The 115,343-nt window shown below is 38.3% G+C and carries 126 protein-coding genes, 1 pseudogene and 1 riboswitch (2 of these 128 cut by a window edge); of the genes and pseudogenes, 20 read left to right on the top strand and 107 right to left on the bottom strand.

The genetic code is table 11. The annotated features are described in order from the left end of the window. The 15 genes from fni to COE25_RS04970 form a co-directional block, all read right to left on the bottom strand. Nucleotides 1-322: the beginning of a type 2 isopentenyl-diphosphate Delta-isomerase gene (gene fni / locus COE25_RS05040; RefSeq protein ID WP_098931591.1), read on the bottom strand. The gene continues 737 nt to the left of window position 1, outside the view; only the first 322 of its 1,059 coding nucleotides appear in the window; it begins with the start codon at nt 320-322; its stop codon lies off the left edge, out of view. Between the two features lie 11 nt (nt 323-333). Beyond that, on the bottom strand, nt 334-1,473 hold the full coding sequence (rpsA, locus tag COE25_RS05035; RefSeq protein WP_088088811.1) for a 30S ribosomal protein S1: 1,140 nt from the start codon (nt 1,471-1,473) through the stop codon (nt 334-336). A 163-nt stretch (nt 1,474-1,636) separates the two neighbouring features. Beyond that, nucleotides 1,637-2,218 (bottom strand): lysophospholipid acyltransferase family protein, encoded by a 582-nt coding sequence (locus COE25_RS05030; protein WP_098931589.1) that lies wholly within the window; start codon nt 2,216-2,218, stop codon nt 1,637-1,639. 2 nt (nt 2,219-2,220) lie between these two features. Then, complete coding sequence (gene cmk / locus COE25_RS05025; protein WP_098931587.1) at nt 2,221-2,895, bottom strand: (d)CMP kinase; 675 nt, start codon at nt 2,893-2,895, stop codon at nt 2,221-2,223. 157 nt (nt 2,896-3,052) lie between these two features. Further along, the gene (locus COE25_RS05020) at nt 3,053-3,232 is read right to left on the bottom strand and encodes a YpfB family protein (RefSeq protein ID WP_088088814.1); all 180 of its coding nucleotides are present in this window, start codon (nt 3,230-3,232) and stop codon (nt 3,053-3,055) included. Nucleotides 3,233-3,310: 78 nt separating this feature from the next. Continuing rightward, nucleotides 3,311-4,660: a germination protein YpeB gene (gene ypeB, locus COE25_RS05015; RefSeq protein ID WP_098931585.1), complete on the bottom strand. Its 1,350-nt coding sequence runs from the start codon at nt 4,658-4,660 to the stop codon at nt 3,311-3,313. Between the two features lie 14 nt (nt 4,661-4,674). Beyond that, a complete protein-coding gene (gene sleB, locus COE25_RS05010; protein ID WP_373408546.1) occupies nt 4,675-5,532 on the bottom strand; it encodes a spore cortex-lytic enzyme in 858 nt (285 codons plus the stop codon). Nucleotides 5,533-5,678: 146 nt separating this feature from the next. Then, entirely contained in the window at nt 5,679-6,368 is a 690-nt protein-coding gene (prsW, locus tag COE25_RS05005; RefSeq protein ID WP_098931580.1) for a glutamic-type intramembrane protease PrsW, read from the bottom strand. Between the two features lie 114 nt (nt 6,369-6,482). Then, the gene (locus COE25_RS05000) at nt 6,483-7,439 is read right to left on the bottom strand and encodes an asparaginase (protein WP_088088818.1); all 957 of its coding nucleotides are present in this window, start codon (nt 7,437-7,439) and stop codon (nt 6,483-6,485) included. Beyond that, nucleotides 7,439-8,419, bottom strand: a complete 981-nt coding sequence (locus COE25_RS04995; protein WP_098931578.1) for a YpdA family putative bacillithiol disulfide reductase — start codon at nt 8,417-8,419, stop codon at nt 7,439-7,441. Before COE25_RS04995 ends, COE25_RS05000 begins: the two co-directional genes overlap by 1 nt. 95 nt (nt 8,420-8,514) lie before the next feature. After that, nucleotides 8,515-9,792: a Glu/Leu/Phe/Val family dehydrogenase gene (locus tag COE25_RS04990; protein WP_088088820.1), complete on the bottom strand. Its 1,278-nt coding sequence runs from the start codon at nt 9,790-9,792 to the stop codon at nt 8,515-8,517. A gap of 241 nt (nt 9,793-10,033) precedes the next feature. Next, nucleotides 10,034-10,615 carry a genetic competence negative regulator gene (locus tag COE25_RS04985; protein WP_088088821.1) on the bottom strand — a complete coding sequence of 194 codons (582 nt, stop codon included), beginning with the start codon at nt 10,613-10,615 and terminating at the stop codon, nt 10,034-10,036. A 69-nt stretch (nt 10,616-10,684) separates the two neighbouring features. Beyond that, nucleotides 10,685-11,473 carry a metallophosphoesterase gene (locus tag COE25_RS04980; RefSeq protein ID WP_088088822.1) on the bottom strand — a complete coding sequence of 263 codons (789 nt, stop codon included), beginning with the start codon at nt 11,471-11,473 and terminating at the stop codon, nt 10,685-10,687. A 24-nt stretch (nt 11,474-11,497) separates the two neighbouring features. Continuing rightward, on the bottom strand, nt 11,498-11,866 hold the full coding sequence (locus COE25_RS04975) for a hypothetical protein (RefSeq protein WP_098931575.1): 369 nt from the start codon (nt 11,864-11,866) through the stop codon (nt 11,498-11,500). A 54-nt stretch (nt 11,867-11,920) separates the two neighbouring features. Next, nucleotides 11,921-12,556, bottom strand: a complete 636-nt coding sequence (locus tag COE25_RS04970; RefSeq protein WP_098931573.1) for a CBS domain-containing protein — start codon at nt 12,554-12,556, stop codon at nt 11,921-11,923. A 148-nt stretch (nt 12,557-12,704) separates the two neighbouring features. On the opposite strand from COE25_RS04970, the gene COE25_RS04965 reads away from it, so the two are divergent. Genes COE25_RS04965 through cotJC form a run of 3 tightly spaced genes read left to right on the top strand, consistent with a single transcriptional unit; the run spans nt 12,705 to nt 13,783 of the window. Further along, nucleotides 12,705-12,935 carry a spore coat associated protein CotJA gene (locus tag COE25_RS04965; protein WP_098931571.1) on the top strand — a complete coding sequence of 77 codons (231 nt, stop codon included), beginning with the start codon at nt 12,705-12,707 and terminating at the stop codon, nt 12,933-12,935. Continuing rightward, nucleotides 12,932-13,192 carry a spore coat protein CotJB gene (locus COE25_RS04960; RefSeq protein WP_088088825.1) on the top strand — a complete coding sequence of 87 codons (261 nt, stop codon included), beginning with the start codon at nt 12,932-12,934 and terminating at the stop codon, nt 13,190-13,192. The genes COE25_RS04965 and COE25_RS04960 overlap by 4 nt, the downstream gene beginning before the upstream one ends. 21 nt (nt 13,193-13,213) lie before the next feature. Next, the gene (cotJC, locus tag COE25_RS04955; RefSeq protein ID WP_088088826.1) at nt 13,214-13,783 is read left to right on the top strand and encodes a spore coat protein CotJC; all 570 of its coding nucleotides are present in this window, start codon (nt 13,214-13,216) and stop codon (nt 13,781-13,783) included. 218 nt (nt 13,784-14,001) lie between these two features. Here the strand turns inward: cotJC and COE25_RS04950 are convergent, their stop codons facing one another. The 5 genes from COE25_RS04950 to COE25_RS04930 form a co-directional block, all read right to left on the bottom strand. Continuing rightward, nucleotides 14,002-14,457, bottom strand: coding sequence for a YpbF family protein (locus COE25_RS04950; RefSeq protein WP_088088827.1), 456 nt, complete (start codon nt 14,455-14,457; stop codon nt 14,002-14,004). 93 nt (nt 14,458-14,550) lie between these two features. Next, on the bottom strand, nt 14,551-15,264 hold the full coding sequence (locus COE25_RS04945) for a LysM peptidoglycan-binding domain-containing protein (RefSeq protein WP_256942451.1): 714 nt from the start codon (nt 15,262-15,264) through the stop codon (nt 14,551-14,553). A gap of 14 nt (nt 15,265-15,278) precedes the next feature. Beyond that, nucleotides 15,279-15,866: a CPBP family intramembrane glutamic endopeptidase gene (locus COE25_RS04940; RefSeq protein ID WP_088088828.1), complete on the bottom strand. Its 588-nt coding sequence runs from the start codon at nt 15,864-15,866 to the stop codon at nt 15,279-15,281. Continuing rightward, a complete protein-coding gene (locus COE25_RS04935; RefSeq protein ID WP_098931568.1) occupies nt 15,863-17,377 on the bottom strand; it encodes a RecQ family ATP-dependent DNA helicase in 1,515 nt (504 codons plus the stop codon). The genes COE25_RS04940 and COE25_RS04935 overlap by 4 nt, the downstream gene beginning before the upstream one ends. After that, nucleotides 17,377-18,411 carry a YpbB family protein gene (locus tag COE25_RS04930; RefSeq protein ID WP_180247415.1) on the bottom strand — a complete coding sequence of 345 codons (1,035 nt, stop codon included), beginning with the start codon at nt 18,409-18,411 and terminating at the stop codon, nt 17,377-17,379. The genes COE25_RS04935 and COE25_RS04930 overlap by 1 nt, the downstream gene beginning before the upstream one ends. Nucleotides 18,412-18,674: 263 nt before the next feature. Between COE25_RS04930 and COE25_RS04925 the strand changes: the two genes are divergently transcribed. Continuing rightward, nucleotides 18,675-18,923 (top strand): ferredoxin, encoded by a 249-nt coding sequence (locus tag COE25_RS04925; protein ID WP_024030326.1) that lies wholly within the window; start codon nt 18,675-18,677, stop codon nt 18,921-18,923. Nucleotides 18,924-19,037: 114 nt separating this feature from the next. On the opposite strand, the gene COE25_RS04920 is transcribed toward COE25_RS04925, so the two are convergent. From COE25_RS04920 to COE25_RS04835, 18 genes are all read right to left on the bottom strand, one after another. Next, nucleotides 19,038-19,622 (bottom strand): ECF transporter S component, encoded by a 585-nt coding sequence (locus COE25_RS04920; RefSeq protein ID WP_098931563.1) that lies wholly within the window; start codon nt 19,620-19,622, stop codon nt 19,038-19,040. A 166-nt stretch (nt 19,623-19,788) separates the two neighbouring features. Continuing rightward, nucleotides 19,789-19,920: riboswitch (FMN riboswitch) on the bottom strand. A 131-nt stretch (nt 19,921-20,051) separates the two neighbouring features. Beyond that, on the bottom strand, nt 20,052-20,807 hold the full coding sequence (locus COE25_RS04915; protein ID WP_257208694.1) for a peptidoglycan DD-metalloendopeptidase family protein: 756 nt from the start codon (nt 20,805-20,807) through the stop codon (nt 20,052-20,054). Between the two features lie 168 nt (nt 20,808-20,975). Next, nucleotides 20,976-22,151: a hypothetical protein gene (locus COE25_RS04910; RefSeq protein WP_098931561.1), complete on the bottom strand. Its 1,176-nt coding sequence runs from the start codon at nt 22,149-22,151 to the stop codon at nt 20,976-20,978. Beyond that, nucleotides 22,126-22,677: an RNA polymerase sigma factor SigX gene (sigX, locus tag COE25_RS04905; RefSeq protein WP_098931559.1), complete on the bottom strand. Its 552-nt coding sequence runs from the start codon at nt 22,675-22,677 to the stop codon at nt 22,126-22,128. The genes COE25_RS04910 and sigX overlap by 26 nt, the downstream gene beginning before the upstream one ends. A gap of 377 nt (nt 22,678-23,054) precedes the next feature. Further along, nucleotides 23,055-24,833, bottom strand: a complete 1,779-nt coding sequence (locus COE25_RS04900; RefSeq protein WP_088088834.1) for an ATP-binding protein — start codon at nt 24,831-24,833, stop codon at nt 23,055-23,057. Then, on the bottom strand, nt 24,830-25,546 hold the full coding sequence (locus COE25_RS04895) for a response regulator transcription factor (RefSeq protein WP_088088835.1): 717 nt from the start codon (nt 25,544-25,546) through the stop codon (nt 24,830-24,832). Before COE25_RS04895 ends, COE25_RS04900 begins: the two co-directional genes overlap by 4 nt. A gap of 178 nt (nt 25,547-25,724) precedes the next feature. Beyond that, nucleotides 25,725-26,909, bottom strand: coding sequence for a c-type cytochrome biogenesis protein CcsB (gene ccsB / locus COE25_RS04890; RefSeq protein ID WP_098931557.1), 1,185 nt, complete (start codon nt 26,907-26,909; stop codon nt 25,725-25,727). Continuing rightward, on the bottom strand, nt 26,910-28,544 hold the full coding sequence (gene resB, locus COE25_RS04885; RefSeq protein ID WP_098931555.1) for a cytochrome c biogenesis protein ResB: 1,635 nt from the start codon (nt 28,542-28,544) through the stop codon (nt 26,910-26,912). 19 nt (nt 28,545-28,563) lie between these two features. Beyond that, nucleotides 28,564-29,088 (bottom strand): thiol-disulfide oxidoreductase ResA, encoded by a 525-nt coding sequence (resA, locus tag COE25_RS04880; RefSeq protein WP_088088838.1) that lies wholly within the window; start codon nt 29,086-29,088, stop codon nt 28,564-28,566. 98 nt (nt 29,089-29,186) lie between these two features. Then, nucleotides 29,187-29,924 (bottom strand): 23S rRNA pseudouridine(2605) synthase RluB, encoded by a 738-nt coding sequence (gene rluB, locus COE25_RS04875; RefSeq protein WP_098931552.1) that lies wholly within the window; start codon nt 29,922-29,924, stop codon nt 29,187-29,189. Nucleotides 29,925-30,145: 221 nt separating this feature from the next. Then, a complete protein-coding gene (locus COE25_RS04870; RefSeq protein WP_088088841.1) occupies nt 30,146-30,682 on the bottom strand; it encodes a spore maturation protein in 537 nt (178 codons plus the stop codon). 6 nt (nt 30,683-30,688) lie between these two features. Continuing rightward, nucleotides 30,689-31,276 (bottom strand): nucleoside recognition domain-containing protein, encoded by a 588-nt coding sequence (locus tag COE25_RS04865; RefSeq protein WP_098931550.1) that lies wholly within the window; start codon nt 31,274-31,276, stop codon nt 30,689-30,691. Next, on the bottom strand, nt 31,269-32,414 hold the full coding sequence (locus COE25_RS04860; protein ID WP_098931548.1) for a D-alanyl-D-alanine carboxypeptidase family protein: 1,146 nt from the start codon (nt 32,412-32,414) through the stop codon (nt 31,269-31,271). The genes COE25_RS04865 and COE25_RS04860 overlap by 8 nt, the downstream gene beginning before the upstream one ends. A gap of 333 nt (nt 32,415-32,747) precedes the next feature. After that, nucleotides 32,748-33,638 carry a superoxide dismutase gene (locus tag COE25_RS04855; RefSeq protein WP_088088844.1) on the bottom strand — a complete coding sequence of 297 codons (891 nt, stop codon included), beginning with the start codon at nt 33,636-33,638 and terminating at the stop codon, nt 32,748-32,750. 127 nt (nt 33,639-33,765) lie between these two features. Then, nucleotides 33,766-34,254, bottom strand: coding sequence for a YpuI family protein (locus COE25_RS04850; RefSeq protein WP_098931545.1), 489 nt, complete (start codon nt 34,252-34,254; stop codon nt 33,766-33,768). Nucleotides 34,255-34,293: 39 nt separating this feature from the next. Beyond that, nucleotides 34,294-34,713 (bottom strand): hypothetical protein, encoded by a 420-nt coding sequence (locus tag COE25_RS04845; protein ID WP_098931543.1) that lies wholly within the window; start codon nt 34,711-34,713, stop codon nt 34,294-34,296. A 121-nt stretch (nt 34,714-34,834) separates the two neighbouring features. Further along, nucleotides 34,835-35,422: an SMC-Scp complex subunit ScpB gene (gene scpB / locus COE25_RS04840; protein ID WP_088088847.1), complete on the bottom strand. Its 588-nt coding sequence runs from the start codon at nt 35,420-35,422 to the stop codon at nt 34,835-34,837. Further along, nucleotides 35,409-36,179 carry a segregation/condensation protein A gene (locus COE25_RS04835; RefSeq protein ID WP_098931540.1) on the bottom strand — a complete coding sequence of 257 codons (771 nt, stop codon included), beginning with the start codon at nt 36,177-36,179 and terminating at the stop codon, nt 35,409-35,411. Before COE25_RS04835 ends, scpB begins: the two co-directional genes overlap by 14 nt. A gap of 202 nt (nt 36,180-36,381) precedes the next feature. Here COE25_RS04835 and COE25_RS04830 point away from each other — a divergent pair, with 202 nt between their 5' ends. Together COE25_RS04830 and COE25_RS04825 are read left to right on the top strand one after the other, a co-directional pair. Beyond that, on the top strand, nt 36,382-36,474 hold the full coding sequence (locus tag COE25_RS04830; RefSeq protein ID WP_088088849.1) for a YjcZ family sporulation protein: 93 nt from the start codon (nt 36,382-36,384) through the stop codon (nt 36,472-36,474). 184 nt (nt 36,475-36,658) lie between these two features. Beyond that, on the top strand, nt 36,659-37,180 hold the full coding sequence (locus COE25_RS04825) for a DUF309 domain-containing protein (protein WP_098931538.1): 522 nt from the start codon (nt 36,659-36,661) through the stop codon (nt 37,178-37,180). A gap of 31 nt (nt 37,181-37,211) precedes the next feature. Here the strand turns inward: COE25_RS04825 and COE25_RS04820 are convergent, their stop codons facing one another. After that, nucleotides 37,212-37,562 carry a GNAT family N-acetyltransferase gene (locus tag COE25_RS04820; protein ID WP_088088851.1) on the bottom strand — a complete coding sequence of 117 codons (351 nt, stop codon included), beginning with the start codon at nt 37,560-37,562 and terminating at the stop codon, nt 37,212-37,214. A 509-nt stretch (nt 37,563-38,071) separates the two neighbouring features. Between COE25_RS04820 and COE25_RS04815 the strand changes: the two genes are divergently transcribed. Continuing rightward, the gene (locus COE25_RS04815; RefSeq protein ID WP_098931535.1) at nt 38,072-38,935 is read left to right on the top strand and encodes a DUF1002 domain-containing protein; all 864 of its coding nucleotides are present in this window, start codon (nt 38,072-38,074) and stop codon (nt 38,933-38,935) included. Nucleotides 38,936-38,980: 45 nt separating this feature from the next. Here COE25_RS04815 and lysA read toward each other — a convergent pair whose 3' ends face one another. The 18 genes from lysA to COE25_RS04725 all read right to left on the bottom strand — a co-directional run bounded on the left by lysA (nt 38,981) and on the right by COE25_RS04725 (nt 54,783). Then, entirely contained in the window at nt 38,981-40,285 is a 1,305-nt protein-coding gene (gene lysA / locus COE25_RS04810; protein WP_088088853.1) for a diaminopimelate decarboxylase, read from the bottom strand. Between the two features lie 157 nt (nt 40,286-40,442). Continuing rightward, complete coding sequence (locus COE25_RS04805) at nt 40,443-41,933, bottom strand: spore germination protein (RefSeq protein WP_088088854.1); 1,491 nt, start codon at nt 41,931-41,933, stop codon at nt 40,443-40,445. Next, nucleotides 41,920-42,489, bottom strand: a complete 570-nt coding sequence (spoVAEA, locus tag COE25_RS04800; RefSeq protein WP_142292239.1) for a stage V sporulation protein SpoVABEA — start codon at nt 42,487-42,489, stop codon at nt 41,920-41,922. The genes COE25_RS04805 and spoVAEA overlap by 14 nt, the downstream gene beginning before the upstream one ends. 77 nt (nt 42,490-42,566) lie before the next feature. Further along, nucleotides 42,567-42,989, bottom strand: coding sequence for a stage V sporulation protein AB (locus COE25_RS04795; protein ID WP_088088856.1), 423 nt, complete (start codon nt 42,987-42,989; stop codon nt 42,567-42,569). Then, nucleotides 42,979-43,599 carry a stage V sporulation protein AA gene (locus tag COE25_RS04790; RefSeq protein WP_088090534.1) on the bottom strand — a complete coding sequence of 207 codons (621 nt, stop codon included), beginning with the start codon at nt 43,597-43,599 and terminating at the stop codon, nt 42,979-42,981. Before COE25_RS04790 ends, COE25_RS04795 begins: the two co-directional genes overlap by 11 nt. A 114-nt stretch (nt 43,600-43,713) precedes the next feature. Further along, on the bottom strand, nt 43,714-44,472 hold the full coding sequence (gene sigF, locus COE25_RS04785) for an RNA polymerase sporulation sigma factor SigF (RefSeq protein ID WP_088088857.1): 759 nt from the start codon (nt 44,470-44,472) through the stop codon (nt 43,714-43,716). A gap of 12 nt (nt 44,473-44,484) precedes the next feature. Further along, nucleotides 44,485-44,925: an anti-sigma F factor gene (spoIIAB, locus tag COE25_RS04780; RefSeq protein WP_088088858.1), complete on the bottom strand. Its 441-nt coding sequence runs from the start codon at nt 44,923-44,925 to the stop codon at nt 44,485-44,487. Further along, a complete protein-coding gene (spoIIAA, locus tag COE25_RS04775; protein WP_088088859.1) occupies nt 44,926-45,276 on the bottom strand; it encodes an anti-sigma F factor antagonist in 351 nt (116 codons plus the stop codon). 143 nt (nt 45,277-45,419) lie between these two features. Continuing rightward, nucleotides 45,420-46,610: a D-alanyl-D-alanine carboxypeptidase family protein gene (locus COE25_RS04770; protein ID WP_088088860.1), complete on the bottom strand. Its 1,191-nt coding sequence runs from the start codon at nt 46,608-46,610 to the stop codon at nt 45,420-45,422. 144 nt (nt 46,611-46,754) lie between these two features. Further along, on the bottom strand, nt 46,755-48,059 hold the full coding sequence (locus COE25_RS04765; protein WP_098931532.1) for a pyrimidine-nucleoside phosphorylase: 1,305 nt from the start codon (nt 48,057-48,059) through the stop codon (nt 46,755-46,757). A 76-nt stretch (nt 48,060-48,135) separates the two neighbouring features. After that, nucleotides 48,136-48,954: a purine-nucleoside phosphorylase gene (locus COE25_RS04760; protein ID WP_088088862.1), complete on the bottom strand. Its 819-nt coding sequence runs from the start codon at nt 48,952-48,954 to the stop codon at nt 48,136-48,138. 2 nt (nt 48,955-48,956) lie between these two features. Then, nucleotides 48,957-50,153 carry a phosphopentomutase gene (gene deoB, locus COE25_RS04755; RefSeq protein ID WP_088088863.1) on the bottom strand — a complete coding sequence of 399 codons (1,197 nt, stop codon included), beginning with the start codon at nt 50,151-50,153 and terminating at the stop codon, nt 48,957-48,959. Between the two features lie 221 nt (nt 50,154-50,374). Continuing rightward, on the bottom strand, nt 50,375-51,262 hold the full coding sequence (gene xerD / locus COE25_RS04750; protein WP_098931530.1) for a site-specific tyrosine recombinase XerD: 888 nt from the start codon (nt 51,260-51,262) through the stop codon (nt 50,375-50,377). A 5-nt stretch (nt 51,263-51,267) separates the two neighbouring features. Further along, nucleotides 51,268-51,495 carry a YqzK family protein gene (locus COE25_RS04745; RefSeq protein ID WP_088088865.1) on the bottom strand — a complete coding sequence of 76 codons (228 nt, stop codon included), beginning with the start codon at nt 51,493-51,495 and terminating at the stop codon, nt 51,268-51,270. A gap of 214 nt (nt 51,496-51,709) precedes the next feature. After that, entirely contained in the window at nt 51,710-52,174 is a 465-nt protein-coding gene (gene fur / locus COE25_RS04740) for a ferric iron uptake transcriptional regulator (protein ID WP_088088866.1), read from the bottom strand. A gap of 118 nt (nt 52,175-52,292) precedes the next feature. After that, the gene (spoIIM, locus tag COE25_RS04735) at nt 52,293-52,940 is read right to left on the bottom strand and encodes a stage II sporulation protein M (protein WP_088088867.1); all 648 of its coding nucleotides are present in this window, start codon (nt 52,938-52,940) and stop codon (nt 52,293-52,295) included. A 128-nt stretch (nt 52,941-53,068) separates the two neighbouring features. Then, nucleotides 53,069-54,232, bottom strand: coding sequence for an endonuclease Q family protein (locus COE25_RS04730; protein ID WP_098931528.1), 1,164 nt, complete (start codon nt 54,230-54,232; stop codon nt 53,069-53,071). Then, nucleotides 54,229-54,783, bottom strand: a complete 555-nt coding sequence (locus tag COE25_RS04725) for an NUDIX hydrolase (RefSeq protein WP_088088869.1) — start codon at nt 54,781-54,783, stop codon at nt 54,229-54,231. The genes COE25_RS04730 and COE25_RS04725 overlap by 4 nt, the downstream gene beginning before the upstream one ends. Before the next feature lie 71 nt (nt 54,784-54,854). On the opposite strand from COE25_RS04725, the gene mciZ reads away from it, so the two are divergent. Together mciZ and COE25_RS04715 are read left to right on the top strand one after the other, a co-directional pair. Next, complete coding sequence (gene mciZ / locus COE25_RS04720) at nt 54,855-54,986, top strand: Z-ring formation inhibitor MciZ (protein WP_088088870.1); 132 nt, start codon at nt 54,855-54,857, stop codon at nt 54,984-54,986. Between the two features lie 63 nt (nt 54,987-55,049). Continuing rightward, nucleotides 55,050-55,961 (top strand): aldo/keto reductase, encoded by a 912-nt coding sequence (locus COE25_RS04715; protein WP_098931526.1) that lies wholly within the window; start codon nt 55,050-55,052, stop codon nt 55,959-55,961. A gap of 38 nt (nt 55,962-55,999) precedes the next feature. On the opposite strand, the gene COE25_RS04710 is transcribed toward COE25_RS04715, so the two are convergent. From COE25_RS04710 to COE25_RS04700, 3 genes are all read right to left on the bottom strand, one after another. Beyond that, complete coding sequence (locus COE25_RS04710; RefSeq protein ID WP_088088872.1) at nt 56,000-56,254, bottom strand: YqkE family protein; 255 nt, start codon at nt 56,252-56,254, stop codon at nt 56,000-56,002. Between the two features lie 114 nt (nt 56,255-56,368). Further along, the gene (locus COE25_RS04705; protein ID WP_088088873.1) at nt 56,369-57,037 is read right to left on the bottom strand and encodes a 3-oxoacid CoA-transferase subunit B; all 669 of its coding nucleotides are present in this window, start codon (nt 57,035-57,037) and stop codon (nt 56,369-56,371) included. Nucleotides 57,038-57,061: 24 nt separating this feature from the next. After that, nucleotides 57,062-57,751, bottom strand: a complete 690-nt coding sequence (locus tag COE25_RS04700; protein WP_098931524.1) for a CoA transferase subunit A — start codon at nt 57,749-57,751, stop codon at nt 57,062-57,064. A gap of 150 nt (nt 57,752-57,901) precedes the next feature. On the opposite strand from COE25_RS04700, the pseudogene COE25_RS31355 reads away from it, so the two are divergent. From COE25_RS31355 to COE25_RS04695, 3 genes and pseudogenes are all read left to right on the top strand, one after another. Next, nucleotides 57,902-58,006, top strand: a pseudogene (locus COE25_RS31355) (hydroxymethylglutaryl-CoA lyase); the annotation flags it as partial. Nucleotides 58,007-58,112: 106 nt separating this feature from the next. Beyond that, a complete protein-coding gene (locus COE25_RS30520) occupies nt 58,113-58,253 on the top strand; it encodes a hypothetical protein (protein ID WP_168244984.1) in 141 nt (46 codons plus the stop codon). Nucleotides 58,254-58,386: 133 nt separating this feature from the next. Further along, the gene (locus COE25_RS04695; protein ID WP_088090535.1) at nt 58,387-59,307 is read left to right on the top strand and encodes an alpha/beta hydrolase; all 921 of its coding nucleotides are present in this window, start codon (nt 58,387-58,389) and stop codon (nt 59,305-59,307) included. Between the two features lie 21 nt (nt 59,308-59,328). Here the strand turns inward: COE25_RS04695 and COE25_RS04690 are convergent, their stop codons facing one another. The 3 genes from COE25_RS04690 to COE25_RS04680 form a co-directional block, all read right to left on the bottom strand. Further along, nucleotides 59,329-59,661: an iron-sulfur cluster biosynthesis family protein gene (locus COE25_RS04690; RefSeq protein WP_088088875.1), complete on the bottom strand. Its 333-nt coding sequence runs from the start codon at nt 59,659-59,661 to the stop codon at nt 59,329-59,331. Between the two features lie 77 nt (nt 59,662-59,738). Further along, nucleotides 59,739-60,074, bottom strand: a complete 336-nt coding sequence (locus COE25_RS04685; RefSeq protein ID WP_088088876.1) for a YolD-like family protein — start codon at nt 60,072-60,074, stop codon at nt 59,739-59,741. 84 nt (nt 60,075-60,158) lie between these two features. After that, nucleotides 60,159-61,418, bottom strand: coding sequence for a Y-family DNA polymerase (locus COE25_RS04680; RefSeq protein WP_088088877.1), 1,260 nt, complete (start codon nt 61,416-61,418; stop codon nt 60,159-60,161). A 158-nt stretch (nt 61,419-61,576) separates the two neighbouring features. Here COE25_RS04680 and COE25_RS04675 point away from each other — a divergent pair, with 158 nt between their 5' ends. Then, on the top strand, nt 61,577-61,768 hold the full coding sequence (locus tag COE25_RS04675; RefSeq protein WP_088088878.1) for a YqzH family protein: 192 nt from the start codon (nt 61,577-61,579) through the stop codon (nt 61,766-61,768). Between the two features lie 333 nt (nt 61,769-62,101). Here the strand turns inward: COE25_RS04675 and COE25_RS04670 are convergent, their stop codons facing one another. Together COE25_RS04670 and COE25_RS04665 are read right to left on the bottom strand one after the other, a co-directional pair. Next, nucleotides 62,102-62,899 carry an SDR family NAD(P)-dependent oxidoreductase gene (locus COE25_RS04670; protein WP_098931522.1) on the bottom strand — a complete coding sequence of 266 codons (798 nt, stop codon included), beginning with the start codon at nt 62,897-62,899 and terminating at the stop codon, nt 62,102-62,104. A gap of 30 nt (nt 62,900-62,929) precedes the next feature. Next, complete coding sequence (locus COE25_RS04665; protein WP_098931520.1) at nt 62,930-63,892, bottom strand: MBL fold metallo-hydrolase; 963 nt, start codon at nt 63,890-63,892, stop codon at nt 62,930-62,932. Between the two features lie 483 nt (nt 63,893-64,375). On the opposite strand from COE25_RS04665, the gene proC reads away from it, so the two are divergent. The 3 genes from proC to namA all read left to right on the top strand — a co-directional run bounded on the left by proC (nt 64,376) and on the right by namA (nt 67,517). Beyond that, nucleotides 64,376-65,221, top strand: coding sequence for a pyrroline-5-carboxylate reductase (gene proC, locus COE25_RS04660; RefSeq protein ID WP_098931518.1), 846 nt, complete (start codon nt 64,376-64,378; stop codon nt 65,219-65,221). Between the two features lie 59 nt (nt 65,222-65,280). Beyond that, nucleotides 65,281-66,420, top strand: a complete 1,140-nt coding sequence (locus COE25_RS04655; RefSeq protein ID WP_098931516.1) for a glycosyltransferase family 2 protein — start codon at nt 65,281-65,283, stop codon at nt 66,418-66,420. Between the two features lie 80 nt (nt 66,421-66,500). Then, entirely contained in the window at nt 66,501-67,517 is a 1,017-nt protein-coding gene (gene namA / locus COE25_RS04650) for an NADPH dehydrogenase NamA (RefSeq protein ID WP_098931514.1), read from the top strand. 168 nt (nt 67,518-67,685) lie between these two features. Here namA and rnz read toward each other — a convergent pair whose 3' ends face one another. After that, complete coding sequence (gene rnz, locus COE25_RS04645; protein ID WP_098931512.1) at nt 67,686-68,612, bottom strand: ribonuclease Z; 927 nt, start codon at nt 68,610-68,612, stop codon at nt 67,686-67,688. Between the two features lie 271 nt (nt 68,613-68,883). On the opposite strand from rnz, the gene zwf reads away from it, so the two are divergent. Beyond that, nucleotides 68,884-70,353 carry a glucose-6-phosphate dehydrogenase gene (gene zwf, locus COE25_RS04640; protein ID WP_088090536.1) on the top strand — a complete coding sequence of 490 codons (1,470 nt, stop codon included), beginning with the start codon at nt 68,884-68,886 and terminating at the stop codon, nt 70,351-70,353. Nucleotides 70,354-70,397: 44 nt separating this feature from the next. On the opposite strand, the gene COE25_RS04635 is transcribed toward zwf, so the two are convergent. The 4 genes from COE25_RS04635 to mce all read right to left on the bottom strand — a co-directional run bounded on the left by COE25_RS04635 (nt 70,398) and on the right by mce (nt 75,068). Beyond that, a complete protein-coding gene (locus COE25_RS04635; RefSeq protein ID WP_088088885.1) occupies nt 70,398-71,675 on the bottom strand; it encodes a DNA polymerase IV in 1,278 nt (425 codons plus the stop codon). Nucleotides 71,676-71,755: 80 nt separating this feature from the next. After that, on the bottom strand, nt 71,756-72,877 hold the full coding sequence (locus tag COE25_RS04630; RefSeq protein ID WP_088088886.1) for a tripeptidase T: 1,122 nt from the start codon (nt 72,875-72,877) through the stop codon (nt 71,756-71,758). A 225-nt stretch (nt 72,878-73,102) separates the two neighbouring features. After that, nucleotides 73,103-74,653, bottom strand: coding sequence for an acyl-CoA carboxylase subunit beta (locus COE25_RS04625; protein WP_098931510.1), 1,551 nt, complete (start codon nt 74,651-74,653; stop codon nt 73,103-73,105). A gap of 1 nt (nt 74,654) precedes the next feature. After that, nucleotides 74,655-75,068, bottom strand: coding sequence for a methylmalonyl-CoA epimerase (gene mce / locus COE25_RS04620; protein ID WP_098931508.1), 414 nt, complete (start codon nt 75,066-75,068; stop codon nt 74,655-74,657). Nucleotides 75,069-75,229: 161 nt separating this feature from the next. On the opposite strand from mce, the gene prli42 reads away from it, so the two are divergent. Next, nucleotides 75,230-75,328 (top strand): stressosome-associated protein Prli42, encoded by a 99-nt coding sequence (prli42, locus tag COE25_RS30515; protein ID WP_179195915.1) that lies wholly within the window; start codon nt 75,230-75,232, stop codon nt 75,326-75,328. A 44-nt stretch (nt 75,329-75,372) separates the two neighbouring features. Here prli42 and COE25_RS04615 read toward each other — a convergent pair whose 3' ends face one another. The 18 genes from COE25_RS04615 to COE25_RS04530 form a co-directional block, all read right to left on the bottom strand. Then, nucleotides 75,373-75,885: a L,D-transpeptidase gene (locus tag COE25_RS04615; protein ID WP_088088889.1), complete on the bottom strand. Its 513-nt coding sequence runs from the start codon at nt 75,883-75,885 to the stop codon at nt 75,373-75,375. Between the two features lie 23 nt (nt 75,886-75,908). Further along, a complete protein-coding gene (locus tag COE25_RS04610; protein WP_098931506.1) occupies nt 75,909-76,904 on the bottom strand; it encodes an aromatic acid exporter family protein in 996 nt (331 codons plus the stop codon). Between the two features lie 111 nt (nt 76,905-77,015). After that, nucleotides 77,016-77,738: an amino acid ABC transporter ATP-binding protein gene (locus COE25_RS04605; RefSeq protein ID WP_088088891.1), complete on the bottom strand. Its 723-nt coding sequence runs from the start codon at nt 77,736-77,738 to the stop codon at nt 77,016-77,018. Next, nucleotides 77,731-78,390: an amino acid ABC transporter permease gene (locus COE25_RS04600; RefSeq protein ID WP_088088892.1), complete on the bottom strand. Its 660-nt coding sequence runs from the start codon at nt 78,388-78,390 to the stop codon at nt 77,731-77,733. The genes COE25_RS04605 and COE25_RS04600 overlap by 8 nt, the downstream gene beginning before the upstream one ends. A 62-nt stretch (nt 78,391-78,452) precedes the next feature. Continuing rightward, nucleotides 78,453-79,229: an ABC transporter substrate-binding protein gene (locus COE25_RS04595; protein ID WP_098931504.1), complete on the bottom strand. Its 777-nt coding sequence runs from the start codon at nt 79,227-79,229 to the stop codon at nt 78,453-78,455. A gap of 208 nt (nt 79,230-79,437) precedes the next feature. Beyond that, nucleotides 79,438-80,610, bottom strand: coding sequence for a M20 family metallopeptidase (locus tag COE25_RS04590; RefSeq protein WP_098931502.1), 1,173 nt, complete (start codon nt 80,608-80,610; stop codon nt 79,438-79,440). A 131-nt stretch (nt 80,611-80,741) separates the two neighbouring features. Beyond that, entirely contained in the window at nt 80,742-81,179 is a 438-nt protein-coding gene (locus tag COE25_RS04585) for a BrxA/BrxB family bacilliredoxin (protein WP_088088895.1), read from the bottom strand. A gap of 84 nt (nt 81,180-81,263) precedes the next feature. After that, nucleotides 81,264-82,388, bottom strand: coding sequence for a methylmalonyl Co-A mutase-associated GTPase MeaB (meaB, locus tag COE25_RS04580; RefSeq protein WP_088088896.1), 1,125 nt, complete (start codon nt 82,386-82,388; stop codon nt 81,264-81,266). After that, complete coding sequence (gene scpA / locus COE25_RS04575) at nt 82,388-84,586, bottom strand: methylmalonyl-CoA mutase (protein ID WP_098931499.1); 2,199 nt, start codon at nt 84,584-84,586, stop codon at nt 82,388-82,390. The genes meaB and scpA overlap by 1 nt, the downstream gene beginning before the upstream one ends. Beyond that, nucleotides 84,567-86,465: a methylmalonyl-CoA mutase subunit beta gene (locus COE25_RS04570; protein WP_179195916.1), complete on the bottom strand. Its 1,899-nt coding sequence runs from the start codon at nt 86,463-86,465 to the stop codon at nt 84,567-84,569. Before COE25_RS04570 ends, scpA begins: the two co-directional genes overlap by 20 nt. Before the next feature lie 129 nt (nt 86,466-86,594). Next, nucleotides 86,595-87,893, bottom strand: coding sequence for a dihydrolipoamide acetyltransferase family protein (locus tag COE25_RS04565; RefSeq protein WP_098931497.1), 1,299 nt, complete (start codon nt 87,891-87,893; stop codon nt 86,595-86,597). Nucleotides 87,894-88,032: 139 nt separating this feature from the next. Beyond that, nucleotides 88,033-89,016 carry an alpha-ketoacid dehydrogenase subunit beta gene (locus COE25_RS04560; RefSeq protein WP_088088900.1) on the bottom strand — a complete coding sequence of 328 codons (984 nt, stop codon included), beginning with the start codon at nt 89,014-89,016 and terminating at the stop codon, nt 88,033-88,035. A 12-nt stretch (nt 89,017-89,028) separates the two neighbouring features. Next, on the bottom strand, nt 89,029-90,024 hold the full coding sequence (locus COE25_RS04555; protein ID WP_088088901.1) for a thiamine pyrophosphate-dependent dehydrogenase E1 component subunit alpha: 996 nt from the start codon (nt 90,022-90,024) through the stop codon (nt 89,029-89,031). A 182-nt stretch (nt 90,025-90,206) separates the two neighbouring features. After that, the gene (gene lpdA, locus COE25_RS04550) at nt 90,207-91,628 is read right to left on the bottom strand and encodes a dihydrolipoyl dehydrogenase (RefSeq protein WP_088088902.1); all 1,422 of its coding nucleotides are present in this window, start codon (nt 91,626-91,628) and stop codon (nt 90,207-90,209) included. Nucleotides 91,629-91,649: 21 nt separating this feature from the next. Then, nucleotides 91,650-92,753, bottom strand: a complete 1,104-nt coding sequence (buk, locus tag COE25_RS04545) for a butyrate kinase (protein WP_098931495.1) — start codon at nt 92,751-92,753, stop codon at nt 91,650-91,652. Between the two features lie 223 nt (nt 92,754-92,976). After that, a complete protein-coding gene (gene bcd, locus COE25_RS04540; RefSeq protein ID WP_098931493.1) occupies nt 92,977-94,080 on the bottom strand; it encodes a branched-chain amino acid dehydrogenase in 1,104 nt (367 codons plus the stop codon). Nucleotides 94,081-94,104: 24 nt separating this feature from the next. Continuing rightward, entirely contained in the window at nt 94,105-95,016 is a 912-nt protein-coding gene (yqiS, locus tag COE25_RS04535; RefSeq protein ID WP_088090537.1) for a phosphate butyryltransferase, read from the bottom strand. A 132-nt stretch (nt 95,017-95,148) separates the two neighbouring features. Then, nucleotides 95,149-97,224, bottom strand: a complete 2,076-nt coding sequence (locus tag COE25_RS04530; RefSeq protein WP_098931490.1) for a sigma-54 interaction domain-containing protein — start codon at nt 97,222-97,224, stop codon at nt 95,149-95,151. Nucleotides 97,225-97,409: 185 nt separating this feature from the next. On the opposite strand from COE25_RS04530, the gene COE25_RS04525 reads away from it, so the two are divergent. Next, nucleotides 97,410-97,649, top strand: a complete 240-nt coding sequence (locus COE25_RS04525) for a DUF2627 domain-containing protein (protein WP_088088906.1) — start codon at nt 97,410-97,412, stop codon at nt 97,647-97,649. A 10-nt stretch (nt 97,650-97,659) separates the two neighbouring features. Here the strand turns inward: COE25_RS04525 and COE25_RS04520 are convergent, their stop codons facing one another. Continuing rightward, nucleotides 97,660-98,385, bottom strand: a complete 726-nt coding sequence (locus COE25_RS04520; RefSeq protein WP_088088907.1) for a glycerophosphodiester phosphodiesterase — start codon at nt 98,383-98,385, stop codon at nt 97,660-97,662. A 38-nt stretch (nt 98,386-98,423) separates the two neighbouring features. Here COE25_RS04520 and COE25_RS04515 point away from each other — a divergent pair, with 38 nt between their 5' ends. Further along, entirely contained in the window at nt 98,424-98,564 is a 141-nt protein-coding gene (locus COE25_RS04515; protein WP_088088908.1) for a YycC family protein, read from the top strand. A 117-nt stretch (nt 98,565-98,681) separates the two neighbouring features. Here COE25_RS04515 and spo0A read toward each other — a convergent pair whose 3' ends face one another. The 18 genes from spo0A to spoIIIAE form a co-directional block, all read right to left on the bottom strand. Next, complete coding sequence (spo0A, locus tag COE25_RS04510; protein WP_088088909.1) at nt 98,682-99,473, bottom strand: sporulation transcription factor Spo0A; 792 nt, start codon at nt 99,471-99,473, stop codon at nt 98,682-98,684. A 283-nt stretch (nt 99,474-99,756) separates the two neighbouring features. Beyond that, nucleotides 99,757-101,046: a SpoIVB peptidase gene (gene spoIVB, locus COE25_RS04505; protein ID WP_088088910.1), complete on the bottom strand. Its 1,290-nt coding sequence runs from the start codon at nt 101,044-101,046 to the stop codon at nt 99,757-99,759. Between the two features lie 176 nt (nt 101,047-101,222). Beyond that, nucleotides 101,223-102,932, bottom strand: coding sequence for a DNA repair protein RecN (gene recN, locus COE25_RS04500; RefSeq protein ID WP_098931488.1), 1,710 nt, complete (start codon nt 102,930-102,932; stop codon nt 101,223-101,225). A 15-nt stretch (nt 102,933-102,947) separates the two neighbouring features. Then, nucleotides 102,948-103,397, bottom strand: coding sequence for a transcriptional regulator AhrC/ArgR (ahrC, locus tag COE25_RS04495; protein ID WP_088088912.1), 450 nt, complete (start codon nt 103,395-103,397; stop codon nt 102,948-102,950). A gap of 150 nt (nt 103,398-103,547) precedes the next feature. Further along, nucleotides 103,548-104,387 carry a TlyA family RNA methyltransferase gene (locus tag COE25_RS04490; RefSeq protein WP_088088913.1) on the bottom strand — a complete coding sequence of 280 codons (840 nt, stop codon included), beginning with the start codon at nt 104,385-104,387 and terminating at the stop codon, nt 103,548-103,550. Nucleotides 104,388-104,390: 3 nt separating this feature from the next. Continuing rightward, a complete protein-coding gene (dxs, locus tag COE25_RS04485; RefSeq protein WP_098931485.1) occupies nt 104,391-106,286 on the bottom strand; it encodes a 1-deoxy-D-xylulose-5-phosphate synthase in 1,896 nt (631 codons plus the stop codon). Between the two features lie 187 nt (nt 106,287-106,473). Beyond that, complete coding sequence (locus COE25_RS04480) at nt 106,474-107,367, bottom strand: polyprenyl synthetase family protein (protein ID WP_088088915.1); 894 nt, start codon at nt 107,365-107,367, stop codon at nt 106,474-106,476. A gap of 3 nt (nt 107,368-107,370) precedes the next feature. After that, nucleotides 107,371-107,604, bottom strand: a complete 234-nt coding sequence (locus COE25_RS04475) for an exodeoxyribonuclease VII small subunit (protein WP_088088916.1) — start codon at nt 107,602-107,604, stop codon at nt 107,371-107,373. Further along, nucleotides 107,594-108,952 (bottom strand): exodeoxyribonuclease VII large subunit, encoded by a 1,359-nt coding sequence (xseA, locus tag COE25_RS04470; protein ID WP_098931483.1) that lies wholly within the window; start codon nt 108,950-108,952, stop codon nt 107,594-107,596. The genes COE25_RS04475 and xseA overlap by 11 nt, the downstream gene beginning before the upstream one ends. A gap of 106 nt (nt 108,953-109,058) precedes the next feature. Next, entirely contained in the window at nt 109,059-109,916 is an 858-nt protein-coding gene (gene folD, locus COE25_RS04465) for a bifunctional methylenetetrahydrofolate dehydrogenase/methenyltetrahydrofolate cyclohydrolase FolD (RefSeq protein WP_088088918.1), read from the bottom strand. 38 nt (nt 109,917-109,954) lie between these two features. Further along, nucleotides 109,955-110,353: a transcription antitermination factor NusB gene (gene nusB / locus COE25_RS04460; RefSeq protein ID WP_088088919.1), complete on the bottom strand. Its 399-nt coding sequence runs from the start codon at nt 110,351-110,353 to the stop codon at nt 109,955-109,957. 222 nt (nt 110,354-110,575) lie between these two features. Next, nucleotides 110,576-110,986 (bottom strand): Asp23/Gls24 family envelope stress response protein, encoded by a 411-nt coding sequence (locus COE25_RS04455; RefSeq protein WP_088088920.1) that lies wholly within the window; start codon nt 110,984-110,986, stop codon nt 110,576-110,578. An 18-nt stretch (nt 110,987-111,004) separates the two neighbouring features. Further along, nucleotides 111,005-112,360: an acetyl-CoA carboxylase biotin carboxylase subunit gene (gene accC / locus COE25_RS04450; protein ID WP_088088921.1), complete on the bottom strand. Its 1,356-nt coding sequence runs from the start codon at nt 112,358-112,360 to the stop codon at nt 111,005-111,007. A 14-nt stretch (nt 112,361-112,374) separates the two neighbouring features. Further along, nucleotides 112,375-112,887 carry an acetyl-CoA carboxylase biotin carboxyl carrier protein gene (gene accB, locus COE25_RS04445; protein ID WP_098931481.1) on the bottom strand — a complete coding sequence of 171 codons (513 nt, stop codon included), beginning with the start codon at nt 112,885-112,887 and terminating at the stop codon, nt 112,375-112,377. A gap of 251 nt (nt 112,888-113,138) precedes the next feature. Continuing rightward, nucleotides 113,139-113,690, bottom strand: a complete 552-nt coding sequence (locus COE25_RS04440; RefSeq protein ID WP_088088923.1) for a SpoIIIAH-like family protein — start codon at nt 113,688-113,690, stop codon at nt 113,139-113,141. A 15-nt stretch (nt 113,691-113,705) separates the two neighbouring features. Beyond that, nucleotides 113,706-114,356 (bottom strand): stage III sporulation protein AG, encoded by a 651-nt coding sequence (gene spoIIIAG / locus COE25_RS04435; RefSeq protein ID WP_088088924.1) that lies wholly within the window; start codon nt 114,354-114,356, stop codon nt 113,706-113,708. Next, complete coding sequence (gene spoIIIAF, locus COE25_RS04430) at nt 114,349-114,978, bottom strand: stage III sporulation protein AF (protein WP_098931479.1); 630 nt, start codon at nt 114,976-114,978, stop codon at nt 114,349-114,351. Before spoIIIAF ends, spoIIIAG begins: the two co-directional genes overlap by 8 nt. A gap of 11 nt (nt 114,979-114,989) precedes the next feature. After that, nucleotides 114,990-115,343 carry the 3' end of a stage III sporulation protein AE gene (gene spoIIIAE, locus COE25_RS04425; protein ID WP_098931477.1) on the bottom strand. It continues 843 nt past the right edge of the window, so 354 of the gene's 1,197 nt are visible here — the last part of the coding sequence; its start codon lies off the right edge, out of view; the stop codon is at nt 114,990-114,992.

Raw genomic sequence — 115,343 nt, 5'->3', positions numbered from 1 at the left:
CATAGGTGTATTTTTGAGTTTTGTCTTTTAATGCAGCCATTTGTGACCCAACGGCCATTGTTAAACCGGTATTTTTAGCTACTATTGCCAGCTCTTTATTGATACGATAAGTTTTTTCACCACCACCACCGGTCATGGCATTGATAAAAATTGGCGAACTTAAATAAAGTCCGCCAAATTCATGGTCTAATCCAACATCGAACACACCGATATTCGGTAATCCCTGGTGAATAAATTTTATATCATCGAAAGCTGAAGCATGATGTTTCCTATTATCAAGGGCATAACGAATGTGGTCCCATTTTCGTTCAGATCTAGACACTTAAATCACCATTATTTTCCTAGATTCTTTAATTTATCTCCAATGACTTCTCCAAGCTGAAAGCCTTTTGACTCTTCAGGAAGTTCATAGTCATGGTTTTCCTCATACTCTTTTTCAAGAAGTTCTTTAATGCTTAAGGATAAACGTTGATCTGACTCATTTGCCTCAAGAACTTTGACGTCTACTTCCTGTCCCTCTTTCAATACTTCATGTGGTGTACCGATGTGTTTATGGGCAATTTGAGAGATATGAACCAGCCCTTCAACACCTGGAAATACTTCGACAAAAGCTCCATAAGAAACCAATCTTTTCACTTTTCCTTTTAAGACGGTTCCTTTTGGTGCTTTCTCGGAAATATTTGACCAAGGTCCAGGAAGTGTTTCTTTAATCGATAAAGAAATCCTTTCATTATCACGATCAACACTCAATACCTTAACCTGTACTTGTTGCCCTTCATGAACCACATCAGAAGGCTTATCGATGTGCTCATAAGATAATTGGGAAATATGAACAAGACCGTCAATGCCGCCAATATCTACGAATGCCCCAAAATCAGTGATTCTTTGGACTGTACCATCAATAATTTGGCCAACTTGAACTGCAGTTAGGCGATTTTGTTTTTGTTTACCTTTTTCTTGTTCTACAACAGCTCGATGAGAAAGAATTAAGCGATTCTTTTCCTTATCAAGTTCTACAATTTTAAAGGTTAGGATTCGGCCTTTATAATCGCTGAAATCTTCTACAAAATGAGCTTCGACGAGGGATGCTGGTACAAAACCACGAACTCCGAGATCAACAACAAGTCCGCCTTTTACGACGTCTTTAACCTCAGCTTCAAAAACTTCTCCACTTTGGAATTGTTTTTCTAAACTCTCCCATGCTTTTTCTGCATCTACTTTCCTTTTGGAAAGGATGATCGCTTCTTCCTCTACTTTTAAAACTTCTAATTCTAATTCATCACCATCTGCGACTGCATCTGATGCTTTTTCAATATGCAGGCTTGAAAGTTCACTGATTGGGATGATTCCATCAATTTTGCTGCCTTGGATATTCACGAGCACCTGCTTTTCTTCTACTTTAGTAACTTGTCCTGTCACTTTATCCCCGATTTCAAAGTTTCTCACTTCTACTTGATTTAATTCTTCCGACATATGTATTCCTCCTTAATCCATTTACTCCTAAAAATTCTATATATGAACTGGTGGATGCCACGCAGCATACAACATATATAAAACAAACCTAAAAGCAGTGAATTTTCAAAAAAAAACTCTTTCCATTAACTTCTTACAAATAGTCTTTTTTGTCAAGCAGAACCTATTGATGTTCTTTTTTAAGTTTTTCAATCTTTGACATAATTAATTCAGTAACTTGTTCTGCTGAAGCTTTCTCTTTTCTCATTTCTTCCAGGTCAATGGGTTGTCCATAGACGACCTTTAATTTTCGGAAACTTCTATACGGTCCAATAATAGCACAAGGTACAACCGCTGCCGTTGATCTTAGAGCAAAAAATCCTGCTCCGGAAAGTCCTTTTCCTAATTCCCCAGTCTTACTCCTTGTTCCCTCTGGGAAAAGACCGAAAACATGACCATCCTTTAAAAGCTTTAAACCTGTTCTAAGTGCTTCACGATCGTTAAATCCCCTTTTAACCGGAAATGCATTGCATTTCCTAACAATATTACCTAATACAGGAACGGAAAAAATCTCTTCTTTTGCCATATAGTGAATAGGTCGTGGTGCCATGATTCCTACAACCATAGGATCGAAATTATGGATATGATTAGAACAAAGAAGAACCCCGCCGTCTTTCGGGAAATGTTCACGTCCGATGGCTTCTATCCTGTACCATGGCTTAAAAATTCCATATACAACTGACCTTGCAAACGCATAAAACGTCACACTTATCCAATCCTTTCGTGCACCAACGTCATTATTTTTTCAACAACATCAGGAATTGTCAAAGAGGTTGTATCAATTTCAATTGCATCATCAGCTTTTTTCAGAGGTGCTATTTCTCTCTCTGAGTCGATTTTATCTCTACGAGCAATTTCTTCTTTCAACTTTTCTAAGTCGGATGGAAATCCCTTTTGGACATTTTCAATATGACGCCTCTCAGCTCTTTCCTCGACACTAGCAAGTAAGAATACCTTTACCTCTGCACCTGGCAATACATGTGTCCCGATGTCCCTACCATCCATTACAACTCCGCCTTCAGAGGCAAATGCCTGTTGTCTTCTGACCATTTCTTCACGGACCTTCTGATGTTTAGCAACATATGAAGTCGTATTAGTTACTTCAGCAAAACGAATTTCATCTGTCACATCTCGATTGTCTAGATATACTAATTGCCCACTCTCAGAAGGCAGCAATTTAATATCCGTAGATAATAATGTCTCTAATAATGAATCTTCATTTTCTAAATTTAGCTTATTAACTATTGCCTTATATGTTAATGCCCGGTACATAGCACCAGTATCGATATAAATATAAGAAAGTTTTTCTGCTACAATTTTTGCAACTGTACTCTTACCGGCTGCAGCAGGACCGTCTATTGCGATTGATATCTTTTTTTCCATAAATCCTCCTATTTGCCATCATGATTATCTCAGATGTTGTCTACTATTTATTTTACCACAAGATATATCAATGCCTCTTTTTTTACGACTATAAAAATGAAATTTAATGACAATTATAATTTTGTTCAATCAAAAGAAAGCAGGCAGGCCTGCTTTCTCATTTTCCCTGGAAGGTTTCAAGAATATCAGTATATGTATTTTCATTTACCCCTTCGTATTTTGTCAATTGTTTTACTTGAGGAAAGACATCCAACTGGTGAAAAAATAACTGTGCAAAAAATAGAAAAATAAACTGTATGATGACAACTTTAATTAAAACTCTTTCTACCTTTTTCATAACATCCACTCCATAATCAATATATATTTATTATTGGAGTTATTTGAAAAAAATATAAGGAAAAGCAATTGCTTTTCCTTATATCACGTCTTCATATACCGCCTCAGCATTCTTCAATTTTTCAACATCTTCTTCTACACCGCTTTTTGCATTAATAAAAATACGATAGGTGTCATCATCGATTGTCCCAAGGAACTCATAACAAAGCACTTCTTCGTTAAGGTCATTTATAATAATGGCCTGCCGGTCTTCCATTACTTTAAAGTTAGGATTCACCTTTGCTCGAGCTTGTTCTAAAGAAATAGCAGGTTTTTCTATTTTCCTTGTCTGAAAAGATTTTAAATACTCCTCAGCGGATACACCAATAATATCGCCATTGTCCAAAGCAACTTTAACTTTAATCGATTCAGGGTAAATTCTAATACCATTTATTTTTGAAACAAAATTGAAAACACCGATATTGTCATATTGTGTGCTTTCAAATATCTCTAAATCTTTAAAACCTGTTTCTTTTAGAAAAGTTGCCGCCTTATTATCAGCATCATTTAAACTGAGAACTTGTTTTTTTACATCCCGATGGTTAATAAACCAAATGGGATGTCCCGCTTTTTTGGTAATGTCCATACTGCCTTCATCACCGGTTTTCTTATTTTTTATGGAAACACTATAAAAACCATAATTGGAACCTTTTCCATTTTCAGTAACTTTCACTTCGGAATTCCCATCAATTTTCATATACTTTTTGGCGATCTTAATTGCTTCTTGCTTGGAAATCGTTTTTCCTTTGATTTTTTTAAAATTTTCATCCTTTTTTTGCATATTTACAAAAGTTGGGCCCAAGTCCGATTCTTCATAGCCTGTCACTGTCTTTTCTACAGATTTAAAGCCGTCAATAATCGTATTATCCGTAGATTCCTTGCCAGAAGCCAGGGCAAGTTCAACATCCATCCAGCGAAGGTTATTTTTTAGTACCATATGCTGTACATTTCGAAGGTCATCCTGAATATCACCAGATTGCTTATAAAGTACCTTTAAAGTGTTGTATTCATCCTTTGACAATGGTTCCTTGTCTAAATCTCTAACAGCGGTTCGATAGCTAAAATTTCCAATTTTAGCCAAGAATTCCTCCGTCTTGTTAAAAGGTAGTAATGTTAACGGCAGTTGCCCTACATCACTATGTGCTTCTGAAGTAATCCTCCATACCTCAATTAACGATGGAGACAAGGATTGCCTTGAATTCATTGCAAGGGTTGTTCCAATCTTATCGTGTAATAAATCCACTTGATAGGAAAGATCATGGAATGCTCGTTGATAAGTATTTTCTGCATTTAATAATATTGCATTTTTTTCCTGATGTTCTTGGTAGCCCCAATAGGCTGTTCCCGCGACACCTACAGCGAGAACACCTATTAATATTCCTCTAATCAATTCTATTCACCTCTCTACTTGCAAAAAATATGTTTCCCGATTCGTTTTATTTGAGGTCGTCCCCATATCCAGCCGCTAGTAGCAGTATCTGGGTTAAAATAGTATAATGCCTCTCCAGTTGGATCCCAACCATTGATTGCATCTACTACGGCCTTCTTAGCATTTTCATTTGGTGTTAGCCAAATTTGCCCATCAGCAACGGCCGTGAAAGCACCAGGCTCAAAAATTACTCCTGAAACTGTATTAGGAAATGTTGAACTATTTACCCTATTGAGAATAACAGCTGCAACAGCAACTTGACCTGTATAAGGTTCGCCCCTTGATTCTCCATAAACGGCATTAGCCATCAATTGGATATCATTTTGTGAATAACCATTTGGTATGTTAGCAGCTGTTGGCTTTTTGGGTGTCCCTTTATTTGGTAAAGTGTTTTTTTGACCTGTATTTTTTGGTGGAGCTGTATTTTTTGGTGGAGCTGTTTTTTGGGGTGTTTGTTTTGCTGGTGCTTTGTTTGCTGGATTAGGGACACTTTGTTTACTTTCATCTACCCCACCGTAATGTGTAAATTTGTTACCTGAGTTTATTTGCTTTTTTACAAACTGTTCATTGTATTTGCTTGCTTTGGCTAGTTTTAATTTTGTTGGCCATCCCGCCAATCCATCAATTGGCAGCCCAAATTCATATTGAAAATTTCTTAACGCCCAATACGTACTCCATCCGAATACCCCATCAATCTTCCCATTGAAAAATCCAAGATACTGGAGCCTGGATTGCAGTTCAATGACATCATCACCTACCGCACCTTTTTGGATAATCTGATTACTGAAAGCTCTGACCTCCTTGCTTTCAATAAATGAAGATGTCCCAAACATAAGAAAAATTAATAAGGAAAATTTTAGCAGGATTTTTTTCTTTATCATGGAATATTAACCCCCATTGTAAATCTTTTATCAGTAAACCTATTTTTTGTTTAAATGGTGTTTTTATTCCATCTTAATGAGAATAAAAAAAAAACCCTTTACAAGTGAAGGGTTTTTTGGACAGCATATTGTTTTTTCATATGATTGGCACTTAATATTTTAGCTTTTTTCACTTTCCTTAGTCCAAACCACCAAAGAAAAATCATAAAAGGAAAAATAATAAAGAGCCAATTTTCTTGGGAAATTAAGATAAAATCGTATGCACCGTGGAGAAGAAATGGTAAGAGAAGGGAAAATATAACCCATTTAGCTTTATTCCCTTCCGTAAACTTTGCTTTCCCAATATAAAAGCCCATAATTACACCAAATAGAGCGTGACTTGAAACAGGTAATAATGCACGTGTTACCGCATGTTCGATTCCATTAGCTATTAAATAGAAGACATTTTCTATTGTAGCAAAACCAAGTGAAACAGCTACTCCATAGACAATTCCATCAAAGGGTTCATCAAACTCTACATGCTGATAGACAACATAAAAGAGGATAAACCATTTGAAAAACTCTTCAAATAGACCTGAGCTAAGAAATGCATTGAAAAGATCAGATTTAATTATATGTTCTGTTTCAAGTACATGCTGGATAAACATGATTGGAAACACAAGAAGGGCTCCGTACATAAATGTCCTTAGAACGAAGGATATTGGCTCTGAGTCATATTCATCTTTTAAATAAAAATAACTAAGTAAGGCCAGTCCGGGGGCAATTCCGGCGGATAATATTCCCAGCATGATGAACCTCTTTTCCAATCCATTTTCTTAATCGTATCATGTATTCTCTATAAAGAAAATGAAAGATTCATTCCATTTATTAAGCCGACTTCAACCGTTTGACATTTGGTTATCTTAAAATTTAATTTCCTTCAAATTGCTAGCAAGGGCTACAGCCAATTTAATTCTTGCTTTTTTGGAGTCGTTGTCACTCCCTAGAATAACTCCCTTATTAAAAAGATCAAAGGCACTTCCTTCATAATCATAGGTTGTGTATACTGAACCCTCTTCTGCGCTAGTAGTGACAACCAGTTTAATTCCCGCTCCAATAGCTTTTTCAATTTCTGCCATCATTTTAGGGGCAACCTGACCACGTCCCACTCCTTCTAGGACAATCCCAGCAATCCCCGCCTCACGAGCTGCCTTAATAAATTTCCCATCAGCTCCAATATAGCATTTAATGATTTCGACTTGAGGAATAGATGATTCTATTTCAAAATACTCTCTTTTGATTGGTTTTTGAAAAACATGAACTTGATCGTTATCAATAATGCCAAGATAGCCAAATCCAAATGCATTGAAACCCTGGATATTGGATGCATGTTCTTTTTTTACATATCTTGCAGCAAATATTCGTTCATTAAAAACGACCACGGTGCCAGCATCCCTTAAATCATGAGAACAAGCACAATAAATGGCATGACGCAAATTAATATATACATCGCTGCCTAAATCCTCAGGCGAGCGCTGGGAACCTGTAACGACAACAGTTCTTGGGTCTTTAATTGTTAAATCAAGGAAATAGGATGTTTCTTCCATTGTATCCGTTCCATGTGTGACAACCACGCCTGAAACATCTTCATCCTTAAAATAGTCCTCAATTTTGTTTTTTAATAAAATTAAATCATCAAATGTGATATGAATACTAGCTTTTTGAAAAACAGATTCAATAACGACTTCAATGTCCTTTGGCAAATTACACATACTAGCGAGCTCTTCACCAGTTAACGCACCTGAGGCTAATTTTCCTGAATCTTTATTTGGCTTGCTTGCTATTGTTCCACCTGTTGTTAATAAGACAACTTTTTTCATCATTTTGTCACCCTTTTTGCATCTTTTTCTAGGATTGAGCAAGCAATTTCCCCACCGTGGAACCTGCCATTTTCAATGAATATTTCATTTGCGTTATTTCCTGCCGCAATTACACCTGCTATATATATTCCCTCAATATTTGTCTCCATTGTGTCTGCATTAAAGAAGGGTCGCCCTGATTCCCCATCTATTTTAACACCCATGTTCCGTAAAAATTGATGATCTGGATGGTAGCCTGTCATTGCAAATACAAAATCATTGCTTATCACATTTTCGTTATGGTCTTTTATATATACAACTTGATTTTCCGTTATTTCTTTTAGGGTAGCGTTAAATTCCATCAAAATGGTTCCCGCCCGGACCAACGCTTCAAATTCAGGAAGAATCCATGGCTTTATACTTGGAGAGTATTTTTCACCCCGATATAAAACTGTCACTCTTGCTCCAGCCTTCACAAGTTCTATTGCAGCGTCAACACTAGAATTTTTCCCACCAATCACACAAACATCTTTATCATAAAATGGATGGGCTTCTTTAAAATAGTGAAATACCTTGGATAAATTTTCACCAGGTACCTCCATATAATTGGGATGATCATAATAACCGGTTGCGATGATTACATAGCGGGCACAATAAGTATTTTTATTGGTATAAACATGAAACAGCTCACCTTGTTTTGATACACGAGTAACTTTTTCAAACGCATTTATTCGTAACTGTTTCCGTTTGGCAACTTCTCGATAATAAACAAGCGCCTGATTCCTTTTAGGCTTATAATGTTCTGTAATAAAGGGTACTTCGCCAATTTCTAATTTTTCTGCTGTACTAAAAAATGTTTGATGTGTAGGGTAGTGATAAATTGAATTCACCACATTTCCTTTTTCAATAATAAGTGGTTTTTTCCCTATATCCTGAACTGCGATCGCCGCTGCTAAACCACATGGGCCACCGCCAACAATAATGATATCTTCTATTTGCATAATAAGTACACCCCTTAAAACAATCATTCAGGATAACAAAAAAACTCCTATCGTCTATGATAGGAGTTTTTTCACTATGTTTCAATGGTTAAGTTTTAAATCCAGCCTCTAAAACGGCTTGCCTCTGCCATTTTTCTAACTCCAACCATATATGCAGCAAGTCGCATATCGACACGGCGTGTTTGGGCAGTGTCATAAATATTGTTAAAGGATTTTATCATTACCTTTTCCAGTTTTTCTTCTACTTCTTCCTCAGACCAATAGTAACCTTGGTTATTTTGAACCCATTCGAAATAAGAAACGGTTACACCACCGGCAGATGCTAATACATCCGGGACAAGGAGAACTCCTCGTTCTGTTAAAATCTCTGTCGCCTCTAGTGTAGTTGGACCATTTGCCGCCTCTACCACGATACTTGCACGAATATTATGAGCGTTTTCTTCAGTAATTTGATTTTCTATTGCAGCAGGAACAAGAATATCGCATTCAAGTTCTAGCAATTCCTTATTTGTAATAGTGTTATTAAATAATTTTGTAACCGTTCCAAAGCTATCTCGTCTATCTAATAGATAATCAATATCCAAACCATTTGGATCATGCAAAGCTCCGTATGCATCAGAAATTCCAATTACTTTTGCACCTGCATCGTGCATGAATTTAGATAAAAAGCTTCCAGCATTACCAAAACCTTGAATAACAACCCTTGCACCCTCAATTTGAATACCCTTCTTTTTAGCAGCCTCTTGGATACAGATTGTTACTCCTTTTGCCGTTGCAGACTCACGTCCATGTGACCCACCAAGAACAAGCGGTTTACCCGTAATAAAACCTGGTGAATTAAATTCATCAATTCGGCTATATTCATCCATCATCCAAGCCATGATTTGCGAATTGGTAAACACATCAGGAGCTGGAATGTCTTTAGTTGGTCCAACAATTTGACTGATTGCTCTTACGTATCCCCGGCTTAACCTTTCAAGCTCTCTAAAGGACATATCACGAGGGTCGCAGACAATACCGCCTTTACCACCGCCATACGGAAGATCGACAATCCCACATTTTAAGCTCATCCAGATTGAAAGGGCTTTCACTTCCGTTTCTGTCACACCTGGATGGAAACGAATTCCACCCTTTGTTGGCCCCACAGCATCATTATGCTGGGCACGGTAACCAGTAAATATTTTTATGGAACCGTCATCCATTCTAATTGGAATTTTAACTGTCATTAAACGTAATGGCTCTTTTAAGAGCTCGTATACCTCTTCAGGATAACCTAACTTTTCAAGGGCTTTATGTATAACGGTTTGTGTCGATTTCAACACATCATGCTTTTCCTCTTGATTAGTCTTTTCATTATCTTTATCGGCTACCATTTGTAATCCTCCCTAAAAAAATGCTACGAATGTTGTCAGCTTTCAGACACAAGTATACACCTTTAATTGATTTATGCAAGTGAAAAAAACAACTACCTGAACCATTATGTAAACGTTGCCAACTGCATTTTTAAAGGATTTCTAAAATTGCAATGGCTACAAATTATATCTTAATAACTTTTAATGATTGGAAGGGCGGTGGTTGCCCTTCTCTAACTTACTTTCTTAAAAAGCAGCTAAATTACTTGAAATATTGAAGAATAGTTTCCACCGCATTATTTTCGATTATTCGTTTCCCATACTCAGCTAAAACGTACGGACTTAGAATAGAAGCATTACCAAATTCAGATAAAACACAAGCAGCCTTAATATTATTTTCAGTTTCTAAATTATTCATTAATAAATAATAGCGGTTATGCATTGCATATAGGCTTCCACCAAAAATATTGACAGTGGACAGTCTTTTTGAAAGACCAATTATATCCTCAAAATCATCAAACTCATACAATAGGTCCTCAAAACCTTCCATCCTTACTTGCATTTCAATAAATCCATCGTATAGAATTTCCTCATCTTCAATTGCTTCATCAACGGTAATGATCAATATCATCCCCTGAGCCTGGAGGGAGAACACCTCTACCGCCACAGAACCTTGAATATCAACGTCAAATTCCTCACTTGCCTCTTCCACCATATCATGAAAAAGCTGATTCCATTTTATTGAGTCTTTCCAAATATCTTCTTTGGAGAGTCCCCTGTCAAATAAATCATCAGAGGTTAGAAAAATTTTTATTTTATTGGCCGTTAAGCGTTCTAAGCGCATGATTTTGCCCCCTGCCGTGACATAACTCTTGTTTTCAGTGTATGCCCTGGGGTCCTGTTGGTGAATTGTCTATATTTTTCCTTCCATATCAGAATTCCACTTAAGTGTAATCAAGTGACATTCAGCAGGTGCCCCCAACCTTAAAGGGATGGTCGTGGTACCATAACCATTACTAATAAGAAGAATGGTATTATCTAATTTTTTTATTTTCCCTCTTTCATGTGGACTATATCCTAAAATATGAATTTGCCCCCCGTGTGTATGACCACATAACACTAAGCGAATTTCATGTTCAGAAAGAATCTTATTTGTAATATCAGGATAATGGCTTGCTAGAATTTTAAAACTTTTCTCTTCTGCATCTAGTAAGGCTAAATCCAGACGATCTCGGTCTTGCTTTAAATCATCTACACCAAGTAAACAAAATTTTTCACCTTGGGCTGATTCAAAAGTCACAGCGGTGTTATCTAATACTTTAATACCTAACTCCAGGAGGATAGCATCTAATTTATGATAATCTACTTCATAATCATTGTTTCCCCATACAAAGTAGACAGGACCAATTTGCTTTAGTTTCAACAAGTTTGCTTTAACTTTCTCAAAAGGAACCCCTTTTTCTGTTAAATCTCCGCCGATTACAACTATATCTGCCTTCCCCTTAACAGGGTTAATAATTTTATCAGATATCTTTCTCCTATGAATATCCGAAATAAAAAAGATCGAAACACTGCCTAGAGATTTAGGAAAGTCTGAAAAAGATAATTCATGTTCTATTACTTTATTTAAAAATGCTTCACGTAACATATATATAAGAAGACATCCACCACCGATGAACAGGACAACTAAACTAATAACCATATTTCCTTTTCCCCATTTCTTAACTTAAAGTTCAATGGAAATCATACCATAAAAAAGACTTAAACTAAAAAAGACAAGGGTTTGCTCCCATCCCATATTAAAAAGAAGGAAAAAAATAATAAAAAGGAAGAGATATTCCAAGAAAAGATTCATACCTAATTTTTCTCGTTTCTGCCCTATTTTTCTTGTCCTATGTAACAGCTCACGAATAACTTTTCCGGTAACGAGAAATCCAATAAAAAAAACCACTGAAGCTACAAAAAATTTTAATGGATTTATTACAAGCCCTATAAAGAACTCAGAAAGGACAAATGGATGAGGAATCGTAATCCATTTAATGAGCAGATATCCACTTAGAAAAATAACCAAATCCGTCAATACTTTTTTATACATAAAAATCCCTCCCATACAATGTATGAGAAGGATTGAAAATATTACCTAATTCAGTTATTGGTCCTCTTCGATACTTAAAATTCTGAACCCATGTTCTTCCAGCCTCTTTGTGAATTTGTCAATATTGTTCTTCTTTTCAATCTTCATTACAATTCTTCGGACAAGTTTATCAGTTTCATCAAAAGTAACAAGAGAAATAATATGTTCATGGAATTGATGGGCAATTTCAGACAGACGAGCAATCCGACCTTCAGTTTCAACTGATGTAAAGGCAATCCTTACTCCTGGGCGATTTACACCAAATGCACTCTCAAATGAACTGATTACATCCGAACGAGTAACCACTCCAAGGAAATTTTTGTTTTCATCAACAACAGACAATAAAGGAAAATCCTTTAAATCAAGAAGAGTTTTCTCGAATAGTTCTCTACCCTCTAAAAACTTATCTTGATGTGTAGCAATATCTTTTACAAAAGTTGAGGTTAAGTACTCATCCTTTTGTTTATCAGAATGAAAGAAACTTTCATAAATACAATATCTCGTCGCAACCCCTACATACTTATCTCCATTTAAAACCGGTAGTCCATCAATTTGATGTTTTTCTAATCTTTCCAAGGCCTCTTTCAGTGTCGTATTTTCCTGTGCAGTAAAACATTCATGCTTTGGAATCATAATATTTTTAACAAACAATTCCCATCACCTCAAAATTGATTATCTGTATTATCTATTATACTTCGACAATCCTTAGATAAACCCCTCTATATTTTAATAAGATAAATGTCATAGAAAAACGAAAAATTCATATTATTAAATGATGTTGAATAAAGGGAGGGCTAAAATGAATACACACTTTAAATCCTATCATCCTTATGCGAGTCCGTTTGACCCTTGCAAGCCAATACTTGAAAAAATTTACTCAACTCCGCCACATTTATATATGGGCTTTCAACCACCTAATCTTCCACAATTTTCGCCGCAAGAAGCACTGAGAGCTGGCACGCTTTGGAAGGACTTCTATGATCCTTGGTACAATTCGTTCGAGAAAGCAAAAGGGGGCCTGCCAACATGACACAGGTCCCTGCCGAATATTATCAAATAATGGAGCAGCTTCAAACGGTTGACTTTGTTTTAGTAGAACTCACATTATATTTAGATACCCATCCTGATGACCTAGAGGCAATCAATCAATTCAATCATTACGCAAAAGAACGTAAACGTATCAAAAAGGCATTTGAAAGCCAATTTGGTCCATTGCTTCAATTTGGAAATAGCTACTCCGGATATCCATGGAACTGGAAAGATACCCCATGGCCGTGGCAAGTTTAATTAAAGGGAGGGAAGAGCTCAATGTGGGTTTATGAGAAAAAATTACAGTACCCAGTTCGAGTCAGTACTTGTAATCCAACATTAGCAAAATATTTAATTGAGCAATATGGGGGTGCCGACGGCGAACTTGCTGCTGCACTCCGATACTTAAACCAACGATACACAATTCCAGATAAGGTAATTGGTCTTCTAACAGATATCGGTACAGAAGAGTTCGCCCACCTCGAAATGATTGCTACAATGGTCTACAAATTAACGAAAGACGCCACGCCTGAGCAAATGAAAGCAGCAGGATTGGGAGCACATTATGCTGACCATGATAGTGCATTATACTACCATAATGCCGCAGGAGTCCCATTTACAGCTACTTATATAACCGCTAAGGGTGATCCAATTGCAGATTTATATGAAGATATTGCAGCAGAAGAAAAGGCAAGGGCTACCTACCAGTGGTTGATTAACATAAGTGATGATCCTGATATCAATGATAGTCTGCGCTTCTTACGTGAACGGGAAATCATCCATTCGCAACGCTTCCGGGAAGCTGTGGAAATATTAAAAGACGAACGTGGTAAAAAGACTATATTCTAATAAGAAAAGCGGAAGCGCCCGTTTAGCGGCGTATGGACTGGAGCGCTTCGACTGAGATAAAGGAAACACGGAGAGCGCTAGCGATCCGATGTTGACTTATCGTAGGGAGAAGAGCGAAGTCCACTAGACGCTGGGCGCTGGAGCTAGACAGTAATCTAAGTTCAAAATCTTATACTTAGTTATCTCGATAAAAATAAGAAGCAGTTTAGTTCTGCTTCTTATTTTTTTTCATGATATAGGTTTATGTCATATTTAGTTTTCATCATTTCAAAAACAATGTGACGTGATTTCCATTCTTCTTCTTTTTTCCAATAATCCTTACTGCGATCGACAATTTCACATCTTAATTCATGATATTCCTTTTCTGCTTTGTCTTTTTTTGCTTTCAGTAAATTCATTGTACCGTACATTCCGACACAAAAAACCAACAATGTCAAATTATTGGAGTCATTTACAAACGCCGAAAACATTGCAGCAAAGGAATAGGAATAAATACTGGCAACTGTGATATACAAATAGGTTAAGAAACTAGCTGCTAAAATAATTGTGGCCCAAATTGAAAGAATATGCCGCTTTTTAAAACGGTCAAATTTTTCTTTTCGTTTTCTTACATTTTCAAGAGCCTGCTTGGTTGCCTGATCAGTATTTTCAAGTAATTGGATTGGAGAATCCATTTTTATCACGCTCCATTTCTCTGTATATACATATGAACTTGTCCCTTCTATTATGTTTTTCTATTAAAAAAAAACCGATCACTTTTGGATCGGTTAATTGTTTATTGGTATTTTCAAAACCTGCCCTGCATTTAGTTGGTTACTCGTTAGATGGTTTGCCTCCATAATAATATCCATTCCCTTTGGGGATTGATAATACGTCATTGCTATCCTATAAAGGTTTTCATTTGGTTTAACCGTATGAGAAATGATTTTACTAGCTTCTGGTTCTGTCGATACTACGCTAGTTTCTGACTCTTTTTCTTTTTCACCATTAATATCTGATACCTGAGAATCCGTTTTGTTTTCATTTGTACTCTCGGGTTGAACAGATGTATCCACAGCCGTTTCAGTCTGTTCTACTCCGGCGTTAGATTCTACGCTAGGTTCTTCAGAATCGTTAGCTTCAGAAATTGCTTCCTTCGTTTCATCGGGATTTTCTTGGGTTTCCTCGTCATCTTTAGAATTTTCCAAATTAATCGTTTCATACCCTACTGTTTCTTCTGATGATTTTTCAACCCCATTTATTTTTTTAGCACCGTCACGGTAAGAGATTACACTAAATATGATTATAGGCAGGAGGATAAAGAACAAAACTAATAGACGAATAAGTGGATATTTTAGCTTCCATTTTGTTTTTTTCTTCTTTGGACGATGTATCTGCTCCCGTGGAGGCAAAACTTCCATGTCTTCGACTTTTTCATTAATTTTTTCTATTCGCTGTTTTAATCTTTCCGCTTGGTCCCTGAATGGTTCTTCATTATTCATGGAGCTACTCCTCCCTATTCATCTTCTCTGATTGGTTGTTTAAATTTTATATAGACTCCTAATAAAAAATCAATGACAAAATGCATAACAATTGTGACTGCTAAATTGTCTGTCCACTGAAATATTAAACCAATAAAAAAGCTTAATACAACAATATTTACAAACAAAAACCAATTAAAAAGGTATCGATAGTGGATGATTGCAAAAATAATACTTGCTAAAATGAGGCCTACTTTTGTTTGAATGATCCCTCTAAACAATAATTCTTCACTAAAAGCTACTAAAAGGGCAATGATAAAGATATGAAACAAATTTCTATTTTTAAATATTCTTTCATTCAAACCGCCATCATCATAAAAGGACGAAGGCAGCGATTTCATAAAAAGAATATCGGCCATAACCACTGTAATACCGGCAGGGAGACCGATTGATATAATATGAAAGTCATTCAAAGAAATATTATCCAAATAGGAGAAATGGTCAAAAAATATAAATCCTAATATCAATGAGATCGCACAGAGAATTCCCTGTGTCATGTAAAGGTGAAAAAGCAAATCTTTATCCGTTAATCCATTAATTAATTCAAAATACTTTTTTTTCATTCCCTCAACTCACAATTGATTAGAATTTTAGCAAGATAGTCGTTCCAGTTTTTTTCATTTGTTTTTACTGAAGGAAAATGATTAGAATTATTAGTTTGATAATCATTTATTTGAAGCCCGCAAATGTCGCAGCATGGATTTAGCTTGTTAGACAATATTTCATCAAAATAATGTAAAATATATTCACGTCTGCAAAAATTGGTTTCAATCCATTTTTTCATGCAATAAATATTATTTTTCTTAATGGATAATCTTTCCTTAACAAAATCATTAATAGTGCATTGTAACTTTTCAAGGCTAGCCATTTCTAGAAATGACTTATTTACAAAGTCCTCAACAATCCTCCATTGAATATCGGTAAAACCGCCAAGCTCCATTAGTTTCGTATTTAGATTGATCTTTCCATCCTTCAGAAGATGGTCATGTTCTACCTTTTTAAACAACCAGTCTATTTGGTGTTCAGATGGCAATTCATTCTCTGCAAGCTGGATTGGAAGCTGTTCATCCCCTGGCGAATATAAAAGGATGGCAATACTCGGTTCGCCATCACGACCTGCCCTTCCGATTTCCTGTAGAAAAGATTCTATTTGCATTGGCATGTGATAGTGAATAATAAAACGGATATTTTCTTTATTAATACCCATGCCAAAAGCACTCGTAGCACATATTACATCTAATTGCCCATAGATAAACTGTTGTTGAATCAGTATTCTTGTATTTTGATCCAATCCGCCATGATAGGCCATAGACAGACAGATTCCTTTTTCTGTTAGTAAGTTCGCCATCTGTTCGGCAGCTTTTTTACTTGAAAAATAAATAATTCCCGGTTTTTTCAATTTGGCAACAAACTCGAGGACACTGGCTTGTTTATCGCGGTAATCAAATAGTTCTTTTACATAAAAGCCGATATTGGGTCGGTCTATGGTCGATTCTATTTTTACTATTTCCTCTAAATCAAGTGAAGCAACAATGTCCTGTCGTACCTTTATTGTAGCTGTCGCTGTCAGTGCAAGCGTTAGTGGATTACCGAATTTCTTTCGAATCTCACCTAGTTTTGAATAATCCGGGCGAAAATCAAAGCCCCATTGGGAAATACAATGGGCTTCATCTACAACAAACAATGCAATCGTAAGCTCTTGAAGTTTACGAAGGATATAGGGAACTCTCAACATTTCAGGTGATATGAAGATAAATTTATATTGACTTAAATGATGTAGGGCCCTATTTCTTTCCTCTCCCGAAAGAAAAGAGTTTAAAGCAATGACTCTCTTTTCACCAAATCTTTTAAATTGTTCCACTTGATCCTGCATTAATGATAGAAGAGGAGAAATAATTAAAATTTGCCCCTCTAAAATAATCCCAGGAAGTTGGTAACACAGGGATTTTCCAGTTCCAGTTGGGAGCATGGCCAGTGTATGCTGCCCAGCAAGAATCGAGGTGATTACCTCTTTTTGTCCAGTCTTAAACGTTTGATAACCAAAATGTTTTTTTAAAACCTTTTCTAATTCCATTATCTATCACCATATTTCGCTAATACTAACCTAATTTGAAAATAAGTAGCAGTATCTACTTCTTCTCTTATCACTTTTAGCTGTTTGGTTACTTTTTGCCGCGAAACTTCCAAAATCTTATTTTGTAACTCACTATCGACGTAGGTATCAATGGAAAAATCCTTTACATTTAAGGCTAATTCAACAAGATGATCTTCTATTGTACTTAATTTTAAGTGTCTGAGATTTGCAATCATATCAAGGCTATATCCTTGTAATAATAATGACTGTGTTTTCCTTGAGGAAAGGGTTAATTCATCATCTTGCATTAGATCATGGATAAGATAAGGTAAGATTTTAAACTGATTACCGTCTTCCATTATTTTTTGAATCAAGTAATGAAGGGCATTAGTAAACCCAATCTGATAATCGTGAAAATCCAAATTCAGCTTTTTTGCTACTTGTAGAGGGGTTAATCCAATCTGCTGAAAACCAGTTAACCGAAACACTAAAAGTGATGGGTCCATGTCTTTCACTGTATTAAAACATTCATTTAACTCTGAATAGACAGTAGTCCCTATCTCCATCCTAGGTACGGTGATAACCTTTAGAGTAGATTTTAACCAGATATGGACGTCTTTGTTTTTTTGAATGGGTATATATCTTGATTCCCCAAAAGCAAGATTGGATACTACCTGAATTAGTAGGGACAATCTTTCCCAAAATAGAGAGGTTATTTGATGAAAGGTCCAGCCATTTATATATTTGGGCAATGGTTTGTTTTCTAGAAGTGTCATTCCAGAGGTCGTTACATCGAATCGTTGTTCCCCTTTATTTAATAACCAATTTTTTTCTACCATTGATTGATATATTTCATCAAAGGAGTCCCTTGTTAATTGCTCATAAATCCCAAAAAATTTTTTTAATGAAAATAGGTGGGCGTCTTGGATAGTTTGTGATGATTTTTTTCCATTCAACAGGTGATAGACGGAGTAAATCGTCCGTTCCCTGTTTAATTGTTTGACACTATATAGAATAATGGATTCAATTTGCATTATATGAGTCCCCCACCATTTTTCGTACATTATCGACAAAATATCCATTTTTCTTCTTTATTCTACCATGAAATTAAGTGGACTGTTGTCCAAAAATGTATAAGAATTAGAAATTCAACCATATAAACTACAGGAATATGGGTATTTTTCTATTGAAAAGTTATCGATACAGTTTTACAATAGATATGAGTTATCCGTTTTCAATTTGATAATGGAAAATGTGTAAGAATAATTTTGTTTATATTACTGGGAGGTTTTTTTTCATGGCAAAGTACACAATTGTGGATAAGGAAACTTGCATTGCATGTGGGGCTTGCGGCGCAGCAGCACCAGATATTTATGATTATGATGATGAAGGCATTGCATTTGTAACTCTTGATGATAATGAAGGAATTGTTGAAATTCCAGATGTATTAATCGATGATATGATGGATGCTTTTGAAGGCTGTCCTACTGATTCCATTAAGGTAGCTGACGAAGCTTTTGATGGCAATCCAACTAAATTTGAATAATATTTAGGTAAAACAATTGTTAAGCTACTGCCTCTCTCCTTTTTAAGGTGAGAGGTTTTAATTTTTTACAAAAAAACAACAGGAGGAATAAGTCCATCCTGTTGTTTTTATTTATTAGACGCTTTTAATTGTTGTGTTCTTATTAATCCATGCCTGCATCCGAATGAACAGAAGCATAAAGATGGATGACATCATAACACCTTTTATTAAGTTAAAAGGCAAGATAGCAGGGACTACCAAATTACGCATATCAGGGAATCCCATAAGAGCAGTATAAGCCGGTAAAATGAAGAAGTAATTTAATATACTCATCATTACCGCCATTATAGTTGTCCCGGCAATTAACGCTAATGTCATACCTTTTCTAGTTTTGAGTCTATTATATACGAAATATGTTGGCAGGATAAACACAATGCCAGCAGCAAAATTGGCTATATGGCCAACAGGAATTCCTGTAAAACTTCCTGTCTGAATATAATTAAGGACATTTTTAAAAAACTCAACTAATATTCCTGCAATTGGTCCAAAAATCAATGTGGCAATTAATGCTGGGATGTCGCTGAAATCGACAAACAAGAAATTTGGGAATAAAGGCAATGGAAATTGTATTAGCATTAACAGAAATGCAATACTGCTCAACATTCCAATTGACACATATGCCCTTACGTTCATTTTCCTCTGTTTCTTCATCTTCTTCATCTTCCTCTCTCCTTTTTTGATCCATCGCGTTTAGGAAGAGAGGTTCAGCAAACAGTCGAGTCCTAAGTAAATAAAAACTCCCTCAAGAAAATATACTTGAGGGAGTTTACAAAGGCACGCTTAATAAACGTTCATTAAACATTAATTTTTTGAACGTCTGCAGAACCTCCATCTTCTCCCATCCAGACTATACTGTCGGCTTTGGAATCACACCAAATCCTGCCAAAACGGCTCGCGGGCTTATGAGTTTCACTCAAATACCGCCGATCGGGAATTTCACCCTGCCCCGAAGATAGATCGATATTTAATTACAAATATAATTATACTGCTTCCTGCATTTTTTGTTAAGTAAAAGGTTTACGTTTTAACACATTTGTAACTTCTACAACAAAACCCGCAGACACGTGGGTCTACGGGTGGATTATTATCTCAATTTATATTTAATACTTGCTTAGGTTTGATAAGATCCGAGGACAGATGGTTAAGTTGTTTAATACGTGTTACCGTCATATTTCTTTTCTTCGAAATGGAGTACAATGTGTCGCCTTGTTTGACGATATATTGCTTTTTTCCTTTCTCTGTTTTGTCTTCCTTTTCAAGTTTTACATGGGAGCTTGCTTCTAATACATCATCATTGATTCCAGCTATTCCACCCTGTACATTCTCGCCTGTGTCCGCTTTTCCTAAGAACTTTTCTGGATCCAATGCATATTTCTTATCATATCTCCACTCATGCTGGTGGGTTTCAAAATGAAGATGGGTCCCAGTAGCTTGTCCTGTTCTCCCCATTTTCCCTATTAAGGTTCCCTGCTTAATACTTTGACCTTCTAATACAGTTCGCTTGTTTAAATGGGCATAGACAGTAACAAAATTACTTGGATGTTTTATAAATACTACATTTCCATATGTATTCGAATAATAGGATTTAACTACTTGACCATCATCGACGGCAAGAACAGGGGTGTTCAATTTTCCAGCAATATCAATTCCCTTATGTTTACCCATTCTCGTTCCATATGTATCAGAAATAATACCGTCTGCAGGCCATATCCACCCATCCTTTATCTCTTTCTCATCCTTCATACTTGCTTCGGAATGTATTCCACCAAAAAATAACAAACTGACACATAGCGCCATAATTAGGGCAATAAGAACCCTTTTTATGTAGTCTCGCATTTTCTTCATTCAACCTCCTTAGTTCTTTTCCTCCTCCACACAATATGTTAGTTGTTTCACCTTTAGAACATGTTCCTTTGTGGAGGAGCGATTAGACATACTCGTTATAATTTGGAGATTATAGTTATTTTATTCATGATAAAAAAAATCAACCACTTGGGGTTGATTGAGAATTAATTATTGAAGCGTCCGTAGGTTCGGAGCACGTGGGACTTTGTTTTCCTTTGATAGGTTAAATGTTCCGATTTTTTTTATAGGCGGATTTTTTATAATGACTTTTTCTAAACCAAATTCTTTAGCTGTTAATAACAAGGACTCATAAGCGTTAATCGTAACTTGGTCTTCTCGTAGACTCGAATTTTCATCTATTGTAACAAATAAAGTTTTTTCTTTAATGGATGCATCCTTAATCGGCAGAGCTGGAAAAAGTGAACTTTTTAACCCTAATAAGGGCTGATCATTCTTCATTGCCTCCAAAGCCCTATTAATATCAGTATACGTCTTTACTGATGGAACTAAGTAGGGGATTTCACTATCTTTAGAAAAATAAAAGAAGAAGGCATGATTCTTCTTTTGGACGACTTCAATTTGCTCTTTCCTGCCAAGATTCCCTAGTTCTATTCCAGGCTCACCATTTGTTGAAAATTGGATTTTTTTTATATGACTGTTAGAAGAAATATCTTTTTGTAATACATTCATAAAATTTGTTTCTGTTGTTGATCCTTGGCCGTACTGATGGGTTGACGGCACATCAACCAAAACAGCTTTATTTTTATTATCAAGCCTCAGCGTAGCATTAAGTGGATAAAATTCGCTTAAACCCCATTCTTCTTCCTTTAAACTCACCATGTTTTCATTAAATATAGTTAGCCATGATTTGTCATTTGAATCATTTACTATAGTGGAAACTGGAACAAGTATTTGCGCTTGTGGATCTGGAATCCAATAAGTTAAGACCCTTCCATTGTTTACATCATCATCATAGACTGCTGTTTTCAAAAGTTCATTATTCTCAGCTGCAGAAAAGGTCTTTGCTTTTAAATTGTCATCTTCTTTTTTCAAAGCAATGGAGGAATCTTCATCCGCTGTTTGCATTTCCTGCCCAGATGAAGCATTTTTTTGACTTGCTTTATCCTCTGAGTATTGGGTTCCGACCATTAATTTAGGAACTAAGATGAAGAAAATGAGCAATGCACATGCAGTAGCGAGGCCAGGCAGGAGCCATTGTTTTATTTTTGTCTTTTTTATAGAAAGATTCTGATAAATGTCACGAGGATTGCGATCATCTTGTATTTTGGGCATTTGCCTTAATAGTTCTTCGAGCTGCTTATCGCTCCACTCTGACTTTTTCACTAGCCGCTACCTCCTTCTGATAAGACATTTCCATATGTTTCTTCAATACCTTTAACGAACGGTGCTGTGTCGTTTTCACCTTGCTTTCTGTCCATCCTAATGCTTGGGCTGTTTCAGCAATCGATAAATCTTGAATATATCGCAGAATAATAACAGATCTTTGATCCATTGTGCAATAGTCTAGACAGTTGTAAACCCACCTGATTTCTTCCTTTTGTACCGTGATTTCTTCTGGTATAGGATATCCATCTCTCAGCTGATCGGTGGACCAATCAAATTTTTCGAGTAAACGCTCTTTCCATCCCTTTTGTTTTCGGAAGAAGTCAATGGCTACATTTCTTGCAATCGAAAACAACCAGGTTTTCTCACTGCTTTTCCCTTCAAAACGGCGATAAGATTTAAAGACTCTTATATAGACTTCTTGGACAAGATCCTCGGCATGTTCTTTGTTCCTGACCATATAAAATAGAAATTGAAAAACGTCATGATGATATTTTTGGTAAAGTTCATCGAAAACGGAGTCCATCAATTCCCCTCCCCGTTCATAATATTAGTCGATTTATATGTATAAAAAGTTTCACCTTATAAATATAGACTTTTTTGTAACAAAAAGGAAGGTATAAATTGGAATCCATTTCCCAAAAATTTGATACAAAAAACTCATCCTGTAAATGGATGAGCTCGGTCGCTTCCGCTTTTAAGTTTATCTAGCTGCAGCGACCAGCGACTAGTGGATTGGCCCTCTCCTCCTTGCGATAAGTCAACATCGAATCGCTAGCACTCTTCGTGTTTCCTTTATCTCATGCGGAGCGGTTCCAATCCTGTCGTGCGCTAAACGGTCGCTTTCGCTTTTAAGTGTTCCTCGTGAATCAAGAACAATCGGCAAAATACTTGTTCATTTTACTATTTTCGAGGCACTAAAAAGGAAAATGTCGTTCCTTGACCGAGTTTACTCTGAACAGAAATATGACCACGATGTGCATCCATAATATTTTTAGCTATGGCTAGTCCAAGTCCTGTTCCTGCTCTTCCTCTCGTTCGAGCTTTATCAGCCTTATAAAACCGTTCAAACACAAAAGGTAAATCTTCGTCAGGAATACCCGCCCCAGAATCTTTAACTCTAATCCTTACGCCCTTATCTTCTGAAGTCACACTTAATTTAACAGAACCGCCTTTAGGTGTATGTCTAATGGCATTATCAATTAAATTTGTGAGAACCTGTTCGATTCGATCAGGATCAAAGGAAATGGAGGTGATTTCATTATCTATCTCTGCAAATAATTGAATTCCATTTTCTTTAGCTAATCCCTGGAACTTGTGGATAATTCGATTGATAAAAGAAGAAATATTAGTTTCCTCCATTGTTAATTGAAGATGTCCTGCTTCCATTCGGGCTAAATCTAGCAATTCATTGACAAGCCGGCCCATACGCAAGGATTCATCATAAATGACTTTTGCCATTTCCTTTTTCTCTTCTTGGGATTCAGCAATATCATCAACGATTGCCTCACTATAGCCCTGCAACATCGATATTGGCGTTCTAAGCTCATGAGAAACGTTTGCAATAAAGTCTTGTCTCATTTTATCTAACTGTCTTTCCTCGGTCATATCCCGCAGAACGGCTACTGCACCGCGAATAAAACGGTTACTATATAATGGACTAACTAGAATGACCCAATGTCTGCCTTGGAATGAAATTTCACCCATTTGTTCTGCTTCAGTATCGACTGCTTGCTGAAATAGATCCATTATCTCTGGTGGTATGGCTTCGGAATCCGTACTAATTCCACCCATTTCATAATACCAATATTGAAGAAAGCGGTCTGCTGGAGGATTGGTGATTAGAATCGCCCCATCCCGATTAAAGGTAATAACACCATCTGCCATACTGCTTAGGATACTCGATAATTGCTCTTTTTCTTGGCTAAGTGCACTCATATTGAATTTTAATTGTCTACCCATTTGATTAAATGCAGTTGCTAGTTCCCCAATTTCATCATGTGTAAGGATGGGTACTTTTGTATCGAATTTCCCTCTGGCCACTTCAAAGGCTGCTTCTCTCATCTTTCTTAACGGAGCTGCAATTCTTGTGGACAAAAAGAAGGCAAAAATAGTTGTAAGGATAATAGCTACACCCGCAACAAGTAAAATAAATTTAGTTGTTTCATGGGTTGTTTCTTGCATTACTTCTAATGATTGATAAATAAAAACGGCACTTTTTTCTTCCCCGGGCAAATGCAAAGGTACACCAATAATTGAATACTTAGCTTCCTTTTTTTCTTCATTAAAGGAAAGGGTGGAAATCTTTTCAACAGTCCTATCTTTTTTTAATACTTGTGATAATGTCGGGTCATTTTTAATATCAGTATAGGATAACCTATTTGAAAGATTCGTGTTTGGAGAGTAATAGATTTCACTCTCATTTTTAACAATTACTACATTGTTGACATTATCAATAATTTCCCAGGATATCTCTAATCCAAGTGGTAATTTTTCATTAGGATGTTTTTCTAAAACATTTGCAATTTTCTCAGCTGTATTGGTCAAATCCTTTTTCATCTCAAGAGTATTGTAGTTTTGGAAAAATTCGAGAAGCATGATTGTTAAGATGAATAGCACAAAAGATACTAATAAAAGGATCGTTAACCATAGCTTTCCTACAACACTTCTTAATAATGTCATTCATTAATAACCTCAAATTTATAGCCTACGCCCCAAACTGTAACAATCATTCTTGCAGCTTGTTCAGATACCTTGTTTAATTTTTCACGAAGACGCTTTACGTGCGTATCAACTGTACGTAGATCCCCGAAAAATTCATAATGCCAAACTTCTTTTAGTAACTGTTCACGGTCAAAAACCTTATCTGGTGCCTTCGCTAAGAAATAGAGCAATTCATATTCTTTTGGCGTTAAACTTACTTCTTTACCATCTGCTGCTACCCTATGTGCGTCATTATCAATGGTTAAGTGTGGGAATACAATGACGTCTTTCGTTGTCGTTTCCGTTTGCAGGTAACTTGTTTGTGAAGACCTTCTTAACAAGGCTTTGACACGCAGGACAACTTCTCTCGGACTAAATGGTTTGACTATATAGTCATCAGTGCCCACTTCAAAGCCTTGGACTCGATTAATTTCTTCCCCTTTAGCAGTAAGCATGATTACCGGTGTTGCCTTCTTTTCTCTTAATTCACGACAAACTTCAATTCCGTCTTTCCCTGGCATCATTAGGTCAAGAAGAATGACATCATAGTCATTAGCAAACGCTTTTGCTAACGCCTCGGTTCCATCTTCTGCTTCATCAATTGTATAGTCTTCACGCTCTAAGTACATTTTTAATAAACGGCGAATTCTTTCCTCATCATCTACAACTAAAATTTTCACGTCTTTTTCCATTATTAATCCCCCCATGGAGTTTATTTTACAAAACGCTATTGTTTTATGCCATATTTTCGTGCTAATTCTCCTATAAAAAGTGTCAATAATTTGACAACGATAGCTACACTTGAAAATTTAATAAAAAGCCTTCACTTTTTGAAAGTGAAGGCTATAAAATTTTACCTATTGTGAATGTTCAACCCGCATAGGAATGTAAGCCAGCAATAACGAGATTGACTGCAACAAGGTTAAACATAATAATCACAAAACCAAGTACTGCTAACCATGCAGATTTTTCGCCATGCCACCCTTTTGAAAGGCGAAGATGTAAAAATGCTGCATAGAATAGAAATGTTATTAAAGCCCAAACTTCTTTTGGGTCCCATCCCCAAAATCGTGACCAAGCCATTTGTGCCCATATCATTGCAAAAATGAGTGCACCCAGAGTAAATACTGGGAAACCGATTAATACAGAGCGATAGCTAATTTCGTCAACAAAGTCTAGTTTAATGTTTTTAACTAGCGGTTTTAGTGCTGCAGCAATTCGTTTTCGTAATATTAATCTAATTAAGCCATAAATAACGAGTCCCGCCATTAATGACCATATTACTGTATTTAATTTTTTGGCATTAATAAAAGCTGGTACCTCGAACAAAGGCTTAAATCCATCTTTTGTTAGTAAGTCTCCTTCATGCGGACCGGAAATGGCAGGCATCGTATATTCAACAACTGCCTCGTTATCGTGTTTATCAACCCAATTAAATTTCTCATGGTAACCCAACCCTGAAAATATCGAAGATACGGCAACAAAACCAAGTACGGCGACTAATGAAAACATGACCATTTCAAGCCAAAAGGTTTGTTTGTTGGATTTTGTTTGATCAATTGCCTTTACGAGATAAATAAGCCCTGCCGCAAAGCTAATCGATAGAATAGCTTCCCCAATAGCCGCAGTAGTTACGTGAATATGCAGCCAATAACTTTGTAATGCGGGTATTAATGGCGTAATATCCTTTGGAAACATACTTGCATAAGCGATAACCAATATGGCGACAGGCATTGTAAATAATCCTAGTAAGGTTGTTCGATAAATAAAATAAATGACAATAAATGCACCTACAAGCGCCATTCCGAAGAATGTCGTGAACTCAAACATGTTACTAACTGGAGCGTGACCCGCAGCAATCCATCTAGTGATAAAGTAACCCAGTTGCGAAACAAAACCAACAATTGTTAACAGTACAGCAATCTTTCCCCATCTGTTGGTTCCTTCCTTTTCATTCGCTTGCTTCTTGGATTTAATAGACCCTCCGAAAAACAGGGTTGCAACTAAATATAGTATAAAAGAAATAAATAATAAATTACTACTAATCGTTGCCAACTAGACACTCTCCTTATCCTTAGGTTTATCAGTATCTTCCCTTTGAACTTGATCGTCTGGCATTTCAAGTTTCGTATCTGTCAAAACTGTTTCAATTTCTTTTTTTAGTCCATACCAATTTTTGTTTGTATGAGCTGCAACCCAAATTTGTCCATTTTTGTTTTGAATCCAAATTCGACGGTGATTCCAATAGGCTCCTTGCATGACGCCAATCATAAATATGATTCCACCTAATATAATTGCCCATAATGTTGAATCCTTCCGAACAATAAATCCTGAAACATTCTTTGTTTCGATTCCTTTAAATGCCATTTTATATTGATTAGCCCCAAATGGCTCGATGGTTTGCTTGATGGCAACGAAACTTGTTTCCCCTTTTGGCTTTTCAGGGGATACCATCCGGAAGACAAAGGCAGGGTTGTTTGGAACTCGTGATTTTGTTGTTGGCTCCCCATTTTCCGCAAATTCGAAATCTGGAAAGTAGTTTAGAATTTCAACAGAATACCCATTACCAAGATCATACTTCATCTTCGGATCTGTAAGATCAATTTTAAGATCGTTAATGGCTTTTTTCGTATTTTTATTTGTTAATGAAAATGACATCGTATTGAGTTCATTTCGGAATGAAGCTTGGAAGACAGAATAACCTTCAAAGGTGAGAGGGAGATTTACTCTTACCTTATATTCGGTTACTTTCTTGAGCTTTGGTTTCTCGCCAGGTAGATTATTTCCAACACGCTTATAAAGAACAACATTCGATTGATAATTTTTCACAACATCTCCAGCCATATTAATAGCCTTTTCAAATGTTTTGTCTTTATTTTTATCATAGTGTTCTAAAATAAATTTGTTATTTTGGAGATAGAACTGTCCTTCTGTTTCAGGAACAAGAGCTGTTTCTCCCTCCCTGACCCAAAGGTTCTCATTTACATACATTCCAGGAATAAAGCGCAGCATCCCGCCGAGTAAGAAAATAATTAATCCAACATGGTTTACATACGGACCCCAGCGAGAAAAACGCCCTTTTTCAGCTAAGATATCTCCATTTTCTTCGCGGACATGGTAACGTCTTGCCATTAAATGCTTCTTAATTAACGTAAGATCATTTTCATCTGCACTTTCGTTCACACCAAAAATGCGCTGACGTTTTAAAAAACCTTCGTGTCTTGTAACCCTTTGGGCCTTAAGGGCCTTATATAATGGCACCACCCGATCGAGACTACAAATGACCAAGGATATACCGATCATCGCAATTAATAATAAATACCACCAGGAACCATATAAATTATTAAAACCTAATTGGTAATATAATTTACCAACCCAACCATATTCCTGCTCGTAATAAACATCTGCAGGCAAGTCTATATACATTTCCTGCGGCAAAATCGTACCAAGTGATGAAGCAATTAAGGTAATAATAATCAGCCAAACGCCAACCTTTACTGATGAAAAAAAGTTCCATATTTTATCAATAAATGTTTTATTATATGTTTGTGAACGTCTTGCACTTCCTTCATAGCGCATATCGAGAAGTTCTGCAGGGCTAATTCTCTCATCCAGCACTTTTCCGCATGCCTCACACAAAACAGTTCCATGTGGATTTACATGCCCGCATTCACATTTAACATCTTTCATTGAAAAAACTCCCAACAACCTAAGGTTTTATTTTCTCCATAAATTCCCTAATTTTCTCTTCTGTTAACTCACCCGTATAATATTTAACGACCTTGCCATTCTTATCAATCAAAAATGTAGCTGGCAGCGGATCAATACCATAAGTATTCATTACATCCTTATCTGTATCAATCATAATCGGAAAATCCAGCTTAAGTCGGTCAGCAAATTGATTAACTGCAAGTTTAGATTCTTGAATATCTACTGTTAACACTTGGACCCCTTTGTCCTTATACTGATGATACTGATTATTAATATACGGCATTTCTTTTTTACAAGGCGGGCACCATGTTCCCCAGAAATTTAAGAAAACCCCTTGGCCGCGATAATCGGAAAGCTGATGTTTATTTCCTTGCATATCAACCAATGCAAAATCAGGAGCTAAGCTATCAACCGCCACTTTTTGTTTATTATCTTTTGTAAAATTAGCATATAGCGTATAAACAACGGCAGCCCCTAGTAAAAGTAGTATGATAGTTCTTACAACTAATCGCCGCTTTTTCAATAAATTCCCCTCCAGTGAATCACATGACACAGTTTGTCTAATTATAGCATTTTACAACACAAATACAGTGTAAATGAAGAATAGAATTTGTGACGGTTTTATGAATTTTTTTTGGTTGAGCCTAACCCCAGTGCCCTTAGCTGCTTTACTTCATGTGGGGTTAGCTCTCTTGCATCGCCCGTTTTTAAACCTTTTAGTGTTAAGAAGGCATATCGTTCACGCTTTAATTTCAATACATCATGACCAATTGCTTCAAACATCCTTCTAACTTGACGGTTTCTACCTTCATGGATGGTTATTTCAACAATGGCCGATTGTTTTTTATTATCTGCTGAGAGCAATTTCACTCTAGCTGGAGCTGTTTTTCCATCTTCTAGACGGATTCCTTTTTCAAGCTTCCTTAGATTTTCCTTTGAGGGAATGCCTTTTATTTTTGCAACATAAACTTTGTCTATTTCACTTTTCGGATGCATGAGTAAATTAGCAAATTCTCCATCATTCGTTAACACTAATAATCCTGATGTATCATAATCAAGGCGTCCAACGGGATAAATCCTTTCTTTTAAATGCGGAAAGAAATCCGTCACTACCTTTCTGCCCTTCTCGTCGTTCACACTTGAAATAACTCCTCTTGGTTTATATAAAAGGAAATAAACAGGTTCTTCTTTCTCAATCTGTATTTCATTTACCTCTACCTTATCAGATGAAGATACCTTCAGACCAAGCTCTGTAACAACCTTTCCGTTAACCTTTACACGCCCTTCTTTAATTAAGTCCTCAGATTTCCTTCTTGAAGCAATGCCCGCTCGAGCAATTACTTTTTGCAATCTTTCCATTCATTCCACCTCGAATTTATCTGTATAAAAAATAAGATGGCTCCATAGAGCCATTGGTTTCCTTTTCAGAAATAGTAATTTCCTTATTACTAGGGTAACGAACACAGAAACCTATCCTAATGAATTATGACATAATTTCTTCACTTTTCAAAGTCACGGGTATTATTACAGAAAAATATTAAAATAGCATGTTCAAATTGAACATGCTCATTCATTTTATATTATTTTGTTCCAAAAAACATCGAAACTACTACAATTGCAGCGATAATTCCGACTACGTCGGCAAGTAGACCTACTTTTAGGGCATCCCCCATTTTTTTTATTCCAACTGCTCCGAAATAGACGGTTAAAACATAAAAGGTTGTGTCTGTACTCCCTTGCAAAACAGAAGCCAGGCGGCCAATAAATGAGTCTGGCCCATAAACGCCTATTAAATCACTTGTCATTCCCAGTGCAGCATTTCCAGAAATAGGCCTAATAATCAATAAAGGCACTATTTCCGCGGGTACTCCAATTGATTTCATCATCGGTCGAATCCAATTCATTAAAGCGTCTAATGCACCGGAAGCGCGAAAAATTGAAATGGCCACAAGCATACCAACAAGGAAGGGAATAATTGAAAAGGCAATCTTAATGCCTTCTTTTCCACCTTCAACAAAACTTTCATAGGTTGGGACGCGTTTGAAGGTACCATATAATAGAATAAACCCAATTAGTAAGGGGATAAATGTTAACGAAATTACCGATATCATCTCCATGTTTTTTCATCCTTTTCTGCTTCTGCGATAATAGAAATAACGGTCAATTAAGATTGCACCTAGCGCAGAGATAATGGTTGCTATAATCGTTGGAACGACTATCTCAGTAGGAGATGCAGAATGATAATTCATTCTAATCGCAATGACAGTTGTTGGAATAATGGTAATACTTGCAGTATTAATTGCTAAAAAGGTAACCATGGATCTGCTCGCTGAATCCTTTCCCCCATTTAACTTTTTTAGTTCTTCCATCGCTTTAATACCAAGAGGAGTGGCTGCATTTCCCAAACCGAACATATTAGAAATCATATTTGATAAAATATAGCCCATTGCTGGATGGCTTACAGGTACTTCAGGAAATAATCGTTTGACAAGCGGTCGAAACAGTTTAGATAGACGTTCTAAAAGGCCGGACTCCTCCGCAATCCGCATCATTCCAAGCCAAAAGACGAGAACGCTGATAAGTCCAATACAAAGGGTCACCGCTTCTTTCGCACCTTCAAATATTGCTTTATTCACTTCAGCCATTGTCCCATTGAATAGCGCGAAAATAAACCCAACAACAGTCATAAACACCCAGATATAATTAACCATTGGACTTTACACCAATAAAGATAAGAAAAATTTCCTTTACAAAATCCAACAACCCTTTTTTCTGCTCGGGCACATTCTGATAGTAAATCGGAGTTTCTTGAACAACTCTTCCATCTAAGTAAACTGCTGCCTTTCCAACGATTTCTTCATTCTTCTTGTCATTATCAAATTTTTTGACAGGCTTATTCAACTTATATTTAATAGAAAATAAGTCCATTTCCTCGCTCGTTACAGGATAAACAATTGATTTCTTTACGTATAAATGATTCTTATAATACTTATTTTTTACATCCTCAATTTTACCCTCAGGTAATACTTCAGCCATATCAAACCCTTTAAATCCACTCTCATACATGGAAATATGATCATTCCAATCATCTGGTCCGTTCAAGGTTACTGCAATCAGGCTCATATCTCCTTTTGTTGCAGTTGTTACCAATGTCCTTTTGGCTCGTTTGGTATAACCTGTTTTCCCACCGGTTGTATATTTATACTTTGTTAGCAAGCGGTTTTTATTTTTCCAGACACGGTCCCAATCTTCTGTGGGGTTTGGTGCTCTATATACCTTTGTACCAGAGATTTTCTTAAAGGTTTTATCCTGCATGGCATAGCGCATTAACACGGCCATGTCATAGGCTGTTGAGTAATGGTCTTCACGGTCATCAAGTCCATGTGGATTGGCAAAATGGGTATTTAACATCCCGATTTCCTTTGCCTTTTGATTCATTAAATAGGCGAATCCCTCTACACTTCCCCCAACATACTCGGCGATTGCTACAGCCGTGTCATTTCCTGACCTTAGCATCAACCCATATACTAGATCCTTAAGCTTAATTTTTTCACCTGGCTTTAAATAGACTGACGATCCTTCTGCGCGAGTCGCTTGTTCGCTAACTTTTACATATTGATTCATTTTCCCCGATTCGATTGCTAGTTTCGCAGTCATTATCTTCGTTATACTTGCGATTCTTTTTTTTGTGTAGGCATCTTTCTCATAAAGGATACGACCTGACTTCTGCTCTATCAAAACCGCACTTGCTGCACTTACGGAAACTGAAGCATCCACCTTTTGAGGAATGTTAGCAATGAATATTGAGACTATGAGGGAAAAAATAACTAGCTTCCAAATCATTCTCATTAGATTAACCTCGTCCCCTTGTAAAGTTATCTCGCTTTAGTGCCAAAAAAGGCACTTCTGCATTTCATTTTTCTTGTACAAGTTTATGCAGGACGAGGCTTGTTATGACAATTTGCTGAAGAAAAAGAAAAGCAGACGACAATTTCGTCTGCTTTTCTTTTTGACAATGTTAAAGGTCATTATTGATTTTATAGCCTACGTTGATTGAAGCGGAAGGCGCGAAGACTCCTGCGGGAGGACGGGGCAGGGAGACCCCACAGGCGCTTAGCGCCGTGGAGGCTCCCCGGACCACCCGCGAACCGCACGCGCCTGGAGCGGAAATCAACAGCCAAGTTAAAATGCTGTCCATTTGATGTCAGCTGCTTTTTCAAACCGCATTTCTACATCATGCCAATTGACTAAGTTCCACCAATTGTCGACATAATCCGGCCTTTTGTTTTTATACTGAAGATAATAAGCATGCTCCCAAACATCTAATACTAAGAGTGGAATGGTATCCCACTGGGTCAATAGCATATGTCGTTCAGATTGCAGTATCTCTAAATGCCTTGCTCGTGGAGACCAAACTAATATGGCCCAGCCTACTCCTTCTACTTGCTTAGCCGCTTCAGAAAATTGCTTTTTAAACGCCGCAAAACTTCCAAAGTATTTCTCAATTTCACCTTTTAACAGTCCTTTTGGATGATCCCCGCCATTGGGGCTCATGTTTTTCCAAAAAATTGTATGAAGATAATGTCCAGACCCATGAAAGGCAAGCTCTCGTGACCAATGTTTAATTAATGAAAAATCGTTAGTTTCCCTTGCTTTTTTAAGATTAATTTCTGCTTTATTTAATCCATCAACATATGCTCTGTGATGCTTATCGTGATGAAGCTTCATGATTTCCTCTGAAATATATGGTTCTAGTGCATTATAGGGGTAGGGAAGGTCAGGGAGTGTATGGCCCCCAGCGGGTACAACTTTTTCTGCCACCCAAATGACTCCGCCTTCTTGTTTTCTTTTAAAATAATCTTCCATTTGCTCATGGATATGCTCAGCCTTTGCTTGAAGGCTGAGTAGCTCTTCATTTGATAATTGTCTGCCTGTGTTTTCGATTAATTCAGTGAAATTATCAAGATGTTCCCATAAATCAGAATTTCCTCCCTCCTTTTCTGATTGAAGAAACTGTTTCATTTGCTCATTCCACTCAAACAGTTCGTTTACATAACGACTAAAACGATCCATTCTATCCCTTCTTCCTGACAATAGGATGCTTTATAAGTAGCCTACCTAGATGGTATGAGGGTGAGAGCAAGAAAAGAACATGATAAAAGGCCGCCCTAATAATAGGACCGCCCTTTCAATGATAATCTTATTTTGATTGGATCATTTTTGTTCGATAATCTGTTTCATAATACTCTAGTTCTTCCCTAATCCTTTGAAACTCACCTTCTAAACTTTTGACCAACTGTACAATACTGTCAGAAATGTTTCGATAAAACTTGATAGAGTTTCTTCCCGTGTAAGCTGACCTGCTGTCTTCGAACCAGGCATCATTCTTCGGTGAGAAAAACTCTTCAATACACTGATGATAAATTTTATAAAGAGTTTTTTCTGCTGCTGCTTTTTGAAAAGGACTGCCTTGCAAAATTACGGAGCACGCATCTAAACCTTCTTCACTATAAACAATTAATTTCCGTAAATTTGCAAAGATTAATTTATTATAATTACGATCTTCTTCATTTTCCAAGTCTAATTGCGAAAGCGTTGCTTCATTTAAAAAATCCTCTAATGTTAAAATTGACTTCCCTAAAAAATTCTTTACATCATTTAATTGTGTTTTTACCAATGTATTGCCCATTGTTAACCCCCTAAATTATTTTTACTTCGTAAACATTGCTTATTTTGGCTGCATAATGAACTCTAGCGGAGAACGAAGCTCATATTCTTTCTTTTGGTTAAGAGAAAGAAAAATTTCAGGTAATTTATTATAATTGATATCTTGAAAATAAGAAGCAAATTCCTGCTTTGAATTAATATAAAGTCGTTTTCGGCTGCGCAGGCCTGGATTTTTCAAGAGACATACAAGTGCTACGATGTCTTTAAACGAAACCTCATTGTTATCCTGAACCATAATCGGGTCTTGCTTGTACGGAGTGAATTCATGGAAGAATTCATCGAAATACCTAACATATAAAACGTGCAGCGTTTTTTCCTCACCATCTTCAGAAAAAGTAACGATGCTTCTGTTAAAAAAGTCCTCAGAAGTATTTGATTGTTCCTTTTCTAATTCAAAGCCTTTACACTCTTTAATTAACAAATTAATCCCACTCCTTGGCCAATGACAATATCACATGTAAATATCTTTTTAACATGTCGTGAAAGAATTGAATAATTAACCTACGTTTATTTTATCATAAAATTAAGTAAGTATTGGAAAATTAAGAATTAATCGTCTCCTGAAATTTTTCAAAAAATAGATCTGCCTCTTCCTGAATAAATTCATCTTCTGCCTTTTCGGGAAGTTGGGGTAGTTCTTCAATACTTTTCAGACCAAAGTAGTCCAGAAACTCTTTCGTTGTTCCATATAAGTAGGCTCTTCCAGTACCCTCTGCACGGCCAACTTCTTTTATTAACGCTTTTGCCATTAGTGTATGCAAAGGTCTTTCTGTTTTCACACCGCGAATTTCCTCAATTTCAGCTCGAGTGATTGGCTGTTTATAGGCAATGATGGCCAATGTTTCTAGCGCTGCCTGTGACAATGTGGAAGTATGGGGGGAATCAACAAGTTTCTTTAGATAAGTTGCATTTTCTTTCTTTGTTGCAAGTTGATAGGTACCAGCAAGCTGGACCATCATAATTCCCCTTTTGTTGTCCCGCTCATATTCTTTTTTCAGATCCTCAATGATCTCACTTGCCTTAAGTTCATTCACTTCTAGAACCTCTGCTAGCTGTTTCAGTGAAAGCCCTTCATCCCCTGCAGCAAACAACAGGCTTTCTAGGATACTGTTCCAGTTAATGATTTCCAATCATTTCTGCCCCTTCCTTTACGGCTTTAACATAAATATCTCCAAAGTTCTCTTGTTGCTGGGCGTCAATCTCTTTTCTTTTAATAAGTTCCAAGACGGCCAAAAAGGTTACGACGATATGGTCCTTAGCCGGATAGGGAAATAATTCATTAAAGTTTTTTTGTCCTTTAAGCTGCTTAAGTTCCACCATAATTTCTGTCATTCTGGTTTCAATAGATATTTCCTGACGAGCAATCTTCGTTGCCATTGGACGCTGAAGTTTCTTTCGTCGCATTAATTTTTGAAGTGCAGCCAGCATATCATACAGAGAAACATTTAACTCCTCTTTTTCCGGCTGTTTCTCTTTCGCAAACTCAGAAAGATCACTTGGCGGCTTTGTATACATTAGCCCTCGTTCCACTTCCATGGATTTTAAGTCATGGGCTGCTTCTTTATATTTTCGATACTCTATTAAACGCTCAACAAGTTCGTCTCTTGGATCTTCTTCGAATAACAAGTCAGGATCCTCTACATCGAGAACTTCCTCATGCTTTGGTAAAAGCATTTTACTCTTAATTACGAGCAACGTCGCAGCCATAACTAAAAACTCGCTTGCAACATCGAGCTTGAGCTCATTCATTGTCTTAATATACATTAAGTATTGCTCGGTTATTTCGGCAACCGGAATATCATATATATCAATTTCTAAACCATTAATTAAATGGAGCAGCAAATCTAATGGTCCTTCAAATGCATCGATTTTCACCTGGTATGGCATTATAACTCACCAAAATTCTTTAAAATAAGTTCGTTGATCATTCACTTCGACTATTAATAGTATAGAGGATTAAATAAGGTTATCCAATAGAAAAATCAACATGGCGAGGGAATATTATCAAAACATGATGATTGCCCATAACAATGGACAAATATCCTACATATGATGACAAGGAAAAGAACAAAACATTTTTTAGGAGGTAATGAATATGTCAGACGGATTCGGATCCGGATTTGCGTTAATTGTAGTTCTATTTATCTTGTTAATTATCGTTGGTGCTTCCTGGGTCTATTAATTAAACATTAGGAATTGTTCAGGATTACACATATTACTGTTCGCTCCGGCTACCAATATTAATTAGAACTACTTGCCCGTCAATATTGACGGGCTTTTTTTTTTGAAAAGTAAAATTCTAATATTATAAAGAACCATTTAACTGTGATAAACTATACTAAACATTTTGTAAGGGGGAGAATTGCTTGTACCCGAGCGAGTATATACATTTTTTAGCCCATTTTCATGGCGATCGTGATTATTTCGAGTGCCATGAACTACTTGAAGATTACTGGAAAAAGACCGATCCGAGAAACAAGGATTCCGTCTGGGTTGGTTTTATTTTATTGTCAGTTTCTGCTTATCATCATCGTCGAAGTAATTTTAGCGGTGCTGAACGAACATTAAGAAAAGCAATAATGATACTTAAATTACAATCGGATTCATTGACAAAACTCGGATTAAATAAAGTGGATTTTTACCACTTGTTAAATAGACAGATTTCTGCATTACAAAAAGGAGAATCATATAGAAGCATTTCCTTACCCATTTGTGACCCCGCCTTATTAGAATTTGCGAAAAAGGCATGTGAACAAAAGGGGTTTATTTGGGGAAATGAAAGTGATCTTACAAATAACTCCCTTGTCCACCGTCATAAATTACGTGACAGATCCAGTATAATAGAAGAAAGAACTCGGTCATTAAAGACGCGGAAAAGCAGCGAATAAATTTATTATTCGCTGCTTTTTTGAATGTAATCTAGCAAAAATCACATTTTTCGATAAAAGCTGCTGTATTTTCATTTGCAGTAATTTCTTTTTCTGCATACATTTCATTCAGTGCTTTAACCATTTTTTTACCGATTCCCTGAAAACGATGCGAAGGATTCACGGAGATATGAAGGATTTCTATAGAATTGGTATCATCGTGATTCAAGACACCCAAAAGCCCTATTATATCTTCTTCTTTCCAAAGAAAAAGCTGCAAATGCTCTTCTGTTTCATATTCCTTCATGGTTTGTTGGAGCTTTTTTAAGTCTTTTTCGCTGGGCATAAAGGATAATAAACCCATTGCAATTTTTTCGAAAGTTCTTTTATAACGAATTAACATTTAGATCCCTCATTATATTAAATAAACCGATAAAATATTTGGTTTAACAATAGTATATTTTTACCAAGAAAATCAATATTAAACATTATTCATTATATGTAGTCGCAGTTATTATGTTTCATTAATCACCATGATACATAATAAATGGTCAATCATCAATAAAATTATTCTTAGTGTCTGGGTCCAATAAAAATCCAATAAATAATTCCCCATAGAACGGACAAGCCAATAAGAATACTAAATAACACCCAGTTAGTTCTCTTCATGAAAAGCTTCCTCCAAAATAAGTTTTGAAGATGTTGTACATGACTTCCATTCTACACTAAATTACAAAAATAATCTATTCTGCTTATATCCGCTTACAAATTTTGTATTTTTTTTGTTAAGATTAACTATCTATGAAACTTCCGTGTAGATATTTACGTTATTATTATTGGATTCGGTTATATTAATTAATAAAAGAGTCTCAACAATTCTTTACTACCTTTTAGAGTTACGAGGAGGAAACTATGAAGAAAATTCTTATTTACTTATTGTTAAGTTTGCTACTTATCAATCCAGTCCGCACTTTTGCTGATATAGCTGAAGGGGACATGATTGTTACATTAGGTGAAAATTTAACAAATGAGCAAAAGAATAAACTATTAACGGAAATGGGTGCTCCAAATGATGTACAAATAGTAACTGTATCGAATCAGGAGGAACATCAATATTTAGGGAAATACGTATCAAAATCATACATCGGCACAAAGGCCATATCATCATCTGCTATAACCATTCAAGCTAAGGGGTCTGGGATTACCGTTGAAACCAAAAATATTAACTGGGTTACGGACGAGATGTATGTTAATGCCCTTATCACTGCGGGTGTTAAGGATGCAAAAATTTATATAACATCCCCGATTACGGTTTCTGGAACGGCCGCGCTTACAGGTATCATAAAAGCCTATGAAATATCTGCTGATAAAACGATTCCTGAAGAAGTAAAACAAGCAGCAAACCAGGAAATGGTCGAAACCGCTAAACTAGGAGAATCCATTGGTGATAAGAACGCTGCTGCATTAATTGCGAAAGTGAAAGAAGAAATTGCTAAGAATAAACCAAAAAATGATGAAGAATTACAAAATATTATTGAACAAGCTGCAAATGAATTAAATGTTAAACTTACTGATGAAGAAATGAAACGATTAATGGACTTTTTTAATAAGCTCAAAGATTTAAACATTGATTGGAACCAAGTTAGCGACCAACTTAATAAAGCTAAAGATCGTATTTCTAAATTTCTTCAATCAGAAGAAGGACAAGGTTTCTTAGAAAAAATTAAACAATTTTTCATTTGGCTCATTGATGCCATTAAATCCATATTCTCCTAACTGAATCAGAAAAAGCTGCCACTTCAAACGAAGTGGCAGCTTTTTCTATTTCAGCGGCAAATCATGGCGTAGTAAGTCTTCGTAGGTCTCTCTTTTTACTACAAGTGTTACTGTTCCATTTTCTACAAAAACGACAGCCGGACGCGGGATTCGATTATAGTTATTTGACATTGAATAGCCGTAGGCACCCGTGCAAAAAACTGCGAGAATATCCTCTTCTCCAGTTTCTGGAAGCGGCAAATCCCAAATCAACATATCTCCAGATTCACAGCATTTCCCAGCGATTGAAACAGTTTTATTCGCTTTCGTTAATGGCTTATTTGCAAGAACAGCTTCATATTTCGCCTGATAGAGTGCAGGTCGAATATTGTCACTCATTCCGCCATCAACCGCTAAATACTTTCTAACACCAGGTACTTCTTTGGACGAACCCACTTTATAAAGAGTAATTCCTGCATCGCCAACAAGTGAACGACCTGGCTCTATCCAAATTTCCGGCATTTTTAAAGAGTAGTTCTCCGTTAACTTTTTTACTTCCCGTATAATTTCACTCACATATTGGAATGGTTGTAATGGTTCATCTTCTTTTGTATAGCGGATCCCGAAGCCCCCGCCCAAATTTAAAACCTTTGCTTCAAAGGAAAGTTCCTTTTTCCATGCTTCCATTTTTTCGACAATCTTTTTTGCAGCTAATAAAAAGCCAGTTGTTTCAAAAATTTGTGATCCAATATGGCAATGGAGTCCAAGTACCTCAAAGTTTTCAATTTCAAGCGCCATTTTTAATGCGTCTTCCGCTTGTCCATTTTGAAGATCGAACCCAAACTTCGAATCTTCCTGCCCAGTTAAAATGTAATCATGCGTATGGGCTTCGATTCCCGGAGTTACCCTTAGCAGGATATTTACATGTGCATTTTTTTCGATTGAAATTGCTTTTAATAGCGCAAGTTCCGAAAAATTATCCACAACAATACAGCCGATTTCCTGATCCAATGCCATTTCTAATTCTTCTCTACTTTTATTATTTCCATGAAAATGAATTCTCTCGACTGGGAATCCTGCAGCCAACGCAGTATACAATTCACCCCCGGATACTACGTCGAGTGACAACCCCTCTTCCTCGGCGAGCTGAATCATGGCAATGGTTGAAAAAGCTTTACTGGCATAGGCCACTTGTGCCTTAATATTTTGTTCTTCAAATGCCCGCTTAAAGGACCGTGCCCTCTCGCGCATTAATGCGACGTCATATACGTAAAGGGGAGTTCCAAATTCTTTAGTCAACTCAACAGAATCAACTCCGCCAATTTCTAAATTTCCATTTTTATTTACCCCTGTTGTCCCGTAAAAATACATTCCCTTCCCTCTCTCTCAATCACTCACTATAGTTTATGCGGACAATCATAAAAGATAATAATAAATAGACAGAATCTGCAAAAGATACTGCCTATTTTCACACTTTATCCCTTTATTTAATTAAAAATACTTTAGCATAACTGCTAGAAAAGTGCAATTATTTCTCGTTCGCTTTAGGCTGCTGCCTGTATCGGTTTCTAGGATGTACAATACTAGGTCTGAGAATGGAGCCTGGTATTGCTCTACGGACAATTATCTGCAAAAATCCTTTCGGCTCAAAAGGTAGGAATGGCCATAAATAAGGTGTATTAAGGGCACGTATTTTAACAAGGAAGAGAAAGAATACCGTAGCCCCAATGATAAATCCAGGCAAATGGAAGAATGACACAAGAATCAACAGTGTTAATCGACCAATTTTGTTTGCTACACTTAATTCATAACTAGGAGTTGTAAAAGTGCCAATCCCCGAAACGGCGACGTACAAGATTACCTCTGGAACAAATAGACCTACACTAATAGCAATTTGCCCAATCAATATTGATGCGATTAAACCCATTGCTGTAGAAAGTGGTGTTGGTGTATGAATTGCTGCTAGCCGTAAAAATTCAATCCCAAAATCCGCTAAAAATATTTGAACGATAATGGGAATATTGGTCTGTTCATTCGGTCCAATAAACGACAGCTTTTCAGGTAATAATGAAGGTTCCAATACAAACAACAACCATAATGGAAGTAGTAAAATAGATGTCAATATCCCTAAAAAACGCGTCCAACGCACAAATGTTCCCATTGCTGGTGATTCACGGAATTCCTCTGCATGCTGCACGTGATGGAAAAATGTAGTAGGAGCAATAATAACACTAGGTGAAGTGTCGACATAAATAACAACATGCCCTTCAAGAATATGTGTAGCTGCAATATCAGCACGCTCCGTATATCTTACCAGTGGAAATGGATTCCAACCCTGTTTCAAGATAAATTCTTCGATTGTTTTATCAGCCATTGGAATTCCATCTGTTTCAATTGCTTTTATTTCTTTACGAATAATATTTATCATATCTGGATCTGCAACATCTTCTAAGTAACCTAAAGCCACATCTGACTTGGACCGTTCGCCCACCTTTAGCATTTCGAAGCGCAGTCGTTCATCTCGAATTCTTCGTCTTGTTAAAGCTGTATTTAAAATAATATTTTCAACAAAACCATCACGTGATCCTCTAACTACCTTTTCTGTATCGGGCTCTTGAGGCTGCCTGCCTGGATAGCTTCTAACATCAATGGCAAAAGCAGTATTTTCCCCTTCCATTACAACAACAATCAATCCAGATAAAACCTTGTCGACAATGATATCCAGCTGGTTAATCTGTTCAACAGATTGATTAACTAGTCTATTTTCAACAATCTTAAAGAGGTCTGTCGATAATTTTTCATGATAATTGATTTCTACTAATTCTTTAATCAATTGAATAATGTAACTGGTATCACATAACCCATTAACATAGTAAATATGGACGTCTTTTTTGAGGACTTTTAATTTCCTTACTCCAAAATCAAAGCTTACCCCAAGGCCCACCCGTTGTTTCATATAATTTTCTATTTCATTTACCGATTCCGGGATTGGCCATTTTTGTTCGTTACTTCTTGACATGAAAGCCACTCCTTTCAAGTATAAGCTCCACTGCTTTTTTCGTTATCGGGGAACCCTGCTTGTAGGAGTCACGTCTTGCCATTTTGCCAATATCCCCAACGCCTACGATGATAGGTACCTTCAATTCATCGAGGCAGTAAACAGTGTCACCATTTATTCTCCCGATTTCAAGCTCTGGTATACCAAATTTATCTACCCCATATGGTGTTAAATTCCCATCACGATCGATGCTTACGTCCACCCTAGCCCATTCTTCATGTCTTGATTTTGCTGCGACAGCAATGATGCCCAGAACTTCAATTTCTTTATGTTGAGCAACAAATTTCAATGCATTTTCACCTGCGCCTTCTCCAACTATACCACTATCATCAAACATCACTAATACAGGATCGTGAGGAGTCTTTTTTATTAACTTGACTATTTCAAGTCCAGTTAATGTTGACGGATTTCCTTGGGAACTGGATATACACCTGCCGCCAATTTCTCTAGCAACATGCTCTACAGCCCTTTTTGCATATTCGTCACCATCAGTTATTAAAATAACACGCCTCCGAATGCTCATTCTGTGATGTCCTTTCATCAGAAAAGCGTAAGCGCCTGCTAAGCACCAGTGCTAGACTGTTTTCAAAAGTTTTAATGATGAACAAAATAAACCCATTGGAAGATAGATCCAAAAATCTTCCCTAATACGATGGCCATAATTAATATGGTAATTTCTCCATCTAATCGGATTCTTTTGGCGAGAATGGGGAAGACATTTAATACCTCTGTAAGAGCGGCAGCCAACATTCCATAAAAGGTCCCACCGGTCAATCCTAGAAAAATTAATGGGAAGGAAGGAATGTTTAAAACGGGGTCCCTTAGGCTCGCTCCTACCCCCGTGAGTGCTCCTAAGAATACTGCCCATTCATAATGTTGAATCATTTTCATTGTTTTACTAAGTTGTGTTAGTCTCGGGATAACTCCGAGCACCGTAAGAAAAGCTACAAAACCAGAACCCACCGCCAGTCCGCTTGCTACACCTAAAAAGATAATCGCTAAAATACTAATCATCATTGATTTTTTTTATACTTTCTTTATTTTCATGGATAATTACGTAATTATCTAAATCCATTTGGTAATTAAACATTTCTACTTCTAGAGGACTGGGTTCTTCATTAATACGTTTCTTAAAAACATGGTTAAAAAATAGTATCATTCCTAAGCCTAAACCAATAGAATAGGGGATTTGAAACAGTAATGGTTTTGTTTCTTTTTTTCCAGTAATGATGGTATATAATTTTTCTTGGACACTCTTCATACTTACATCATCATGAAAATTCATGATTGCCATGGCAGAACCAAAAAATAAGAGAAACCATATTAAAAGAAAATAGGGAATGAAAACTCTCTTTTTCTTATACGTAACTTCAATGATGGTTTGCGCAGGACCAATGGTTTGAACTTCCATTTCTCCAAATTCTCTTTTTAATATGTGGATTACTTTCATGACATCTATGATGACTATATTCTGGTCCGCATCTGTTAATTGATGGATCATCATAGTTTGTAAATGTGAAAGAACTTCATCCGGGGCAATGACTTGGGCAATATCCTTTAACAATACTTTTTCTTCAGGCGGTGTTTGGACACGATTCCGCATGCGGATGTATATTGTTTCTTCCAAAACATTCACTTCCCACACAATGATTTCCTCGTATAAATAGTATGAGTAATAAGCATTTTTTTCATGAAATCCAAAAATTTCCAAAGTTATTCAACAAATGAAAAACCGTATGAATCAGAGATCCATACGGCCTTTCATTTGCTGCAATATTTTTTTTTCAAGTCGCGATACTTGTACCTGAGAAATCCCGAGCCTAAGGGCGACTTCAGATTGTGTTTGGTCCTTATAATATCTTAAATAGACAATAAGTCTTTCACGTTCATCCAATTCACGGATAGCTTCCTTTAAGGCAATTTTATCAAACCATTTTCCATCATTACCGTCATCAATTTGGTCAAGTAATGTAATCGGGTCCCCGTCATTTTCATAAACGGTTTCATGAATGGAAGAAGGTGTCCTACTTGCTTCTTGAGCAAGGATTACATCCTCCGGTGTCAGCTCAAGATGGGCTGATATCTCGTTAACTGTCGGAATTCTTCCAAGCGTTTTCGATAAATCATCCTTCGCTTTTCTGATTTTGTTTCCCATTTCTTTCAGTGAGCGGCTAACCTTAACGGTTCCATCGTCACGGATAAATCGCTGGATTTCACCAATAATCATTGGAACTGCATATGTCGAAAACTTTACATCATATGAAAGGTCAAATTTATCAACTGATTTTAATAATCCGATACACCCAATCTGGAATAGGTCATCAGGGTCATAGCCCCGATTAAGAAACCGTTGGACAACAGACCAGACCAGACGCATATTCTTTTCAACGATTAAATCCCTTGATACTTGGTCTCCGTCTTGGCTCTTTTTGATGAGCTCTTTTACTTCATGGTCCTTTAAATATGTTTGACCTTTATTGTTCTTAACCTCCACATCCATTGGCAAGTCTCCTTAATTGCAAAGCATTTTGCGGTTTTGTAAATGCTTTCGTAATCTAACCTCGGTTCCTCGACCTGGCTGTGAATGAACCTCTACCTCATCCATGAAATTCTCCATGATAGTAAAACCCATACCGGAACGTTCTAAGTCCGGCTTTGTTGTAAATAATGGCTGACGAGCTTCTTCCACATCTACAATTCCCATTCCAACATCTTTTATTGTCAGATCAATTAAACTATCTTCAATGATTACTTGAATATAAACAATTCCATTTGGGTCATTTTCATAACCATGTATAATTGCATTGGTCACGGCTTCTGACACGACTGTTTTGATTTCTGTCAACTCATCCATATTAGGATCTAGTTGTGCTATAAAAGCTGCAACAGTTACACGGGCAAAGGACTCATTTTGACTTAATGCACTGAATTGAAGATTCATTTCATTCTTCACTCAGGCCACCCCCAATCTTTGCAATGCAAATTCTTCTGTCGGTTCCATTTTTATGATTTTGAATAAACCAGACATATCGAATAATCTTTGTATTGCAGGGGAAATTGCACAAACCACCATTTCACCGTGCACCTGTTTAATTTGTTTGTATCTGCCTAATATAACGCCTAAGCCTGAACTGTCCATAAATGAAAGATGTTCCAGATTTAAGACAATATGACGAATATCATTTTTTTCAATAACTGCAATCGCTTTTTCGCGAAGTTCATCCGCGGTGTGGTGATCTAATTCACCGCTTAAACGAATACATAGAACGTCATGTTTTGTTTCCATATTAATATTAAGACTCACTATCCACGTCCTCCTTAATCTGGTATAGTGAGTCAATTCTCTTTACGGGTGTAAATATCCTTCTCCAAATACAAAACTAGTCGTTTTTCGCTAAAAGAAGTGACATATCTAGTTATTTCGACACCGAAAACCGGAAGTGCCGGTTATTTACCTGCCTTTGTAAACATACCGAAGGAACGTTTATATAGGGTCCACCATCCAGCTTCTTTTACATTTTTATTTGCTAATAAAGGACTTTCTAAAAACACTTCTCCATCCTTAATCAACTTTATGGTCCCTACTTTATCACCTTTATGAATTGGGGCATTAAGATTTTTAGTGATAATCACCTTACGCTTTACATCCCCTGTTTTTTCGCCCTTTTTAGTCAGCAAGGAAATTGGCTCACTTGTTACAGCCTCCACAGACTTTTCCTGTCCTTTGCTTATTCTCACTTGGGCAATTGTCTGGTTACGTTTATACATAGGGCGTGTTTGATATTGGTTGAAGGCATAGTTAAGCATTTTTGTTACTTGGGCATTTCTTTCCTTTGATGTAGGCGCACCAAACACAACTGCAATTACGCGCATGCCGTTCTTTTGTGCTGTTGCTGTTAAGCAGTACTTCGCTTCTGCAGTAAAGCCGGTTTTGAGTCCGTCCACACCAGGATAAAAGCGCACCAATTTATTGGTATTAACAAGCCAGAATTTTTTGTCTGTATCTTCACGAAGATATGCTTCATACATCCCAGTGAATTTCGTAATGTCTTCATATTTTAATAGTTCTTTCGCCATAATAGCCATATCACTTGCAGTGCTGAAATGACCACTGACCGGGAGTCCCGTCGTATTTTTAAAGTAAGTATGTTTTAAGCCAAGTTCTTTGGCCTTATCATTCATCATGTCAACAAATGCTTCTTCTGACCCTGCAATTCTCTCAGCCATAGCAACAGAAGCATCATTTCCAGAACCAATTGCAATTCCTCTTAACATTTCCTTGGTGGTCATTTCTTCGCCAGCTTCAAGAAAAATTTGCGAACCGCCCATCGAGGCAGCATACTCACTTGCTCTGACTTTTTCATTCCAAGTAAGTTTTCCTTGATCGATTGACTCCATAATTAAAAGCATCGTCATAATTTTGGTCATACTTGCAGGTGGAAGCTCTTCATTACTGTTTTTCTCATAAAGCACTTTACCGGTATCACGTTCAATTAAAATAGCGGATTTTACATTGTTGACGATATCAGCATTCTTCTTTTCTTCAGCATTCTTTTTTTCTTCAGCTGCAAAAGCAGATGTACTCATTAAACTTGTAAGTAAAAAAAATGTCACTATCGCAGAGACAAATCGTTTCATTCGCATAACCCTCCATTCTTTATAGCATCCATTTTTTCCAAAATTAATAACTTTATACAATTATTTCCTCATAGAGAAAATAAAAATAGGGTGTCAGGCACCATGTGAATTTTTCACATGGTGCCTGACACCCTTTAACCTCTTTTATTCTGTTATTTCTTCATGGACAAGGATTGGTGCGTTTATTTTTGTTGCTGAAATTTTAATATTATGATAAAGCTTTGTTTTTACTTCTTCTACATTTTCGAAGTTGCTGTAAATCGTTACTAATGATTCGCCTTTTTTGACTTGGTCACCGATTTTCTTTCTTAAGACAAGGCCCACTGCTAAATCAATAACAGATTCCTTCGTTGCTCGTCCAGCTCCAAGGATCATCGCCGCTGTACCAACCTCATCTGCAACAATTTCGGATACATAGCCATCTTCTTTGGCTTCAAGTTCAAAGGTATACTTTGCTTGAGGCATTTTTGAAGGGTCATCAACAATTGATGCATCCCCACCTTGTGAGCTTAAAAATACTTTTAATTTTTCAAGTGCTGATCCGTCCTTTATGACACCTTCAAGCAGGGTGCGTGCTTCTGCTAATGAGCTAGCCTTTTCAGCTAAGTAAACCATGTGGCTGCCTAGGGTTAAACAAAGCTCTGTTAAGTCTTCAGGACCTTCACCCTTTAAAGTATCAATCGCTTCTTTGACTTCAAGCGCGTTACCAATCGCAAAACCAAGTGGTTGACTCATGTCAGAAATAACAGCCATTGTTCTTCTGCCAACATTGTTCCCAATTCGTACCATTGCTCTTGCCAATTCCCGAGAATCATCAAGTGTCTTCATAAATGCACCCGCGCCGGTTTTGACATCAAGAACTATAGCATCTGCACCCGCTGCTATCTTTTTACTCATGATAGAACTTGCGATTAGTGGAATGCTATCAACAGTTGCTGTCACATCACGTAAAGCATAAAGTTTTTTATCTGCAGGAGTTAAATTTCCACTTTGACCAATAACAGCAATCTTATTTTTATTAACAAGGTCGATAAATTCTTCATTTTCAATTTCAACATGGAAGCCTTTTACTGCTTCTAATTTATCAATTGTTCCTCCGGTATGGCCTAAGCCTCGTCCCGACATTTTTGCCACAGGTACACCAAGTGCAGCAACCAGAGGTCCAAGAACTAGGGTGGTTGTGTCGCCTACACCGCCAGTAGAATGTTTATCAACTTTAATTCCCTCAATTTGTGATAAATCAATTTGATCGCCTGATTCAACCATGGCCATGGTCAAATCGGCTCTTTCCTGTTCCGTCATCCCTTTGAAAAAAATAGCCATCGTTAAGGCGCTAACTTGGTAATCTGGAATCGACCCATCGGTATATCCTTTAATAATAAAATTTATTTCTTCTGTTGATAGTTCCTGCCCATCTCTTTTCTTCTCTATTAAGTCAACCATTCTCATTATAATCACCACTTTACGAAATTTTCTTATAACAGAATTTATATCACGCCGCTAACCGGGCGCTTCCGCTTTCTTATTAAGCGATCGTTTTTACAATTTCTTTTATATATTGAAGAAAATCAGCTTTCACTCTTTCCGTTGTTTCAATAACTTCATCATGGGTAAGTGGTTGATCAAGAATTCCTGCCGCCATATTCGAAATACAAGAAATTCCAAGAACCTTCATACCACTGTGACGGGCAACGATTACTTCTGGTACAGTCGACATTCCGACTGCATCTCCGCCCAAAGTGCGCACCATTCGAATTTCAGCAGGCGTTTCATAAACAGGCCCAGGATTTCCGAAATAGACGCCCTCTTTCACCTTGATATTTAAGCGGTCGGCAATTTCCCTTGCCACAGCACGTAATTCTTTCGTATATGCCTCTGACATATCAGGGAAACGGACACCAAACTTGGCATCATTCGGTCCTATTAATGGATTTGTGCCCATATTATTAATGTGATCGGATATAATCATTAAATCACCTGCAGAGAAGGTTTCATTTACTCCGCCCGCTGCATTGGTTACGATTAACATCTCAACCCCGAGTTCCTTCATGACGCGAACGGGAAAAGTTACTTTTTCCATACTATATCCTTCATAGAAATGGAACCTTCCTTGCATGGCAACAACCTCTACTCCACTTAATAGACCAAACACTAATTGTCCAGCGTGACCTTCAACTGTAGAAATTGGGAAGTCAGGTATCTGATTATATGGAATTTTTACATGGTTCTCAATTTCATCCGCTAGGACACCAAGACCAGATCCTAAAATAAGACCAATTCTGGGCGTACTCTCATATTTTTGTTTTAAAAATCCTGCAGCATTTTGAATTTTTTCAGCATTCATTTTTATACCCCTTTTGAATTTAATTCATTTAAAAAACTTTTTCCGAAGTTAGGTAGTTTCACATTGAAGTTTTCAGCAACAGTTGCCCCAAGGTCCGCAAAGGTCTCTCTGATCGGGAGTTCCTTCCCTCCGTTCATGCCTTTTGAATAAACAAGTAAAGGTACGTATTCACGTGTATGGTCCGTACCTGGTGCAACTGGGTCATTTCCATGGTCTGCAGTAATCATTAATAGGTCGTCGTCTTTCATTTTTGCAAACACTTCTGGCAGGCGTGCATCATATTCTTCCAGTGCTTTACCATAGCCTTCTGGGTCACGGCGGTGGCCGTATAAGGCATCAAAGTCAACTAGATTTATAAAACTAATACCTGTAAAATCCATATCCAATGTTTCCACTAACTTATCCATTCCATCCATATTAGAAACTGTTCTAAGTGATTGAGTTACACCTTCTCCATCATAAATATCGGAAATTTTTCCGATCGCAATGACATCGAAGCCAGCATCTTTTAATTCACTCATAACTGTACGATCAAATGGTTTTAATGCATAGTCGTGACGGTTAGAAGTACGTTTAAAATTTCCTGGTTCTCCCAAGAAAGGTCTAGCAATGACACGGCCAACCATGTACTTCTCGTCAAGAGTCAATTCACGAGCGATTTTGCAGATTTTATATTGCTCTTCAATGGGAATGATTTCTTCATGGGCAGCTATCTGAAGGACAGAATCTGCAGAAGTATAGACAATCAATGCACCGGTCTTCATATGCTCTTCGCCCAACTCCACGAGGATCTCAGTGCCACTTGCAGGCTTATTGCCGATAATTTTTCTGCCTGTTCGTTTTTCTAATTCAGAGAGGAGCTCATCTGGAAAACCCTCTGGGAATACACGGAAAGGGGTTTGAATATTCAAACCCATTATTTCCCAGTGACCTGTCATGGTATCTTTTCCGTTAGAGGCCTCCATCATTTTTGTATAATACGCTAACGGTTTTTCTGCTTTTTCAATTCCTTTAACTTCACGGATATTACTTAAGCCTAACTTGCCCATATTTGGCATGTTCAGACCATTCATTCTTTCCGCAATATGACCAAAAGTATCTGCGCCCTTGTCACCAAATTTTTCAGCATCTGGTGCTTCACCGATACCTACCGAATCCATTACGATAATAAAAATACGTTTATATGTATTTGCAGCCATTCAATTCTTCCTCCTTTTTCCGTAGAAAACGTTTGCAAATATTAACATTACACAAGAATAGGTTACCCTCTTTTGTTTAGTATTATAAACTAATCTAAATCTATTCGTCAGAAGTCTGACATCTCTATTGTACTAAATGTTTTAGAAATTACAAGGAAAAAGCCACCGAATTTCAGGCAGCTTTTTGACAATTATATGATTTTTATAGAACTCTCATTCTATTAAGCTCGAGGATGAAATTTACTATATACGTCTTTTAACTTTGTTTTTGAAACATGTGTATATATTTGTGTGGTAGAGATATCTGCATGACCTAACATTTCTTGGACTGCTCGTAAATCAGCACCATTTTCTAACAAATGCGTTGCAAAAGAATGGCGAAGGGTATGTGGTGTTAGTTCTTTATCTATTCCGGCTTCTCTAGCGAGCTTTTTCAATATTTTCCAAAACCCTTGGCGTGTTAGCTGCTTTCCTTGATGGTTTAAAAACAAAGCATGATCTTGTTGCTTTGCGGATGTAAACCGATGTCTCCCATCTTCCAGGTAATGTTTTATGGCATCAGCTGCAGCACGTCCAATGGGAATAATTCGTTCTTTATTCCCGGTACAACGAACAAACCCCATCGTTAACTGAATATTATCAATCTCAAGACCTATTAGTTCACTAACACGGATACCTGTAGCATATAGCAGTTCAAGCATAGCCTTGTCCCTTATTCCAAAATGATCTTGTGTATTAGGTGCGTCCAGCAGGATTTCTACTTCTTGTAAACTCAATACATTGGGCAGTGATCTTTCAAGTCTGGGTGTTTCTATTTGAACAGATGGGTCTTGATCTGTTGCCTTGGCCCTTAATAAAAATTGATGAAATGCACGGACAGAGGCGATGTGCCGTGCCAATGTTTTCGAGGATTTCCCCTGTTCTTTTAGAAATCTTAAAAAGTGGACAATATGTACACGTTGTACATCATTTAAAGAATGGACGGATTCGACATTTATCAAATAATGAAGATAGTTTTTTAAATCTCTCTCATACGCCATAATTGTGTTTTTGGCTGAACCTTTTTCAACGGTTAAATAATCCATAAAATCCTTTATTTGCTCGTCCATCGCATTTACTCCCCATTTAAATAAAACAACATCAGCCGATCTAACAAGGAAGAATCCTCCTCATACACTGCGTTCGAAACTTTTAGCGCAGCTCCTTCCGGTTCATCATAGCGATGATAATTTTGATATTCTTCATTTACCAACATAATACCATAATAGAAAAGAATCGTGCACCCTGTGAATATGATAAAGACCTTTAAGGTTTTTAATGCTGCTTTTAAAAATAAGATCATCCCGCTTCCCCCAATTTCCAATCATCTAGTAAAATGTATGCCAAAATAGATAAATTTTATACCTAGTCATTGGTAATATGGTGAAGTTCTTTTTTAATCTGTTAAACTTGGCTGTTGATTTCCGCTCCAATCAACATGGCTCTAAAATCAACAATGACGTTAACATAGCCTTTTACTAAAAAGAAAAAAGCCCTTTTCAAGGAGCTTTCTTTGGTTAATCCGCTTTTTCGTCCTCTTTATCTTTATCCTGGCATCGGTAACAGATCCCATGAAAAGTGAGGCGATGATCTTTTATTTTAAAATTCCATTTGCGTTCCACAACTGCTTCTACATCTTCAAGTAAATCCTCTTGAATTTCATCAACGGCACCACATTCAATACAAACAAGATGATGATGAAAATGGGCTGCACCTTCCTGGCGAAGGTCATAGCGAGAAACCCCATCCCCAAAATTTATTTTATCAACAATTTTTAATTCCGTTAATAATTCCAACGTCCGATAAACAGTTGCTAAACCAATTTCAGGCGATTTTTCTTTCACGAGGAGGTATACATCTTCCGCACTTAAATGATCCTCTTCATTTTCCAATAAAACTCGAACGGTTGCCTCACGCTGAGGTGTTAGTTTATAGCTTGCTGAATGCAACTGTTTCTTAATTCTTTCAATTCTAGTTTCCATCCTGAAGTCCCTCCCTCGCCACTGTTAATTCTCATTATAACAGATGACAATTGAGAATCAAAATAAAATTATTATAAACTGCAATAAACAATAATCTATATTAAGTATTATATAATAATTATTTTAAAACGGTTGAACTAATGATGGTTTTCATTAACCAAGGCGAAAGATAGGCCTCTATCCCAGATGCTGCAGTTATAAATATTACCGCTACTATCAAGGTTAAAATATAACTTTTAAAAAAAGGAAGGATTGGCTGGGCATATTTTTTCATAAACTGCTTTTTGATCATTCGAAGTGAGAAAATCACTGATAATGCTGCCATCATTATAAATACGGGAATAATAATCAGATTCTGAGGCAAAATCGAAACAAATGCGAGCATAAAGCCCTGCCAGCCCATTTGACTGACAAGAAAACCCACGGTAAACCCAACTACCATTCCTTTAATAAATAACAGAATAAGAATCACTGGAAGACCGATGATTGAAATTCCTAGTATCCACATAAGCCCAATAAACTTACTATTATGGAAAAGGCTTTGCAGGAATAAATCATTGTCTTCTGCTTCTTTTCCGCTCGAGACTTGGCCAAAAAATTGTGATAAATAGTAGAATAAATCTTCCTTCTGAGTAATGCTCATACTGTTTACAACAATTGCCCCAAAGATTACTCCCATTAAAAATAAGACAACAATAAACAAAAAAATTGAGGAATGCTCACGGAAATAACTAGCGGCATCGGACTGGTACAATCGTTTTTTCATTTGCGTATCCTCCTACTATTCTCAGTTCAGTTAATACATTGTATGCCAGTCTAGTATATCTATTCCCACATTTTAATAGATTACATAATAAAACCCGATAGCTTTATGCTACCGGGGTTCATCTTTTTTTAGTCTGAAATTTTTCCGTATTTCCCACCGCCGCCGGCTGCTAGATTTACTTTACCCGCTCTTGCTTTTAGGATAAGGTCGGCGATTCTTTCCGGGACAACCTCTTTCAATCCTTCATATGGTACATCATGCAAAATCGCCATTTCACTCCCAAAATGATCAACCAGCTTCTCAAGTAAGCGAGGTCCTAAGCCAGGGATAAACTCCAGCGGGACTTGATGGATATAGGGCGGACGGTCTTCTGGACCTTGTTCAGCCGTTTTCAGTTCAAGTATTCTGTCAGCTACACCTTTAATAATTTTCTTATTTCCACATTGCGTACATATTTGATCCTCATCAGCAGCAGGATGATGGCATTCTGCACAAACTGTTTTATGGTATTTACCGAGCAATGGATCAAGACCATAATTTGCTATAATTTTACGTCCATCTTCCTTCTTTAATGCTTTCTGCAACTCTAAAAATGTTGGTTCCTTCATCGCAATGACTTGGTATTCACGGGCTATTTTTGCAAGCGAATGGGCATCAGAATTCGTAACAAATGTATAGTCATGTAATTCCTTTATTTGATCCGCCATAGTCGTATCAGAACTTAATCCAAGCTCAATTGCGTCAATCAATTCCGGGTCCAATACCTCAGTAAGTGAATGATTCACACCTTTCCCGTATAAACTTTTAAAAGGCGTGAAAACATGAGCAGGAATGAAGATTCCACCTAATTCTTTTACCTTTTTTTGCAAAACAAGACCCGTTGCATAGATCCGTTGTGAGCTCAGTTGAATATTTTTTAAGTGACCTGACAGCCAGAATGAGAACTCCCTCATCACGGAAAGATTCGGAAAAAACATAAGCAAGTGGATTGGGCCGTTAGATTGTTCGTCATAAATCTCCAATTCAGAACCGGGAATAACAGTTAAATCACCAAACACTAACCCACCGTCCGGATGTTCCACTACATCTCCACTTTGGATAAGACTTTCCATTTCAAGGATGACTTCAGGCGAATGGCTATCGATGATCCCAACCATATTAAGTCCCTTTTCGTGTCGTGCATGCTCAATGATATTCGTAAACGTTAGAGACTTGGCACCGGTGATTTTTACCGGCTTCCCTGTCCAGGTACGTCCAATGTGTATATGTAAATCTACATAGTAGCGATTCATTTATTTTTCAACGCCTCTTGCAATTGTAAGTATTGAACAGCAAAAATCGTTTTAGCATCATATATTTTTTGTTCTTTTACATATTGAGCTGCTTCTTCCAGAGTTAATTCCTCTAGATTAACAAACTCGTCCTCATCAAGTGCTGCTGCATTTTCTTTTTTGCTTAGTCCTGTCGCAACATAGACATGAACGATTTCATCGGCAAATCCCGGCGAGGTGTAAAAAGAAGTAAGCCATTCAAGGCTCTCGCACTCATAGCCTGTCTCTTCCTCCAGTTCACGGCGAGCACAAAGCTCAGGCTCTTCCCCTTTTTCCAGCTTTCCGGCGGGAATTTCAACAATGGTTCGTTCCAGTGCTTTCCGGTATTGTTCAACCATTACTACTTTCTTGTTGTCGGTAATGGCTAAAATAGCGACAGCCCCGGGATGTTTAATGATCTCCCGTTTCGATTGTTTCCCGTTCGGAAGCTGTACATCCTGTAAATGAAGACTGATTACTTTTCCTGAGAAAATTTCTTCACTATGAAGTGTTTTTTCTTCGAGATTGCTCATATGGGTCACTCCTGTTCTATTCCTTTAATCTGCTCATACATTTTACCATACTTTATTTGGAGGGGGATGGAATGAAGGTGTACGTTCATGATAAAGGAATCATTCTTGTTGGAAAAGGATGGGAAATACTTCAGAAACTAAAAGAATACAATAAAGATTATTTCACCGTTTCCGAATGGATTGAAAAGGTGAATCAAAAATAAAGTCTTTCGATTGTAGTCTGTCCTTTTCTTTAATAAAATTGTAGAAAAGGACGGGGTGAGTTTTTGAAAAAGAGAAGACTAGGAAATTCAGATTTATATGTGTCAGAACTGGGGCTTGGTTGTATGTCGATTGGAACCGAGGAGAAAACCGCAAGGAAAATTATTGAGGCCTCACTTGAGGAGGGGATTAATTATTTCGATACGGCCGATTTATATGATTTTGGTGAAAATGAAAAAATAGTTGGGATAGCATTGAAGGAAGTCCGTGAAAACGTCATTATTGCAACAAAGGTTGGGAATCGCTGGAGTCAAGATCAGAAGGGATGGTCATGGGACCCTTCGAAGTCCTATATAAAGGAAGAAGTCAAACAAAGTCTTAACCGACTGGGTACCGACTATATCGATCTTTATCAGCTACACGGCGGGACAATCAATGATCCAATTGATGAAACTATTGAAGCGTTTGAAGAATTAAAAGCTGAAGGTTATATTCGCTACTATGGCATTTCATCAATTCGACCAAATGTTATAAGGGAATATGTTAAAAAGGCCAGTATCGTATCAGTAATGATGCAATACAGTATTTTAGACCGCCGCCCTGAGGAAGAAGCCTTGCCACTGCTAGAGGAACATGGGCTTAGCGTTGTGACCCGCGGACCGCTCGCAAAAGGTCTTTTAAGTGATAAAATGCTTGAGAAGGTAACTGAGAAGGGGTATCAAGACTACAGCTTAACCGAGTTGAATGACGTCTTGCCGTTGTTAAAGGAAAAGGTAGCAGCCACACGCTCTTTTACAGAGATAGCCCTACAGTATAATCTGGCCCATCCTGTTGTAGCCTCTGTTGTTGCCGGGGCTAGTAGTCCTGAACAAATTAGGAGTAATGCGAAAGCGGTCAGAAGTCAGCCGCTTTCTGAGGAAGAAGTTTCAGTAATTAGAGAGTTAACGAAGGCTGGCATTTATAAAGAACATCGTTAAAAGGAGAGCGTTCGTACGCCCTCCTTTTTATATTGTTTTTATTTAAACTCCTTCCAGTTCATGCCGCTCTCATTTAATAGTTCTGCAAATGATTTGTTTTTTTCTTTTAATCGTCTTTCTTCTCTCTTTCTTACCTCTTCGTCTTCTTTTCTTTTTTCTTCTGCTGCTCTAAGCTGTTCTTGTTGTTCTTTTAGTTGCTTGAATAAATTTGGGTTGATCATATCGCCAAGCGTTACCGCTGAATCATCTTTTTTGGGTTTCGATTGATTTTTTTGTTTAGATTGCTTTTTCATTCAAAACGCCTCCATCATCAAAATTTCATTTATATTATACCATGTCACCAAGCATCGCCTATATAAAAAAGCAGGCTATGCTTAATCATAATCAGCCTGCTCTTACTTGTTATTTTAATAAGCTTCAAGTACCACGTTTTCGTCCACATACAATGTGGCTTCAGTAGAATTGACAACATCCTCAATCGTATACCCTTTAGCAACTTCCACGAGCCTTAGCCCAGAATCCGTTACATCCATGACCGCACGCTCGGTAATAATTCGATTAACTACCCCTTTACCTGTTAAGGGAAGCGTACATTGTTTCAATATTTTTGATTCACCCTTTTTATTTACATGCTCCATGATAACAATTATTTTTTGTGCTCCGTGGACAAGGTCCATCGCACCACCCATTCCTTTTATCATCTTTCCAGGGATCATCCAGTTAGCTAAGTCACCTGTTTCAGATACTTCCATTCCACCGAGTATCGCTAAGTTGACATGCCCGCCGCGAATCATCGCAAACGATTCGGCGCTATCGAAATAGGCTGCACCACTAATTGCCGTAACGGTCTCTTTACCGGCATTGATTAAATCTGGGTCCACCTCATCCGCACCTGGATAGGGTCCGATGCCAAGAAGACCATTTTCAGACTGCAAGACAACCTGTTTATTTGCTGACATAAAATTAGCAACTAGAGTTGGCATACCTATGCCTAGATTTACATAAAATCCGTCTTCTATTTCCTTCTCAGCCCTTATCGCAATTCTCTCTCTAACGGAGACAATTTCATTCACCATTGCGCTCTCTCCCTTCTCCCAACACTATTTTCTCACTGTCAATCTCTCAATCCGTTTTTCCTGTGTTCCTTCGATAATTGTTTGTACATAGATACTAGGGGTATGAATAAAATTAGCATCTAATTCGCCAATTTCATAAAGTGTTTCCACTTCAGCAATCGTTACTTTTCCAGCAGCTGCAATCATCGGATTGAAGTTTCGCGCTGTTTTGTGATAAACGAGATTTCCCATTTTGTCGCCCTTCCATGCCCTAACAAGACTAAAGTCGGCAGTTAGTGCCTCTTCCAAAAGGTATTCTCTCCCGTTAAAAATCTTTGTTTTTTTCCCCTCTGCAATCGGTGTTCCTACCCCAGCAGGTGTAAAAAATGCTGGGATCCCAGCCCCACCTGCCCTGATTTTTTCAGCCAATGTGCCTTGAGGCGTCAATTCTACTTCGAGTTCGCCTGTTAATACCTGTCTCTCAAACTCTTTATTCTCCCCGACATAGGAGCCAATCATTTTCTTGATTTGTTTATTATTTAAAAGAAGTCCTAAACCCCACTCATCAATCCCGCAGTTATTTGAAATAACTGTTAAATCCTTTACGCCTTTTTCTGCCAATGCAAGTATCAGGTTTTCCGGTATGCCGCACAAACCAAACCCACCAACCATTAATGTAGCCCCATCATGAATACCGGCAACTGCATCCTGGAAGGATGTACATATTTTTTTCATCCTGTTTTCTCCCCTTATCCCCATTTTCCCTTTACTATTTCTCTCAAAATCACAGAAAATCCTCTTATTTTGTCAAAATTTCTATTATTCTTGCTTTTTTAAAATTAACCCCACTACAATGAAAGTATGATTATCAGAGGGGGAAAATGAATCCTAAATTTACCTAAAAAGGTTTCAATTATCGAGGTTGGCCCACTTGATGGGCTGCAAAATGAGAGGTTATTCGTACCTACTGACAAAAAAAACAATTTATTATTACCGTCTTCATGCCAAACTGTCTAAATTAAATTTTTCATGAATAATCAATCTTCTACTAATGCATCTTATTAATTGAGACTAGCTTGAAGGGAGGCTGATTATTTTGAGCCAAAAGCGTGATAAAGGGTCCAGCCAAAAGGGAAAAAACTATGCAGACACAGCAGGTGGAGGCAAGCGGGTGATTGCCGCTGAAGAAATCGAAAAAGCCATTCATCCTACCAAAAGACAAAACGCAGAGCAGTAAATCATTCTGTAAACTCGGAAACCGCTCATTGGTGTCAGCGGTTTTCTTTGTGTTAAAATTAAAATGGGTAATTTATGGGCGCTTGGTACTTATTTTACATATGTTATATTAATTCTTGCAGGAGGTGCCAATGGTGAGGAAGGCATTTCGAACTTTGTTTGTCTTGTTGTTTTTCTGGTTATCTCTTGGTTTGTATTTTACAAACCGTCTCATGTATATGAAAAAGAAGGATGAGGAATTAATTTTAAGGCGTGAAAAAGAAGCTGGCCGGTATAATCCCGATGAATTTGATTCTCTCCCAAAACGGGAGGTTGATATTTCTTCGCCTTTTGGATACACGATTAAAGCCCAGCTCGTAGAACCGCACCAGACCAACCGCTATATCATTATTTCTCATGGTGTGACCGAAACGAAAATTAATTCCATTAAATATGCAAATATGTTCTTAGAGCGTGGGTTTAATACGTTAATTTATGACCATCGTCGTCACGGGGAATCTGGCGGCAAAACAACTAGTTTTGGTCATTATGAAAAATTTGATTTGAAGACAGTCGTCGATTGGCTCAAAAAAGAAAAAGGACCTCAACTTGAACTGGGAATTCACGGCGAATCGATGGGCGCAGCTACCATGCTGTTATATGCTGGACTCCTTGAGGATGGGGCAGATTTTTATATTGCCGATTGCCCATTTTCTGATTTTAAGGAGCAGTTGGCTTATTTGATTAAAAAGGATTTCAAGCTCATCCCTGGTCTTTTGCTACCGCTTGGGGATGCCCTTTTACGCCTTCGGGACAAATATTCGATCCGAAATGTTTCCCCAATTTCGGTCATTGAAAATATCAAACATCCGATTTTGTTCATTCACAGCCAAAAGGATGATTTTATCCTTCCTACCATGACAAAGGATTTATTTGAGCATAAAAAGGGTCCTAAAATGCTTTTTTTAGCGGCTAACGGCCGACATGCCCAGTCCTTTAATGAAAACCGGGCTGATTACGAACGGGTGATTGATGAATTTTTACAAAAATATGTTGATCATCCATTGCCAAGCTAAAAACAGACTATCCATCATGGATCAGTCTGTTTTTTCTTTAATTATAAGGCTCATACGGCCATTTAGGATTTGTTGCGGACTCTTTAGTTGAAAGCAATTGCACGCTTTAGAAAAGTCAATTTTCATTTGCTCATCGAAAAAGACCATTTTTGATTTTTCTGCATAAACCGTCCGGTCATTTGTTTCAATAGCTATATCATCATTATCTAATTCTGGTATAAACCACAAAGCCACTACCCCGTTTACGGCACAGCCACAGCCGTCTGTATCGTATTTTAGCTTTAAGTAGCCTTCTCGACCGTCAATTCGCTCATTTATTTTGTTAGCTGCCTCTGCAGTAATAGTTATCTCCAAGTTTATTGCCCCTCTCATTTAGCATATGGTGATTGTACCACATGTTACGAGAGGTTGATTCATCTTTGCTCATAGATTTAGATCTCCGTCATCCGAATGTCAGCAATAGCATCCATCGGAATCCGGTGCACCTCATCAAAGCGATCTATCACATGAAGCCTTTGCGTCAGTTCATCCCAGTAATGGATTTTGCCAATCACGATTTCATAGTTCCGATTCCGATAATGGGTGATCGTCACGTACTGATCATATTCAATCGCTTCGGACAAGATCCCGTTCATGAGCTCCAGATGCTGTTCATCCATTTCTCGTTTCTGTTCGTACCGATCTTCTTTCACCCAATCCCTGAGCAATTTCACATGCTCAGGAAGCATCATCGACGTCCATTTGATCCTTCCACGGTCGCGAATCATCCGCCTCTCCTTCTTTCTCAGTATTCAGCCTTAATTATTTGACTACGGTCTAGTTTTAACGCCGCTAAACGGGCACTTCCGCATTTATCTTTTATGTCCACCAACAAGTGTAGCCCGATGCTTAGCCGTTCCAGCAGCCGTATATGAAACCGCGCGCAACAAGGAACCTGAACCAAAGCGTCTGCGAACCGTATCCACCACATAGCCGAGCTCTCGCCTCTTATATGCACCCATGTCGAAAAGATCAAGCTGCAGCTCACGGTCATCAACAATATTACTGATGGCAATCGAAATCTGTCGTACCGTCTTCCCGGTGTAATGCTCATGAAATAATTCCAGACACACACGGTAAAGTTCCATCGTCACATTCGTTGGCTGGCCAATGCTTCTAGAGCGATGAAAACCGCCGCCAAATTCATCCTGGCTGTAGCCGACTCCGAGACTTATCGTTCTCCCTGCTTTTCGATGCGTCCTTGCCCGCCTTGCTACTTCCTCACACATTTCTAAAATGACCGTCTTAATTTCCGCTTCCTCTTTATAGTCCCTTAACAGAATTTGACTTTTTCCAAAGCTGATTTGTCCTTGGATAAGCGGTGCACCCAAATCAGAAAGGTCAACTCCCCAGGCATGATGATAAAGCTGGTTTCCCATGATACCAAATTTCTTTTCCAGCTTTTCTAAATCATAACGGGCTAGCTGACCGACAGTAAAAATGCCCATCCCATTTAATGTTTTTTCGACACGTCTGCCGATCCCCCACATTTCCCTGAGCGGTGACACATTCCAGAGCTTTGTCTGAACATCTTCATATGTCCACTCGGCCACTCCGCTTTTCTTGGCATCAAGATCAAGACATAGCTTTGCCAGTAACATGTTAGGGCCAATTCCAACGGCACACGGCAGTTGAAACTCCCGCTCAATATCATCCCTTATTTTTTTGGCAATCGTGTGAGCATCCCCCCACAAATGAATGGCACCATCGACTTTAATAAAGCTTTCATCGACGCTATAGACATGAATCGCTTCTTTTGGAACATAGCGGTTAAAGACACGAGAAATTTCGGTAGCAATCCGCAAATACGTTGCCATTTTTGGCTCAACAATTTGAATCCTGGGGTCTTGTGGAATCTCAAACATCCGGGAACCCGTTTTGATGCCAAATTCTTTTTTCATACGCGGCGAAGCAGCAAGGACGATACTTCCCTGCCGCTCTTTTTGACCAACCACCGCTAAATAACACTCCATAGGGTCAAGGCCCCACATAACAGCTGAACAGCTGGCATAAAAGCTCTTCATGTCCACACATAAAATTTTATTTTGCGGCAGTGCGCTGTAATCCACCATGGCATTCCCTCACAATCAGAATATCGAACATTCGTTCCTTTTTATTATATTCATTATCATAAGCGAATATGTGTTCGTGTTCAATGGAAATTTTTTGACACCGTTCTTTTATGGAAGTCGAGGAAAACATAGTATAATGGATAGTGAGGTGCATGTTTATGGATAAAAAATTGGTGGCTAAGATGATCAAAAATTGTTTTAAACAGTATTATGAGACGGGGACAATGCCTATTGGAGACAACGATTTGGAGAAGCTAAGCAATCAAATCCTTCAAACGAAAGCAGAGGAACCAACTGCAGATTTATACGAGATTGTGAATGATACGGTATATGAGTATTTAGCAGAGTGATACAAAAAAACCGCACTAGTGAAAAATTCACAGTGCGGTCGTGATGGACCAAACTTTCTTGATTAATTGTTGGAGAAACCAATATGTTCAATACTATTCTGAAAAATTTTCTTTTCGTGATATCAGTGCCAAGACAAAGAGTATGGTTATGATTACCTTTGAAATAAATCGGCAAAAATTTCCATTCAACCGTTAAATAGAGAGGCCGTCCAACGTAGTTCTTCTTCAATAAACTTAAATATGAGGTTGTCAATGATTCAGTTTATGAGTTTTTAACAGGATGACAGCAAAAAACAAAAAGCCTCTAAAAAAGAGGCCTAATTAACTTATAAACTATTTCTGATTAAATGCACGCTTGCCAAGGCGCTCAAACAGCCGCGGGAAGAGGACGTACACAACGCTTCCCATATTCATCCAGCGCGGCAAATTAATCTCCCTTGTTTTCGTCAGCATGCTGTCAACGATCTTCTGAGCGACGTACTCGGGCTTGAGCATAAATCTCTGCACATTTTTAACATACGTGCCTTGTTCATCGGCTATATTAAAAAAATCAGTGGCAATTGGCCCAGGGTTCACCGAAGTCACTTGTACATTATAATCGGAAAGCTCCATTCGCAGTGAGTTTGTGTATCCAAGCACGGCATGCTTAGAGGCTGAATATACACTCGATTTGGGCGTGGCAATCTTACCAGCCTGTGAAGCAATATTGATAATATGACCAAAACGCCGTTCCCGCATTTTCGGCAACACCATGCTTGTGCAGGCCATAAGCCCGACGACATTGACATCAAACATTCCCTTGATTTCATCTATTGTTGCCAAATGGGCTTCCCGGAAAATTCCAAAGCCGGCATTATTGACAAGGATATCAATCTCTCCGATTCTATCGAAAATCCGTTGAAAAACCTCCTGCACCTGAGCTGTATCCGAGACATCCAGCTTGAAAACATCCACTTTTACTTGATACTTTTGCTGTAGTACCGTTTGCAGCTGCTCGAGCTTGCCAATGCTTCGTGCAAGCAGAACAAGATTGGCACCGCTTGCCGCACAAAGCTTGGCGATTTCCGCTCCAATTCCTCCGGAGGCACCCGTAATCACGATATTTTTACCTTTTAAATGTTCCCTAACCATTTCTACACCTCATCTGAGTTGACCCAATGCTTATTGCTTAGCTTGATAAAACACGGGCTTAGTATTCTTACTAATAATCTCCCCGATAGATGATAAATAGTCAAGTTGTGCGACGGTTTCCGAAATTGTCAGCATCAGTTCGCGCTGATAAACAGACGGAAACAGGCGTTTACAGATTTCAAAAACGGTGAGCTGCTCTTCTTTTAACCAGCTATGAACCGTCATTGCCCGCTCGTGTTGGCGTATCAAACGTTTTTCAATCAACTCTGCTAACTGGTAGACTTCCTCGCCGTGACCAGTGTAGACACATTGAACCGGATACAATAGCAGCTTCTTCATGGAGTCATTATGTTGCAACTGCGGTTTCGGTCTTTCTGTTTCACCAGGGGCTGGCGGCTCGAGCAATGGATTTGGTGAAATGTGCGCTAAGATTAAATCTCCGCCAATCAAAATTCCATCCTTTTCCCGGAAAAGCGCAATTTGACTTTGAGCATGACCCGGTGTTTCAATGACCTGCCACTCACTTAGCCCAAGAGGTCTCATTCCCTCAACAAGATGTCCAGTTAGTGACCGGTTACATGAATATTTCAATGTTTTTCTTAACTTAGAAAGTAAAGAAAAATATTCCTCGGGCAACCCGAATTCTAGAAAATGCACACGGAAGAATTCCTCTTGTTCTTGAAAAAAAGCTTCTGTTTGGTGAATCCATCGTTCATTCAAATAATGACCATATACTTCTAACGAATCCGGAAAAAAATCAAGCATCCCAACATGATCGGGGTGATGATGTGTTAGAATCACCTGCTCAATATCAGCAGGACTTAAGCCTAAATCCCCCATTTTCTCCTTCAGTGACATCCAGGACTGTTCCGTTTTTACGCCCGCATCTACAAGCGTTAATCGCTCGCCTTTAATCAAATAGACATTGACATCTCCGACCGCAAAAGGAGTCGGCACCGTAATTTTGGCTATTCCGTCTTTCCATTTTGTCATTACTAAATCCCCTTAACATTATTGTCGAATAAAGAACTCAACGATATAGATATGAACATTATGTGACATTTATTATATATACTAAAGTGTAGCGACTTTTTAACCAATTGTCATTATTTCTGCATAATTTTTTAGAAAAAATAAAAAATTCAATAAATTTATCTATTGACAGATGGGTTGTTTATCTTGCATAATCTAGTAAAATTTGATTCGTTAAAGCGATGAATAAGGCCAGTAAATGAGAAATGGCGAAAGAGAGTGAAGTTCGACGGCTGAAAGACTTCACCGCCCTCTTAATCATTGAACCTACCTTAGGAGCACTTAGGAAAACCTAACGCATATCCGGCGTTATCGGAGTCGAGTGAACCCTTCTTGCAATTTAAGCAAGGGTAAATGAAGGTGGTACCACGGAAGCTAGACCTTTCGTCCTTTACGGATGAGGGGTCTTTTTGTTTTTTTAAGAATCGAAATGGAGGAATATTAATGAAAAAAATAGCAATTATTGGTGCAGGATCGATGGCTGAAGCATTCATTTCAGGAATTCTTGAAAATGGGCTAATTAATAAAAAAAATATCTGGATTACAAACAATTCTAATCAAGAAAGATTAACTAATTTAGAAACTCGTTATGGTATTCGAACGACTTATAATTTGAATGAACTGTTTGATCAAGCGGACATTGTGATGTTAGCAATGAAACCAAAGGATGTCGCGACAGCCGTCCAATCCATTCGTGAACACTTAACGGGACAAATGCTCGTCGTCTCAGTCTTAGCTGGTGTTTCCATGATGACAATTGAAACATTGGCAAAATTACCACTTGCGATTGTACGGTCGATGCCAAACACTTCGGCTGCTGTTGGAAAATCGGCCACCGCTGTTGCCGTGAATCAACGTGTTACCGAGCAGCAGTTAGAAACAACCAAGAACTTGTTTGGAACAGTTGGCTTGGCTTCTTTTGTAGAAGAAGAGCAGTTAGATGCCGTTACGGGGCTATCAGGAAGTGGGCCAGCCTATATTTATTATCTTATCGAAGCCATGGAAAAAAGTGCAGTGGAAGTAGGACTAGACAAAGAAATGGCCAGTGAACTAATTGTCCAAACATTACTTGGGGCAGCAGAGATGGTGAAAAAATCAAGCAAATCATCTACTCAACTGCGTATGGAAGTAACAAGCCCAGGCGGAACAACAGAAGCTGGCATTAGAGTTCTTGAAGAACACGGGGTCCAGCAAGCATTTATTTCATGCATTAAAGCAGCAACTGCGCAATCCAAAAAAATGGGGGAAGAATTAAGTTCTAGGCTTCAGACTGCAGACCAACCTTCCTAAATTGGACTTTTGCCTTGTTTACATTACACTAGTAAAAAAAGGCTAGGGAAGTGTCGTGGATGCTAACGATCTTATTTTCTTTAGGTATGCTAGTCTGGACTATTTTTCTTTTAGACGGACTAATTGGTTTACGAAAAATAGATCCGCTGGAAAAAGAAGAAGGCATGGAGCTTGGACCGCTATTATCTGTAGTAGTTGCCGCCCGTAATGAGGAAAAACAAATCGAAGCAAGTATCCTGAGTCAGCTGGAGCAAACCTACAAAAATGTGGAATGGATACTTGTCAATGATCGGTCAACTGACATGACTGGAACCATCATGGAAGAATTAACAAAAATAGACCCGCGCCTAAAAGTCCTCCATGTTAATCAATTGCCTGAGGGCTGGCTTGGGAAGAATAACGCCTTGTACACGGGCGCACTTCAAGCTTCAGGGAAATGGCTATTGTTTACCGATGCTGACGTAAAATTTGAAAAGCAAGCCTTCGCAAAAGCGCTCCACTATTTTGAAAGACACAAGCTTGACCATCTGACCGCTGCACCAAACTTAAGTGCTAACCGATTTTGGTTAAAATCATTTGTTGCCTTTTTCCTGTTTGGTTTTTCTTATTTTAAACGTCCTTGGTTGGCAAATAACCCAAAATCAAAAATCGGAACAGGGATTGGTGCGTTTATTCTTGTTTTAAAAAAATCTTATGAATCGTTTGGAACACATGAGAAGATAAAAATGCGGCCGGATGATGACCTGCAACTTGGGATGAAAATGAAAAAAGCAGGCTACCGCCAAAGAATTGTGACTGCACTTCATCTAATCGAAGTGGAATGGTATGGAAATATAAAAGAAGCATTAGTTGGACTAGAGAAAAATACATTTGCCGGATTGCACTATCGTATCAGCATGGTGATCTTTGCGATCCTCGGGGTTTTTATCACCAACGTTCTGCCCTTTGTGATGATTTTTTCAGGGAATACAACTGTTGCCCTATTAAGCTTCGGAAATATTGTTCTTTGCGGAATTCTTTATGTGGTTGTCATAAAAAAATTAACCTTATTCTCCCCTATGATGTTTTTGGTCTTTCCAATCACTGCCTTACTGTTTATTTATTCGATTATTCGGGCGAGCCTCTTAACCTTTAAGCGCGGAGGAATTGTATGGAGGGGGACCACCTATCGGTTAAGTGAACTGCGAGAAAAAGATTAGAAGCTTGATTTTTTCATTAAAAAGATCCTTTTGCTATACTAGAAAAGGATAATTTAGATTGAATTCAGGAGGCTTCTGAAATGGCAGTAAAACTATTTTCACCCTATACAATAAAGGGTGTTACACTTAAAAATCGAATAGTGATGTCACCGATGTGCATGTATTCCAGTCATGAAGATGGCCATGTTCAAAACTGGCATCGGACCCACTACACAAGCAGGGCGGTCGGTCAGGTTGGTCTAATTATAGTTGAAGCAACATCAGTAACACCTCAAGGCAGGATATCCCCTAGAGATTTAGGAATCTGGAGCGATGAGCATATAGAGGGCTTTTCTGAGCTTGTTGGTCTTATGAAGGAGCATGGTGCCAAGACTGGGATTCAACTCGCTCATGCCGGCAGAAAAGCCGTATTAGAAGGTGAAATTCTTGCCCCTTCTGCACTTGCTTTTAATGAAAACATGAAAACACCAAAGGAAATGTCCAAAACGGATATTGAAGAAACAGTAGTAGCATTTAAAAAAGGCGCGGAGCGTGCAGCAAAAGCAGGTTTCGATGTGATTGAAATCCATGGTGCTCATGGGTATCTTATCAATGAATTCCTTTCACCACTTGCCAATAAAAGGACCGATGGATACGGCGGTTCGGCTGAAAACCGCTACCGAATCCTCCGAGAAGTGATTGATGCAGTGAAAACCGTTTGGGAAGGCCCATTATTTGTGAGAGTATCTGCACATGATTACCACGCAGAAGGATTAACCGCTGAAGATTACATCACGTTCGCCCAATGGATGAAAGAACAAGGTGTTGATTTAATTGATGTTAGCTCAGGTGCCGTTGTACCCGCCCATATTCACGTTTATCCTGGATATCAAGTGAAATTCTCAGAGACCATCAAGACTGGCGCCGATATCTCAACAGGTGCGGTAGGATTAATCACTTCCGGAATCCAGGCCGAGGAAATTTTACAAAATGACAGAGCTGATTTAGTCTTCCTAGCTCGTGAATTACTTCGCGACCCATATTGGGCCCGGACAGCAGCAAAAGAATTAGGGGTTCCAATTGAGGGCCCCAAACAATACGAGCGCGGCTGGTTATAAATCAAAAAGAGGGTGTCTACTAAAATGGACATCCTCTTCTTATGTTTATCATCAGCAGGGTATTTATTTTATTTGCGAATACATCTATTTTATTTGCGCAAAGTCCTATTTTATTTGCGAAAAACCCGGTTTTATTTGCGAATCAAAAAAATTAGTGAATATCCCTATTTAATTTCGAAGAGGAATATTAATTTCTTTAAAATCCTCAGCTATATCTGTATTCGGAAAAACTTCCTTTGCCTCATCCACCAATTCCCGCCAAGCATTTCGATCATAACGGGAGCTTATATGGGTTAGACACAGTTGCTTGCAACCGGCCCTCTTAGCAACTTCTGCTGCCTGATGTGTGGTTGAATGAAAATAGTCGTGGGCAAGTTTTTCTTCATCCGCTGAAAAAGTCGCTTCATGCACCAAAATATCTGCATTTTCAGCCAATGAAATCGCATTTTCGCAGTACCGTGTGTCCCCTAGAATCGTGACAATTCTCCCCTTCTGTTCAGGACCTAGAAACTTACTCGGATCAATTGTCCTGCCGTCTTCAAGGGTAACTGTTTCACCATTTTTAATTTTTCTAAAAATGGGTCCTGGCTGTACTCCCGCTTCCTTTAGCTTATCAGCAAGTAATGTTCCAGGCCGATTCTTTTCGACAATTCGATACCCATATGAAGGGATGCCATGATCTAACCTGAGGGCTTCCACTGTAAACTGCTCATCTTCAAAAAGAATCCCCTCGTCAATTTCAATAACAGTTAGCGGGTATTTCAAATAGGTCTGGCTTAATGAAAGGCTGACATGAATATAGTCCTTAATCCCTTTTGGTCCATAAACCGTTACCTCGGATTCTCCGCCTTGAAAAGAGCGGCTTGATAATAATCCAGGCAGACCATAGATATGATCACCATGAAGGTGAGTAATAAAGATTTTTTCAATTCTACGAGGTTTTAACGATGTATGTAAAATTTGATGCTGGGTCGCCTCACCGGCATCAAATAACCAAACGGCCCCCCGCTCTTCTAACAATTTCAGTGCAATTGACGTCACATTGCGGAGTTTTGCCGGCATCCCCGCCCCTGTTCCTAGGAAAAATATGTCCACTAATAATAGCTCCTCTCAATCCGTTCCTTTTATCCAATATTGTTAATATAGCACAAAAAGAAATCAATTTCTCCCTAGGGGACCTTTTATTAATAAGTGAATAGCACGGACCATTATGTGAAAAATAATCGAGACTTGAATGTTTTATTTTTGCGAAGTCTACCGGAATGCTATAAAATCAAGAAATGTGATATTTGTTGATTTTATAATTTACATAAATAGAAAAGAGGTTTTTACTTTGACGCAAACTGGAAACGTGACTTCATTAATTATGATTTTTGGTGCGACTGGTGATTTAGCAAAACGGAAGTTGTTTCCTTCCCTTTACCGGTTATTTGAGAAAGGCAAATTAAATAAATTTGCGGTTATTGGGGTGGCCAGAAGGTCCCTTTCTAACGATGAGTTTCAACATTCCGTTAAAGACTCCGTATTATCTGCATTAGGAAACAAAGACAAGATTGATGAATTTATCTCCCATTTTTACTATCAATCACATGATGTCGCTGATTCCAATTCATATGCAATATTAAAAAATTTAGCAGATGAGATTGATGGAAATTATCAATTAGAAGGGAATCGCATTTTTTATCTCGCTATGGCTCCAGAATTTTTCGGAACCATCGCCTTGCATTTAAAATCAGATAAACTGACGGACGTAAAAGGCTACAAACGACTTGTGATTGAGAAGCCATTCGGACATGACTTAGCATCTGCAATCGAACTTAATAAACAAATTAGAAGTGCGTTTAAGGAAAAAGAAGTTTATCGTATCGACCACTATTTAGGCAAAGAAATGGTCCGGAACATCGAAGTAATACGTTTCGCCAATGCTATTTTTGAACCGCTTTGGAATAACCGCTATATCTCGAATATTCAAATCACCTCAAGTGAAGTACTCGGTGTCGAAGAGCGCGGCCGTTATTATGAAACAAGCGGGGCCCTTAGAGATATGCTTCAAAACCATATGATGCAAATGGTAGCCTTGCTTGCAATGGAACCACCAATTAACCTTACAACCGATGAAATCCGTTCCGAAAAGGTTCGTGTATTTCGAGCCCTTCGAACCGTTGAGGGGGAACAAGTAAATAATTATTTTGTTCGTGGACAATACGGTGAGGGCACGGTTGAGGATGTCCAGGTTCCTGCCTATCGTGATGAACCGATGGTGGACAAAGAATCGAATACAGAAACCTTTGTCGCAGGGAAAATTATGATCGATAATTTCCGCTGGGCTGGTGTTCCTTTTTACATCCGTACCGGGAAAAGAATGTCGACAAAATCAACAAAAATTGTCGTTCAATTTAAAGATATTCCAATGAATTTATATTACCAAACTGACAAAATTTTAAATCCGAACCTCCTTGTGATTCATATTCAACCAGAGGAGGGAATTACCCTTCACCTAAACGCCAAGAAAGCGGGCGGACATTTGGATGCGCAAGAAGTAAAACTTAGCTTCGCCAATACTGGTATCCATGCGATGAACACTCCTGAAGGCTATGAAAAACTTCTTTTGGATTGTATGCGAGGGGATGCTACAAATTTCACGCATTGGGATGAAGTCGCCTATTCCTGGAGCTTTGTTGATAAAATTTCAGCGGTTTGGGAAAACACGAAAGCTGATTACTTCCCCAATTATCAGTCAGGAACAATGGGTCCCAAAGAGGCGGATGAGCTCTTAGAAAAAGACGGCTACTTCTGGTGGCCTGTAACAGATCTAGACGTTGATATTTGTAAGTGAATAATCAAAAGCACCACTTTGTTATAACAGCAAAGTGGTGCTTTTTAGTCTAGATCATTAATTTTATTAGGAAAGGTCCGCAGAAAATCTTTATTAAAGCTCGTTTCAGTCCCGATATTGTGAGAACCATCCATTTGGTGCGACCCTGCATTTTCAATGATACTTTTCCCGTACTTTTCACGAAGACTAGATAAGGTATTAAGTAACGGCTCTTTTTTCGCATCCTTTTCATAGGAAAATAAATCTAACTGTTTATAGGCATGATCATGATCAACTAAATCATTGCCTGTGATCCCTAACAATCGAATAGCATCTCCATTCCAAGCTTTTAGAAAAATCTGCTGCGCAAAAGAAGAAATGTCATCTTTATGACTGATGGGGTTGGGTAGCTTTTTACTTCTGGTAATTGTCTTTCGATCCTTATAGCGAATTGTAATTCCAAGAGTTCCGGCAAGGACATTCTTTCTCTTCAGCCTGATAGAGACCGTTTCCGCTAATGATGTTAACACACGAAAAAGTTCATGCTGATTACTAACATCCTTAGGCAGTGTCGTTGAATTGCCGATACTCTTAAATTCTTCAATCGATTCCGGATCAACAGGGCGATGATCAATCCCATTGGCTCTTTCTTTTAATCGAAGGCCATTAATGCCTAGAAGCGTTTTAAGTTGAATCTCATTGCCTTTTGCTAATTCACCAATGGTGTGAATCCCAATTGTCTGCAACTTTTCCGCTGTCTTCTTCCCGACACCATGCATTTCGTTCGTGTTCAAAGGCCAAAGAACGTTTGGTATATCACGCTTACGAAGAATCGTAATCCCCATTGGCTTTTTCATATCTGAAGCCGTTTTTGCTAAAAATTTATTAGGAGCTATACCTATGCTGCAAGGTATATCTAGTTGTTCCAGAATCCTTTTCTGAATGCTTTCGGCAATTTCTATCGGGCTGCCGTATTCAAAGCTTTCCGTTATATCTAAATATCCCTCGTCAATCGAGACGGGCTCTACAAACTCTGTATAGTGCCTGAGAATTTCAAACATACCAATGGAAACGGCCCGATAACGCTCAAAATTAGGTTTCATGACGATTAACTGCGGACAAAGTTTTCTCGCTTCCCAAAGCGGCATCGTCGTTTTCACACCAAATTTTCTTGCATCGTAATTGCAGGTGACAATGATCCCTCTGCGCTCCTCGACATTTCCAGCAATTGCGAGCGGTTTACCCTTCAGATTGGGATCGTAGGCCATTTCAACCGACGCATAAAAGCTATTCATATCAACATGTAAAATGACCTTTCCGTTTTTCGGATACATTTCCTTCATGCTGGCACTTCCTTATTACTTTTTCTTCCCTAATTATATCAAAAAGGAGAACCCTCAGTTAGGTTCTCCTGACAACTACATTATTGATTTGCCACTTCATCGATAATCGCAAGAGTCATTTCTGCAAGCTTATACAATTCTTCAACCGGCATGCGTTCGTTTGTGGTATGGATTTCTTCATAGCCGACAGCAAGATTGACCGTTGGAATATTAAACCCAGCAAAAACGTTGGCATCACTGCCGCCGCCGCTATGCTGTAGTTCACAGCTGCGCCCAATTTTTGCCGCGGCCTTGCGAGCCACTTCTACGACATGATCGCCTTCGCCAAATTTAAAGCCTGGATACATGATTTCCACATCTACCTCAGCTCTGCCGCCCATTTGTGCTGCAACTGTTTCAAATGCATCCTTCATTTTGCTTACCTGGGCCTGCATTTTTTCAGGTATAAGCGAACGTGCCTCCGCTAAAATATCAACACGGTCACAAACGATGTTAGTTGCCTGACCGCCTTCAAACCTGCCAATGTTTGCTGTGGTTTCGTGATCAATTCTTCCTAATGGCATCTTCGCAATCGATTTTGCGGCAATTGTAATCGCGGAAACTCCTTTTTCAGGTGCCACACCGGCATGAGCTGTTTTACCGTAAATAACTGTTTTTACCTTTGCTTGTGTCGGAGCAGCTACAACTACGTTACCAACTAAGCCATCACTATCCAGTGCGTAGCCAAATTTTGCTTTCATCAATGAAGAATCAAGTGCTTTTGCACCCACAAGACCTGATTCTTCTCCGACAGTGATGACAAATTGAATCAAACCATGAGGTAGATTTTGTTCTTTTAATTGACGAATGGTTTCAAGCATGACAGAAATACCTGTTTTATCATCTGCCCCTAAGATCGTGGTGCCATCTGTAACCACATAACCATCTTTAATCGATGGTTTCACACCTTTAGCAGGTGTAACAGTATCCATATGACAGGTAAAATAAATCGGGTCAACACCTTCTTTAGTTGCCGCAAGCGTGCAAACTAGATTCCCTGCACCATGGCCTGTTACAGCAGTGGTATCATCTTCAAAAACCTCGAGACCTAACTCAGTAAATTTTTGTTTTAATACCTTTGCAATTTCAGTCTCGAATTTTGTTTCTGAGTCAATTTGCACAAGTTCTAAAAATTCATTCAACAGACGTTCCTGATTAACCATTATATTGACCCTCCATGTTATGTAATCACTAATTGTCCAGCTCCAGCGCCCTAGGGGCTCGAGGTCATAAGCCAAGCCGTCAAGAAGGTTAAAGTGCAACCTTCTCGCCGGCTCGTCTTATGCTTGTCGCCCCTGGACAAGGCGCTTCCGCTTTTCTTATATCAGTATACCTCTTTCTTATTCATATCATCAAATGAAAGAGCAGGACGTCAACTTCAATTTATACTATAGCGGAATATTCCCATGTTTTTTGTAAGGTCTTGACTCTTTTTTATTTCTAAGCATTTCTAATCCCTGCACTATTTTCAATCTTGTTTCTCTTGGGTCGATGACATCATCGACCATGCCTCTGCTCGCCGCCACATAAGGATTGGCAAACTTTTCACGGTATTCATCGATTTTTTGCTGCCTGGTCTGTTCAGGATCTTCGCTATTATTAATTTCCTTGGCAAAAATGATATTGGCAGCCCCTTGTGGACCCATAACAGCGATTTCTGCATTGGGCCAAGCAAATACCAAGTCAGCACCAATAGACTTACTATTTAACGCCACATAGGCACCGCCATAGGCTTTTCTTAAAATAACCGTCAATTTCGGAACTGTCGCCTCGGAATAGGCAAATAATATTTTAGCTCCATGGCGAATGATTCCCCCGTGTTCCTGTTTAACTCCCGGGAAGAAGCCTGTAACATCTTCAAACGTTATGATAGGGATATTAAAAGAATCACAGGTCCGGATAAACCGAGCCGCCTTATCAGAGGAATCAATATCCAAGCCGCCAGCCATGACCCTAGGCTGATTACAGACAAGCCCTACTGATTCACCTTTGATACGCGCAAAGCCAACGACAATATTTCTAGCAAAGTCCTTATGAATTTCCATGAACGAGTCCTCGTCAACAACTTGCTTAATGACTTTTCGGACATCGTATGGACGAACGGCATCGAAAGGAATAACCTCCAGTAAGTCAGGACGGTAGTCTTCTTCCTCCTTCACCTCAAATCTTGGAGGTTTCTCTTCATTATTCTGTGGTAGGTAACTCAAAAGCCTGCGGACGTTCTGTAACACCTCTACTTCCGAATCGGAATGAAAATGGGCATTCCCGCTAATGGAGCTATGTACATTTGCACCGCCAAGTTCTTCAGCTGATATTTTCTCCCCTGTCACTGTTTCGATGACCTTAGGACCCGTAATAAACATTTGACTCGTTTTTTCGACCATAAACACAAAATCAGTAATTGCTGGTGAATAGACGGCACCACCTGCACACGGGCCCAAGATTACTGAGATTTGCGGAATTACACCGGAATAAATGGCATTTCGGTAAAAAATATGCCCGTATCCATCTAACGATACGACACCTTCTTGAATACGCGCTCCGCCAGAGTCATTTAGACCGATAAAAGGTGCCCCATTTTTCGCTGCTAAATCCATCACATTCGCAATCTTCTTGGCATGCATTTCACCCAATGCACCGCCAAAAACTGTAAAATCTTGCGAAAAAAGATAAATGGGCCGGCCATTTACTTTCCCGTAACCAGTCACTACCCCGTCCCCTGGGCCCTTTTGTTCATCGAGACCAAAATCATTGGTACGGTGTTCAATAAAGGGATTTAATTCAAAAAACGTCCCTTTGTCTACCAAAAGATCGATTCTTTCTCTCGCCGTCAATTTTCCTTTTTCATGCTGCTTCTCAATTCGCTCGTCACCGCCACCGAGTTCAACCTCGCGACGTTTATCATACAACTCATTTATTTTTTCATAGATGTCTATCATTTTACCCCTTCATCCCCTTCTTCTCACAGAGTTCAAATAAAACCCCAGATGTTGATTTTGGATGCATAAAAGCAATGTTTGCTCCTCCAGCACCAGGTCTTGGCTGATCATCTATCATTCGAATCCCTTTTTCTTTCATTTCGCTAATTCTTTCTTTAATCGATACAACACCAAGTGCAACATGGTGGATGCCCTCACCGCGTTTTTCGATAAATTTAGCAATGGTACTTTCTTCCGACGTAGGCTCAAGCAGTTCGAGTTTTGTACCTCCTGCCTCTAAAAAGGCCACTCTTACTAGTTGAGTTTCAACCTCTTCAATTCCAAGCAATCGTAGATTCAATACATCAGTATAGAAAGGAAGCGAATGTTCAAGTGATCTTACGGCAATTCCAATATGGTCGACCTTCTTAATCATTATTATCCCTCTGTTCTAAAAATTAAATTTAATTCGACAATTATCTTATTCGTGAAAAAGTTCATAAATCCTTCCTAAATTACTTAGTTGTTCCGTTGTTCATTTTTGATTTTCCTTGTACAATAGATATAAAGCGCCAAAATGTTAAGGAGGTACCCATAATGAAAAGTAAGAAAACGAGAAAAATCATTGTTTATTTAATGTTATTCGCTATGCTTGCCTCAACTCTCCTAATCGGAATTGGTACATTTCTATCATAAATATACAAAAGGAAGGGACTGTTCAAATTGAACAGTCCCTTTCCCTATTGTATTGCCCCATTATCTTTGGCAAGTGCCTCAAATGATTTTTTTGAAGAGATAACTAATACCTTTGTTCCAAGTGGAATTAACGGAAAAAGAGACGTAACGACCTCATTCTGTGTGCGAATACAGCCTTGAGAGACGTATTTCCCAATGGATGCAGGCTGATTTGTCCCATGAATGCCATAGGTTCTGCCATCTGTTCCTTTCGCATCAAAGCCAATCCATCTGGCCCCTAGTGGATTCTTAGGATCCCCTCCAGAAATATTCCCTTTTCGAAAATAAGGCTCTTTTGCCTTTACCGTGATAGTGAAAAGACCTTCCGGAGTTAATTCTTGGGTTTTACCCGTCCCGACACTTACAACTGTTTGGACTTTATTTTCATCAATAAACGCCATTTCATTGTTGCTTTTGTTAACAATAACAAATGGATCGCCTGGCATAGGGTTTGGCCCCAACGGCCAAAATGGTGAAATGAAAAAAGCAATCAGGATTGGCGATAAGATTTTTATCAAAGCAGCCACCTGCCTTTTTTTTCCTAGTTTGCTTCAATCTTTTTCTGTTCATTCACTTTTGAAGAAGTTTTTATTCCTTTAAACGAACTTTTTATAATCAGATAGTCATTCATTTCATTTACTAGTTGAAGTAAGGCTGCTCTCGTTTCAAATTCTTCTCTTGTCTTTGGGAGCTCCATTTCCTCAAATTCCTTTTTCATTTCTCTTAATTTTTCAATATAAATATGAGCTGTATTTCCAGGATGAACATTCTCAGAAAGTTCTTCCAGAAACTCAGCTACCATATGCCCTTGCTTTACTGTACGCGTAATGGAGGTGACAATCGGTAAAATACGTTCGATAATTTCAAATTGCTTCCCTCGCATTTTAAAATAATGAAAATATAAATTGTCATCTCGTAAAAAATGGTTTTCAACATCCTGAAGAGCTAGCGTTATCGCTTCATCTAGTAAACGAGCACTAACCGTAATCTCTTTTCCATCCCAATTACTATCTCCCGTCCGTAAATAACATACCATTTCACAGAAAATGATTTTAAAATTCTCCTCAATTTCGCTTCGATAGTCCTTTAATTTTTTATCAACGCTCGGCATATAAAGATTAATCAGTAGTGCCACGCCAATTCCAATCGTGATCACTCCAAGTTCATTTAAAAAAATTGCCAGGGAGATTTTCTCCGCCATATAAATATGTAAAATAATGACACTGCTTGTCACAATACCATCCGGCGCTTTCAGCATCACAATCGTCGGTATAAAGAAAAATAACATGATCCCAATAACAATTGGGTGATAGGAGATTCCCTCAAAAAATATAGCCGAAAACGGCATCGCTAATACACAGGCTAAAAATCGATCTCCTGCTGTTCGGAGCGATCTCCGCTTCGTCACCTGAATACATAAAATGGTTAATATTCCAGCGGAAGCAAAATTATCCAGCCCAAGCTGCTGCGCAATTAAAATCGAAATAGCAGTACCAACAGCTGTTTTAATTGTTCGGTAGCCAATGCGAAATTTCATAGTAATCTCCCCAAAATAGAAAAAATAAAAAGATGATCGATTAGACCATCTTTAGCATATCCCTATTAAAGCATTTTTTGCAAGAAATCCTGATAATAAAGATTGATTCTACTACAATACTTTCTCTAAAAAGTCCTTTGCTCTGCTTGTCCGAGGGTTATTAAAAAATTCATTAGGAGAGCCTTCTTCTAGTAATACCCCTTCATCAAGGAAAATAATCCGGTCGGAAACCTCACGAGCAAATCCCATTTCATGTGTTACGATGGCCATAGTCATTCCTGAATGAGCAAGGTCCTTCATAACATTGAGTACTTCCTTGACCATTTCTGGGTCAAGCGCTGAAGTAGGCTCATCAAATAACATTAACTTCGGTTCCATGGCAAGGGCACGCGCTATGGCAACACGCTGCTTCTGTCCACCTGATAAATTATTCGGATAGGCTTTTTCTTTTTCCGTAAGCCCCACACGAGCTAACAATTCGCGCGCTTTTTTTTCAGCAAGTTCTCGCGATTCCCCTTTTACTTTCATCGGAGCATAGGTTAAGTTTTCCAAAACCGACAGATGTGGAAATAAATAAAAGTGTTGAAAAACCATACCGATTTGTTCACGAACTTTCATTATATTCGTTTTGCTATCAGTAATCTCTTGATTATTAATCCAAACTTTCCCTTGCGTTGGTGTCTCTAATAAATTTAAACAGCGTAAAAAAGTGGATTTACCAGATCCTGATGGTCCAATAATCGAAACTACTTCCCCACTATCAATATTGGTTGAGATATTTTTTAACACTTCATTATTGCCAAATTGTTTATAGAGGTTTTCTACTTTAATCACTGTACTTCAGCCTCCGTTCAAACCGTTTCCCTGCCAAAGTCAGCACCATTACTAAGATCCAATAGATAAATCCAACAAAGATTAATGGTTCAAAATTACGATAAGTATCCGCTCCGACAACTTGCGCACGACGCATCAAATCTAGATAACCAATCGTAGAAACGATTGCTGATTCTTTTGTTAAGGTAATAAACTCATTCATCAATGCAGGTAAGATATTTTTTAGTGCTTGAGGTAAGATTAGGTCCTTCATCATGAGACGATAAGGAACACCTAGTGCTTGTGCTGCTTCGGTTTGACCTTTATCAACCGCTTGAATTCCGGCTCTGATAATTTCCGAAACATAGGCGGATGAATTTAAGCCAAAAGCTAAGATTGATGATAAAAATGGTGAGATGTCATACCCCGTTAATTGCGGGATCGCAAAATAGATTAGCATTAATTGTAAAATTAATGGTGTCCCACGAAAAATAGATGTATATGCATCACCAAACCAATTTAATGCTTTGTTTCGTGAAATTTTAAACAAAGCTAAAATTGTGCCGAGGATAAAACCTAAAATAATTGAAATAATAACAAATTTTAATGTAACCCATATTCCCTCTAAAATAAAAGGAATATAAGGCACAATTTGGCTAAAGTCCAAATTCATGCCTTACACCTCACTTTATAATTTTCTTTGAGTCATTAGTCTAGTTGCCATTCATTTTATGCTTATTGCTGGTCTTTTAACCACTTGTCCTTTAATTCTTGGAGTTTTCCGTTCTCCTCCATGTCTTTTAGGACCTTATTTACATCATCAGTTAAGTCACTGCCTTTTGGAAATGCAACTGCCATTCCAGGAGAACTTGTTGTTGGATCATCAAATCCAGCTAAACCTTGTTCCTTTACATATCCTGTTGCAACTGATTTATCCATATAAGCAACCTGGATACGATTTGATAATAGTTCTTGAATTAAAGTTGTTGCATTGTCTAACGGCTTAATCGTAAAATCTACCTTTTTTTGAAGTGTTTTGGCACCCTCTTCTTGAATGGTTCCTAACTGTACTCCAACCGTCTTTCCTTTAAGATCATCGATAGTTTTAATTTTAGAATCTTTAAGTGTGATAAACATTTCACCTGAATGGTTATAAGCTGTTGAAAAATCAACATTTTGTTTGCGTTTTTCTGTTGCTGACATACCAGCAAGTACCATGTCCACACGTTTAGCCTGTAATGCCCCGACTAAACCATCAAACTTCATGTCTTTAATATCTAGTTTATAACCTAATTCTTTTGCAATAGCATTGGCTAAGTCAATATCAAATCCCTCGACCTTACCTGATGGATCTCTTGATTCAAATGGTGCAAAATCTGCTGATGTAGCCATTGTTAAAACTTTGTTAGCTCCTGTTTTTTCTCCATTTGCTCCGTCCTTATTACTTTGGCCGCAAGCAGCCAACACCACTAATGTTAAGATCATGGTAAAAAATAAAAATGTTTTTTTCATGATGTCTCCTCCTATATTTAATAATATCTGCTTATGCTAATTTGAATTTTTATTCAACAAAACGAATATTAACACATAGATTTTGTTTTGAAAAGATATTATTTTAATATAAAAATATTCAAAAAATTCTGCGTTTTAATATATTAAAATAATATTAAAAGCAAATAAAAAGCACCCCCTTGAGAAGAGATGCCTTTTTGAGATTATGTTAATGATTGCCTACTACTGTTTGCCTAAATTCATTTTTCATTTTTTCCAATTCATCTTTATTAGTTAATAAGTCAAATCCTGTTAAGGCAAGGGCCAATGCCCCTTTAGAAAGAATCTGATGGGAATTGTCAGTGATGGTTAAGTCGGCAAATTCCCTTGTATGTGCGATTAGTCCAGGCGAATCAAGACCAATATAAGGATGTATCGCAGGAACAACATGACTTACATTTCCCATATCAATGGAACCATATGAATCCTTCGCTTTCTTAACTTGCTTCACACCTGTAGATAAGAGATTGTCTGTAAATAATTTAGATAATACTTGATTGGTAACCATATTATCATAGCTCAATTCGTAGTTTTCAATATGAACCTCTGCACCTGTCATTAAAGATGCACCTTTTGCTATATTAATTACCTTTTGAACAACCTCGTTTAAATAGGTTCGATCCTTAGCTCGAACATAAAACTGAGCTACTGCTTTATCTGGGACAATATTGGCTGCTACTCCTCCTTCTTTAATAATCCCATGGATTCTCACATCAGAAGTCACATGTTGACGAAGTGCATTGATGCCATTAAATAATTGTATAACAGCATCCAGTGCATTAATTCCCATCTCTGGAGAAGCTGCTGCATGACTTGTTCTGCCACGGAAGTCAAATTGAATCGCATCCATCGCTAAGGAATCACCACTCTCATAAGATTCATCAGCCGGGTGTAAAATCATAGCTGCATCAATATCATCAAAAATACCTTGTTCAGCCATTGGAACTTTTGCACCGTTTGTTTCTTCAGCAGGTGTTCCTAATACAACTACACGTCCGCCAATTTCATCTGCCACTTTACTTAAGAGAGCTCCAGCCCCGGCACTCATCGTTCCAATCAGATTATGACCGCACCCATGTCCAACCTCAGGCAGTGCATCATATTCCGATAAATAGGCAATCGTTGGTCCCTCCTTCTTAGAGTCGTATACCGCTTTAAAGGCAGTAGCTCGGCCAACAATTCCTTTTTCAACTACAAATTTATGTTCCTCAAGGAATTCTATTAACTGTTTGCTAGATTCAAATTCTTGATCCCCTAATTCAGGATGATGATACAAAGAATCACTTATCTCCCATAATCTATGTTTAATGATTTCTAAATAATTTTTTAATAAATCCTTCATGCTAGAATCTCCCCTTTAGTATGATTAAAATTACAAAATAATTAATAAATATACATTAAAAATATCATTTTGACAAGAACAAAAGGCCAAATCGATTGATGATTTGGCCCTTCCTTCATTCGGCTTTTATATTAAACTTCTTCGCAATATTCATCAAATTCTTTTTGAAGTTTTGACACGACTGTTGCTGGATCAAAACCCTCGATTTGATGTCTTTCAACCATTGTAATAATCTTGCCATCCTTTAAGAGGGCAAATGATGGGGAGGATGGTGGATAGCCAGTGAAATAACTTCTTGCTTTTTCGGTTGCTTCTTTATCCTGTCCAGCAAAAACAGTGACAAGGTGATCCGGGCGCTTATCAAAATGTAAGGCATGTGCTGCTGCAGGACGTGCAACTCCACCCGCACAACCACATACAGAATTAATCATTACTAAAGTGGTCCCTTTTTGCTCCAGTGCTTCCTCAACATCTGCAGGTGTTTTCAACTCTTTATATCCGGCAGACACGATTTCTTGACGTGCCTGGTTAACAACATCATTCATAAAAAAATTAAAATCCATGCTCATTAAATTCACTCCTTAGATTTAAGACTATATCTACATATTAACAGTAAAAATGTTTAATTATCAAATATCAATACTTGTGGTAGCTTATTCTTTTTTTTGAAAAAAAGTCTTAAAAAGACTTTCCACAGCAGAGGCGACTGTCTTTCCACCTGCAATTACTTCATTCTCTAATTTTGGCAGCTGGTTCATAATCTCAGGATGATGATAAAAATGATAGTGCAACTGATCCGTAATCATTGCATGTAGCCATTCTCTTGATTGGGCATTCCTTCTATCTTCCAAGACTCCAGTGAACTTTCCTCTCGATTCAAAAGCTTGAATAACTTCCCATATCTTATCAATACCTTCTTGAGTCAAAGATGAACAGGTATGGGCTTTTGAAATCCAACCTTTTGTCGCTGGCTGCAGAAAGTGAAGGATTCGATTATAATCTTTCCTTGTCAATTCAGCCTTTTGTTTATTATCCCCGTCTGCTTTATGGACAATTATCGCATCAGCAAGCTCCAGAATCCCTTTCTTCATGCCTTGCAGTTCATCACCCGCCCCAGTCAGCACCAGCAGCATAAAAAAGTCGACCATATCCCTGATGATAAATTCACTTTGTCCGACGCCGACCGTTTCTATTAATATCACATTAAACCCCGCTGCCTCACAAAGCAGCATCGATTCTCTTGTTTTTCGATGAACACCACCGAGTTTTCCTGCCGATGGTGACGGACGGATAAACGCCCGTGGATTCCTTGCTAACTGTTCCATACGCGTTTTATCTCCCAAAATACTACCACCCGAGATACTCGAGGTTGGATCAATTGCTAATACAGCCACCTTTAGACCCAAACTGCAGAGATACATTCCAAACTCTTCGATAAAAGTACTTTTCCCAGCACCAGGCACCCCAGTAATTCCAACCCTTATCGAGTTTCCGCTGAAAGGCAGCAATCTTTGCAGTAACTCTTGTGATTTTTGGAAATGATGCTCTGCATTACTTTCTACAAGAGTAATAGCACGAGCAAGCAAGCCTCTGTTTCCTTTTAGTACCCCGTCAAATAATTCTTCAACTTCTAGTTCTGAAGAGTTACGTTTTTTAAATCGAATACTTTTTTGCAAAGAAGTTGCTTGACCTTCAAGTTCCTCCCCCTTTCTTACCACACTTGAGCAAAGTTCGGGCTTTCTTGGATCGCTCCATTCAGGTTTTTGATCTGCAGCCATTAGTCTGCCACTTCCTCATAACCGAGTTGAAGATAAATTGCTTTGATTACTTTTTGCGCTGCTATCGGAATCACTGTCCCAGGTCCAAAGATAGCCACTGCTCCGTTATCGTATAAAAATTGGTAATCTTGTGCTGGAATAACACCACCAATAACCACTAAGATATCTTCACGTCCTAGTTTTTTCAGTTCAGCTACTAATTGTGGCAATAGCGTCTTGTGCCCAGCAGCAAGCGAGCTCATACCAATGACATGGACATCGTTCTCAATTGCCTGCAAGGCCGTTTCTTCTGGTGTTTGGAATAATGGACCAATATCAACATCAAATCCCAAATCAGCAAATGCAGTGGCGATGACCTTTGCCCCGCGGTCATGTCCGTCCTGACCCATTTTTGCAATCAGAATTCTTGGTCTTCTACCTTCATTCTTCAGGAATTCGTCGGACATTTCTTTTACTATCAAAATTTGTTCCTCATTACTAAAAGCTTTACTATATACTCCGCTAATTGCATGGATGACCGCTTTATGTCGATTTGCTACTTTTTCGATGGCATCGGAAATCTCCCCAAGAGTTGCCCTCTCTCTTGCCGCCTTGACAGCAAGCTCCAAGAGGTTGTACTTACCTGTTTCCGCTGCTTTCGTTAAGGCGGTTAACGTTTCTTCCACTTTTTTGTCATCACGATTAGCTTTTAATACATTTAATTTTTCAATTTGTTTCAACCGAACCGCTGTATTATCGATATCTAAAATATCAATTGCTTCTTCTTTCTCAAGGCGATAACGGTTGACACCAATGATGACTTCTTTTCCAGAATCAATTTGTGCTTGCCTTCTAGCGGCTGCCTCTTCAATTCTCATTTTTGGAAGCCCAGTCTCAATGGCTTTAGCCATGCCACCTAGACCTTCAATCTCCTCAATATGTGTCCATGCTCTATTAACCAATTCATCTGTCAATTTTTCAACGTAATAGGAGCCTGCCCACGGATCAATAACATTTGTAATCCCCGTTTCTTCTTGCAAAAACAATTGCGTGTTACGAGCAATCCGAGCAGAAAAGTCAGTTGGCAGTGCAATCGCTTCATCCAAGGCGTTTGTATGCAGGGATTGGGTATGCCCCATTGCCGCAGCATGTGCTTCAATTAATGTGCGTGTAACATTATTAAAAGGATCTTGCTCTGTCAAACTCCAGCCAGATGTTTGCGAATGGGTGCGTAACGCTAATGATTTTTCATTTTTAGGATGAAAAGATTTCATCATTTTTGCCCAAATCAATCGAGCGGCACGCATTTTAGCTACTTCCATGAAATAATTCATCCCAATTGCCCAAAAAAAGGATAATCTTGGTGCAAATGAATCTATTTCAATTCCTGCCTTGAGTCCCGTGCGTACATATTCCAGACCATCCGCTAGTGTATAAGCTAGTTCTAAATCAGCTGGTGCACCAGCCTCCTGCATATGATAGCCCGAAATACTAATACTATTAAACTTTGGCATGTATTTTGACGTATATTCAAAAATATCAGCTATTATTTTCATTGACATTTCCGGAGGGTAAATATAAGTATTACGAACCATATATTCCTTTAAAATGTCATTTTGGATGGTTCCCGCCAGCTTCTCTTGACTTACACCTTGTTCTTCAGCCGTCACGATGAAAAAAGCAAGAATGGGTAGAACGGCCCCGTTCATGGTCATTGAAACGGACATTTGGTCTAAAGGTATCCCCTCAAATAACGTCTTCATATCAAGGATAGAATCAATGGCCACCCCTGCTTTACCGACATCTCCGACAACACGTGGATGATCAGAGTCATAGCCGCGGTGGGTGGCTAAATCAAAGGCAACCGATAATCCCTTTTGCCCCATCGCTAAATTTCTGCGGTAAAAGGCATTGCTTTCCTCTGCAGTTGAAAAGCCTGCATATTGTCTCACTGTCCACGGCCGATTAACATACATCGTTGGATAAGGCCCTCTTGTATAAGGAGGGAGTCCCGGCAGATTGTCTATATGCTCAAGATCTTCACGATCTTCTTTTGTATAGAGTGGTTTTAAACTGATTTGTTCATTTGTCTCGAACAGTAAATCATCAATGGAGGTATTTATCTCTTGGTGTACTTTTTGCTGCCACTCTTCTTTGGTCATAAAACTTTGATTGTCAAATAAAGAAATATTTTGAAAATCAGGCTTTTGTTTCTTCAATCTTGCTCACCTCCAGGTCGTTAAGGATTGACGAAAGCGTTTCGTAGCAATTGCTTTTCATATGGATAAACTGCTTAATACCAGCATCCTTCCATCGGTCCAGTTCTTCTTTTTCTGGAAGGCCTGCTAAGTAAAAAATCAACTCAGGGAATTCCGTTTTTAGAGAAGGCAGGATTCCATAACCGATTATTTCATATTGTTCATTCGTACCGCATAAGCAATAATACTTGGCAGGCGTTTCTAAAATAAATTGTCTAGCTTCCTCTAAAGATAATATCGGCTTACTTTCGGCTGCTTTCAAACCGCCTGCTGCAAGAAAGCCCTTCATAAAATCAAGTCTTGCTTTATGCTGCTTTAATCCACCAAGACAAATCATCCCTACAGTCGGCTTTGAGCCTAATTTTTCTTCGAGATCCTTTGCCTTTTTTCGCAATTCTTCAAATGGTTCTGCCAATCTCAGATCCGGAATGGCCTCTATTTTTATTAAAGAGTTTTCCATATTAGTAAAATATGAATTTCTCGTTTGAGTTTTTTTATGCGTAACAATTTCATCCAGATTAGCGTAGACATTTGTTCCAACAATGCTTTTCTTTCTTGTTTGAACATCTTGATTCTTTTTTTCATAGACAACAGCAATCTCCTGCTGCAGCCAATTTGTTTTTAAAGTTTCTAGAATACCACCATTTGCTTCAATTTGTTGAAAAAATCCCCAAGCTTTTTCAGCTAAGTCATTGGTTAGTTCTTCTACATACCAAGAACCTCCAGCAGGATCAATCACTTTTGTTAGATGTGCTTCTTCCTTCAAAAGAAGTTGCGCATTTCTAGCAATTCTTTCCGAAAACGAAGTGGCACCTGTGAGATCATCGAAGGGTCGCACATGCAAGTATTGAATGCCCCCAACCACGGCCGCAAAGGCTTCATTTCCAGCACGCAGAAGGTTTACATTCGGGTCATTAACTGTTTTTGTGAAAGAAGAAGTTTCAGCAGCTATATGCAACCTGCCCATATCATCAGTAGATCCGTAAACATTACTTATTCGATTCCAAAGGACTCGAGCGGCACGAAGTTTTGCAATTTCCATAAAAAAATTGCTGCCAATCGAAAATTGGAAGATCATTTTTGCAAAGATTTCATCCAGTTCCATGCCTGCATTCTGAAGGTTTTCAAGGTAAAATATCCCTTCAGCCATTGCAATCCCTAGTTCTTGAACAGCGCTCGCCCCACCATTATGATATGGAGCAGTATCTATTAGAATTGTACGCACATTAGGTAATTTTTCATTTGAGTGGACAATGTTTTTAACCCAATCATTGAAAAATTCCTCAGAAATACATCCCTCTTCAGCGAAAATGGCGACGGGATCAGCTCCAATATATCCTCGGAGTTTGTCGATAGCCCCTTCTTGTTCCGCCATTCTTTCTAATTTCGAAAGAAAAGCAATTTGTAAACTTTTTGCGTTAATTGAAAATGGATATTGGAAATAGGATTCTCCTAATAATTTTGCTAGGTTTGTTTCGACTTCTAGTAAAGCTTTTGAGACTTTAAATGAAATAGCCGTTTGGCCTTTATTAAATGATTGTCTGAGTTTCTGCTCCAACTCTTCTGCGGTTTGATAGGAGAGTTGTTGGGCGACCACCCAGTCATTTGTCAAGTAACCTAACGGATAGGTCCCTCTTCTAAAATCTGAACCTCCTGGAAAATCAGGTACTGGTCGCTCATCTTGATGGGTATAAAGCGGTTTCAAAATAATGTTTTCATATGTAGTAGTTTGTAAGGATTCAACCGTTTTTCCTTTTAAAGATTGCTCTGCTTTAGTTTTCCATTCATGTGTGGATCCTGAAGGAAAAGACTGATTCTTTATTTTTTCCAAACTTTTCATCCCCCTCCCATTATACATAATTGAAATAAAATTCAATTAATTCTACTAAGTACTATTTTATGGTACAAACACAATTCAAGCAATTAAAAACAAAATAACCGCTGCCAAGCATGGAAGCGGTTGTTTTGTTTAGTAAATCGAAGTTGTTGATTTTGATGTATTTTCAAGTATTTCTTTTACGCGTTGTAGGAATCGGCCGCAAACAAGTCCGTCCAACACTCTATGATCAAGTGACATACATAAATTCACCATATCACGGACAGCAATCATTCCATTATTCATGACAACTGGACGCTTGACGATGGACTCCACTTGCAAAATGGCTGCTTGTGGATAATTGATGATACCCATTGATTGAACAGAGCCGAATGAACCTGTGTTGTTTACGGTGAAGGTTCCGCCTTGCATATCTTCTGATCTTAGCTTTCCAGTTCTCACTTTGACAGCAAGTTCAGAGATTTCACGTGCAATCCCCTTAACTGTCTTTTCATCTGCCTGTTTAATGACAGGAACATAGAGAGCATCGTCCGTTGCTACTGCTATCGAAATATTGATATCTTTCTTTTGGATGATTTTATCTCCCGCCCACATTGAATTGATTTGCGGGAATTCTTTCAGAGCTTGCGCAACGGCTTTGACAAAGAAAGCGAAGAAAGTTAAATTGAATCCTTCTTTTTTCTTAAATTCATCTTTGAGGGAGTTGCGGTACTCCACCAAATTAGTTGCATCCACTTCAATCATTGTCCAGGCATGCGGTGCTTCGTGTTTACTGCGCAGCATATTAGCGGCAATCGCTTTGCGGATGCCTGTCACAGGGATTTCAATATCACCAACTGCAACCGGAATATTGACAGCTTGTGCAGATGCTGTAGGCGTAGAAACTGACTGAGTTGCTGCTTGTGTTGATGCTTCCACAACTGCTGGCTCTTTGTTAATTTCAACATTTTGTTCTGCAACTGGAATATTTCCTGATTCAATTAATTTTAATAGATCTTTTCTGGTAATTCGCCCGCCAGCACCGGTGCCTGACACCTTTGTTAAATCGATCCCATGTTCTTGAGAAATTTTTAGAACTGCAGGTGAATAACGGGCCTTGTTTCCTTGATCCACTGGTTCTGCATTTACTGCAACGCTTTGTGCAGCGGCATCGCTTGTTACCAAAGCCGCAGTTTCCTGGGGAGTTCCACCTTCCATTTCAATCGTGCAAATCATTTCACCAACTGCTAAGGTTTCACCTTCTTCAGCGATTAACTCCTTAACCACACCTGTAAAGGAGGATGGAACTTCTGCATTTACCTTATCTGTCATAACCTCTGCTAGGGGGTCGTATTTATTTACTTTATCCCCAACGGATACGAGCCATTTACTAATCGTACCTTCGGTTACACTTTCCCCTAACTGAGGCATTTTGATTTGTTCAATTACCACTTTTTACACCCTCCTATTGTCCAGCTCCGGCGCCTAGCCCCTCGAGTCGCTTCGGTCCTGCCAATGAAGTCAAAAAACGACTTCACTGTCAGGCCCGGAAGCAGCTGTCGGGGCTGAACAAGTCGCCTCCGCTTTTCGTTTAATACTCAGCTAATTCGCGCATGGCTTTTTCGACTTTATCCGGATTTACCATAAAGAATTTTTCCATTGTTGGAGAATACGGCATTGCCGGTACATCTGGTCCAGCTAAGCGCATAATTGGTGCATCTAATTCAAATAAGCAATTTTCAGCTATGATCGCAGAGACTTCACTAATAATGCTGCCTTCTTTTGTGTCTTCTGTAACAAGAAGGACCTTACCCGTTTTCGATGCAGCTTCAATGATTGCTTCTTTATCAAGTGGATACACAGTCCTCAAATCAAGAATATGTGTTGAGATTCCATCCTTCGCTAATTTTTCAGCAGCTTGAAGGGCAAAATGAACACATAGACCATAAGTAATAACAGTAATATCTTCTCCCTGGCGCTTTACATCCGCTTTTCCGATTGGAAGAGTGTAATCATCAGTCGGGACCTCACCTTTGATTAATCGATAGGCCCGTTTATGTTCGAAGAATAATACCGGATCATTGTCACGGACGGCAGCTTTTAATAGTCCCTTCGCATCGTAAGGTGTGGAGGGCATCACAATTTTCAATCCAGGCTGATTAGCAAAAATAGCTTCAACTGACTGGGAATGATAAAGTGCACCATGAACACCACCGCCATATGGGGCACGAATAACCATCGGACAGCTCCAGTCATTATTAGAGCGATAGCGGATTTTTGCAGCTTCCGAGATAATTTGATTAACTGCCGGCATAATAAAGTCGGCAAATTGCATTTCGGCAATCGGCCGCATGCCATACATCGCTGCACCGATTCCTACCCCAGCAATTGCTGATTCGGCAAGAGGTGTATCAATGACACGCTCTTCCCCAAATTGTTCATACAATCCTTGCGTCGCCTTAAACACACCGCCTTTTAAGCCAACATCTTCACCAAGAACAAAAACCCTTGGATCTCGTTCCATTTCTTCTCGCATTGCCATTGTGATTGAATCAATATATGAAATTATCGCCATGTTTCATCCCCCTTACAAGTCCGCATAAACATATTTCAGTGCTTCTTCCGGTGCAGAATACGGAGCATTTTCTGCATAGTCAGTCGCTTCATTCACTTGCTTCATCACGCGGTCATTGATTTCCTTCTCCAACTCATCATTCATGACACCAGTTTCCTTTAAATAGGCCCCAAAAGTTATAATTGGGTCTTGTGTTTTGGCTTTTGCAACCTCATCTGGAGCACGGTAGGAACGGTCGTCATCATCAGAAGAGTGTGGAGTTAGACGATACGATATGGTTTCAATCAATGAAGGGCCTTCCCCACGACGGCCACGCTCCGCTGCTTCCTTTACGACTTTATAAACTTCTAATGGGTCGTTCCCATTAACAGTAAAGCCAGGCATACCATATCCAATCGCACGATCTGAAACCTTTTCACACGCTAATTGTTTTTCGATTGGGACAGAGATCGCATACTTGTTATTTTCACACATGAAGATAACTGGAAGTTTATGTACACCTGCAAAGTTTGCCCCCTCATGGAAATCCCCTTGGTTAGAGGAACCCTCTCCAAATGTTACAAACGTAACCAGGTCTTTTCTTTCCATCTTCCCGGCAAGGGCAATTCCAACTGCATGTGGTACCTGAGTTGTAACTGGCGAAGAACCTGTGACAATCCGATTTTTCTTTTGGCCAAAATGGCCAGGCATTTGACGACTACCAGAATTAGGGTCTTCTGCTTTTGCAAAACCGGATAGCATCAGCTCCCTTGGAGTCATACCAAAAGCCAATACTACCCCCATATCACGATAATATGGAAGAACATAATCTTTTTCACGATCTAGTGCAAATGCCGCTCCCACCTGTGCTGCTTCTTGACCTTGACAAGAAATAACAAATGGTATTTTACCAGCGCGGTTCAATAACCACATCCGTTCATCAATTCGGCGGGCTAAAAGCATAGTTTCATACATTTCCAATACTTTTCCGTCGCTTAAACCTAAAGCATCATGACGCTTTTCTGTCATTTAGTTCTTACCTCCCAATTGTTCATAGAAATGCGGAAGCGCCTTGATCAGCCCCGACAAGCGCTGGAGAGCCTGCCGATGAAGTCGTTCTTTTGACTTCATCGACAGGATCGAAGCGACCTCGAGGGGCTAGGCGCTGCAGCTAGACACTAAAACCTTTACAATGTTTTTTATTAATTCTTTTAAGAATGGATTGCTTTCCCATCAACTGCGAGTGCAGCTTCACCAATTGCCTCTGACAAAGTTGGGTGTGGATGAATTGTATGTGCAATTTCCCAAGGTGTCGCATCTAATACCATCGCAAGCCCTGCCTCGGTAATCATATCCGTTACATGTGGACCAATCATATGCACCCCAAGAATATCATTGGACTCCTCATCAGCAACAATTTTTACAAATCCATCAGATTCTCCAAAAACAAGTGCCTTCCCAATCGCACGAAAAGAAAACTTACCAATTTTCACTTTATGACCTTTTTCTATTGCTTGATCTTCTGTTATCCCGACGCTTGAAACTTCTGGATTACTATAAATACATCTAGAGACTAAATTATAGTCAAATGGAGTAGGATCTTTCCCAGCGATATGTTCAACAGCTACAATCCCTTCATGTGAAGCAACATGGGCCAGTTGTAATCCACCAATCACATCACCAATCGCATAAATATGCGATTCTTTTGTTTGAAAAAATTCATTTGTTAAAATAAAACCCTTCTCCACTTGTATTTCTGTATTATCAAGCCCAATTCCTTCTGTATTTGCTTGACGTCCAACCGAAACTAGAATTTTTTCTGCTTTAAACTCTTTCAAAGCACCTTTAACTTCTGCAGAAATCGCCACGCCATTATCCTTAACCAACGTTTCTGGGAGCACTTTTGCACTTGTAACAAGTTTAATTCCCTTTTTCTTCATTAAGCGCTGCATTTCTTTTGAGATTTCCTTGTCTTCTGTCGGAATAATGCGGTCAGCATACTCAATAACCGTTACTGTCACACCAAAATCAGATAACATAGACGCCCATTCAATTCCAATTACACCCCCACCAACAATAATGATGGAACTTGGAAGTGTTTCTAACTGCAATGCTTCATCAGACGACATTATATATTCTCCATCAATTTCAAGCCCTGGAAGTGTCCTCGGTCTAGAACCTGTTGCAACAATTACATTTTTCGGTAGCAGCATTTCATTTTCTTTCCCGTTATTCATTTCAACAGAAATTGTACCCGGCATCGGTGAAAAGATGGATGGCCCCAAGATTCTGCCTAATCCCTCATAGACATCGATTTTGCCCTGCTTCATTAAATGCTGAACGCCTTTGTGAAGTTGATCAATTATTTTATTTTTCCGATCCTGTACTAAACTAAAATCAACCGTTACATCACTTGTGATAACTCCAAAATCTTTACTATGTTTGGTTGTTGCATAAACTTCCGCACTTCTAAGGAGCGCTTTACTTGGAATACATCCTTTATGTAAACATGTCCCGCCAAGTTTTCCTTTTTCTACAATAGCTGTTTTCAATCCAAGCTGAGAGGCCCTAATGGCAGCTACATAGCCACCAGTTCCCCCGCCAAGAACGACCAAATCATATTCTTGTGCCATTTTCTTTCCTCCCCATGTACCTTAAATTTTAGCTGTTTTAAATTTACCTGGATAAACTTTTTCCTCTTCTTCACCTCGTAAGACTCGAAGTGCTCCTTCAGCTAAGGCTTGAAGTTCGTTTTCCCCTGGCTGAACAATAACATCAGCAATCCAATTAATTCGATCGGTGATAGATTTCACAAATCCTTTTCCGTAGGCAAGGCCTCCAGTCAATACAATTGCATCTACTTTTCCTGATAATACAGTACTAGCAGCCCCAATTTCCTTTGCTACTTGATAGGCCATTGCATCATATACAAGCTTTGCCTCATCATCACCAGCTGCTATTCTTTGTTCTACCTTTACCGCATCATTAGTTCCTAGGTAGCCAACAAGGCCACCTTGGCCCACAAGCATCTTCATTATTTCTTCACGGTAATATTCCCCCGAGTAACAAAGTGCTACTAAATCCCCAACTGGAACGGTTCCAGCACGTTCAGGGCTAAAAGGTCCATCCCCATGAAGACCATTATTTACATCAATTACCTTACCATGTTTATGGACACCAACGGTAATCCCACCACCCATATGGGTAACAATTAAATTCAAGTCACTGTATTTTTCCCCTAATTCCTTTGCTACCCTTCTTGCGACTGCTTTTTGATTCAAGGCATGAAAGATACTTTTCCGTTCAATTAAGGAAAATCCAGAAATTCTCGCTAGTGGTTCAAGCTCATCAACAACAACAGGATCAACGATGAAGGAGGGAATATTTAGTCCAGAAGCGATTTCGTAGGCAATGATTCCGCCAAGATTTGATGCATGCTGTCCGGCATAACCAGACCGAAGATCCGCTAACATCACATCGTTAACGGCATAGGTTCCACCTTCAATGGGTCTAAGCAAACCTCCACGGCCACATACTGCAGACAGTTTGGAAATATTTATCCCTTCATTATCCAGTATTTCCAAAATTATTGATTTTCTAAATTCATATTGATCAATTATATTTGCAAAAGAGTTTATATCCTCTGAATCATGACGAATTGTTTTTTCAAAAATGGAAATATCATTATCGAAAACCCCAATTTTCGTGGATGTCGAGCCTGGGTTGATGACGAGAATCCGATATTCATTATCTTGCAACGTATTTGACCTCCAATTTGGATTTCTTATGATTGAAGTCGTATGGTAATTTAATATAACAATAAGTGCCCTATGAAAGGCAAAGACGCTGAATTCCCATTCAGCGCTCTGCGGATTTATTTTTGTAAATCCAAATTTTAACTCTTTGAATTTAGATAACTGTCTAGCTCCAGCGCCACGCGGCTAGTGTACTTCGCTAAACGGGCGCTTCCGCTTTTCTTGTTTATCTTGATATTCTATGACTTAAGATATGGTGGCCATTTTGCAGGAATTGGCTTCTTGAATTACGAATCCTTGCAATTCTTTCTTCTGCCATCCGATTAGCTGCTACGTATGTTGGAATACCATCACGTTTTGAAATTTCAATTACTTTTTCAATCGTTGCATAAAGCTGTTCAACCTTTTTCATTGCCCGTTCTTGGTTGTAACCATAGAGTTCATCAGCAACATTGATTACGCCGCCAGCATTAATAACATAATCGGGAGCATAAACAATTCCCATTTCATGGATGATATCACCGTGACGGGTATCTTTTAATTGATTGTTTGCCGAACCTGCAATAACTTTTGCCTTTAGCTGTGGAATCGTTTCATCATTAATTGTTGCTCCTAGAGCACATGGCGCATAAATATCACATTCTACACCATAAATTTCATCAGGGTCTACCGCAAGTGCACCAAATGCTTCTACCGCACGGTTAACAGCCTCTTTATTAATATCCGTTACAATGAGCTGAGCCCCTTCTTCATGCAAATATTCACAAAGTGTATAGGCTACATTTCCAACACCTTGAATGGCAACTACTTTTCCTTCAAGCGAATCAGATCCAAATGCCTCTTTCGCCGCTGCTTTCATTCCGCGATAAACACCGAATGCTGTTACAGGGGAAGGATTGCCTGATGAGCCAAATGCTGGAGAGATCCCCGTCACATAATCTGTCTCTTCGTGAATTAAATCCATGTCAGCTACTGTTGTGCCTACATCTTCTGCTGTAATATATCTGCCATTTAAGCCTTGGATGTAACGGCCGAATGCGCGGAACATCTCTTCATTCTTATCTTTTCGAGGATCGCCGATGATAACCGTTTTACCACCACCAAGATTTAAACCTGCCGCAGCATTCTTATAAGTCATTCCTTTTGCTAGGCGTAGTGCATCTTCTATTGCTGCTTCTTCAGATGCATATGTCCACATACGTGTTCCACCCAAAGCAGGTCCTAAAGTTGTATCATGAATAGCAATAATTGCTTTTAATCCTGATTGTTTATCCTGGCAGAATACTACTTGCTCATAATCGTATTGTTCTAAGTACTTGAAAATTTCCATGTAAAATTCCTCCTCGATTATTGACTATCTATTTGTTGTTGCACAGCATAATGCCAGTGCAAGAGAATAAAGCTTACTTTCAGCAGAATCAGCTCTGGACGTTAACACAATTGGTGCCTTTGCCCCGGCTATCACCGCACCGACTTTTGCATTTGCGAAATATATTAATGATTTATATAATACATTGCCTACTTCGATAGTTGGAACTAATAAAATATCTGCATTTCCTGCCACTTCACTATGAATTCCTTTGTGTTCTGCAGCCAGTGTTGATACGGCATTATCTAAACCTAACGGGCCATCTACAATACAATCAGATATTTGTCCTCGTTTATTCATCACAGTTAATAATGCTGCATCTAATGTAGCCTGCATTGCCGGATTAACTACTTCCACGGCAGCAATAGGGGCCACTTTAGGTATTTCTATTCCAATCGACCTCGCAAGGGAAACTGCGTTTTTAATAATTTGTGCTTTCTGTTCTAAATCTGGAGCAATATTCATTGCAGCGTCTGTTACAATCGTAAAACGATTGAAGCCAGGAACCTCAAATGCAGCAATATGTGATAAAACATTCCCAGTCCTAAGTCCATATTCCTTATTCAAGACAGCTTTTAAGAAAATATTGGTTGGGATGTTACCTTTCATCAAGACATTTGCTTCTTTGTTAAAAACTGCTTTCACAGCTAATTCTGCAGCAGCAGCATTAGAATCGGCATTGATAACTTTTAGATAATTATTGCTAATGGTTTTCTGTTTTTTTAATTCAATAATAGAATTTATTTTTTCTTCATCACCAAATAGAATAAAATTGGCGATATTTCGGTCTAATGCAGCTATAACCGCTTCAATGACTTCTAAATCTTCTGCAGCAGCAACTGCAACAGTGTTTGAACTTACTTGGGCTGCTTTGTTAATTAGTGAATCCAGCAACAAGTTGTCATCAACCCTTTCTCCTCTTACTGCAACTCCCATTATGTAATATGCAATTTCCGTGCCAAACCAATCCACTATGAAAACGCTTTATTTTCCATTCTAAAGTGTGCAACATTTTTCATAATATGAAATTTATTGCATGCTATTCTTTTCAAGGTTGTATTTTTCAAGCTTATAATACAAATTCCTCACAGACAATCCCAGCGTTTTCGCTGTCAATGTCTTATTTCCATTTAAGCGAAGAAGTGTCTGCTTAATAATTTTCGTCTCATATTCATCCATCATATCTGATAAGGAACGGTCTATCACAACGGAATCATTACTGTAGCTTAAAGAAGGTTCATTTGTGCTTTTTTTATTTTTTAGCTCTGGTAGATGATGAACATCAATAAGGAGCTCATAATAATTCATAAAAATAATCGCTCTGCCAAGGATATTTTCTAATTCTCGAACATTTCCTGGCCAGTCATAGTCCATTAACTGGTGTAACGCTGCCGGTGTGATTCCTTCAACGTTTCGTCCATAATCCTGGCTTATTTTTTGAATAAGCCGCTCATTTAAAAGAGGAATTTCCTCTTTTCGCTTCCTTAATGGAGGGATATGGATTGGCATTCGATTTAAACGATAATATAAGTCTTCCCGAAAGGAGCCTTTAGCAATACCCTTTTCTAAATTGACATTAGTTGCCGCAATAATTCTTACATTAATGGAAATTGGCTTTGTCCCACCGACTCGGATAATTTCTTTTTCTTGAAGTACTCTCAGTAATTTTGCTTGCGTATTCACTGGAAGTTCACCAATTTCATCGAGAAAAATACTCCCATTATTAGCTTCTTCGAAAAAGCCTCTTTTTCCTCCTCTCATTGCACCAGAAAAAGCACCTTCCTCATAGCCGAATAGTTCACTTTCTAACAATGTTTCCGAAATTGCTGCGCAATTGACCCGAATAAATTTGTTATATTTACGGTCGCTTGCATTATGTATAGCATGGGCAAACAATTCTTTCCCGGTTCCTGATTCACCCCTAAGGAGAACGGTTGCAGGTGTTTTCGCTCCTAGTTTAGCTTGTTCAATCGCGAGCATCATTTCATCAGATTGAGCAATTATATCCTCAAAGGTGTATTTCGCTTCAAGCTTGCGGATCAGTTGTCGTGCGCGGTTCAATTCTCTATTCAGTGATTTTATTTCGGACATATCATGAATAACGCCAACACTGCCTTTTAATTTCCCTTTTACGATAATCGGGGCCACATTTACGATTACTTCTCGTTTGTTTGGCCCCACTCTCATCGGAACGCCGCGTACAGCTCTTCTGGTTTGCAACACCTTCATGTGCATACTCTCCCCTTCAGAAATATCTGCTGTAGCTGGTTGACCAATAATCTGATCATGGGACAATCCAGTAATACGGGAGTATGCTGGATTAATAAGAATGCCTCTGCCATTTTCATCCACAACAGATATTGCATCATCACTAGAATGGATAATGGCTTGCAGCATGGTTTGAATTTCCTTTAAATCCGTAAGTTCCTCAGCAAGATTAACAACCTCAGTAATATCTTTAAAAACAGCAAATGCACCTATTAAAGTCCCATTTTCCTCGATAATTGGAATACGGGTCGTAATGATTTTTCTATCATTACTCAGAACCATTTCTTGGTTTGCTTCAATTCTTCTTGTTTCTAAAATTTGAGGCAGCCTTGTTGTTGGAATAACATCAACAACAAATTTCCCAATTGCCTGTTCACTCTTTACACCCATGATTTCTTGTGCCCGTTTGTTGAATAAAATGATCTTTCCATACTTATCAATAACGATCATTCCATCATTTGCAGCATTAAAGATTAGTTCCTGCTGGTAGGATTCATTTTTGTGCTTTTCAATTAGCTCCTCTTTTTCTTGCATAATTTTTGCAACCAGAAATGCAACGGTTCCTGGAATCAGAATGGTATTTTGACTTTTAGATTTTCTAAGTTCATGGAAAACAGTATCATTTCCTGTTACTTCAATGATAATATCAATAGGTTCTGCTAAAAATGGGCGCCAGTCTTCCCCTGTTTTTATCCCTTCTTCTTGAGCGAATAAAACCCCCGGTGCATCCATGTTCCGATCAATTACCACACTGACTTTTAATACTTCAGATTCTTTTAAAATTTTTAAGATTGCCGTACCACCTTTTCCAGCACCAACAATCATGACATTTTGCATTTTTTCTACCCCTTTAAGAAAATTTTTTCATATCATCTTAAGAAAAATATGCAACTTTTTTCATATCTATTTTATAACCAATCACAATCCTTGACAAATTTTATCTATATAATAATATTTTGATGAGATATAATCTAAATATGACATGATATTACAGTAAATTTTGAAACTGGAAGGATTTATTTATGAAGCGAATAATTGCCCTCATCATAGTATTGATTCCTGGAATTTTGGCCGCTGTTGGTATTAAATTAATGCGTGATATGTTATTCGGGATTTTACAAGCCCCATTCCCTAATTTATTGATTCAATTTCTAGCTGGGCTTATCTTTTTTGTCGGCGGTCTAGGTTTTGTGGCAGGCTTTATCTTTCATCGAGACCGAAAAAGAAGCAAGGTTCAAAAAAGATTTAAAAATACAAAATAAAAAGAGGCCACTACGGTCTCTTTTCATATTGTTTTCGTATTTTTAACGCTTTTACTGGATCATCTGTAATAAACGCCGTGCAATTAATATTAAAAAGGCGATGCATATCCATCTCTTTATTAACAGTATATGGCCGTACGGCAATCCCGTTATTTATTGTATTTATGATAACATCATCAGACATGACTGAGTATTTTGGATGGATCCCCTTTGCTCGGATCGCTTGGGAATAAATCCATGGCATGTAGATGCCTTCAAGAAAAAGAGGGGCTATTTCAATTTCAGGTGCTAGGCTGTAACTATAAACAATACTATAGTGATTAAAAGAGGAAATAATAATCCGATCCATTAAATTAAATTTTCTAACAAGTTGAATTACTTTTTCTTCCATTCCCTTATAGGGAAATAGCGCATTCTTTAATTCAATATTACATAATAATCTATTGGAAGTAAGCCACTCAAGAACTTCAGCTAATGCAGGTATGGGTTCTTTTTTGCTTTTTAGATTGGCATTCAATTTCCGAAGATCTTTATATAAGAAATCTTTTACAAATCCATTCCCGTTCGTTGTTCGGTCGACTTTTTCATCATGAATAACAACTAATTCGCCGTCTTTTGTTAACTGAACATCTAATTCTAACCCGTCTGCACCTGCTTTTTCTGCTTCACGAAAGGCTCCTAATGTATTTTCTGCAAAAGAAGCCGAATAGCCACGGTGCGCAAAAATCTGAGTCATATTTTCACTTCCCAACTTTCAAATTGGAGGAATTTCAAATGAAACCATTACAGTTATCAACAGAAACAGCAATTAAGCTTTCCCAAAAGTTAAATGTGCCGATAGAACAGATTATGCATATGCCCCAACATATTCTCATCCAAAAACTGATGGAATTGGAGAAAGAGAAGGAAAATTAAGTTCCACTATGTTGATTGGGGCGCCTGAGAGCGGAATTCAACAGCCACTTTTAAAGAACCTACGGAAAAAAAATAGCCTTCATTTCTTTCGATGAAGGCTTACAATTAATTATTATTTCAAGATGCCTTGTGTTCAAGCCTCAATTTATCCGCAACCATGGCAATAAATTCAGAATTGGTCGGTTTTGCCTTAGACATGCTGACAGTGTATCCGAATAGCGAGGAAATGGAATCAATGTTTCCCCGGCTCCAAGCCACTTCAATAGCATGACGGATCGCTCTTTCCACACGGCTCGCTGTTGTGTTATATTTTTTGGCGATATCTGGATACAACACTTTCGTAATAGACCCTAAAAGTTCGATATCGTTATATACCATTGAAATGGCCTCACGTAAGTACAGATATCCTTTAATATGTGCTGGGACACCAATTTCATGAATGATACTTGTAATACTAGCATCCAAATTTTTAGGTTTTTGCTCAGTTTGAGAACGATAAGTTGTTGATGTTGATTTTCGTGTAAATGAATTGTTATTTCCGCTAACTTGTCGAATATGGCTTCCTAAATTCTCCATATCAAATGGTTTCAAAATAAAGTAGGAAGCACCAAGTTCAACTGCTTTTTTTGTCACATCTTCCTGACCAAAGGCAGTGAGCATAATGACGTTGGGAAGTACACCTTTTTTAAGGTCACGGAGGCGCTCAAGTACAGCCAAACCATCAAGATGCGGCATAATAATATCCAAAACTAGAACGTCAGGGTCGGTTGTCGATAACATTTCTAGACACTCTTGTCCATTATGAGCAATTCCTGCAACTTCCATATCATCTTGGGACGAAATAAAGTCCTCTAATAATCCAACTAGCTCCCTATTGTCATCAACGACACAAACTTTAATTTTCTTCACTTCTAGTTCCTCCTCGGGTTTAAATCATAAAATCTATTTCATCTAACATTTCTAATCAGTTGTATTCTCCTAATTCTATTCTAAATTAGAAATTCGACAATGCAACAAAAATTCCTCTCATTTTTTTAATATTTCTTAAAATAGTGATAAAATCTTATCTTATCTTTGTTTTTCTCACCTTTTCGACGTAAAACGCGTTATTTCTAAAATATGGATGTTTTTTGTCGAAAAATGTTTATGTAAAAAGCAAAATAGGGGGATTTTCCTATTTTGCTCCAATGTCCTAACTTGCTTTATTTTTTGGCATTTCATATATGTTAATTCCAGCTTCATTTAACATCCATTCAATGTGTACCCCGTATCCTGAGGTTGGATCATTAACAAAAACATGTGTAACTGCTCCAATTAGTTTTCCATCTTGAATAATTGGGCTGCCGCTCATCCCTTGAACAATACCTCCTGTTTTTTTAAGGAGCTTAGGGTCGGTTACTTTTATTACCATGCCTTTGGTTGCTGGAAACTTTTGCGGGATTGTGCTGACAATTTCGATATCAAATTCTTCTACTTGGTCATCATTAACGACCGTTAATATCTTTGCAGGTCCTTCTTTTACTTGATGTGATAATGCGATAGGAAGTGGTTTATCCATAACACCATTTTTTAATTCTTTTACCATTTCACCAAAAATACCAAATGGGCTGTTCTTTTGGATATTACCAACGATTTCTCGGTCCGAAGAAAAGCGGGCAAGTTTTTCACCAGGGTCTCCGTTACTTCCCTTTTCAATGGAAGTTACGGTAGACCGGACAATTTGTCCATCTTCAACAACAATTGGCTGTTTTGTATCCATGTCTGATATTACATGCCCAAGGGCACCATATTTCTTAGATTGTGGATGAACAAAGGTCATTGTTCCAATTCCAGCAGCGGAATCTCTAATATATAAACCAAGCTTATAAATATTTTCCCCTTTGTCTTTTAATGGGGTTAATTGTGTAGTAAATTTTCCACTTTCCCGACTAATAACCATATCGAGGGGTTTTCCTTCTTGTCCAGCGGTTTGTACAAATGGTGCTACATCTGACATTTTTTCAATTTTATTACCGTTAATTTCAGTAATGATATCCCCAATTTTTATACCTGCAATTTCACCTGGAGATTTTTTTCCAGATATAGTATTGATTAAATGGTGGCCCACAACCAAAACGCCGACTGTGTTTAATTTTACGCCGATTGACTGGCCGCCTGGAATGACTCTAAAATCCTTTAAGACGCGTACGTCAACCTTTTTTATAGGAATCCCTGCAAACTCTAACAGCATTTCATTTTTTCCATTTTCAGTTGCCTTCATTGAAACCGTATGTTTTCCTTGATCAAGTGTAATATTTGAATTGTGAGAAACCAAAGCGGCTGATACCGGGGCAGCCTTTTGAAAATTATAGTCTTGTCCTTCAAAAACTGTAATCATCTTAGGTATCGCAAGGTATTGCTGTATAGGCTGAAAAAAAATAAGGCTAATTAATGAAACAAGGAGAATTCCACCAATAATCTTTCTAATTATTTCTAACTTCAAATTCTTCACTCTCCTCGCTTCTTTTCATTACATTGAAATGGCTACATCTTTAATTTTGCCTCCTTGACAATCATTTATAACTTGGTTCTACATAAAAAAGCTACCCGAAATGGATAGCATTACAATTTTTATTAAAAATATAGAAATTTTAGCCTTTTTACGGCAAATGTTTCAGTTTAGTGACTTGTCAAAGCACTTCCACTTTTTTTGTTTTCTGCAGCTAAATGTAATAATTCTTCTGCATGTTTTTTAGTGAGATCGGTTATTTCTGTTCCAGATATCATCCGGCCAATTTCATTAATTTTTTCATCAATCTCTAACGGGGTCACAGAAGTTTTCGTTCTCCCCCCTTTTATGATCTTTGAAATAAACAAATGAGTATCAGCCATGGCTGCCACTTGAGGCAGATGAGAAATACACAAAACCTGTGATTCGGCAGCCACCTTATAGATTTTCTCCGCAATCGATTGGGCAACCCTGCCGCTCACACCAGTATCTACCTCATCGAAAATAATAGATGTTACTCCTTGATGCTTGGAAAAAATACTTTTTAATGCCAACATAATTCTAGATAATTCCCCTCCAGAAGCAACCTTTGATAAGGGCTTCAATGGTTCTCCGGGGTTAGTTGAGATAAAAAATTCGACATGGTCTACACCGTTTTTTGTAAATTGAATGGTATTTGATTCAAAACGAATTTCAAAAACAGTTTTCGCCATATACAATTCTTTTAATTCTTTATGTATTAACCTTGTTAGTTTATCAGCCCATTTAAGACGAATTTCAGTTAACTGCTTCGCTTCAAGGATTAAGTCTTTTTTTACAGAAGTTAATTCTTTTTCTAATTCGCTTATATGTGTTTCTTTATTTTGCAATGTTTCAATTTCTTCTTCAATATTTGCAGCATACTCTAATATTTCATGAATTGTTTTTCCGTATTTTCGTTTGAGCTGATTAATTTCATTCAACCGGTCTTCGATTTCATGTAACCGTTGCGGGTCGAACTCTAATATATCTAATTCATTTCTTAAAGCACGCGCCGCATCTTCTAATTGGTAGTAGCTATTCGAGACAGATTCGTAGATGTCTTTATACGCCGTATCAAGTGCCGCAGCGTCTTCTAGGTGTCCCATAACCATACTAATCCAATCCAGCCCTTTTTGTTCTCCCTGCAAGGCTGTATGGCTGGACTGAATGGCTCCAAATACTCTTTCGAAATTAGTTAGTTTTCTTTTTTCCTCAAAAAGATCTTCATCTTCATTGAGCTTTAAATTTGCCTTTTGAATTTCATCCAATTGAAACTGTATTAAATCTAACCGATGGGCGGTTTGTTGATCATTTTCACTTAATGCTTTTAACTTTTGGAAGGTTTGCTCATAACGACGAAATACTTGCTGATATTCACCTTGCGAAGGTACTATATCATCTGCTCCAAATTGATCTAGCAGTGTTAGGTGTCTTGAGTCATCCATTAACTCTTGATGCTCATGCTGACCATGGATATCAACGAGTGTTCCTCCAATTTCCCTGAGAATGGAAATTGTCACAAGCTTTCCATTCACACGGCAAACACTTTTACCGGTTTGGGCAATATCTCGTCGTAAGATAACCGTTCCTTCGTCAATGTCAATCCCGAATTCTAAAGCTTTAGCAATTACCGGATGTTTGTTATCATCAATCTGAAAAAGTCCTTCGATTTCCGCCTTTTCCTCTCCATGACGAACAAATTCTGCAGACCCTCTGCCACCAACTAATAAATGAATAGCATCAATAATGATTGATTTACCTGCACCCGTTTCACCCGTTAAAACCGTTAATCCCTTTGTAAATGTTACAGATAAGGCTTCGATAATAGCGAAATTTTTAATTGATAATTCTGCTAACAAGGAACATTCCCCCAATTAAAGCATATCTAGGAACCGGTTTGTAATAACTTCAGTATCTTCCGGAGTTCGACAAATGATTAACATTGTGTCATCCCCACAGATGGTCCCTAATATTTCATCCCAATCGAGATTATCGATTAGTGCGCCAATTGCCATGGCATTACCTGGCAGGCACTTCATGACTAGCAAATGACCTGCCGCATCAATCCGTACAAACGCATCTATTAATGATCTTTTCAGCTTTTGTAATGGATTAAATCTTTGGTCAGCAGGTAAGCTGTACTTATAACGTCCATCGCTTAATGGAACCTTTACAAGATGTAATTCTTTAATATCCCTAGAAACGGTTGCTTGTGTTACATTATAGCCAGCACTCTTTAGTTCATCCACTAACTCGTCCTGTGTCTCGATATCATTAGTAGCAATGATTTCTCTTATTTTAATATGGCGTTGGCCCTTGTTCATTGTTTCACCCCATAATAGTTAAAACATCTAAGTAATATGTACTAACACGCTCTTATACACATGTTAGCCGATTTTTACAAGCTTGTACATTTTTTCTTGTGTAAAAAGGGGGAATTTTCATTCCAAAAGAAGAAAAGGATAAGCATCAGCCTACCCTTCTGAATTTTGTTTTGTTTTAAATTCCACGTGTGATTCCTTTACAATTTCAATAGGGGTGACAAGTAATTGATTAACTCCAATTTCCCGTTCCCCTTCCCATTTTAGATGGAGCAGGTACTCAATGTTCCCATCCCCGCCAGTGATTGGTGAAAAGGATAAGTTTTTTATTGTGTATCCTTGCTGAAAGGCAAAATTAATGATTTTATCAATTACTTGTAAATGTACTTTTTCATCACGAACGATCCCCTTTTTACCAACCTGTTCACGTCCAGCCTCAAATTGCGGTTTTACTAGTGCTATGACGTCACTTCCAGGGACTAAGAGTGTTTTTAAGACAGGTAATATCAACGTTAAGGAGATAAACGATACATCGATTGTGGCGAAATTTGGCATCTCTCCATTTAAATCGGCAGGTGTAACATAGCGGAAATTTGTCCTCTCCATTACTATGACACGTTCATCCTGTCTAAGTTTCCAAGCAAGCTGATTATAGCCTACATCCAAAGCATAGGACATTTTTGCACCGTTCTGTAATGCACAATCGGTAAAGCCGCCAGTTGAAGATCCAATGTCGAGCAATACTTTGTTCGTAACACTCACATCAAATACCTTCAAAGCCTTTTCAAGCTTTAATCCACCACGGCTTACATACGGAAGGATCTTCCCTTTGATACTAAGTGGAATATCCGTTTTCACCTTTTCTCCTGGTTTATCCAACCGCTCTTCGTTTGAATAAACTAGCCCTGCCATAATCGTTCGTTTTGCTTTTTCTCTGGTTTCAATTAAACCTCTTTCTACAAGTAAAACGTCTAACCGTTCTTTATTTTTCATATTTTAAGCCCTTTGTTGTTTTTTTCTAGCTAGTATAGAAACCCGTTTGATTACTTCTTCCGTCGTTAAACCAATTTCTTTAAGAAGTGAGTCAACATCTCCATGTTCAATAAATTGGTCCGGGATTCCGATTCTGTCGATGTGCGCGTGATAAAATCCTTGGGTTTGTGCGTACTCCAGAACTGCACTCCCAAACCCCCCTTGTAAAACTGCTTCCTCAATGGTAAGAATCGGCATATTTTTCACAAGTAGATGAGTTAGCATTTTTTCATCCAAAGGCTTGATAAACCGGGCATTAACAACTTTGACGGAGATCCCCTTCTTTTCAAGCACCTCAGCTGCTTCTAAGGCCATTGGAATGGTGGTTCCAAAGGTTAGGATAGCCGCATCATCACCCTCTTTAAGAACCTCCCACGTCCCAATTGGAATGGCTTGAAAATCCTTATCCAATGGGACACCAAGTCCATTCCCACGCGGGAATCTCATGGCAATGGGACCGTCATTATAATTCAGTGCGGTGTAAACCATATGCTGACCTTCATTTTCATCCTTTGGCATCATTAACACCATATTAGGGATATGCCTTAAAAAAGCAATATCAAAAACTCCTTGATGGGTTTCACCATCCGCACCCACCAATCCAGCACGGTCGATTCCAATAAAGACATTTAAGTTTTGACGGCAAATATCATGAACCACCTGATCATAAGCCCGTTGTAAAAAGGTGGAGTAGATCGCCAGAAAAGGCTTCATATTTTGTGTAGCTAATCCCGCAGCGACTGTCGCTGCATGCTGCTCTGCAATCCCTACATCATACATTCGCTCAGGGAACTCACTCGCAAAGCCTTCGAGTTTAGAACCAACAGGCATAGCTGGTGTAATCGCCACAATCCTTTCATCCGTCCTGGCAAGCTTTCGAACCGATTCACTGACAAGGCTGCTCCATGCAGGGGGCGGTGTTTTTACCGGCTTTACGAATGCACCTGTGTCCATTTTATATGGTCCAGTTCCATGCCATGTACCTGTTTTATCACTTTCTGCCGGCTGATAGCCTTTTCCCTTTTTAGTGATGACATGAAGAAGAATCGGACCTTCTGTCTTTTTAGCATAGCTGAAGTTCTCAAATAATGCTTCAAAATTATGACCATCAATTGGGCCGAGATAGGTAAATCCTAGTTCTTCAAAAAACATACCGGAAACAAATAAATATTTAAGGCTGTCTTTCACTCTTTCAGCGGTTGCCGCTAATTTCCCGCCCACTGCAGGTACTTTTTTCAACAGTACTTCTAGCTCATCTTTCACCCATTGATACTTTCCAGCCGTCCGCAATTGACCAAGAATATTATGAAGTGCACCAACATTAGGAGCGATTGACATTTCATTATCATTTAAAATGACAATCATATCTTTTTTCTCATGACCAATATGATTTAAGGCTTCTAACGCCATTCCACCTGTTAAAGCCCCGTCGCCTATAACTGGAATAACAAATGAATTTTCCTTTTTTAAATCTCTAGCAATTGCCATTCCCATAGCCGCAGAAAGAGATGTGGAACTGTGACCTGTTTCCCAAACATCATGCACGCTTTCAATCCGTTTAGGGAAGCCGCATAAGCCTTTATATTGCCGTAAAGTATCAAACTCACTTGCTCTGCCCGTTAATATTTTATGAACATAAGATTGATGTCCCACATCCCAGATAATCTTATCTGTAGGACTGTTAAAACATTTATGTAAGGCTATGGTTAATTCGACTACACCTAAATTCGGTCCAATATGGCCTCCAGTTACAGACAGCTTTTCAATCAAAAATGTGCGAATTTCTTGACTTAAAGCCTCTAATTCGATTTTCGACATGCCTTTTAAAAAGGCTGGGTCTTTTATTGATAACAGATCCATGTTTGGACCACTCACTTTCATACTTTTATGCATTCTTCTTTTTACCATTGTGTTATATTACACATTTAAATAATTAAGTTTTGATTAAAAAATAGCCGCTAACACGCGAGTGATAACGGCATTGACAACGTTTTCTACAATGAAAACAATTATAACACACTTATTTCAATGCCTCAAATACCGTTTTCTAATGGTCTCTTGAAGCAACTAATTCCGTTATTTCCATCAAAAGGGTCGTATTCAAGCCTGTCATACCCAGAAATTGCTTCGACAGGTTTATTTGTTTATTTAAGGCTGCAATTGCCCCTTCTAACGATAACAACTGCGGATACGTACTTTTATGATTGGAGGTATCACTACCAACAGGTTTCCCAATCAATTGCTGATTCCCCACCAAATCAAGAATATCATCTTGGATTTGAAAAGCGAGACCTAGATGATGGGCGAAAGAGGAAAGATTTTTTAATTGTTCCTGATTTGCACCCGCCATTATTGCTCCTCCCAGTACGCTAAATCCGAGCAGCTTACCCGTTTTATGAATGTGTATATACTCAAGTTCTTCGAGAGTTAAGGATTTCCCTTCTCCTTCCATATCTGCAACTTGACCGCCAACCATTCCTTCCGTTCCAGAAGCCTTTGCCAACTCAATCACTAATTTTAGTTTTGTATCTGCTGAAGCGAATTCAGATGGAATATTCCCGATTACCTCAAAGCTATATGTTAATAAAGCATCTCCTGCTAAAATCGCAATAGCATCACCAAAAACTTTATGATTTGTAGGTTTTCCTCTTCTAAGGTCATCATTATCCATGCTTGGCAAATCGTCGTGGATTAGGGAATATGTATGAACCATCTCAATGGCCGAAGCAGCAAGAAGCCCATTTTTGGGGTCTACCCCAAATGCTTCTAGAGTAGCGAATAATAAAAGGGGGCGAATTCGTTTACCTCCTGCTTCAAGTGAATAGATCATTGATTCCTTAATAATAGGAGGGGCGTCAAGCTTATTAACCAGAGTCCGAAGCTCCGAATCAAGCTGAAGTTTATATTCTCGTGCAAATACATCTAGTAACCCGGTTCCCAAGTCTTATTCCTCCTCATCAATCGTAAAACTCTCCGTCCGACCGTCCTCCGTAATAATTTGTGTTAATTGTTCTTCGACACTTTTTAATTTATCATGGCAAAGTTTGGACAGCTCCATACCTTCTTTATAGAAGATGATCGCTTCTTCTAACGGTACATCTCCTTCTTCAAGCTTATCCACAATTCGTTCCAATTTAGTCATTGCCTCTTCAAAGGAAATTTTCTTTTCATTCGTCACGTTTTTCGCTCTCCTTCCTATTCTCAACTCTACAGAAAAGACTGCCATCCGTTAATTGAATCTGAACTCGCTCATTCATGTTAACTTGATTAATGCTTTTAATCAGTCTGTTTTCTTCCGAATAAGCTAAACTATATCCACGTTCCATGATTTTCAAGGGGCTTAACGCACCTAAGGTCGAAAGGATCCTTTCAAATTCTGTTTGCTTTTTTGAAAGTACTTGCTGCATGGCACGTTTCATCTCTTTATTGGTTAGGTCTAAACGTTTTTGTGCTTCTCGTAATGCCTCGATCGGATGATTCCTCTGCAAGCGTTTATAAAGAATTTCGTGCTGCCCTTTTTTTATTAAGGACAACCTGGATGTCCCGCGGACCAGCATTTCCGTTAGTTTATCAACCTGCTCCAGCTTTTGTTCATATAATCGATGGGGATAGCGAAAGGCATAGGATTTCTGAACACGAGCTAATCGTTCTTTTTCAAACTGGAATTTACCCTTCATCGTCCGAAGAAGGCGAGTTTGCCGCTGTAAAACCCTGTCCAATAACTCATCTATATGTGGGACGGCAAGTTCTGCAGCACCAGTTGGGGTCGGAGCGCGTAAATCCGCTACAAAATCAGCAATGGTAAAGTCGGTTTCATGTCCGACGGCTGATATGATCGGGATGTCTGAAGAAAATATCGCTCGGGCAACGAGTTCCTCATTAAAAGCCCACAATTCCTCAATTGATCCCCCGCCGCGTCCAACGATTAGCACATCAATTTCATTCATGCTATTTGCTTTAGCAATAGCCTTAGCAATAGAGGGAGCCGCTTGATCCCCCTGTACAAGGGCAGGAAAAACAAGAATATTAGCGATGGGATACCGTCTTTTAATGGTCGTAATAACATCCCTTAACGCCGCTCCAGTGGGTGAGGTAATCACCCCAACGGTTTTGGGATACAAAGGAATCGCCTTTTTATTTTCTATCGCAAATAATCCTTCTAATTCTAGTCTTTGTTTAAGCTGTTCATAGGCTAAAAACAATTCTCCTATACCATCTGGCCGCATTTCTTTTATATATATTTGATATTGACCACTTGGTTCATAAACAGATATTTCACCTCTAACAATTACTTTCATGCCATTTTCTGGTGTGAATTTCATTGTCCTTGACTGACTCGAAAACATAACCGCAAGAATGCGGGCTTTTTCATCCTTTAAGGTAAAATACATATGACCGCTCGAATGCTGTTTGAAATTTGAAATTTCACCTCTAACGTGAACATCCCGTAAATGTGGATCCGCATCAAATTTTCTTTTTATGTATTTGGTTAAAGCATTCACAGATAAATATCTTTGTTCCTGCATAGGTAACTCCTTTTTATTCGACCAATAGTCAAATGAAAACTCTTCGATTAGCGAAAAACTGTCCTTATCTTATATATATTTATAAAAGATAAGGACAATTTCCTACTTAATTGCGGTCTAGGCTTTCTGCAGCTGATTTTAAGGTATTATACATAAGCATGGTAATGGTCATCGGTCCTACTCCCTTTGGAACAGGCGTGATATATCCAGCTTTTTCGCTTACCTCAGCAAAAGCTACATCACCGCAAAGCTTTCCGGCTTCATTACGGTTAATTCCAACATCAATGACGACAGCACCGTCTTTTACATGCTCCGCTGTAATAAAATTCGGAATTCCAACAGCAGCAATAAGGATATCCGCTTGGTTTGTATGGAACTTTAGGTCCTTAGTTTTAGAATGACAATAGGTTACCGTTGCATGTTGATTTAAAAATAATTGACCGACCGGCTTTCCGACAATATTACTTCTCCCAACCACGACAACATGCTTCCCTGCTATTGAGATACCTGTTTCTTCAAGTAACACCATAATTCCGTACGGCGTACATGGTAAGAAGGCATTCTGCCCTGTCATCATCCTGCCGATATTAATCGGATGAAACCCATCGACATCCTTATTAGGGGAGATCGATTCAATTACTTTTTTTTCGTCAATGTGTTTGGGGATTGGCAGCTGAACCAAAATGCCATGAATATGATCGTCCTGATTTAATTCTTCAATTCTTGAAAGTAATTCCTCTTCGGAAACTCCCTCTGGCATTTCAATTAAAACAGAGTTCATCCCAAGTTCTTGGCAGGCTTTTTCTTTATTTGTTACATATGTCCGAGAAGCATGGTTATTTCCAACAAGAATAACTGCTAATCCAGGAGTTACCCCAAGTTTTTTTATTCTGCTAACCTCTTCTGCGATTTCGATTCTTTTTTTTGCCGCAATTTCTTTTCCATCAATAATAGTAGCCGTCATTTTCACTTCTCCTTTTGTTCTTAAGTTCGTTCAATCAATTAATCGTTAAGAAGTTTTTGTTTCACCTTTGATAGAACACCATTAATAAACTTACTTGATTGGTCATCACCGTATATTTTTGCTATTTCGATGGCTTCATCTAAAATAACATTTTCCGGAACTTCATTTCGGAAAAACTTCATTTCGTATGTAGCTATTCTTAATAAATTTCGATCGACCGTTGCCAATCGTTCTATGGACCATTTTTCAAGATTTTCACTGATTAAATTGTCAATTAAGGTTTTTTGTTCGACTACCCCTAGAACAAGTTTAGAAAGGTACTCGTCACCCGCCTCTCCTTCCAATACATGCTCAATCGCTGCTGATGGCTCAGTGTTGCTTATATCGATTTGAAAAAGTGCCTGTAATGCCTTTTCCCTTGCTGTTCTTCTTTTCATTATACAATTAACTCCTTTAGAGATATTAATTAATTTTTGTCTATTTTTCATACATAAATAGTAAATAAGTATTCGAATAGGTTGCACATAAACGATAATAGCATAACTAAAAATGATTCGCACTCTAAGGTTGTTATTTTTCCAATATGTAAGCACTTTTATTTAGGACTTAATTGCAAATAAAGAAAAACCAAAGGAATTTTCTCCTTTGGTTTCCAAGTTTTAGATCTCTGTGTCAATGCTCTCTGGTTCATTCTTATGGTTTTCAAATTGTATCCCAACCACATGAATATTTACTTCTTCAGCATCTAAGGCAGTCATATTCAACAATGCTTGACGAATATTATCCTGCACTTTTCCTGCAACGGAAGGAATGGATACTCCAAACTTCATCATACAATAGACATCTACTTTTATTCCGGACTCTGTTAATTCGACTTTTACGCCCTTACCATGGTTCTTCTTCCCTAAACGCTCAACCACACCAGTTGCAAAATTACCACGCATCGAGGCTACACCTTCCACCTCAGAAGCAGCAATGCCTGCAATAACCTCAATCACTTCAGGAGCAATTTCAATTTTCCCATGTCCGTTATTGCCTTGTTCCATTTCCAAGACACTAAACTCACTCATCAATAACACCTCCAGATATTAAACAGACTTCATCACATCATGCAATTCCAAGAATTTGGTATTAAATCCGCCTTCGACGAACTTTTCATGATCTAGCAGTTTTAAATGGAACGGAATCGTTGTATGGATACCTTCAACAACGAATTCACTCAATGCACGTTTCATTCTTGAAATGGCCTCTTCCCTGCTATTCCCATATGCGATAACCTTCGCAATCATAGAATCGTAATAAGGCGGAATCGTATACCCTGGATAAGCTGCTGAATCAATACGTATGCCAAACCCGCCAGGTGGAAGGTACATGTTGATTTTCCCTGCAGATGGAAGAAAATTCTTTTCTGGGTTTTCGGCATTAATCCGACATTCGATTGCCCATCCTGTAAAAGTGACATCCTGTTGTTTTAACTTTAACTTTTCTCCAGAAGCCACCCGGATTTGTTCTTTAATTAAATCGATTCCAGTGACCATTTCTGTAACAGGATGCTCCACCTGAATTCTGGTGTTCATTTCCATAAAATAAAACTTTCGATTGCGGTAGTCATATATAAATTCTACCGTTCCCGCACCTGAATAATCAACTGCTTTTGCAGCTTTTACGGCTGCATTTCCCATTTCTTCTCGGATTTCCCCATCTAATGCCGGTGATGGTGATTCTTCAAGAAGCTTTTGAAGCCTTCGCTGGATTGTGCAATCTCTTTCTCCTAAATGAATTGTGTTACCAAATGAGTCAGCAAGGACCTGAATTTCAACATGACGGAAATCCTCAATATATTTTTCAATGTAAACACCAGGATTTCCAAAGGCTGTCATGGCTTCCTGCTGTGTAATATTAATGCCTTTAATTAATTCCTGCTCGTTCTTGGCAACGCGAATCCCTTTGCCGCCTCCACCAGCAGTTGCTTTTATGATAACTGGATATTGGATTTTTTTAACAAGTTCAAGTGCCTCATCGATATCATTTATAATCCCAGTTGAACCTGGGACAATTGGGACCCCGGCTTCACGCATAGTCTCCCTTGCGATATCCTTAGTACCCATTCTTGTAATGGCCTCTGGGCTTGGACCCACAAATGTTATATTGCATTCGCGGCAAAGCTCTGCGAAATCTGCGTTTTCGGCTAAAAAGCCATACCCTGGGTGAATGGCATCACAAGCTGTAAGCTTAGCCACACTAATTAGATTTGTTACATTTAAATAACTGTCTTTTGATGAAGTAGGGCCAATGCAATAGGCTTCATCTGCGAGCTGTACATGTAATGCTTCACGATCCGCTTCCGAGTAAACGGCAACAGATTCAATTCCCATTTCCCTGCACGCTCGAATAATTCTAACTGCAATTTCTCCTCTGTTTGCAATTAACAGTTTTTTAATCATCCTGTTATCGCTCCTTATTCAGGCTTTACTAAAAATAAAGGCTGTCCGTATTCTACTAATTGTCCATTTTTAGCAAGTATTTCAACAATTTCGCCGTTAATTTCAGCTTCAATTTCATTAAATAATTTCATAGCTTCCACAATACATACAATCGAATCTGTTGTTACATTAGAACCCAGTTTAACATATGCGTCAGTGTCTGGAGTCGGTGAAGCATAAAAAGTCCCTACCATTGGAGAAACAATTTTATGAAGATTGGATGTATCAGCTTGCTTAACAGTCTCTTCTTTTTGAACTTCCTGGTTTACTTCTTGAACAGGAACGGAAGATGTTGCTGTAGATAAGACTGGTTGTGCTGGTAATACAAATTGAGTTTCTTGTGGAGCCGGACTTACTTGTGAAACATATGTAACTGCACCATTTTTTTTCATTTTAATTTTTGAACCTTCGTTTTCATATACAAATTCATCAATACTTGATTGGTCCACTAATTTAATCAATTCGCGAATTTCTTGTACTTTTAACATTGAGTTACACCCCTCGTACTACAAAATTATGACTAACTACTATAACTATACGATAATACCTAGTGAAAGTTCAATGATGGAAATTATCTCCATTGAAATTCCCCCTCTCATATACTTCCTCTCTTATCATAATATTTTTATTAACAAAAGGGAACTTTTACAGTTGGCTGTCATTCAACATATTATTTTAACCTATTTCATGGTATTAAAACAAAAAAGGAAAGTCGTTGACTTTCCTTTTTTGTTTTCATTTATTTTGTTGGTTGGAATTCTACTGCAACATAATTGGTTTCGCCAATTTCTTTTTTCACCTGTAAGATGATTTTATTGGCCTCAGTTGCTGAAGGTTTCTTCTTAGATTTAACTGTGACTCTTACTTTTTCACCATCTGCTCTTACTAATGCATCTTCATAGCCCATTGTTTTAATTAACGTTTCAAGAATTTCTTCTTTTTTGGCCGTTTGATTCAATTGGTCCATTTGATCTTTTACTTTACTTCGCTCAACCGCAGGAATATCTGTGGAGGCCAGCTCCGTCGTTAAATCCTCTTGCTGTTTGCTCCTTAGGTCATCGAGCTTCATACGTAATTCTTCAAACGCTTCATCACCTGCAACAGTTGATACAATTGTTTTATCATCCTTAGCTTCCGTTTTTGTTTTACCCTGATTTTGATCTTTCGCTTTTTGCGAAACAGCAGCTAGATCATTACTCTTCTGTTCCGGAGAGGTAATGTAATAAACAGATAATACAACTACTAAACTTAACATCGTTAATAACCAAACTGTTTGTTTTTTCAATAGCATAGGAAAACACCCCTTTTATTTTTTAGGCATGACTGCAACTCGGTGACTTGGTACACCTAAAGCGCGTGTAACTGCGTCTACAATCCACTTTTTCACTTGTATATTCTCTGCGCCTTTCGCAACCACTAGGACACCGCGAATTTCAGGTTTTTTCGTTTCTACTACAATCGGAACCTCTTTTTCACCCTCACGGATAATCACTAGTTGTTCATCAATTGAGGCTTCCTCAACTTTCCGTTCCCCACCTTCTCGATCTGTTTCTTCAGTCGTTTGTGATTTGGAAACCCTATTTTTTTCAAGCACTTTCTTATCACTGGAATCAATATTGACAACAACTGTAACATCTTTAACCCCTAGCATTTCCTGAAGGGCTTTCTTAAGCTGATTTTCATATTTTTCTTCATATTTATCCAATGCCTTATTGCTTGAGCCCTTATTTAGACCAAATGCCGGTACATCTTCCGAATCTACTTTTTCACTCGTCGCAACTGGTGTATCAGCTGAGTTCGAATTTGTTTTAAATACAATATTGCCAACAAGCATAAACGCTGCACCGATACATAGAACAACAAGCATATACTGGTATTTCCCTGGTTTCTTGTCAGATTTACCTTCTATTTTGAGCACCTTTTTAAGCCATGAAAATGGTCCCTGGTTGTTATTCATTTTGGTTATTAATCCCCCCTTCAATCGAAACTTCAACTGTTTTTTCGGTCACATTCCATTTTTGCGAAAGAAAAGCGGCAATTTTTTCAGCTTCTTCTGTTGAGCTTTTAGATGGAAGAGGTGTTTCTGTGTTAATTTCGACTTGTTTGATCGCTTCGACTGTCTTCACTTCATTTTCTGGTTGCTTCAGAAGAACCATAACCTTTTGGAGGTTGTCTGGGAATGCTTGGTCGCTTTCTTCATTTGTAGCTAGATCAATTTTTGCTATCTCCAATCCGTATTGTTCCATCAACTCCTCTTTCACGTCCTTTTTCAGTTGGACAGCCATTTCTTCTAAAATATATGCATGTTGTTGGGCTTGTATTTCTTTTTTCTTTAAATCTATTGAATTTTTCATATTTTTTTCTCCAGGAGCTTGATATGAAGGGATCGAACCCATTGCTGATTCAAAATCCTTGGAAATCAATTTAAAGATTGGGGTAAGAATAATGGCAATTAAAAGGAGTCCTGTAACCATTTTTGTGTACTTTTGCATACTTGAATTGGGGAGGAGCATATCAATTACCGTGGCTAACAAGATAAAGAGAATAATATTCGTTACCCACTCTATTAAATATTCCATATGAATCCCCCCTATCTCATCATCATCGTCAGGTTTCCTGCCGCAACTATAACTGTTATACATAAAAAGAACATCAGTGAAACGATTCCTAAAGCTGCAAAGACATAAATGACACTCTTGCTAATAATATCCAAGCAGGTAATGATTGGCCCGCCGCCTAATGGCTGCAAGATAGCGGCAGCGAATTTATAGATAAAGGCAATCATTAAGATTTTAATAGCTGGGAAGGCTACAATGATAAGCAGGATACCAACACCAGCAATGCCTACTGTATTTTTTAATAGGACAGATGCACTAACCACCGTATCTGTAGCATCTGTAAACATCCGGCCGATAACAGGTATAAAGTTCCCGGTTACAAATTT

The organism is Bacillus sp. AFS031507, from assembly GCF_002584635.1.
GTDB lineage: Bacteria > Bacillota > Bacilli > Bacillales > Cytobacillaceae > Neobacillus.
This window is presented reverse-complemented; position numbering and strand designations above follow the sequence as displayed.

What these genes read in the sequence shown, in the direction of transcription:
- COE25_RS04595 (WP_098931504.1), bottom strand. Translation starts at nt 79,229, where the DNA reads ATGAAAAAAACATTTTTATTTTTTACCATGATCTTAACATTAGTGGTG.
- COE25_RS04960 (WP_088088825.1), top strand. Translation starts at nt 12,932, where the DNA reads ATGACACAGGTCCCTGCCGAATATTATCAAATAATGGAGCAGCTTCAA.
- COE25_RS04815 (WP_098931535.1), top strand. Translation starts at nt 38,072, where the DNA reads ATGAAGAAAATTCTTATTTACTTATTGTTAAGTTTGCTACTTATCAAT.
- COE25_RS04490 (WP_088088913.1), bottom strand. Translation starts at nt 104,387, where the DNA reads ATGAAAAATAAAGAACGGTTAGACGTTTTACTTGTAGAAAGAGGTTTA.
- COE25_RS04980 (WP_088088822.1), bottom strand. Translation starts at nt 11,473, where the DNA reads ATGGTTATTAGTTTAGTTGTCCTGTTCATCGGTGGTGGATGTCTTCTT.
- COE25_RS04965 (WP_098931571.1), top strand. Translation starts at nt 12,705, where the DNA reads ATGAATACACACTTTAAATCCTATCATCCTTATGCGAGTCCGTTTGAC.
- COE25_RS04860 (WP_098931548.1), bottom strand. Translation starts at nt 32,414, where the DNA reads ATGAGAATGATTTGGAAGCTAGTTATTTTTTCCCTCATAGTCTCAATA.
- COE25_RS04685 (WP_088088876.1), bottom strand. Translation starts at nt 60,074, where the DNA reads ATGATTCGCGACCGTGGAAGGATCAAATGGACGTCGATGATGCTTCCT.
- COE25_RS04710 (WP_088088872.1), bottom strand. Translation starts at nt 56,254, where the DNA reads ATGAAAAAGCAATCTAAACAAAAAAATCAATCGAAACCCAAAAAAGAT.
- cmk (WP_098931587.1), bottom strand. Translation starts at nt 2,895, where the DNA reads ATGGAAAAAAAGATATCAATCGCAATAGACGGTCCTGCTGCAGCCGGT.
- COE25_RS04455 (WP_088088920.1), bottom strand. Translation starts at nt 110,986, where the DNA reads ATGAGTGAGTTTAGTGTCTTGGAAATGGAACAAGGCAATAACGGACAT.
- COE25_RS04570 (WP_179195916.1), bottom strand. Translation starts at nt 86,465, where the DNA reads ATGAAAAGTTTGGAAAAAATAAAGAATCAGTCTTTTCCTTCAGGATCC.
- COE25_RS04900 (WP_088088834.1), bottom strand. Translation starts at nt 24,833, where the DNA reads ATGACATTATTAAGAAGTGTTGTAGGAAAGCTATGGTTAACGATCCTT.
- namA (WP_098931514.1), top strand. Translation starts at nt 66,501, where the DNA reads ATGGCAGTAAAACTATTTTCACCCTATACAATAAAGGGTGTTACACTT.
- COE25_RS04560 (WP_088088900.1), bottom strand. Translation starts at nt 89,016, where the DNA reads ATGGCGATAATTTCATATATTGATTCAATCACAATGGCAATGCGAGAA.
- COE25_RS04765 (WP_098931532.1), bottom strand. Translation starts at nt 48,059, where the DNA reads ATGAGAATGGTTGACTTAATAGAGAAGAAAAGAGATGGGCAGGAACTA.
- meaB (WP_088088896.1), bottom strand. Translation starts at nt 82,388, where the DNA reads ATGGCTGCAGATCAAAAACCTGAATGGAGCGATCCAAGAAAGCCCGAA.
- mciZ (WP_088088870.1), top strand. Translation starts at nt 54,855, where the DNA reads ATGAAGGTGTACGTTCATGATAAAGGAATCATTCTTGTTGGAAAAGGA.
- sleB (WP_373408546.1), bottom strand. Translation starts at nt 5,532, where the DNA reads ATGTTTGGGACATCTTCATTTATTGAAAGCAAGGAGGTCAGAGCTTTC.
- COE25_RS04600 (WP_088088892.1), bottom strand. Translation starts at nt 78,390, where the DNA reads ATGAATTTGGACTTTAGCCAAATTGTGCCTTATATTCCTTTTATTTTA.
- COE25_RS04990 (WP_088088820.1), bottom strand. Translation starts at nt 9,792, where the DNA reads ATGGTAGCCGATAAAGATAATGAAAAGACTAATCAAGAGGAAAAGCAT.
- accB (WP_098931481.1), bottom strand. Translation starts at nt 112,887, where the DNA reads ATGTTAAAAGTACAAGAAATTCGCGAATTGATTAAATTAGTGGACCAA.
- COE25_RS04705 (WP_088088873.1), bottom strand. Translation starts at nt 57,037, where the DNA reads ATGGTGAATGAAATTGTCTCCGTTAGAGAGAGAATTGCGATAAGGGCT.
- COE25_RS04530 (WP_098931490.1), bottom strand. Translation starts at nt 97,224, where the DNA reads ATGCAAAATGTCATGATTGTTGGTGCTGGAAAAGGTGGTACGGCAATC.
- nusB (WP_088088919.1), bottom strand. Translation starts at nt 110,353, where the DNA reads ATGAAAAGAAGAACAGCAAGGGAAAAGGCATTACAGGCACTTTTTCAA.
- COE25_RS04585 (WP_088088895.1), bottom strand. Translation starts at nt 81,179, where the DNA reads ATGAGCATGGATTTTAATTTTTTTATGAATGATGTTGTTAACCAGGCA.
- zwf (WP_088090536.1), top strand. Translation starts at nt 68,884, where the DNA reads ATGATTTTTGGTGCGACTGGTGATTTAGCAAAACGGAAGTTGTTTCCT.
- COE25_RS04945 (WP_256942451.1), bottom strand. Translation starts at nt 15,264, where the DNA reads ATGAATAATGAAGAACCATTCAGGGACCAAGCGGAAAGATTAAAACAG.
- fur (WP_088088866.1), bottom strand. Translation starts at nt 52,174, where the DNA reads ATGGAAACTAGAATTGAAAGAATTAAGAAACAGTTGCATTCAGCAAGC.
- COE25_RS04760 (WP_088088862.1), bottom strand. Translation starts at nt 48,954, where the DNA reads ATGAATGCTGAAAAAATTCAAAATGCTGCAGGATTTTTAAAACAAAAA.
- COE25_RS04865 (WP_098931550.1), bottom strand. Translation starts at nt 31,276, where the DNA reads ATGGTTAATTATATCTGGGTGTTTATGACTGTTGTTGGGTTTATTTTC.
- bcd (WP_098931493.1), bottom strand. Translation starts at nt 94,080, where the DNA reads ATGGAAATTTTCAAGTACTTAGAACAATACGATTATGAGCAAGTAGTA.
- COE25_RS04525 (WP_088088906.1), top strand. Translation starts at nt 97,410, where the DNA reads ATGAAGCGAATAATTGCCCTCATCATAGTATTGATTCCTGGAATTTTG.
- COE25_RS04610 (WP_098931506.1), bottom strand. Translation starts at nt 76,904, where the DNA reads ATGAAATTTCGCATTGGCTACCGAACAATTAAAACAGCTGTTGGTACT.
- COE25_RS04850 (WP_098931545.1), bottom strand. Translation starts at nt 34,254, where the DNA reads ATGGGCAATACATTGGTAAAAACACAATTAAATGATGTAAAGAATTTT.
- COE25_RS04635 (WP_088088885.1), bottom strand. Translation starts at nt 71,675, where the DNA reads ATGAAGGAAATGTATCCGAAAAACGGAAAGGTCATTTTACATGTTGAT.
- sigX (WP_098931559.1), bottom strand. Translation starts at nt 22,677, where the DNA reads ATGGACTCCGTTTTCGATGAACTTTACCAAAAATATCATCATGACGTT.
- COE25_RS04795 (WP_088088856.1), bottom strand. Translation starts at nt 42,989, where the DNA reads ATGATGATTAGTATTTTAGCGATTATCTTTTTAGGTGTAGCAAGCGGA.
- COE25_RS04830 (WP_088088849.1), top strand. Translation starts at nt 36,382, where the DNA reads ATGAATATGTCAGACGGATTCGGATCCGGATTTGCGTTAATTGTAGTT.
- COE25_RS04440 (WP_088088923.1), bottom strand. Translation starts at nt 113,690, where the DNA reads ATGCTATTGAAAAAACAAACAGTTTGGTTATTAACGATGTTAAGTTTA.
- cotJC (WP_088088826.1), top strand. Translation starts at nt 13,214, where the DNA reads ATGTGGGTTTATGAGAAAAAATTACAGTACCCAGTTCGAGTCAGTACT.
- ahrC (WP_088088912.1), bottom strand. Translation starts at nt 103,397, where the DNA reads ATGAACAAGGGCCAACGCCATATTAAAATAAGAGAAATCATTGCTACT.
- COE25_RS04680 (WP_088088877.1), bottom strand. Translation starts at nt 61,418, where the DNA reads ATGGTGGATTACAGCGCACTGCCGCAAAATAAAATTTTATGTGTGGAC.
- deoB (WP_088088863.1), bottom strand. Translation starts at nt 50,153, where the DNA reads ATGGCTGCAAATACATATAAACGTATTTTTATTATCGTAATGGATTCG.
- COE25_RS04655 (WP_098931516.1), top strand. Translation starts at nt 65,281, where the DNA reads ATGCTAACGATCTTATTTTCTTTAGGTATGCTAGTCTGGACTATTTTT.
- dxs (WP_098931485.1), bottom strand. Translation starts at nt 106,286, where the DNA reads ATGGATCTGTTATCAATAAAAGACCCAGCCTTTTTAAAAGGCATGTCG.
- proC (WP_098931518.1), top strand. Translation starts at nt 64,376, where the DNA reads ATGAAAAAAATAGCAATTATTGGTGCAGGATCGATGGCTGAAGCATTC.
- COE25_RS04985 (WP_088088821.1), bottom strand. Translation starts at nt 10,615, where the DNA reads ATGCGCTTAGAACGCTTAACGGCCAATAAAATAAAAATTTTTCTAACC.
- COE25_RS04745 (WP_088088865.1), bottom strand. Translation starts at nt 51,495, where the DNA reads ATGATCTTATTTTTAAAAGCAGCATTAAAAACCTTAAAGGTCTTTATC.
- COE25_RS04730 (WP_098931528.1), bottom strand. Translation starts at nt 54,232, where the DNA reads ATGAATCGCTACTATGTAGATTTACATATACACATTGGACGTACCTGG.
- COE25_RS04555 (WP_088088901.1), bottom strand. Translation starts at nt 90,024, where the DNA reads ATGACAGAAAAGCGTCATGATGCTTTAGGTTTAAGCGACGGAAAAGTA.
- COE25_RS04895 (WP_088088835.1), bottom strand. Translation starts at nt 25,546, where the DNA reads ATGGAAAAAGACGTGAAAATTTTAGTTGTAGATGATGAGGAAAGAATT.
- accC (WP_088088921.1), bottom strand. Translation starts at nt 112,360, where the DNA reads ATGATTAAAAAACTGTTAATTGCAAACAGAGGAGAAATTGCAGTTAGA.
- COE25_RS04625 (WP_098931510.1), bottom strand. Translation starts at nt 74,653, where the DNA reads ATGATAGACATCTATGAAAAAATAAATGAGTTGTATGATAAACGTCGC.
- spoIIIAG (WP_088088924.1), bottom strand. Translation starts at nt 114,356, where the DNA reads ATGAATAACAACCAGGGACCATTTTCATGGCTTAAAAAGGTGCTCAAA.
- mce (WP_098931508.1), bottom strand. Translation starts at nt 75,068, where the DNA reads ATGATTAAGAAGGTCGACCATATTGGAATTGCCGTAAGATCACTTGAA.
- COE25_RS04805 (WP_088088854.1), bottom strand. Translation starts at nt 41,933, where the DNA reads ATGTCAAGAAGTAACGAACAAAAATGGCCAATCCCGGAATCGGTAAAT.
- prsW (WP_098931580.1), bottom strand. Translation starts at nt 6,368, where the DNA reads ATGCTGGGAATATTATCCGCCGGAATTGCCCCCGGACTGGCCTTACTT.
- prli42 (WP_179195915.1), top strand. Translation starts at nt 75,230, where the DNA reads ATGAAAAGTAAGAAAACGAGAAAAATCATTGTTTATTTAATGTTATTC.
- COE25_RS04725 (WP_088088869.1), bottom strand. Translation starts at nt 54,783, where the DNA reads ATGAGCAATCTCGAAGAAAAAACACTTCATAGTGAAGAAATTTTCTCA.
- COE25_RS04950 (WP_088088827.1), bottom strand. Translation starts at nt 14,457, where the DNA reads ATGGATTCTCCAATCCAATTACTTGAAAATACTGATCAGGCAACCAAG.
- COE25_RS04870 (WP_088088841.1), bottom strand. Translation starts at nt 30,682, where the DNA reads ATGGAGATGATATCGGTAATTTCGTTAACATTTATCCCCTTACTAATT.
- spoIIIAF (WP_098931479.1), bottom strand. Translation starts at nt 114,978, where the DNA reads ATGGAATATTTAATAGAGTGGGTAACGAATATTATTCTCTTTATCTTG.
- COE25_RS04820 (WP_088088851.1), bottom strand. Translation starts at nt 37,562, where the DNA reads ATGTTAATTCGTTATAAAAGAACTTTCGAAAAAATTGCAATGGGTTTA.
- folD (WP_088088918.1), bottom strand. Translation starts at nt 109,916, where the DNA reads ATGACGGCTACTATTATTGATGGAAAAGAAATTGCGGCAAAAAAAAGA.
- COE25_RS04940 (WP_088088828.1), bottom strand. Translation starts at nt 15,866, where the DNA reads ATGAAAAAAAAGTATTTTGAATTAATTAATGGATTAACGGATAAAGAT.
- xerD (WP_098931530.1), bottom strand. Translation starts at nt 51,262, where the DNA reads ATGGACGAGCAAATAAAGGATTTTATGGATTATTTAACCGTTGAAAAA.
- COE25_RS04675 (WP_088088878.1), top strand. Translation starts at nt 61,577, where the DNA reads ATGGATAAAAAATTGGTGGCTAAGATGATCAAAAATTGTTTTAAACAG.
- COE25_RS04835 (WP_098931540.1), bottom strand. Translation starts at nt 36,179, where the DNA reads ATGCCATACCAGGTGAAAATCGATGCATTTGAAGGACCATTAGATTTG.
- rluB (WP_098931552.1), bottom strand. Translation starts at nt 29,924, where the DNA reads ATGGAAAGATTGCAAAAAGTAATTGCTCGAGCGGGCATTGCTTCAAGA.
- COE25_RS04920 (WP_098931563.1), bottom strand. Translation starts at nt 19,622, where the DNA reads ATGAAGAAGATGAAGAAACAGAGGAAAATGAACGTAAGGGCATATGTG.
- COE25_RS05020 (WP_088088814.1), bottom strand. Translation starts at nt 3,232, where the DNA reads ATGAAAAAGGTAGAAAGAGTTTTAATTAAAGTTGTCATCATACAGTTT.
- sigF (WP_088088857.1), bottom strand. Translation starts at nt 44,472, where the DNA reads ATGGATGTGGAGGTTAAGAACAATAAAGGTCAAACATATTTAAAGGAC.
- COE25_RS04975 (WP_098931575.1), bottom strand. Translation starts at nt 11,866, where the DNA reads ATGTATAAAAAAGTATTGACGGATTTGGTTATTTTTCTAAGTGGATAT.
- COE25_RS04590 (WP_098931502.1), bottom strand. Translation starts at nt 80,610, where the DNA reads ATGAAGGATTTATTAAAAAATTATTTAGAAATCATTAAACATAGATTA.
- COE25_RS04520 (WP_088088907.1), bottom strand. Translation starts at nt 98,385, where the DNA reads ATGACTCAGATTTTTGCGCACCGTGGCTATTCGGCTTCTTTTGCAGAA.
- COE25_RS04515 (WP_088088908.1), top strand. Translation starts at nt 98,424, where the DNA reads ATGAAACCATTACAGTTATCAACAGAAACAGCAATTAAGCTTTCCCAA.
- lysA (WP_088088853.1), bottom strand. Translation starts at nt 40,285, where the DNA reads ATGTATTTTTACGGGACAACAGGGGTAAATAAAAATGGAAATTTAGAA.
- COE25_RS04665 (WP_098931520.1), bottom strand. Translation starts at nt 63,892, where the DNA reads ATGACAAAATGGAAAGACGGAATAGCCAAAATTACGGTGCCGACTCCT.
- COE25_RS04770 (WP_088088860.1), bottom strand. Translation starts at nt 46,610, where the DNA reads ATGAAACGATTTGTCTCTGCGATAGTGACATTTTTTTTACTTACAAGT.
- COE25_RS04855 (WP_088088844.1), bottom strand. Translation starts at nt 33,638, where the DNA reads ATGGATCGTTTTAGTCGTTATGTAAACGAACTGTTTGAGTGGAATGAG.
- COE25_RS04630 (WP_088088886.1), bottom strand. Translation starts at nt 72,877, where the DNA reads ATGGTTAATCAGGAACGTCTGTTGAATGAATTTTTAGAACTTGTGCAA.
- COE25_RS04915 (WP_257208694.1), bottom strand. Translation starts at nt 20,807, where the DNA reads ATGAAGAAAATGCGAGACTACATAAAAAGGGTTCTTATTGCCCTAATT.
- COE25_RS04925 (WP_024030326.1), top strand. Translation starts at nt 18,675, where the DNA reads ATGGCAAAGTACACAATTGTGGATAAGGAAACTTGCATTGCATGTGGG.
- rpsA (WP_088088811.1), bottom strand. Translation starts at nt 1,473, where the DNA reads ATGTCGGAAGAATTAAATCAAGTAGAAGTGAGAAACTTTGAAATCGGG.
- spoIIM (WP_088088867.1), bottom strand. Translation starts at nt 52,940, where the DNA reads ATGAAAAAACGATTGTACCAGTCCGATGCCGCTAGTTATTTCCGTGAG.
- COE25_RS04935 (WP_098931568.1), bottom strand. Translation starts at nt 17,377, where the DNA reads ATGGAATTAGAAAAGGTTTTAAAAAAACATTTTGGTTATCAAACGTTT.
- COE25_RS04700 (WP_098931524.1), bottom strand. Translation starts at nt 57,751, where the DNA reads ATGAAAAAAATATGTACATCCTTCCAGGATGCAGTTGCCGGTATTCAT.
- COE25_RS04930 (WP_180247415.1), bottom strand. Translation starts at nt 18,411, where the DNA reads ATGCAAATTGAATCCATTATTCTATATAGTGTCAAACAATTAAACAGG.
- xseA (WP_098931483.1), bottom strand. Translation starts at nt 108,952, where the DNA reads ATGCAGGAACAAAGATATTTATCTGTGAATGCTTTAACCAAATACATA.
- lpdA (WP_088088902.1), bottom strand. Translation starts at nt 91,628, where the DNA reads ATGGCACAAGAATATGATTTGGTCGTTCTTGGCGGGGGAACTGGTGGC.
- resB (WP_098931555.1), bottom strand. Translation starts at nt 28,544, where the DNA reads ATGAAAGATGTTAAATGTGAATGCGGGCATGTAAATCCACATGGAACT.
- COE25_RS04670 (WP_098931522.1), bottom strand. Translation starts at nt 62,899, where the DNA reads ATGGTTAGGGAACATTTAAAAGGTAAAAATATCGTGATTACGGGTGCC.
- COE25_RS05000 (WP_088088818.1), bottom strand. Translation starts at nt 7,439, where the DNA reads ATGAAAAAAGTTGTCTTATTAACAACAGGTGGAACAATAGCAAGCAAG.
- COE25_RS04995 (WP_098931578.1), bottom strand. Translation starts at nt 8,419, where the DNA reads ATGCAAATAGAAGATATCATTATTGTTGGCGGTGGCCCATGTGGTTTA.